The 115,343-nt window shown below is 69.2% G+C and carries 99 protein-coding genes and 2 tRNA genes (2 of these 101 cut by a window edge); 36 read left to right on the top strand and 65 right to left on the bottom strand.

Translation table 11 applies throughout. The features are described 5' to 3' along the window. From H516_RS0102255 to H516_RS22610, 13 genes are all read left to right on the top strand, one after another. Positions 1-1,205, top strand: partial view of an SCO6880 family protein gene (locus H516_RS0102255; RefSeq protein WP_022888101.1) — the 3' portion only. The gene continues 256 nt to the left of window position 1, outside the view; only the last 1,205 of its 1,461 coding nucleotides appear in the window; the start codon falls outside the window, past its left edge; the stop codon is at positions 1,203-1,205. Positions 1,206-1,258: 53 nt separating this feature from the next. Beyond that, a complete protein-coding gene (locus H516_RS17790) occupies positions 1,259-1,753 on the top strand; it encodes a helix-turn-helix domain-containing protein (RefSeq protein WP_022888100.1) in 495 nt (164 codons plus the stop codon). Between the two features lies 1 nt (position 1,754). Next, complete coding sequence (locus tag H516_RS21090; protein ID WP_245561693.1) at positions 1,755-4,688, top strand: translation initiation factor IF-2 N-terminal domain-containing protein; 2,934 nt, start codon at positions 1,755-1,757, stop codon at positions 4,686-4,688. A 39-nt stretch (positions 4,689-4,727) separates the two neighbouring features. After that, complete coding sequence (locus H516_RS0102240) at positions 4,728-5,408, top strand: vWA domain-containing protein (protein WP_022888098.1); 681 nt, start codon at positions 4,728-4,730, stop codon at positions 5,406-5,408. Beyond that, a complete protein-coding gene (locus H516_RS21485) occupies positions 5,409-6,158 on the top strand; it encodes a PP2C family serine/threonine-protein phosphatase (protein ID WP_084620189.1) in 750 nt (249 codons plus the stop codon). Positions 6,159-6,296: 138 nt separating this feature from the next. Further along, entirely contained in the window at positions 6,297-6,743 is a 447-nt protein-coding gene (locus H516_RS21085) for a hypothetical protein (RefSeq protein ID WP_157432113.1), read from the top strand. Further along, positions 6,740-8,224 carry an ATP-binding protein gene (locus H516_RS0102225; RefSeq protein ID WP_022888095.1) on the top strand — a complete coding sequence of 495 codons (1,485 nt, stop codon included), beginning with the start codon at positions 6,740-6,742 and terminating at the stop codon, positions 8,222-8,224. Before H516_RS21085 ends, H516_RS0102225 begins: the two co-directional genes overlap by 4 nt. Positions 8,225-8,285: 61 nt before the next feature. Beyond that, positions 8,286-9,272, top strand: a complete 987-nt coding sequence (gene dprA, locus H516_RS17775; RefSeq protein ID WP_157432112.1) for a DNA-processing protein DprA — start codon at positions 8,286-8,288, stop codon at positions 9,270-9,272. A gap of 4 nt (positions 9,273-9,276) precedes the next feature. Then, positions 9,277-11,115 carry a type IV secretory system conjugative DNA transfer family protein gene (locus H516_RS17770; protein WP_051138653.1) on the top strand — a complete coding sequence of 613 codons (1,839 nt, stop codon included), beginning with the start codon at positions 9,277-9,279 and terminating at the stop codon, positions 11,113-11,115. Between the two features lie 181 nt (positions 11,116-11,296). Further along, positions 11,297-11,560 carry a hypothetical protein gene (locus tag H516_RS0102210; RefSeq protein ID WP_157432111.1) on the top strand — a complete coding sequence of 88 codons (264 nt, stop codon included), beginning with the start codon at positions 11,297-11,299 and terminating at the stop codon, positions 11,558-11,560. 423 nt (positions 11,561-11,983) lie between these two features. Then, positions 11,984-12,472, top strand: a complete 489-nt coding sequence (locus tag H516_RS17765; RefSeq protein ID WP_022888093.1) for a single-stranded DNA-binding protein — start codon at positions 11,984-11,986, stop codon at positions 12,470-12,472. 54 nt (positions 12,473-12,526) lie between these two features. Continuing rightward, a complete protein-coding gene (locus H516_RS17760) occupies positions 12,527-13,078 on the top strand; it encodes a hypothetical protein (protein WP_022888092.1) in 552 nt (183 codons plus the stop codon). A 127-nt stretch (positions 13,079-13,205) separates the two neighbouring features. Next, complete coding sequence (locus H516_RS22610; protein WP_245561692.1) at positions 13,206-13,373, top strand: hypothetical protein; 168 nt, start codon at positions 13,206-13,208, stop codon at positions 13,371-13,373. 71 nt (positions 13,374-13,444) lie between these two features. Here H516_RS22610 and H516_RS22605 read toward each other — a convergent pair whose 3' ends face one another. Beyond that, complete coding sequence (locus tag H516_RS22605) at positions 13,445-13,693, bottom strand: nuclease-related domain-containing protein (protein WP_245561710.1); 249 nt, start codon at positions 13,691-13,693, stop codon at positions 13,445-13,447. Between the two features lie 216 nt (positions 13,694-13,909). On the opposite strand from H516_RS22605, the gene H516_RS0102190 reads away from it, so the two are divergent. The 3 genes from H516_RS0102190 to H516_RS17750 are packed head-to-tail and all read left to right on the top strand — an operon-like array spanning position 13,910 to position 20,016. Continuing rightward, complete coding sequence (locus H516_RS0102190; RefSeq protein ID WP_026378312.1) at positions 13,910-15,118, top strand: DUF6361 family protein; 1,209 nt, start codon at positions 13,910-13,912, stop codon at positions 15,116-15,118. Next, positions 15,093-16,898, top strand: a complete 1,806-nt coding sequence (locus tag H516_RS0102185; protein WP_022888090.1) for a phospholipase D family protein — start codon at positions 15,093-15,095, stop codon at positions 16,896-16,898. The genes H516_RS0102190 and H516_RS0102185 overlap by 26 nt, the downstream gene beginning before the upstream one ends. Then, positions 16,891-20,016 carry a DEAD/DEAH box helicase gene (locus H516_RS17750; protein ID WP_022888089.1) on the top strand — a complete coding sequence of 1,042 codons (3,126 nt, stop codon included), beginning with the start codon at positions 16,891-16,893 and terminating at the stop codon, positions 20,014-20,016. The genes H516_RS0102185 and H516_RS17750 overlap by 8 nt, the downstream gene beginning before the upstream one ends. Before the next feature lie 72 nt (positions 20,017-20,088). Here H516_RS17750 and H516_RS0102175 read toward each other — a convergent pair whose 3' ends face one another. The 12 genes from H516_RS0102175 to rplU all read right to left on the bottom strand — a co-directional run bounded on the left by H516_RS0102175 (position 20,089) and on the right by rplU (position 28,854). Then, positions 20,089-21,309: a tyrosine-type recombinase/integrase gene (locus tag H516_RS0102175; protein WP_084620186.1), complete on the bottom strand. Its 1,221-nt coding sequence runs from the start codon at positions 21,307-21,309 to the stop codon at positions 20,089-20,091. A gap of 45 nt (positions 21,310-21,354) precedes the next feature. Next, the gene (locus tag H516_RS17745; protein WP_022888087.1) at positions 21,355-21,582 is read right to left on the bottom strand and encodes a helix-turn-helix transcriptional regulator; all 228 of its coding nucleotides are present in this window, start codon (positions 21,580-21,582) and stop codon (positions 21,355-21,357) included. Between the two features lie 176 nt (positions 21,583-21,758). Next, positions 21,759-21,834, bottom strand: a tRNA-Ala gene (locus H516_RS0102165). A 103-nt stretch (positions 21,835-21,937) separates the two neighbouring features. Beyond that, positions 21,938-22,300, bottom strand: a complete 363-nt coding sequence (rsfS, locus tag H516_RS0102160) for a ribosome silencing factor (RefSeq protein ID WP_022888086.1) — start codon at positions 22,298-22,300, stop codon at positions 21,938-21,940. A 39-nt stretch (positions 22,301-22,339) separates the two neighbouring features. Continuing rightward, positions 22,340-23,569 carry a hypothetical protein gene (locus H516_RS21960; RefSeq protein WP_157432110.1) on the bottom strand — a complete coding sequence of 410 codons (1,230 nt, stop codon included), beginning with the start codon at positions 23,567-23,569 and terminating at the stop codon, positions 22,340-22,342. Further along, positions 23,566-24,255: a nicotinate-nucleotide adenylyltransferase gene (gene nadD / locus H516_RS0102150; RefSeq protein WP_084620183.1), complete on the bottom strand. Its 690-nt coding sequence runs from the start codon at positions 24,253-24,255 to the stop codon at positions 23,566-23,568. The genes H516_RS21960 and nadD overlap by 4 nt, the downstream gene beginning before the upstream one ends. Continuing rightward, a complete protein-coding gene (locus H516_RS0102145) occupies positions 24,182-24,400 on the bottom strand; it encodes a hypothetical protein (protein WP_022888083.1) in 219 nt (72 codons plus the stop codon). The genes nadD and H516_RS0102145 overlap by 74 nt, the downstream gene beginning before the upstream one ends. A 70-nt stretch (positions 24,401-24,470) precedes the next feature. After that, positions 24,471-25,739: a glutamate-5-semialdehyde dehydrogenase gene (locus H516_RS0102140; protein WP_022888082.1), complete on the bottom strand. Its 1,269-nt coding sequence runs from the start codon at positions 25,737-25,739 to the stop codon at positions 24,471-24,473. Positions 25,740-25,788: 49 nt separating this feature from the next. Next, complete coding sequence (gene proB, locus H516_RS0102135; RefSeq protein ID WP_022888081.1) at positions 25,789-26,580, bottom strand: glutamate 5-kinase; 792 nt, start codon at positions 26,578-26,580, stop codon at positions 25,789-25,791. Continuing rightward, the gene (obgE, locus tag H516_RS0102130; RefSeq protein WP_022888080.1) at positions 26,577-28,151 is read right to left on the bottom strand and encodes a GTPase ObgE; all 1,575 of its coding nucleotides are present in this window, start codon (positions 28,149-28,151) and stop codon (positions 26,577-26,579) included. Before obgE ends, proB begins: the two co-directional genes overlap by 4 nt. Before the next feature lie 108 nt (positions 28,152-28,259). Then, positions 28,260-28,517: a 50S ribosomal protein L27 gene (rpmA, locus tag H516_RS0102125; RefSeq protein ID WP_022888079.1), complete on the bottom strand. Its 258-nt coding sequence runs from the start codon at positions 28,515-28,517 to the stop codon at positions 28,260-28,262. Positions 28,518-28,545: 28 nt separating this feature from the next. Further along, on the bottom strand, positions 28,546-28,854 hold the full coding sequence (rplU, locus tag H516_RS0102120; protein WP_022888078.1) for a 50S ribosomal protein L21: 309 nt from the start codon (positions 28,852-28,854) through the stop codon (positions 28,546-28,548). Positions 28,855-29,171: 317 nt separating this feature from the next. On the opposite strand from rplU, the gene H516_RS0102115 reads away from it, so the two are divergent. Continuing rightward, complete coding sequence (locus tag H516_RS0102115) at positions 29,172-29,459, top strand: DUF4031 domain-containing protein (protein WP_022888077.1); 288 nt, start codon at positions 29,172-29,174, stop codon at positions 29,457-29,459. Here H516_RS0102115 and H516_RS17740 read toward each other — a convergent pair. Further along, positions 29,451-32,018, bottom strand: a complete 2,568-nt coding sequence (locus tag H516_RS17740) for an Rne/Rng family ribonuclease (protein WP_084620180.1) — start codon at positions 32,016-32,018, stop codon at positions 29,451-29,453. The genes H516_RS0102115 and H516_RS17740 overlap by 9 nt on opposite strands. Positions 32,019-32,289: 271 nt before the next feature. On the opposite strand from H516_RS17740, the gene H516_RS0102105 reads away from it, so the two are divergent. Further along, positions 32,290-32,910: a vitamin K epoxide reductase family protein gene (locus H516_RS0102105; RefSeq protein ID WP_022888075.1), complete on the top strand. Its 621-nt coding sequence runs from the start codon at positions 32,290-32,292 to the stop codon at positions 32,908-32,910. Between the two features lie 104 nt (positions 32,911-33,014). On the opposite strand, the gene ndk is transcribed toward H516_RS0102105, so the two are convergent. From ndk to H516_RS17730, 5 genes are all read right to left on the bottom strand, one after another. Beyond that, entirely contained in the window at positions 33,015-33,437 is a 423-nt protein-coding gene (ndk, locus tag H516_RS0102100; RefSeq protein ID WP_026378307.1) for a nucleoside-diphosphate kinase, read from the bottom strand. Continuing rightward, positions 33,434-33,838, bottom strand: coding sequence for a DUF4233 domain-containing protein (locus H516_RS17735; RefSeq protein ID WP_022888073.1), 405 nt, complete (start codon positions 33,836-33,838; stop codon positions 33,434-33,436). Before H516_RS17735 ends, ndk begins: the two co-directional genes overlap by 4 nt. After that, complete coding sequence (locus H516_RS0102090; RefSeq protein WP_022888072.1) at positions 33,835-35,211, bottom strand: bifunctional folylpolyglutamate synthase/dihydrofolate synthase; 1,377 nt, start codon at positions 35,209-35,211, stop codon at positions 33,835-33,837. The genes H516_RS17735 and H516_RS0102090 overlap by 4 nt, the downstream gene beginning before the upstream one ends. Then, the gene (gene ileS, locus H516_RS0102085) at positions 35,208-38,519 is read right to left on the bottom strand and encodes an isoleucine--tRNA ligase (protein ID WP_022888071.1); all 3,312 of its coding nucleotides are present in this window, start codon (positions 38,517-38,519) and stop codon (positions 35,208-35,210) included. The genes H516_RS0102090 and ileS overlap by 4 nt, the downstream gene beginning before the upstream one ends. Before the next feature lie 219 nt (positions 38,520-38,738). Beyond that, on the bottom strand, positions 38,739-39,140 hold the full coding sequence (locus H516_RS17730; protein ID WP_022888070.1) for a GntR family transcriptional regulator: 402 nt from the start codon (positions 39,138-39,140) through the stop codon (positions 38,739-38,741). 124 nt (positions 39,141-39,264) lie between these two features. On the opposite strand from H516_RS17730, the gene H516_RS0102075 reads away from it, so the two are divergent. The 7 genes from H516_RS0102075 to H516_RS0102045 all read left to right on the top strand — a co-directional run bounded on the left by H516_RS0102075 (position 39,265) and on the right by H516_RS0102045 (position 47,898). Then, on the top strand, positions 39,265-40,923 hold the full coding sequence (locus H516_RS0102075; protein WP_022888069.1) for an ABC transporter substrate-binding protein: 1,659 nt from the start codon (positions 39,265-39,267) through the stop codon (positions 40,921-40,923). A 10-nt stretch (positions 40,924-40,933) separates the two neighbouring features. After that, a complete protein-coding gene (locus tag H516_RS17725) occupies positions 40,934-41,929 on the top strand; it encodes an ABC transporter permease (protein WP_022888068.1) in 996 nt (331 codons plus the stop codon). Continuing rightward, positions 41,926-42,801 carry an ABC transporter permease gene (locus tag H516_RS17720; protein WP_022888067.1) on the top strand — a complete coding sequence of 292 codons (876 nt, stop codon included), beginning with the start codon at positions 41,926-41,928 and terminating at the stop codon, positions 42,799-42,801. Before H516_RS17725 ends, H516_RS17720 begins: the two co-directional genes overlap by 4 nt. Beyond that, positions 42,798-44,477 (top strand): dipeptide ABC transporter ATP-binding protein, encoded by a 1,680-nt coding sequence (locus H516_RS0102060; RefSeq protein ID WP_022888066.1) that lies wholly within the window; start codon positions 42,798-42,800, stop codon positions 44,475-44,477. Before H516_RS17720 ends, H516_RS0102060 begins: the two co-directional genes overlap by 4 nt. A 159-nt stretch (positions 44,478-44,636) precedes the next feature. Further along, the gene (valS, locus tag H516_RS0102055; protein ID WP_022888065.1) at positions 44,637-47,219 is read left to right on the top strand and encodes a valine--tRNA ligase; all 2,583 of its coding nucleotides are present in this window, start codon (positions 44,637-44,639) and stop codon (positions 47,217-47,219) included. Positions 47,220-47,227: 8 nt separating this feature from the next. Then, positions 47,228-47,674 carry a GNAT family N-acetyltransferase gene (locus H516_RS0102050; protein WP_022888064.1) on the top strand — a complete coding sequence of 149 codons (447 nt, stop codon included), beginning with the start codon at positions 47,228-47,230 and terminating at the stop codon, positions 47,672-47,674. Continuing rightward, positions 47,674-47,898, top strand: a complete 225-nt coding sequence (locus H516_RS0102045) for a hypothetical protein (RefSeq protein WP_022888063.1) — start codon at positions 47,674-47,676, stop codon at positions 47,896-47,898. Before H516_RS0102050 ends, H516_RS0102045 begins: the two co-directional genes overlap by 1 nt. A gap of 52 nt (positions 47,899-47,950) precedes the next feature. Here the strand turns inward: H516_RS0102045 and H516_RS0102040 are convergent, their stop codons facing one another. Then, complete coding sequence (locus H516_RS0102040) at positions 47,951-48,769, bottom strand: methyltransferase domain-containing protein (protein WP_022888062.1); 819 nt, start codon at positions 48,767-48,769, stop codon at positions 47,951-47,953. A 58-nt stretch (positions 48,770-48,827) separates the two neighbouring features. Between H516_RS0102040 and H516_RS0102035 the strand changes: the two genes are divergently transcribed. Then, on the top strand, positions 48,828-50,921 hold the full coding sequence (locus H516_RS0102035; RefSeq protein ID WP_022888061.1) for a M3 family metallopeptidase: 2,094 nt from the start codon (positions 48,828-48,830) through the stop codon (positions 50,919-50,921). Between the two features lie 116 nt (positions 50,922-51,037). Here H516_RS0102035 and H516_RS0102030 read toward each other — a convergent pair whose 3' ends face one another. The 5 genes from H516_RS0102030 to sufB are packed head-to-tail and all read right to left on the bottom strand — an operon-like array spanning position 51,038 to position 55,156. Beyond that, positions 51,038-51,367: a metal-sulfur cluster assembly factor gene (locus H516_RS0102030; RefSeq protein WP_022888060.1), complete on the bottom strand. Its 330-nt coding sequence runs from the start codon at positions 51,365-51,367 to the stop codon at positions 51,038-51,040. A gap of 20 nt (positions 51,368-51,387) precedes the next feature. Beyond that, positions 51,388-52,173, bottom strand: coding sequence for a Fe-S cluster assembly ATPase SufC (gene sufC, locus H516_RS0102025; RefSeq protein WP_022888059.1), 786 nt, complete (start codon positions 52,171-52,173; stop codon positions 51,388-51,390). Between the two features lie 52 nt (positions 52,174-52,225). Then, the gene (locus tag H516_RS0102020) at positions 52,226-52,552 is read right to left on the bottom strand and encodes a non-heme iron oxygenase ferredoxin subunit (protein ID WP_022888058.1); all 327 of its coding nucleotides are present in this window, start codon (positions 52,550-52,552) and stop codon (positions 52,226-52,228) included. 1 nt (position 52,553) lies between these two features. After that, positions 52,554-53,723, bottom strand: coding sequence for a Fe-S cluster assembly protein SufD (sufD, locus tag H516_RS0102015; protein ID WP_245561691.1), 1,170 nt, complete (start codon positions 53,721-53,723; stop codon positions 52,554-52,556). 14 nt (positions 53,724-53,737) lie between these two features. Further along, positions 53,738-55,156 carry a Fe-S cluster assembly protein SufB gene (gene sufB, locus H516_RS0102010; RefSeq protein WP_022888056.1) on the bottom strand — a complete coding sequence of 473 codons (1,419 nt, stop codon included), beginning with the start codon at positions 55,154-55,156 and terminating at the stop codon, positions 53,738-53,740. A 249-nt stretch (positions 55,157-55,405) separates the two neighbouring features. Here sufB and H516_RS0102005 point away from each other — a divergent pair, with 249 nt between their 5' ends. Continuing rightward, positions 55,406-56,311 carry a COX15/CtaA family protein gene (locus H516_RS0102005; protein ID WP_022888055.1) on the top strand — a complete coding sequence of 302 codons (906 nt, stop codon included), beginning with the start codon at positions 55,406-55,408 and terminating at the stop codon, positions 56,309-56,311. A gap of 191 nt (positions 56,312-56,502) precedes the next feature. Here the strand turns inward: H516_RS0102005 and H516_RS0102000 are convergent, their stop codons facing one another. Together H516_RS0102000 and H516_RS0101995 are read right to left on the bottom strand one after the other, a co-directional pair. Beyond that, entirely contained in the window at positions 56,503-57,327 is an 825-nt protein-coding gene (locus H516_RS0102000; RefSeq protein ID WP_022888054.1) for a type IV toxin-antitoxin system AbiEi family antitoxin domain-containing protein, read from the bottom strand. Positions 57,328-57,765: 438 nt separating this feature from the next. Next, a complete protein-coding gene (locus H516_RS0101995; RefSeq protein ID WP_026378305.1) occupies positions 57,766-58,686 on the bottom strand; it encodes a heme o synthase in 921 nt (306 codons plus the stop codon). Positions 58,687-59,004: 318 nt separating this feature from the next. Here H516_RS0101995 and tkt point away from each other — a divergent pair, with 318 nt between their 5' ends. Genes tkt through pgl form a run of 6 tightly spaced genes read left to right on the top strand, consistent with a single transcriptional unit; the run spans position 59,005 to position 67,113 of the window. Continuing rightward, the gene (gene tkt, locus H516_RS0101990; RefSeq protein ID WP_022888052.1) at positions 59,005-61,098 is read left to right on the top strand and encodes a transketolase; all 2,094 of its coding nucleotides are present in this window, start codon (positions 59,005-59,007) and stop codon (positions 61,096-61,098) included. 24 nt (positions 61,099-61,122) lie between these two features. Beyond that, entirely contained in the window at positions 61,123-62,232 is a 1,110-nt protein-coding gene (tal, locus tag H516_RS0101985) for a transaldolase (protein ID WP_022888051.1), read from the top strand. Next, complete coding sequence (locus H516_RS0101980; RefSeq protein WP_022888050.1) at positions 62,229-63,833, top strand: glucose-6-phosphate isomerase; 1,605 nt, start codon at positions 62,229-62,231, stop codon at positions 63,831-63,833. The genes tal and H516_RS0101980 overlap by 4 nt, the downstream gene beginning before the upstream one ends. A gap of 18 nt (positions 63,834-63,851) precedes the next feature. Continuing rightward, positions 63,852-65,393: a glucose-6-phosphate dehydrogenase gene (zwf, locus tag H516_RS0101975; protein ID WP_022888049.1), complete on the top strand. Its 1,542-nt coding sequence runs from the start codon at positions 63,852-63,854 to the stop codon at positions 65,391-65,393. After that, on the top strand, positions 65,390-66,346 hold the full coding sequence (locus H516_RS0101970; protein WP_022888048.1) for a glucose-6-phosphate dehydrogenase assembly protein OpcA: 957 nt from the start codon (positions 65,390-65,392) through the stop codon (positions 66,344-66,346). Before zwf ends, H516_RS0101970 begins: the two co-directional genes overlap by 4 nt. After that, positions 66,343-67,113: a 6-phosphogluconolactonase gene (pgl, locus tag H516_RS0101965; RefSeq protein WP_022888047.1), complete on the top strand. Its 771-nt coding sequence runs from the start codon at positions 66,343-66,345 to the stop codon at positions 67,111-67,113. Before H516_RS0101970 ends, pgl begins: the two co-directional genes overlap by 4 nt. Before the next feature lie 84 nt (positions 67,114-67,197). On the opposite strand, the gene H516_RS0101960 is transcribed toward pgl, so the two are convergent. The 12 genes from H516_RS0101960 to coaE form a co-directional block, all read right to left on the bottom strand. Then, complete coding sequence (locus H516_RS0101960; RefSeq protein WP_022888046.1) at positions 67,198-67,563, bottom strand: RNA polymerase-binding protein RbpA; 366 nt, start codon at positions 67,561-67,563, stop codon at positions 67,198-67,200. A 12-nt stretch (positions 67,564-67,575) separates the two neighbouring features. Then, positions 67,576-67,827: a preprotein translocase subunit SecG gene (gene secG / locus H516_RS0101955; protein ID WP_022888045.1), complete on the bottom strand. Its 252-nt coding sequence runs from the start codon at positions 67,825-67,827 to the stop codon at positions 67,576-67,578. Between the two features lie 116 nt (positions 67,828-67,943). Next, positions 67,944-68,732 carry a triose-phosphate isomerase gene (gene tpiA, locus H516_RS0101950; protein ID WP_022888044.1) on the bottom strand — a complete coding sequence of 263 codons (789 nt, stop codon included), beginning with the start codon at positions 68,730-68,732 and terminating at the stop codon, positions 67,944-67,946. Next, positions 68,723-69,937, bottom strand: coding sequence for a phosphoglycerate kinase (locus tag H516_RS0101945; RefSeq protein ID WP_022888043.1), 1,215 nt, complete (start codon positions 69,935-69,937; stop codon positions 68,723-68,725). Before H516_RS0101945 ends, tpiA begins: the two co-directional genes overlap by 10 nt. 11 nt (positions 69,938-69,948) lie before the next feature. Then, a complete protein-coding gene (gene gap / locus H516_RS0101940) occupies positions 69,949-70,953 on the bottom strand; it encodes a type I glyceraldehyde-3-phosphate dehydrogenase (RefSeq protein WP_022888042.1) in 1,005 nt (334 codons plus the stop codon). A gap of 97 nt (positions 70,954-71,050) precedes the next feature. Continuing rightward, positions 71,051-71,677 (bottom strand): superoxide dismutase, encoded by a 627-nt coding sequence (locus tag H516_RS0101935; RefSeq protein ID WP_022888041.1) that lies wholly within the window; start codon positions 71,675-71,677, stop codon positions 71,051-71,053. Between the two features lie 141 nt (positions 71,678-71,818). Then, a complete protein-coding gene (gene whiA / locus H516_RS0101930) occupies positions 71,819-72,799 on the bottom strand; it encodes a DNA-binding protein WhiA (protein WP_026378304.1) in 981 nt (326 codons plus the stop codon). 34 nt (positions 72,800-72,833) lie between these two features. Then, entirely contained in the window at positions 72,834-73,712 is an 879-nt protein-coding gene (gene rapZ, locus H516_RS0101925; RefSeq protein WP_022888039.1) for an RNase adapter RapZ, read from the bottom strand. 32 nt (positions 73,713-73,744) lie between these two features. Beyond that, on the bottom strand, positions 73,745-75,712 hold the full coding sequence (uvrC, locus tag H516_RS0101920) for an excinuclease ABC subunit UvrC (RefSeq protein ID WP_022888038.1): 1,968 nt from the start codon (positions 75,710-75,712) through the stop codon (positions 73,745-73,747). A 4-nt stretch (positions 75,713-75,716) separates the two neighbouring features. Continuing rightward, positions 75,717-78,608, bottom strand: a complete 2,892-nt coding sequence (gene uvrA / locus H516_RS0101915; protein WP_022888037.1) for an excinuclease ABC subunit UvrA — start codon at positions 78,606-78,608, stop codon at positions 75,717-75,719. 120 nt (positions 78,609-78,728) lie between these two features. After that, on the bottom strand, positions 78,729-80,795 hold the full coding sequence (gene uvrB / locus H516_RS0101910; RefSeq protein ID WP_022888036.1) for an excinuclease ABC subunit UvrB: 2,067 nt from the start codon (positions 80,793-80,795) through the stop codon (positions 78,729-78,731). A gap of 115 nt (positions 80,796-80,910) precedes the next feature. Then, positions 80,911-81,525 (bottom strand): dephospho-CoA kinase, encoded by a 615-nt coding sequence (gene coaE / locus H516_RS0101905; RefSeq protein WP_022888035.1) that lies wholly within the window; start codon positions 81,523-81,525, stop codon positions 80,911-80,913. A 49-nt stretch (positions 81,526-81,574) separates the two neighbouring features. On the opposite strand from coaE, the gene H516_RS0101900 reads away from it, so the two are divergent. Further along, positions 81,575-82,186 (top strand): DUF4126 domain-containing protein, encoded by a 612-nt coding sequence (locus tag H516_RS0101900; RefSeq protein WP_022888034.1) that lies wholly within the window; start codon positions 81,575-81,577, stop codon positions 82,184-82,186. A 54-nt stretch (positions 82,187-82,240) separates the two neighbouring features. On the opposite strand, the gene rpsA is transcribed toward H516_RS0101900, so the two are convergent. The 4 genes from rpsA to H516_RS0101880 form a co-directional block, all read right to left on the bottom strand. Continuing rightward, positions 82,241-83,692, bottom strand: a complete 1,452-nt coding sequence (gene rpsA / locus H516_RS0101895) for a 30S ribosomal protein S1 (RefSeq protein WP_022888033.1) — start codon at positions 83,690-83,692, stop codon at positions 82,241-82,243. 165 nt (positions 83,693-83,857) lie between these two features. After that, entirely contained in the window at positions 83,858-85,531 is a 1,674-nt protein-coding gene (locus tag H516_RS0101890) for a DUF885 domain-containing protein (protein WP_022888032.1), read from the bottom strand. A 53-nt stretch (positions 85,532-85,584) separates the two neighbouring features. After that, the gene (gene polA, locus H516_RS0101885) at positions 85,585-88,272 is read right to left on the bottom strand and encodes a DNA polymerase I (RefSeq protein WP_022888031.1); all 2,688 of its coding nucleotides are present in this window, start codon (positions 88,270-88,272) and stop codon (positions 85,585-85,587) included. Between the two features lie 117 nt (positions 88,273-88,389). After that, complete coding sequence (locus tag H516_RS0101880) at positions 88,390-88,998, bottom strand: ANTAR domain-containing response regulator (protein WP_022888030.1); 609 nt, start codon at positions 88,996-88,998, stop codon at positions 88,390-88,392. A gap of 36 nt (positions 88,999-89,034) precedes the next feature. Here H516_RS0101880 and H516_RS0101875 point away from each other — a divergent pair. Both H516_RS0101875 and H516_RS0101870 read left to right on the top strand, forming a co-directional pair. Next, positions 89,035-89,120 (top strand) — tRNA-Leu (locus H516_RS0101875). Positions 89,121-89,195: 75 nt separating this feature from the next. After that, positions 89,196-89,903: a VOC family protein gene (locus H516_RS0101870; protein ID WP_022888029.1), complete on the top strand. Its 708-nt coding sequence runs from the start codon at positions 89,196-89,198 to the stop codon at positions 89,901-89,903. A gap of 144 nt (positions 89,904-90,047) precedes the next feature. On the opposite strand, the gene pyk is transcribed toward H516_RS0101870, so the two are convergent. The 22 genes from pyk to coaBC form a co-directional block, all read right to left on the bottom strand. Continuing rightward, entirely contained in the window at positions 90,048-91,463 is a 1,416-nt protein-coding gene (gene pyk / locus H516_RS0101865; RefSeq protein ID WP_022888028.1) for a pyruvate kinase, read from the bottom strand. Positions 91,464-91,535: 72 nt separating this feature from the next. Continuing rightward, positions 91,536-92,993 carry a glutamate synthase subunit beta gene (locus H516_RS0101860; RefSeq protein ID WP_022888027.1) on the bottom strand — a complete coding sequence of 486 codons (1,458 nt, stop codon included), beginning with the start codon at positions 92,991-92,993 and terminating at the stop codon, positions 91,536-91,538. A 53-nt stretch (positions 92,994-93,046) separates the two neighbouring features. Next, positions 93,047-97,639 carry a glutamate synthase large subunit gene (gene gltB, locus H516_RS0101855; protein ID WP_051138650.1) on the bottom strand — a complete coding sequence of 1,531 codons (4,593 nt, stop codon included), beginning with the start codon at positions 97,637-97,639 and terminating at the stop codon, positions 93,047-93,049. Positions 97,640-97,734: 95 nt separating this feature from the next. Next, entirely contained in the window at positions 97,735-98,718 is a 984-nt protein-coding gene (gene lgt / locus H516_RS0101850; protein ID WP_022888025.1) for a prolipoprotein diacylglyceryl transferase, read from the bottom strand. Positions 98,719-98,777: 59 nt separating this feature from the next. Beyond that, complete coding sequence (trpA, locus tag H516_RS0101845; RefSeq protein ID WP_022888024.1) at positions 98,778-99,572, bottom strand: tryptophan synthase subunit alpha; 795 nt, start codon at positions 99,570-99,572, stop codon at positions 98,778-98,780. Then, complete coding sequence (trpB, locus tag H516_RS0101840) at positions 99,569-100,777, bottom strand: tryptophan synthase subunit beta (protein WP_022888023.1); 1,209 nt, start codon at positions 100,775-100,777, stop codon at positions 99,569-99,571. Before trpB ends, trpA begins: the two co-directional genes overlap by 4 nt. Before the next feature lies 1 nt (position 100,778). Further along, positions 100,779-101,549 (bottom strand): indole-3-glycerol phosphate synthase TrpC, encoded by a 771-nt coding sequence (gene trpC / locus H516_RS0101835; protein ID WP_022888022.1) that lies wholly within the window; start codon positions 101,547-101,549, stop codon positions 100,779-100,781. Then, entirely contained in the window at positions 101,550-101,780 is a 231-nt protein-coding gene (locus H516_RS0101830; RefSeq protein ID WP_022888021.1) for a DUF6704 family protein, read from the bottom strand. Positions 101,781-101,813: 33 nt separating this feature from the next. Next, positions 101,814-102,482 carry a Trp biosynthesis-associated membrane protein gene (locus H516_RS0101825; RefSeq protein ID WP_022888020.1) on the bottom strand — a complete coding sequence of 223 codons (669 nt, stop codon included), beginning with the start codon at positions 102,480-102,482 and terminating at the stop codon, positions 101,814-101,816. Further along, a complete protein-coding gene (locus H516_RS0101820) occupies positions 102,479-104,002 on the bottom strand; it encodes an anthranilate synthase component I (RefSeq protein WP_022888019.1) in 1,524 nt (507 codons plus the stop codon). The genes H516_RS0101825 and H516_RS0101820 overlap by 4 nt, the downstream gene beginning before the upstream one ends. Positions 104,003-104,066: 64 nt before the next feature. Next, entirely contained in the window at positions 104,067-104,438 is a 372-nt protein-coding gene (gene hisI / locus H516_RS0101815; protein WP_022888018.1) for a phosphoribosyl-AMP cyclohydrolase, read from the bottom strand. Then, entirely contained in the window at positions 104,435-105,196 is a 762-nt protein-coding gene (hisF, locus tag H516_RS0101810) for an imidazole glycerol phosphate synthase subunit HisF (protein WP_022888017.1), read from the bottom strand. Before hisF ends, hisI begins: the two co-directional genes overlap by 4 nt. Positions 105,197-105,206: 10 nt before the next feature. Further along, the gene (gene hisG, locus H516_RS0101805) at positions 105,207-106,049 is read right to left on the bottom strand and encodes an ATP phosphoribosyltransferase (protein WP_022888016.1); all 843 of its coding nucleotides are present in this window, start codon (positions 106,047-106,049) and stop codon (positions 105,207-105,209) included. A gap of 44 nt (positions 106,050-106,093) precedes the next feature. Next, positions 106,094-106,357: a phosphoribosyl-ATP diphosphatase gene (locus H516_RS0101800; RefSeq protein WP_022888015.1), complete on the bottom strand. Its 264-nt coding sequence runs from the start codon at positions 106,355-106,357 to the stop codon at positions 106,094-106,096. A 10-nt stretch (positions 106,358-106,367) separates the two neighbouring features. Next, positions 106,368-107,036 carry a ribulose-phosphate 3-epimerase gene (rpe, locus tag H516_RS0101795; RefSeq protein WP_022888014.1) on the bottom strand — a complete coding sequence of 223 codons (669 nt, stop codon included), beginning with the start codon at positions 107,034-107,036 and terminating at the stop codon, positions 106,368-106,370. Positions 107,037-107,082: 46 nt separating this feature from the next. Further along, positions 107,083-108,447 carry an RsmB/NOP family class I SAM-dependent RNA methyltransferase gene (locus H516_RS0101790; protein ID WP_026378302.1) on the bottom strand — a complete coding sequence of 455 codons (1,365 nt, stop codon included), beginning with the start codon at positions 108,445-108,447 and terminating at the stop codon, positions 107,083-107,085. A gap of 153 nt (positions 108,448-108,600) precedes the next feature. Continuing rightward, entirely contained in the window at positions 108,601-109,530 is a 930-nt protein-coding gene (gene fmt, locus H516_RS0101785) for a methionyl-tRNA formyltransferase (RefSeq protein ID WP_026378301.1), read from the bottom strand. Between the two features lie 32 nt (positions 109,531-109,562). Beyond that, positions 109,563-110,207: a response regulator gene (locus tag H516_RS0101780; RefSeq protein ID WP_022888011.1), complete on the bottom strand. Its 645-nt coding sequence runs from the start codon at positions 110,205-110,207 to the stop codon at positions 109,563-109,565. Continuing rightward, on the bottom strand, positions 110,204-111,481 hold the full coding sequence (locus tag H516_RS21075) for a sensor histidine kinase (protein ID WP_157432109.1): 1,278 nt from the start codon (positions 111,479-111,481) through the stop codon (positions 110,204-110,206). Before H516_RS21075 ends, H516_RS0101780 begins: the two co-directional genes overlap by 4 nt. Before the next feature lie 114 nt (positions 111,482-111,595). Beyond that, positions 111,596-113,551 carry a primosomal protein N' family DNA-binding protein gene (locus H516_RS0101770; RefSeq protein ID WP_022888009.1) on the bottom strand — a complete coding sequence of 652 codons (1,956 nt, stop codon included), beginning with the start codon at positions 113,549-113,551 and terminating at the stop codon, positions 111,596-111,598. 1 nt (position 113,552) lies between these two features. Continuing rightward, positions 113,553-114,746 carry a methionine adenosyltransferase gene (metK, locus tag H516_RS0101765; protein WP_022888008.1) on the bottom strand — a complete coding sequence of 398 codons (1,194 nt, stop codon included), beginning with the start codon at positions 114,744-114,746 and terminating at the stop codon, positions 113,553-113,555. Further along, positions 114,743-115,343, bottom strand: partial view of a bifunctional phosphopantothenoylcysteine decarboxylase/phosphopantothenate--cysteine ligase CoaBC gene (coaBC, locus tag H516_RS17710; RefSeq protein WP_022888007.1) — the final stretch only. Its footprint extends 653 nt past the window's final position; 601 of the gene's 1,254 nt are visible here — the last part of the coding sequence; the start codon falls outside the window, past its right edge; the stop codon is at positions 114,743-114,745. The genes metK and coaBC overlap by 4 nt, the downstream gene beginning before the upstream one ends.

Raw genomic sequence — 115,343 nt, 5'->3', positions numbered from 1 at the left:
CCAAGTGGATGCTGCGCGTCGCGCGCGGGCAACTCACGTACCGACGCCGCATCATCCGCCCCAGGCCAGTCGGCACCCTGGCCCTGCCCGGCGATGCCGCATCGCTACGCGAATGGCACGATCCGGAATCCGGCGCGGTCATGATTCACGACCCACACCAGCAGACCCTCACCGCGATCATCGCGATCTCCCACCCGGCCTTCGCTCTCGTCGATCCCGGCGAACAGCACCGCCGCGTTCAAGGATGGGGACGCGTTCTCGCCGGCGCCTGCCGCTCAGGACGCATCGCGCGCATCCAAGTCAACGAACGCACCCTCCCAGACTCCGGCACCGGCCTCGCCGAATGGTGGGAATGCCACGGCACCGACGACGATTCCTGGGCCGCCAACACCTACCGCGACCTCATCGAACGCGCCGGCCCCGCCGGCGAACGCCACGCGACCACCATCAGCGTCGCGCTCGACCTGAACGCCGCCGCCCGACAAGTGCGTTCAAACGGCGGCGGGATGCGCGGCGCCGCCGCCGTCCTCCGCCAAGAAATGACCGCCATCTCGAGCGCACTTCGCGCCGCCGACCTCATCGTCGGCGGCTGGCTCACGGCTGCTGAGCTCGCCGCCGCCCTGCGCACCGTCTACGACCCAACGGTCGGCGTCGACCTCGAGCGCCACCCGGCCGTCGGGCGCGACCTCGCCACCGCTGGCCCCGTCGCCGTCACCGAAACCTGGGATCGCCTTCGCACCGACACCGCGTTCCACGCCGTCCTCTGGATCAGCGAGTGGCCACGATCACAGGTCTACCCCGGCTTCCTCGCCCCACTCGTCTTCACCAACGGCATCCTGCGCACGGTCGCCCTGCACTACCTGCCCGTCCGCGCCGATCAGGCCGCCCGAGACATCCGCAAGAAGAAGACCGAACTCATCTCAGACGCCCACCAACGCCGCCGAATTGGTCAGATCGAGGATGCCTCCGCCACCGCGGAGTACGGCGACGTGCTGCAGCAAGAAGCTGACCTCACCGCCGGCCACGGTGTCCTTCGTGTCACCGGCCTCGTCGCCGTGACGGCACCGACCGTCGACGAACTCGACGCCGCGGTCGCGGCGATGGAGCAGGCAGCCATCCAGTCGTCATGCGAGGTACGGCGGCTCGTCGGTCAGCAGGCGCAGGCGTTCACGGCTGCAGCGCTGCCGCTTTGCCGACCTGTATAGAACGACTATCCCTCTCGGCACATTGGATCCTTCAGATCGACCAAACTCGAACCTTGACGGACGCCGTCGCTCTCGTTACAGTTACAGCACTTACAGAACAGTTGCAACAGAGAGAGGTGGTCGTGGTGAAGTCAGTCCAGGAGGCTATGCAGACTCTTCGTGCCGCCATGGCCGAACAAGAGGATCCGGTGTCGGTGTCGATGACGGTGTCCCGATCCCTTGCCGAGAAGCTCCTGCAGTTCCTAGAGACTGAGTACTCATCCGGAGCAGTCGTTGTGCCGGTCAAAGACATGTACACGACTACCGAGTCGGCCACCATTCTCGGGATCTCGCGGGCGACCCTGATGAAGCTCATCGATTCGGGGGAGATCGAGGCTGTGAAAGTCGGCACCCATCATCGAGTGCCCGCTGACGAAATCGTGGCGTACCAGCGTGAACGCCAAGTGAGTCACGAGCGGGCCGCCGAACTGATGAACGAGTTCTCGTCCCGTTCGCCCCGTTTCCATAGCAATGTGACCTTCCGCGCCGGTCACAAACGAGAGGAGTGACGTGGCCGCCAAACCACGTGTGCACGAGATCGCATCCGAAGTCGGAATCGACTCGAAGATCGCACTCTCCAAGCTCAAAGAGATGGGCGAGTACGTGAAGGGCCCATCATCGAGCATCGAGCCCGCAGTAGCCCGAAGACTGCGTGCAGCACTGGAAGCCGACCGGAGCGCATCGCCAACGCCGTCGGTCGCACCGATCGAACCGATCGCACCGATCGCACCGGCGATCGGGATCCGCACTCGGACAAGCAAGCCGCGCGTGCACGAGATCGCATCCGAAGTCGGAATCGACTCGAAGGTCGTACTCTCCAAGCTCAAAGAGATGGGCGAGTACGTGAAAGGCCCATCATCGAGCATCGAGCCCGCAGTAGCCCGAAGACTGCGTGCAGCACTGGAGATCGATAGGAGTACTTCGCTCAGCCCGCGAACCAGCGCCCCACTCGCACCTCGCGCAACACCTACTCTAGCCCCGTATGTAGCCGTCCAGCCGCCGAGCTCGGTAATGGGACCGCGGCAGGTGAGCGCGGAGAGGTCAGAATCGGCAGTTTTCGCACCAGAAGAGTTCATATCGACCGACCATCGACTCTTCATCGATACGAACGTCTTCATGGACACCGATCCCGATCGCGCTGGAGGCCTGAAGAAGCTCTTCGGACGGTGCATGGACATCGCGCTTCGGAACCACAACGGGATCGTGGTCCCGTCTAAAGTCATCGACGAGCTTGCCAAGCAGAGCGGCCTGGATACGTCCGAGTTCACGGAAGAGCGCGCAGCAGCTGTACATCGCGCCGGGCAATGGCTCACAGCACTGGAGTCGGGTGCTGCCGCCGGGTTCATCCGCAAGGACCTCGGTGACGGCTCGAACCCGTACGCTGACGATCTTTTCGTCGACCTGTTCACGCATTTCGGGGGCAGGTACGACATGTGCTTGCTTACGAACGACATCACCCTGCGCATGCGAATCCGCCTGCTGGGCGCAGCCTCGCAGCGCCACCTCGTCGCAGGAACCGTGTGTGCAGACGGTCGCCTCGCCGTGGACCCCGACCAAGCCCTTTACGAACGTGCCTGCAGAAAGCTCGCCCGAATGACGCGGCACATCGAGGAGGGGCTCGGCAAGCCCAAGGATCACGCGGAAGTCGAGATGCTTGCGCCCCTGCTCGACGCGTTCAAGCGTACATTCGCGGTCAACGAGATCGACGCGAGGCACACCGACCGCCGGAGCATCCGCCTGCCTTCGACGCCAGCTGGCCCCTCAACGCCCTCGGCATTCCGCCGTGTGACCGCGCTCAAGCCAACCGATCGACTCCTCGCACCCACCTCCATCCCCAAGACGGGCGACGGAGTTACGGGAGAAACCCCCCAAACCAAGCGGGCGGTCATGCTCGGTGAGATGCTCGGAGTGGGTGGCGAGGGGTCCGTGTTCGCCGTCGAGGGCGACTACAGTCAGGTAGTCAAGATCTTCGACAAGGATCACCGAACTGAGCACCGCAAGTCGAAGATTGGCCTCCTACTCTCGCACGTGCTCGAGTCACAGGGCATCGCGTTCCCGACGAGCATGATCCTCAACAGTGAGGGCGAGTTCGTCGGATACACAATGCCGCGAGCGTCCGGCAAAGAGCTCCAGGCCACGATCATGCGACCCGCGCGATTCAAGAGGGTCTACCCGAACTGGACGAAGGCCGATCTGGTCGACGTCTGTATCTCGTTCCTCGAAAAGGTCGCATACCTTCACTCTCTGAACATTCTTCTCGGGGACATCAACCCGAAGAACGTCATGGTCGACGAACACAAGAACGTCTGGATCATCGACGCGGACTCCTGGCAGATCGAGGGCTACCCGTGCCCAGTCGGAACCCCGATGTTCACGGCGGCCACGATCAACGGCGAGTACGCCGACGCGCTTCGCACCGTCGAAGAGGAACGGTTCGCAGTCGCAACCATGCTCTTCATGATCCTGATCACGGGACAATTCCCATATGCGCGCGCAGGTGCGGACGGTAGCGACTTCGCAGCGCTGATCGCTGAAGGCAAGTTCGCTTTCCAGTTCAAAGGGCCATCCGACAGAGATCAGCCCGAGGGCAACTGGAAGTTCATGTGGAGCCACCTCCCCTTCAAGGTCAAGCGTCTCTTCTGGAACACTTTCCACCGCAACGGCACGCGATCCACCCGCCGCCCAACCGCGAACGAATGGCTCGACGCCTTCCGCGAGTACAGAGCGGTATTTGGCAGTGCTGACGACTTCGACCCGATGTCAGATGACGTCTACCCGTTCCGATTCCGCGCTTTCCGCCCTGACACACCCATCCACGACTGCCCCCAGTGCGGTCGCGCGAATGCAATCGTCGGGCTGTGGAACGAAGACAGCGGGTCATACTTCGAGCCGTCCCTCTGCTACGACTGCAACCAGAACAAATCGAGGTGCGCGGATTGCGGCAAGCCCAAGCATCCCGACACTCTCAAAGACGGGCGATGCTGGGAGTGCAATCGCAAGCGCAACAATGCAGCGTGCGCCAACTGCGGCAAAGAGACTCCCACGCGGTACATGGTGGACGGCCGTTGCTCGAACTGTCAGCTCATCCGATGCAAGGACTGCGGAACTCCGACCGCAAAGGCCGATCTCTCATACGGGCGTTGCGCGACATGCGTGAAGAAATCCGCCGAGCTGGACTCGACCAAGCTGTGCGTCGACTGCCGCCAGCCCTTCATCACCTTCGATCACGAACGATGGTTCACATCCAAGGGCCTCGACATCCCCAAGTCGCATCTGACAGCCACGAAGCGTGCCTGCCCGCCGAGGCCTGCAGCTTCAGCACCGCCTCGTCGAACGGCATCAACCGCGACCCCACCCAAGCAGCGAACCGCTCCGCCCAAGGCAGCGCCCGCTCCTCCGGCGAAGAGCCTCTGGGAGCGCTTCGTCGGATGGCTGAGCTCCTGACCGCCACCAGCACTCCAGAATCAACAGAAAGGGCCACCAATGGCACTCAACATCGGCGCCGACGACCTCGTCGAGAACCCGACCCCTCGCGTCCCCGTAACCCTCTGCCTGGACACGAGCGGGTCGATGATGGGCGAGAAGATCCGCGAACTCGTGGAGGGAGTCAACCTCTTCTACAACGCCATCGACGAGGACGACGACGCGCACGATGCCGCTGAGGTGAGCATCGTAGAGTTCAACTCCGCCGCGAGCCTCATCCAGGACTTCGCGAGCATCGAGCGACTTGATCGAATCGATGCGATCAATGCGACGGGCGGGACCGCCCTCGGCGAAGGTGTGAACCTGGCACTGGACACGCTGGAGAAGCGTAAGTCCACCTACTCGAACGCCGGCGTGCTCTACTACCAGCCATGGCTCGTCCTCATGACCGATGGTCAGCCCAACGGGAGTTCCGCTGAGCTGGAGCGCGCCATAGGGCGTGTGACTGACCTCGTCGCTCAGAAGAAGCTCACCGTCTTCCCGATCGGTATCGGTTCAGACGCTGACATGAGCGTGCTCGAGCGGTTCAGCCCGAACCGGCCCCCGCTTCGACTTCGGGGAATGAGCTTCAAAGAGTTCTTCGAGTGGCTCTCGAAGTCAGTCTCGCGCGTGTCCCGGTCCACTCCGGGCGACGCGGTCAAGCTTGACCTCGAGGGGTTGGCAGGCTGGGCAGAACTGTAGATGTTCAACGAATTCCACTATCAAGTGCGGGGGCGCGGGCACGAACAGGACGGCACCCGCGGGCAAGACCGAACAGGGCACGTATCTCGCGGCGGTGTCCAAGCTCTGTGCCTCGCCGACGGCGCCGGCTCTGCGGCACAGTCAGAGCTCGGTGCGCAAGCAGTAGTGGACGAGGGGTGCGCCCTTCTTGTGGAGGGATTCGCGCCGTTCGTGACCGCGGAAGACGCCGAACAAGCGCGTCGCAACATCCTTGAGCGCCTACACGACCGCCTTGACGAGGTTGCGGAGCGAAACGGTTGCACTCGCGTCGATCTCGCTTCCACGTTCCTCGCAGTCGCCGCTACCAACGACAAGTTCATCGTTGCGCATATCGGCGACGGGGTTATCGGGTACGTGAGGAACGGCAAACTGCTCGTGGTATCGGCGCCCGACAATGCCGAGTTTGCAAATCAGACTACGTTCGTGACGTCACCCGATGCAGCGACATCGATACGGCTATTCCGTGGATCGATGGAAGGAGTAGCCGGGTTCGTCCTCATGAGCGACGGTGCCAGCGCGAGCCTGTATGACTTTCGCGCCAAGACGCTAGCACCGGCTTGCGCAAAACTCATCGACGTGGTCAGGAACGCACCAACGCGACAAGTTCAAAATCCCTCGTACAAGAAGCACCTTCGGCGCCTGGTCGACACGAAACTTCGACTGGCGACCAAGGACGACTGCGCAATTGGGATTCTCGGCCGACGACCTTGACGCCAAGATCGTGCTAGATCTCTGAGCGTGCCCTATGCGAAGCAATCGCGGCCTTCACAATTTGACCTTCCAGGTTGAGGCTCTCACTTGAACCAAAGCGCACACCTTCCATGTGAAGCATCCTGATTGGAGCCGAGCATGTACGTCTTTGAACGCGATGAGCCGTCGACGCGGTGGATCAGCGTCGTCTTCCTGCAGGGCGAGGAAGCCGAAGAACTCCTCGCCACGATCGAGCGTGAGGGCCCGATCGCCGCGATCTATCGTCTGCGGGAGTATGACCACGGCGATGCAACCATCGAGACTGCGCTCGCAGACGGGTACGTGTACGACGCGGTGCCCACTGGCAGCACCGATCACACGATCGAACCGTTCGGGTCGCCGTACGCGCTGACCTACAGCGACACGTTCGGCTACGTGTCGCTGCTGCGCCGCTACGAAGACAAGGCCGAACCAGAACGCGTCCCATCGGCGTCCAGGGCGCTCGCCTTCGCCGGACGATCACCGCGAGCCTTCGCGGACGACTGGCCGCCGAACCCGGCGTCGGCCGCGCCGCCTTCCCGCCTGAATCGCGCCGTGGCGTTGTGAGCATCGACGAGCGGCTGCACACCGCGCCACTGGTCAGCCCCCGCGATGAGCCACGCCGGGACCGGCGCGCCAGGCGGCACACCGCGGCTGCGATCGAGCGGGATACACGGAAAGCTTCTTCGGCTGAACGCCGCGCCCGCTTCGAGGCCGAGCGCACTGAAACCCGATCAGCGTCCTACCTCCCGGCCTCCGGCGAGCCTGGCCCCGCCACGCTCCGCACGCCGGGCCGACTGAAACTGCCGAAGCACCAAGACACCTCGGCAACGCTCGCGGGCCACTACCCGTTCCTCGCCGAAGCTGGCCTCGGCTCGGCGGGCGTATTCGTGGGCCAGGACCTCTACTCAGGCGGATCCTTCGTCTACGACCCGTGGGTGCTCTACCAGCAGGGCATGATCACCGCCCCGAACGTCGTGCTCGCCGGCATCGTCGGGTCCGGCAAGTCGTCACTCGCGAAGTCGCTCTACACGCGGTCGCTGCCGTTCGGACGGCGCGTGTACGTGCCCGGCGACCCGAAGGGCGAGCACACCGCTGTCGCCGAAGCCGTCGGCGGCAAAGCGATCATCCTCGGCCATGGCCTGCGCAACCGGCTGAACCCGCTCGACGAAGGACACCGGCCGTCCGCGGCATCCGATGCCGAATGGGCCGCGCAGCTCGCCGCGCGCCGACGTGAACTCATCGGCGCCCTGGCCGAGACCGTCTTGGATCGCACGCTCTCGCCGCTCGAGCACACCGCGATCGACCTGGCGCTCAGCGATGCTGTGCGCAGCGCCGCGGTGCCGATTCTGCCGATGGTCGTCGACCGCATCCTCGACCCCAACGTCACTGATGACCGCGAGCGGCGCCTGGCCGAAGACGGCCGCCTCGTCGGGCACGCTCTTCGGCGCCTCGTCGCCGGGGACCTGGCTGGCCTGTTCGATGGCCCCTCGACAGTGCGGTTCGATCCGTCGCTGCCGATGGTCTCACTCGATCTGTCGCGTGTTGCCGAGAACTCGACCCTGATCTCGGTGCTGATGACCTGCTCGTCGGCGTGGATGGAGTCCGCCCTCTCCGACCCCGCCGGCGGGCAGTGCTGGGTCATCTACGACGAGGCGTGGCGGCTGATGGCCTACCCGGCACTCCTGCGCCGCATGGACGCCCAGTGGCGCCTCGCACGCCACTTCGGCATCGCGAACATGCTGATCTTCCACAAACTCTCCGACCTCGACAACGTCGGCGACTCCGGCTCCGCAATGCGCGCCCTCGCCTCGTCCCTGCTCGCGAACGCCGAAACCCGCATCGTCTACCGGCAGGAGCCCGACCAACTCGGCGCCACCGCGACCGCCCTCGGCCTCTCCGGCACCGAGCAGAAGCTCCTGCCGACGCTCGGCATCGGGCAAGGGCTCTGGCGGGTCAAGGACCGCAGCTTCGTCGTGCAGCACCAACTGCACCCCGACGAGCTCGCCGCGTTCGACACGACCGCGCGCATGATGGAAGGCCAATAATGCGGATGCCGCGTGGCAACGACTCTTCGGGTGCACCTGTCGAACACACCGAGGAGGCGCCGTGACCGCAGACGACGAACGAGCAACGAGGATGACGCTCGCCACGGTGTCGGAACCAGCCGACATCATCACCGGCGCCCTCGTGATCCGCATCGGCGCCGCCGAGACGCTCGCGCTGCTCGAGTCGAGGAGTGCGCTGCCGCCGGGAATCGATCCTGCCGAGGGCGAGCTGTGGCGTCGACGGCTCGCCGCACGCCTGAACCCAGCGTCGAACGATGAGATCGAGGCGCGCATGGCGCAGCATGACCTGCGGATGATCATGCCCGGCGACGTTGCTTGGTCGGCCGAGCTGAGCCAGCTCGGACCGAGCGCACCACTCGCTCTCTGGCTCAAAGGCGACTCGACCCGGCTGACGACTCAGTTGTCAGAGCGCGTCACGATCGTTGGGTCGCGAGCCGCCACCTCGTACGGCGATCGAATCACCGCGGACCTCTCCACCAACCTGGCCCGCCGCGGGAAGGTGATCGTGACCGGCGGCGCCTACGGCATCGACGCAGCGGCGATCCGCGCCGCGACCGCCACCGCGCCCGGCCACACGATCGCGGTCCTCGCCGGCGGACTCGACCGCCCCTACCCCAGCGGACACGACGACCTCTTCACCCGCGTCACCGAATCCGGCGGCCTCCTCATCAGCGAACTCCCGCCCGGAGCCGCCCCGACGAGATGGCGGTTCCTGCAGCGCGGCCGACTCGTCGCCGCGCTAGGCAGCGCGACCATCGTCGTCGAAGCCGGGCAACGGTCGTCGGCCTTGAACGTCGCCGCTTTCGCTCACGCGCTCGGCCGCCCAGTTGCCGCCACACCTGGACCACTCACCTCACCCGCGAGCGCAGGCACGCACCGGCTGATCCAAGACGGCGTCGCGACCCTCGTCGTCGGCGCCGATGACGTCCTCGCTCTGACCGACCCCGCGGTCAGATATGCCGCCGAGCGGCCTTTCGCCTACTCCCCCGCCCGCGGCATCCGCATCAGCACGGACCTCGCCCGCTGAACCGATGACGCAACAGCGCAACTCGACCGGGCTCGGCGACGAACTCACGAACCTCGGCATCGGCATCCTGATCAGCGCCGCTGGTCTCGCGCTCGTACTGCGCGCGGCTGGCAGCGCCGCGGCGTGGGCCAGCGGCATCCCGCAACCGATCAGCGGCCCCGAAACGGGCCTCGCCGTCATCCTCAACCCAGGCGACCCGGGCACAGCACTCGGCTCCCCCGGTCTGCATCCGGTCGCCTACTGGGTCACCGCCGCGCTGCTGCTCGCGATCGCGGTTGCTACCGTCATTCTGATCTGGCGGATGCTGCGTGCTTCGACCCATCACCGACGGCTCGACCCGTACCGGCTGCCCGGCATCGCCACCAAGACCGACGTCGCCCACGCAGCATCCCGAACCGCACTCATGAAGCGCGGCCGCCACCTGCGCCCTTCGCTGACCGATGCGAAACCAGCCGACGTCGGCTACCGGCTCGGCAACTCCCGTGGAGTGGACGTGTGGGCCTCCATCGAAGACTCGATCCTCGTCATCGGCCCGCCTCGGTCGGGCAAGGGGGCACACATCGTCATCAACGCGATCCTCGACGCGCCCGGCCCCGTCGTGACGACCTCCACCCGACCCGACAACCTCACGGCGACTCTCCGCGCCAGGCAGCAGCATGGGCCTGTCGCCGTCTTCGACCCCCAGCAACTTGCCCCCGGAGTTCCCGCCGGACTTCGGTGGTCACCGATCCGGGGCTGCGACGACCCTCTCACCGCGATGATTCGCGCCACCGGTCTCGCCGCCGGCACGGGGCTTGCCGCAGGCGGGGTCGAGGGCGGCGGCTTCTGGGAAGCCAAGACCCGCGTCGCCCTCCAGGCTCTTCTGCACGCCGCCGCGCTCGACCGCCGCACCCCGGCAGAGCTCTTCCGCTGGACCCTCGACCCCACGGCCGCTGCAGATGCCGTCGCGATTCTCACCACCAACCCCAACGCGGCGACCGGATGGGGCGACTCGCTGCAGGCGATGCTCGAAGCTGACCCACGCACCCGCGACTCGATCTGGCAAGGCGTTTCTCTCGCACTCGCCGCCCTCGCCGACCCGCGCGTGCTCCAGGCCGTCTCCCCCAGCGACAGCGAGCAATTCCATCCCGTGGAGTTTCTGCAGAACAACGGCACCCTCTACCTGCTGGCCACCAGCGCAGGCGCGAACAACTCCGCATCCCTCGTCGCCGCGTTCCTCGAAGACCTCATCGAAACCGCCCGCAGAATCGCCGCCCGCAACCCCAGCGCCCGACTCGACCCACCGCTCCTGCTCGCCCTCGACGAAATCGGCAACCTCGCCCCGCTCCCATCACTGCCCAACCTCATGGCCGAAGGCGGCGGCACCGGCATCACCACCATGCCGGTGCTGCAATCACTCGCCCAAGCCCGAACCAAGTGGTCCGACAGCGCGGCGAGCACGATCTGGGATGCCTCGATCGTGAAGATCGTGCTCGGAGGAGCTTCCAACACCAAAGACCTCCAAGACCTCTCCACCCTCATCGGCGACCGCGACGACACCACCGACTCCACCACCATCGGCGACCGCGGATCCCGCTCCGCCCAACGCTCAGTCCGTCGCATCGCGACCATGCCACCCGACACGATCCGCACACTCCCATTCGGCACTGGCCTCATCCTGCTCCGCTCGGCCCCACCGATCATCGCCCGGCTTCGCATGTGGACGAACCGCGCCGACGCCACCGACCTCCGAGCCGGGCGTGCTGACATCGAGGCGCAGCTCAGGAACAGACCCCCTATGGAAGCAGACGAGACCGATGTCGCTGCTGAGGACATTGCAGCACCGCCGCCTGAACCGGCATAGCGAGCACCGATCAGGAGCGCTCTCACGGCAGCCTGTCGAGGTCGGTCACGAAGCATCCGAAGCCGCCAAGCTTATTCACCCGAGGAACGTTCCACCCGTCCAGTGACTCCGCGCCTGTGACATTGCGCGTCGCCCACCCCGAGCTTACTATCGAACATATCTTCGAAGAATGGAGGGGCGCATGCTCACAACACACGGCGCGCCCGTCATGGTTTGGCTTGACGGTGCGGACCTGCCAATGCGACTCGTCTATCGCGGAACGCGCTACCGCGTGATCGATCAGCCGACCTCGCTGCCCAGAACTCCCGAGTGGCCAAGCGGCATCTCCCACCCACCAGCAGACGTGCTCTTGGCACCTGGCTGGCGTGTCACCGGACGAGCCGACGACGACACGATTCTCATCTTCGACCTTCGCACCGCGCCGAACGGCTGGATCGTCGAATGACCTACGCCTGACGTGGGCAGCAACCGTCGATATCCCGACCGTGCAGACGAACGCGCCGACGAAATCCGTCTTGAGCAGGCGAAGCTCGGAACCCCTGTCGGGTTGACGACTGCCGAGGTCCGACACACCGGCCCCCGCGCAGAGGCTCGTGAACCGATTCCAATCACCGCATCCGTCAGGTATCGGGTGATCTACGAGGAACCACGAAGGGTGGAAGGCGAGGCGGTGGCCTGGACCCGTGGCGCAGTGCTCGTGAAGTACCCCGACCCAACGACGAGGCAGGATCGCTTCGTCTGGGTGTACGCCAATGCCGTAGTTCGACGAACGAACCGCGAGCAGGCGCGACCGCCACGCGGGAGCGCCCGGCGCACCTGATGGTGAGCGCGGATCATCGATTCGCCCAGCACAGGAAGGCACAGTCCCATGGCTCTGCACACCCAGCAATCGATCTCCGGGTTCATCGCAACTGAACCCCAAACTTCTATGACCGAGCGCGGCGAGACCCGCTTCTACGCTCGCATCGGCCAGCCCCGATTCCGCCGCGAAGACGACGGCACGTTCACCGAACTCGCCCCCACCTTCCACGACCTCGTCGCCTATCGCGCCACCGCCGACCGCGCCATGACCCGATTCGCAAAAGGCGACAGCTTCGTCGCCGAAGGCTACGTCCGCACCTTCCAAGTCGAACGCGACGGCGAGATCACCGACCGCGAAGAGTTCGTGGCCAAGAAACTCGGCCACGATCTCGCCCGCACTGAATACGACGTCGACCGCTCCCGCCGACACACCGCAGCGATCCAGACGGATGCCACGGCCAACGGCCCCGACGTCGCTCGCGCCGAACGCGAGGAGGCGCGCGTGCCTCGTGCTGATGCTCCCGCGCCGGCCGTATCCGCCGTCCTCGAACTGTGAACCGACGTGCCTGGCACATCCGCAAGTGACGACGCTGCCACCGAACAGGAACACTTGCTCGGCGGCAGCGCCTTCAGCAGTGCCACGTTCGACGACAACGCCTTCGACGACCTCGAAGCGCCGCTGCTCGCCGAGCTCCCACATCCGATCAACTGGAACCTGCTCACCGCCGAACAAGCCGAAACCGCATGGATCGAGCTGAACCGCTGGGTCAACTGGCTCCGCCGAACCTATGGTCTCCCGGCCTCGATCATCCCGCCGCTCTGGCATCGCCACCCCGAACTCGTCTGGGAGCTCTCGGCGCTCCACCTCCACTGGCTCAGCGCCTACGACCCCGACCAACACGGCTCAGCACCCTTCGGATGGCACCGAGACTTCGCCGACGCGCGCACCCGCCTCCACGACTGGGTCACCACCTCCGGCACCCGCCTCGACCGCGACCGCCCCACCCGCCAAACCGCTTGGCCAGGTGAAGCTCCGCCTGACGCCGTCGAAGAAGTCGAGATCACGAACAGAGACGACGACTTCATCGAGTTCGTGGTCGCCGACGTCGAGCGTCGACGCGAGTCCGAACAGCAATCGATGTCAGAGCCGAGACCTACCTGAGCGTGAGCGCGCTCTCGTCTCAGGTCGCGCTCGGGAAGTGACCTGCCAGCACCTCGGCCACCCGCGAGACCTCGATGTCACCGCAAGCTCTGACGATTCGATCCGCGAGCTTCCGAGGCCAGAGCGCGTGAACACCCTGAACGATGAAGGACCCGCCAAACAGCGGCCAGTCCGCCTGGACGAAGCACAACGCACCAGCCACCGGCACGCCGTCGACAACGGTTCGCACGAGCTCGATCTGCCGGTGCACGCCGACGACAAGCTTGGTCTGATCCCGACCGCCGACTCTGAGTGAATCCACTCTGGGACGCAGGAGTCCCCCCTCGACCCTCAGCTCAGGACGACCCCGATACCGCTTGGCGTCGATCACCCACACACACCACCAGGCGTCACGACAAGATGATCGATATTCGCCCTCGAGCCTGGAATCCGCCGGTCATGCAGCACCCGAATGTGTTCGGAGGCGATCGCGTCCAATCTCGCCCCGACGACCTCCTCGCCGGCCGCGCCGACGCTCCACGCGTGCGTGCTCTGCCGCCAGCGCGACCGCGATCCCGCCGAATCGTCCCCATCGCTGACGAATGCGCGCCTCGTCCTTCGCACTTCGGCGCTCATACTCTTGGCGCGCGGACTCGCCGGCTCCGCCTTGCGTGCCATTCACCGTGCACATCCCTCAGTTGTTCTAATCGAGCAACTCTCGCAGGTTGCCGAGCTGACACCGATGGCGGCGGCCACCCCAAATCAGGGGCCGCTGACACCACCGTGCAGTACAGCCGTGCAGTACATGTCCTAATCGCGACGACTGTCTGTCCCTCGCGCTACCGTGAGGGTGTGCCCTCAACGATCGCCTGGCTGGATGCCGATACCGCTGACCAGGCGCGAATGCGGGACATCATCAAGTTGTTCACGGATCGCGATAGCCGCGACGAGCTTGGACTCGGGCAAGTACGCGATGTCATCTCTGACGGATTGTTCCCGGGCACGACGGTTCTGCTGACGCGCGCGCGGTACTTGCTGTTCGTACCGTGGTGCTTCCAGCTCGCCGAGGGCAAGTCTGACGCGGCGTCGGTCGCTGACAAGCAGGAGCGACAACTGATCTCGACGCTGCGCAAGTCAGGGAGCGACGATCTCAGCGGTCTCCTTGGCGCGCGTGTCGGCCAAGCACTGCAGACGCTCCCTTCGACGATCTACTGGGGAACGATGCGCCGCTACGGCATCGTCCGCGACGAGTACGCCTGGAAGTCCGATGTGTTCGCGTCAGGAGCCCGCGTTGAGGATGGCGACGATGAGGGTGCGCGCAAGCGCATGTCGGCGTGGTCGCACTCGATCCCTCCGATTCCGCCGGAGTTCCCGTACCGGATCGACGACGCGTTCGCCCTCTCCCGGGAGGAAGCCGGGTGGCTGCGTGAGCGGGTGTTGGAGCATGCTCCCGGAACGGTGATGTCCCACCTCATGCACCATGCACCGGTGAAGGAGAGCCGGAGTCCATGGGCCGACCCGGCTGCGCAGAGCATCGAGGGTGAGGCGGCAGTCCTCCTGCGGAACGCCGAAGCATTCTCGACCGCGATGCACGGCGCCGCGCTGCTCTACAACCTCCAGCTGGCCGAGGAACACGAACGCGTCGTCCCCGAAGACCGGCGCAGGTTCACCGCCCCCGTGGACCAGTACCGGCGTGAACTGGCCGAATGGGCGGATCGGGTCGAGCAGGCACGCATCGATCAGTGGGACATCGGAGATCTGTGGCGATGGGTGTACGGCACAGCGAAGGGTACGATCGCGCCGGGGTCAGAGCGCTTCATCTCCGAATGGGTGTCTCACATCCAGGGCGTCGACCCCCGCGTGATCGCTGACGACACGGTGGCACGCGATCTCGTCCGCGAGCGGGAGCGTCGGCAGAAGCGAGCGCTTGCGCGCCTCGGAAACCCGAAGCGGCTCAGCGCGTGGTCCGGTGCCGCTGGCGCCGGTGCGCTCACCTTCCGCTGGGCCACAGTGCGCGACATCGCCCTCGACATCCATGCCGGACTGGGCCGCGATGCTTGAGCCGCAAACGCGGGCCGCGCTCACGGACATGCTTCATCCGCCGACGGGGTTCACGCTCTCGCACGCCGTCGCGACAACCTTCACCCTCGATCTGGACACGGCGCTGACGATTCCGCTGTCGTTCGCGGCGCAACGCATGACCGCGAGCGACGATCCCATCGGCATCCTCGACGCCGTGCGTCGAGCCGCGGCGAAGGTCGACATCTTCGCTCAGGCTGGACAGGTCGGCATCGAGATCCCACCGAGCGCGCTCGTGGCCTTCTTGGAACCGATGGTGCACCCCGTCGAGGTGAAGAAGGGGATCTTCCACCCGAAGGTCTGGTTCCTCGAATACGAGCGCGAGGACGAGCGCGCATATCGGTTCGTCTGCGCGAGCCGCAATCTCACCGGCGACCGAAGCTGGGACGTCGTGATCTCGCTCGATGGAGCATCTGCTCTGCCATCGGAACGAGCCGCCGCGCGAAAGGTCAACGAACCCCTTGTGCGCCTGCTCCGCTCCCTGCCGGGCATGGCTGTTCGCGCGTTGCCTAGTGGTCGGCGCGCCCGTATCGAGGCGTTGGCGTCGAGCATCCGTGACGTCGTCTGGACTCCGCCGCCGGGAATGCGGGATCTCTCGTTCCACGTTTGGGGCGTAGGAGAACGCCCACAGCCAGAGTTCTGGGGAGTCCGGGGGCTGTTCATTTCCCCGTTCCTCACCGACGCTGGTCTCATCGAACTCAAGAAGGGCGCCTACGGCGATGCGTACCTCGTCTCTCGCGGAACGAGCATCGACGCACTCGCACCGGCCACGCTCGACAAGAAGCTGCGTCAGACATACGTCCTGGATGACGCTGTCGACTTCGAAGCCGAGGACGACAGATCGCCATCACGGCGACCGGTCCTGCGGGGGCTCCACGCGAAGACCTACGTATACGACCGCCAGGATGGTGCGCACGTGTTCTTGGGATCGTTGAACGCCACCGGGCCGGCACTTCACGAGAACGTCGAAGTCATGGTCGAAGCCGTCGGAAAGATCAAGACGTTCGGTGTGGAGAAGACACTGGAAGGTCTCAAGGAGTTTCTGCAGGAGTTTGAGTACACGGGTGACGTCGCGGAGACGGAGAACGAGAAGGCGGATCGCGACCTCTCAGCGGTGTTGCGGCGAGTCGCGACTGTACACCTTCATGCCAGCGTGGTCCAGGGCGAGTCCTACGAGCTTCACGTCTGGCGCGAGGGAGACGCCACGCTTCCCCCGGATGTGGAGTTGTCGTGGCATCCCATCACGAGAGCAGGGCTCGCCATCCCAGGCCTTCCTGGGCAGTCGGGCGACCCGTCGATTGTCGGTCGTTTGGGGCTCACGGACATCACGCCATTCATCATCGTGACGGCACGGGATGCCCGTGGTGAGCGGTTCGCCCAACGGACGGTCGTGCTCGCCGAGCTTCACGACGACCCTGCTGACCGTCGCGACGCGGTGATCGCAGCGCATCTCACCGACCGGGCGGCCTTCATGCGCTTCCTCGTGCTCCTGCTGGAGCTCGGCGGCTTCTCGTTCCCTGGCACCGGAGGCGGTGGCAGCTGGCACCCGATCGCTGCGGGGAGCACACACACCGCTGGCCTCTTCGAAGCGCTCATGCGCGCCGTCGGCCCCGACCGAACCGGACTCGAAGACGTGCAGCGAGTCATCGACCACATTGGCAAGCAACCCCATGGCACCTCCGTCCTGCCGGAAGGATTCGACTCGCTCTGGGCCTCGATCTGGGCGGCGCAGCAGACGATGAAGGGCGAGCACGATGGCTGACGTGGATGTGGCTGGGGTGCTGCGCGGACTCAAGGGCTTCCAGCGCGACGCGGTCGATCACCTGATCGCTCAGTTCTACCCCGAGGATGAAGCTCCATCCTCGCGCCGGTTCCTCATCGCCGACGAGACGGGACTGGGCAAGAGCATTGTTGCGCGCGGCGCAATCGCGCGAGCCATCGAGAAGCTCGAAACTGATGCGAGCATCGATCGCATCGACATCGTCTACGTCTGCTCGAACCAGGACCTCGCTCAGCAGAACCTGCGACGGCTCAACGTCACCGGCGAACGCGAACTCCCCTTGGCGACGCGACTGACCCTCCTCGCGACCGTCCTGCCGCGCCTGTCAGCGCCGCCAAACGGAGGCGGAAAGAAGGTCAATCTGATCTCGTTCACGCCCGCAACCTCGGGGATGACCGGCGGTGGTTGGCGCACCGGACAATGGGAGGAACGAGCCCTACTTTGCATCCTCCTGAGGCCGCTGGTCGCCACGAACGTGGACGAGTGGGACGCGCTCGTCGACTTGATGAAGGTGACGAAGGGCATCGAGAGATTTCGCGGCGGGGTGAACGACCTCGGCCGCCGAATGGGTGGCGCCGTCGACCCCGCGATCCAGGGCGCATTCGATGAGCTGATCCGCGAGGGCGCCGCCACCGCCGATGACAGCGCTTCGCTGCTTGGGCGGATGCGTGTGCTCGTGCACGAGCGCGCCGCTGGAGAGCACGTGCATGGGGATCGCGTCGGATCCCTCATCGGTCATCTTCGCCAGGCTCTCGCGAAGGCGAGCGTGAACGCGCTCGAGCCGGATCTCGTCATTCTCGACGAGTTCCAGAAGTTCCGTGAGCTGCTCGCCGACCCCGACACCAGCGAAGCCGCCGAACTGGCCCACGCCATGTTCAGCCACGAGAGCGCCCGGGTGCTCCTGCTGTCGGCGACCCCGTACTCTCCGTTTACGCGAGCCGACGACGCAGAGGACGACCACTACAAGGAGTTTCTCGACACGGTCCGATTCTTGGCCGGGTGGCAGGAAACCCCAGTGCGCCGCATCCGCGATGCGCTGGAGGCCTATCGGTCGGCGTTGATTCTCGGTGATGATGCCCACGCCGCAGCGGAGGCTGTGCGACAGGCGCTGCTTCCGTACATGACCAGGTCGGAGCGACCTCAACTCACGCACGGATTCGCGATCAGCGAACTCCCCGTCGGCGTACCCGAACCGGCCGACGTCGTCGACTTCGTCCACCTGCGCACCTTCGGGGACGAGATCGGTGCGCCCATCGACATCGAGTACTGGAAGTCCATCCCGTACTTCGCGAACTTCATGGACGGCTACAAACCCGGCGTGAAGGCGCGCGCGACCTTCGGCACACCCGAGGGACATCGCGCCGAAGGCCTTCTCGCGCAGACACGTTCAATCCGTCCTGCCGCGCTGGAGTCGTTCGACCCGGTCGACCCGGCCAACGGCTACCTCGCCGCACTGCAATCGCAGACGGTCGACGCTGGATGGTGGCGGATGCTGTGGATGCCACCCTCCATGCCGTATCTCCAGCCCGGACCGATCTTCTCCGGGATCGGCGACGTCACGAAACGCCTCGTCTTCTCGGCATGGTCCGGTGTGCCGACCTCGGTCGCCTCGCTGCTCTCCTACGAAGCAGACCGCAAGATAGCCGAAGCCTCAGACGGGTTCCTCACCGAAAACACGTCCGCAGCCCGACTCAAAGTCGCTGAGCGCTTCACCTACCGCACGAAGGCCGGCGAGGTCGGCGCGCTGTCCACCCTGGCGCTCTTCTGGCCGCACCCGACCTTGGCGCGGCAAGGCGACCCACTCGCCGTTGCCAGAGCGACCAGGCAACGCGTGTCCCTCGCCGATGCCGAGCGTCACGTCGAGCAGGGATTGCCTGAGGCCGTGGCGGACACCCGCGCATGGGACGCCTTCTTCTCCATCGGTGGGCTCCTGCCGCACGACGCCGACGCGCGCAGTTTGGTGCTGTCGGCCATCGGTGACGAGACGGGCGAAGACGCCAATAGCGAGATCCCGGATTCCGGGGTCCTGCGCCACGTCGACGAAGCACTGCGACGGTTTGCCGCGTCGCCCAGCGAGGTCGGGCATCCAGACCTCGCCCGACTTGCCCTGCACGCTCCAGGCAACATCGCGTACCGGGCGATTGAGCGCATCGCGGGTACGAACGCGACTCCCGCAGGGATCTGGGTCGCTGCCTTCGCGCTCGCTGATGGCCTGCGCCGACTCTTCGACCGCATCGAAAGCGTCGCTACCATCGTCGGCATCTACGGCGACCGCGCCGAGCAGCCTTACTGGTCGTCGGTTCTCTCATACTGCGCGGACGGCAACCTACAAGCAGTCCTCGACGAGTACGTCTTCCAGCTCCTCAGCGATCTCGGCGGCGTCGACATCGGTGACGCCGAACTCCTGAACACCGCCCGGCACGCGTCCGAAGTACTGCGCCTTCGTCCGGCGCGCTACCTCGGCCACGACACCACCAGCGACCGCGCGCCGATCCCGTTCCACGCTCGATTCGCTCTGCGCTACGGCGCCCGATTCGGCGACAACGCCGAGATCCGTGACGGAGCCGTTCGCGCCGCGTTCAACAGCCCGTTCGCGCCATTCGTGCTCGTGTCGACGAGCGTCGGCCAGGAGGGCATCGATTTCCATTGGTGGTGCCACGCGGTCGTCCATTGGAACCTCCCACGCAACCCCGTCGATTTCGAGCAGCGCGAGGGACGCGTCAATCGCTTCGCTGGCCACGCCATCCGCCGGAACGTCGCAGACGCACACTGGGACGACGTACTCGCCGCCGGCGACGGCGACCCGTGGAAGGCTGCGTTCAACGCCGCCTCATCGTCAGATGCCGTGGAAAAGTACGGCGAGTTCGCTCCGTGGTGGGTGTACCCGGGCACCGCACAGGTGGAGCGCATCCTCGCGAGATACCCGCTCAGCCGCGATCAGGACCGATACGAGCGACTGCGTGACGACCTCGCCCTCTACCGGCTCACCCTCGGGCAACCGCGACAGGAAGACATGGTCGAACTGCTCCGCAAACGCGGCGTCGACGGCAACCACGCACCGACTATCGACCTGCACCCACCACGTTCGTCAGAGCGCTGAGCTCGCAAGCTGCACGAGACAACGCCCGAACCGACATGCAGCTTGCCGCAGCCCAGACAAGAACGCAGACGATTACTGCCCCCAGCGCCGACTGTCGATGCTGACCACAGCACCTGCCTCGTGTCGAGGGCGCTGGAGCTGCCCGAGCACCATCGAGGTATCGGGCGCCTGCACAGCGCGCTTCGCGTAGTACTGCTCGGTGACGCGAGAACGTTTGTGGCCGGCGAACTGCGCGGCCCCTTCAATGCCCAGCGCGTCAGCGACAACGGTCACTGCCGATTTGCGGAGCGCGTGCGGCACGAGCTCCTCGTCGAGGTGGGCCCATTCCCGCACCCGTCGCAACGATCGATGGACATCCTGGGTGCCGTTCGGCGCTCCGGTCCGCGTGTGAAAGACGAACTCATTTCCCCCTGACGCAAGCCGGCGACGCCGGAGCATGGGAACGAGCTCCACTGGCACCGAAATGCACCGCCAGCCCGACTCCGACTTGAGATAGTCCTCGTAGTGCTTGGGCTGCCCCTTGGAGTCCAAGATCTTGCCTGCGATGGTGATGCTCGGCCGCTCCGACTCGAGGTCAACGAACTGCCACTTGAGTCCAACTGCCTCGCTCACTCGAGCACCAGTGGCCAAGATCAGATCGACCACATCACCGAGCAGATCCGACGGCCGCGGCCCCATCCGGTCGTCGCGGTTCTGGTAGTCGCGAATGATCGCGCGGAATTGTTCCAACTCCACGGCATCAGGGGCGTAGATCGGCTTCGGCCGTCGCTTGACACTCTTCACCTCCCGAGCAGGATTGGCCACCATGAGGTCGTTCATGACGGCGTATGAACAGATCTGGCTAATCAGTGCCTTGCAGGTATCCGCCTGTCGAGGCGTCTCCCGGTGGATGGACTTGTAGACCCGCAGGATCGTGCTCGCCTTGATCTCCCGAAGGGCGAGCTCTCCCATCAACGGCGCGATCTTCTTCTCGATCAGTCGCCGGTTCTCGTGCCGTGTCGTGTCGCGTTGATCGCCGGTGAACGCCACATGCTCCATATACTCGTGAGCGAGCTCGACGAAGAGCGAGTCAGGAGTCAGCCCGTCGCCCGTCGTGTGGGCGGCTTCGTATTCGTCGCCAACCGCTTCGATCAGCATCCGCCGTGCTCGAGCCTTGGAGGCCGCACGGATGCGGAGCTTGCCGTAGCTCCCATCGATGCGACGGAACTTGACGGTGCCGCGAATCCGTCCGTCTGGCAGGTCGTGGTACGAGATCTCCCCGTGTGAGCCTGGTTCCATTTTGGTGCGTGGCATTGCAATCGCCCTCTGTCTTCGCAGAGTAGGAGGCCATCACCGGGGTCACCGTCGGTCCGTTCTGGCCCGAAGCCAGGCCTGAACGTTTTCGCGGCTGTATCGCAGGTGCTTGCCGAGCTTGGTGGCCTTCGGGCCGGTTCCTTCGAGACGCCAGTGGTAGATCGTCTCTTTGGACAGCTGCAAGTACTGCGCCAGCTCATCGACGCTGAGGTAGTCCCCGAGCTCGTCGACGAACCGGGATGCCGGAACGGTGGGTTGGGTTGATGTGCTCATACTCCTCAGGAGTGCGCATCAAGCCGAAATGCCAGCCGTCTCAGGACTTCGCATGTGGATGCCTGTGACGGCCCGTCATCGTTTTGAAAAAGGCCCCAAAGAGGCCCCAAAGGCCCCTTTTCGGCCATTTTCAACGAAAGAACCCCTGACAAATCTTGCGATTCATCAGGGGTTTTTGGTGGATCTGAGGGGACTCGAACCCCTGACCCCCTGCATGCCATGCAGGTGCGCTACCAGCTGCGCCACAGACCCATTTCGTTGGCTTCACGCTCTCGCGGCCCAACGATTCGAGCTTACACCAGCCTTCCGACCGAAACGAAATCGAGCGAGTCTCAGCCGGCGAAGGCCGCCCCGATCAGGGGTTCGCCGCGAGGAGCGGCTCGACCGGCAGTGCCGGGCAGTCGTTCCAGAGGCGCTCGAGGCCGTAGTACATGCGCTCCTCCTGATGGAACACGTGCACGACGAGGTCGCCGAAGTCGAGCAGCACCCATCGCCCGCCGGCGTGGCCCTCGCGGCGCCCGGCGCGGCCGAGCGCCTCCTCGATTCCGTCGGCGATGGCGACGACGTTGCGCTCGGAGGTGCCGGTGACGAGCAGGAACACGTCGGCGAACGGGAGCGGGCGCGAGACATCCAGCGCGACCAGATCTTCGCCGCCCTTCGCGTCGGCCGCGCGAACCGCGCGTGCGAGGGAGTCGAGGGCCTGGGTGGAGGCGGTCATACGCTCATTTCCGGTGTGCGAGTGGTGGTGCGGGACCGGTCAGAACAGGCCGGTCATCGCTCCGATGACGAGGGTGCCGACGACACCGAGTGCGAGCACGCCCGCGGTGACGGCGAGAACGAGAGGCACGTTCATGCCCTCCTTCTTCGGCGGGGAGATCATGGTGCGCGCCGCGCCCTGCGTGCTGATCGCGCGGGTCGCCGCGACCGGGGCGACCCCGGTGCCCACGTCTTCGACCTGATGCTCGAAAAGGCGGTCGACGTCGGAGGAGTCGACTTGGCTCGGATGCACGCCGGTCGCGCCGTAGCTGCGGGGCAGGTCGATCGAGCCCGTCGCGAGCACCTCGCCGGGCTGGGAGAGCTGATTGCCGAACGCGCCCTGGTCGGGCAGCGACGGCAGGATGAGCGCGTTCGTCGTCGTCGGCACGCCGTGGCTCAGCGCGCCGCGCGAGAGCATCTGGTCGAACGGTTCGGCGCGGTCTTCTGCCGCGGGGACGTTGAGTTGCGACGTCCAGTGGCCGGGAGAGCCCGCGCTGACACCGGGAAGGTTCGGAACGCTCGCATCGACAAGAGGGTTCACGGCCGGCTGCGGCGTCGCCAGGGAAGCGGGCATCGCCTGCGGGAGCCGCTGTGGCTGTGCCGCTTGGGGCTGGTGCGGCGGCACGCCGTGCACGCCGGGAGCGCCGGGGGCAGCGGATGCGACTGCCGTCGGGGCGACCGGCTCGTCATCGAACTCGTCGTCGAAGTCGTCGAGCTGGGCGCCGTCGAGCATCGCCCGCAACTCGCGTCGCGTCAGCGTGCGCTCGGGGGCGGAGGGCATTGACGGCGACGGCGCCTGGGCTGCCGCAGGGACCGCAGGCTGCGACGGGGCCTCGGCCGCGGGCGGCGCCGAGGGCCGCGGGGCGAACGGGTTCTGCGGCGCCTGCGGAGGAACGGCGGTCAGCGGCGCCGCCTGACCGAATCCGCCGGCAGGCCGAGGTGGCGCGAAGCCCTGACCGGAGGCCGGGTACGCCGCGGGGATCTGCTGCTGCGGTGCCTGAGCCGGCGGCTGCGCAGGAAGCATCGGAGCTGCGACCGGCTGCGGGGCGACCGGCTGAGGCGCATACTGCGGCGGCGCCGCAGGTGCCGGCGCGGGGGGAGCTGCGTGCACGGGCGCGACGGCAGGAGGGGAGGCCTGATCAGGGGTCGCCGCACCGGCCTGCTGTTCCCGCAGGCGTTCGAGCTCGCGCAGCTCGCGGCGCGTGAGCTGCGGTTCGTTGGACGACGTCATTCGACACTCCGGTAGAGATGGTGCTTGGAGATGTACTGGACGACCCCATCGGGCACCAAGTACCACACCGGGAAACCCCGGCGCACCCTGCTCCGACAATCGGTCGACGAGATCGCAAGCGCCGGAACTTCAAGCAAGCTTACGTCTTGCTCCGGCAAACCAGTAACACTCAGCACATGTCCCGGACGACTCACAGCAACGAAGTGCGCAAGCTCCCAGAGCTCGTCGACGTCCTTCCACGAGAGGATCTGCGCGATTGCGTCGGCCCCCGTGATGAAGAACAGATCGGCATCGGGTCGTTCACGGCGGATGTCTCGCAGGGTGTCGATCGTGAAGGTGGCCTTCGGCCGGTCGATGTCGACGCGGCTCACGGTGAACCGCGGGTTCGACGCGGTCGCGATCACCGTCATCAGGTAGCGGTGCTCAGCCGTCGTGACGACCGACTTGTAGCTCGGCTGCCCGGTCGGCACGAAGACGACCTCATCGAGATCGAGCGACTGCGCGACCTCGCTCGCGGCCACGAGGTGGCCGTGATGGATGGGATCGAACGTGCCGCCCATGACCCCCACGCGGGGCCGGCGGCCCGAGCCCGTCACGGTGCGACCGCTCGCCTCAGTGGCCGTGCCCGTCTCCGGAGTGGCGGGCCGCGTAGGCCTCGGCCTTCGCCCGGTGACGGTTCGCGACATCGCGGTACGACGCGGTGACGATGCCGAGCGCGGCGAAGATGATCAGCGCGACGAGCCCGTACATCCAGGCCTCCATCGGAAGCTCCCGGGCGTGCACCGTCTCGGTGAGCACCGTGCCGGTCAACGCTGCGGTGGTGAGGCTCATTCGGCCGTTCCTTTCGAATCCTGCTGGTAACGCTCCCGACAGTCTAGCGAGAACGGGAGTCACGACGGGCTCAGGCGCGCACGTGGCCGGCGCCGCGCACGATCCACTTGGTGCTCGTGAGCTGCGGCAGGCCCATAGGCCCGCGTGCGTGCAGCTTCTGGGTCGAGATGCCGACCTCCGCGCCGAAGCCGAACTCCGAGCCGTCGGTGAACCGCGTCGAGGCGTTCACCATGACCGCGGCGGCGTCGACCTCGTTGAGGAAGCGCTCGGCGTTGCCGAGGTCGTTCGTGACGATCGCCTCGGTGTGCTTGGTCGAGTAGCGGCGGATGTGCGCGAGCGCCTCGTCGAGCGAGTCGACGATGCCGACCGAGATGTCGAGGCTCATGTGCTCGGTCGCCCAGTCCTCGTCGGTGACGGGCAACGCCTCGGGCCGCAGGGCGCGCACACGTTCGTCGGCGTGCACGGTGACGCCGGATGCCTCGAGCCGGTCGATCACCGACGGCAGCAGTCGCTCGGCGGAGGCCCGGTGCACCAGCAGCGTCTCGAGCGCGTTGCAGACGCTCGGCCGCTGCACCTTCGCGTTGTGCACGAGCTCGACCGCCCACTGCTCGGGCGCACTCTCGTCGAGGAACATGTGCACGACGCCGGCCCCCGTCTCGATGACGGGCACCCGCGCCTCGTCGACGACCGCGCGAATGAGTCCGGCGCTCCCCCGAGGGATCAGCACGTCGACGTACTCACGGGCCTGCATCAGGTGACGGGCACCGGCGCGGCCGAAGTCGTCGACGGTCTGCACCGCGTCGCCGGGAAGACCGGCCAGCTCGAGGGCGTCGCGCAGCACGCCGACGAGCACCTGATTGGTCTGCTCGGCGGCGCTGCCGCCGCGGAGCACCACGGCGTTGCCGCTCTTCAGCGAGAGCACCGCGATGTCGATCGTGACGTTCGGGCGCGCCTCGTAGATCGCGCCGACGACGCCGAGCGGCACCCGCACCTGGTCGATACGCACCCCGCTCGGCAGCGAGCGGCCGCTCACCGTCTCGCCGATCGGGTCGGTGAGGGCGATCACCTCGAGCACAGCATCGGCGAGCGACTCGACCCGGCGCACGTCGAGGGTCAGCCGATCGAGAAGTCCGTCGGAGAGGCCGTTCGCACGGCCGGCCTCGAGGTCGCGCGCGTTCGCCGCGACCACCTCGTCGGCGCGCTCCCGCAGGAGCGCCGAGACCTGCTCGAGCGCGACATCCTTCTCGGCGGTGGAGGCGCGGGCGAGCAGGTACGAGGCCGCCTTCGCAGCGGCGAAGCGCTCATCGAGCACGGCGAGGTCGAGGTCGGGATGCTCCATGGCACCAGCCTAGGCGAGGGGCGGTGCCCCGCTCACCGTGTGACGAACGTCAGCCGGCAGCGGGAGCCGGGTCGAACCAGGTGCCGATCTCGACCCCGGCGAGGGCCTCGGCGACGAGCGGCGTCGCGGTGATGAGCACGGCGGCGCCCGCGTCGGCGGCGATGCGAGCGGCGGAGACCTTCGTCTCCGCTCCCCCGGTGCCGACTCCGGCGCGGCCGACCGAACCGATCTCGACGCCGGCGAGCACGTCGCCGTGCGGGACGTGCGCTATCCGCACGGCACCCTCGAGGTGCGGCGGCTTGGTGTAGAGGGCATCGACGTCGGAGAGCAGCACGAGCAGATCGGCCCCGATGAGCTCGGCGACGAGGGCCGCGAGACGGTCGTTGTCGCCGAAGCGGATCTCGTGGGTCGCGACGGTGTCGTTCTCGTTCACGATGGGCAGGATGCGCAGTGCGAGCAGACGATCCATCGCCCGCTGCGCATTGTGGCGCGGGGTCTCGTTCTCGAGGTCGGTCGCGGTGAGGAGCACCTGTCCCGCGATGATGTCGAATCGGTCGAGCGCGTCCTGATAGCGCACGACCAGCAGGTTCTGGCCGACCGAGGCAGCGGCCTGCTGCGTGGCGAGGTCGCTGGGTCGCGAGTCGAGACGCAGGTAGGGCATGCCGGTCGCGATCGCCCCGGATGACACGAGCACGACCTCGACGCCGCGGGCGTGCGCGGCGGCCAGCGCCTCGACGAGCGATGCGATCTGGCCGGCGTTCTCGCCGCTGATCGACGAGGAGCCGACCTTCACGACGATGCGCCGTGCCGAGGCGATCTCGGCGCGCGTGCGTACGGTCACCGCTCGCCCTCGTCGCCCGAGCCCGCCTCCGAGCCGGTCTCGACGACGTCGCCGACGGTGTCGGCATCGCCGTCGCCGTCGGCCCAGAGACCCGCCTCGCGCTCGCGCTCGAGCTCGGCACGCGCCTCGGCCTTCGCGTCCATGCGCTCGTGGTAGTCGCTCTTGCGCTCGGCACGGGTCGCACGACGGTTGTCGTCGAGGCGCACATCGGTGCCGCGCGGTGCGGTGATGAGCTCGGCCGTCGAGGTGAGCGTCGGCTCCCAGTCGAAGACGACGCCCTGCCCCTTGCCGATGACGACGGTGGAGCCGGCGACGGCGCCGGCGCGAACGAGTTGGTCTTCGACGCCGAGCTTCGCGAGGCGGTCGGCGAGGAAGCCGACGGCCTCGTCGTTCGCGAAGTCGGTCTGCTGCACCCACCGCTCGGGCTTCTTGCCGAGCACGCGGTAGAGCGTGCCGTAGCTGCCACCCTCGGCTCGCACGGTGAATTCGACCTGGTCGACCGCCTTCGGGCGGATGACGATGCGCTCGGGCGCCGGCGCTGCGGCGGCGGCGATGCGGGCGTGGTCGACGAGCTCGCCGAGGGCGAAGCCGAGCTGGCGCAGCCCCTCGTGGCTCACCGTCGAGATCTCGAACACGCGGTAGCCCCGCGCTTCGAGGTCGGGCCGCACGAACTCGGCCAGCTCGCGCGCCTCGGGCACGTCGATCTTGTTCAGCGCGACGATCTGCGGGCGCTCGAGCAGCGGAACCTGCCCCTCGGGCACCGGGTAGGCGCCGAGTTCGGCGAGGATGACATCGAGGTCGCTGAGCGGGTCACGACCGGGCTCGAGCGTGGCGCAGTCGAGGACGTGCAGCAGCGCCGAGCAGCGCTCGACGTGGCGGAGGAACTCGAGGCCGAGCCCCTTGCCCTCGCTCGCGCCCTCGATGAGGCCCGGCACGTCGGCGACCGTATAGCGGTGGTCGCCCGCCTGCACGACGCCGAGGTTCGGATGAAGCGTCGTGAACGGGTAATCGGCGATCTTCGGCCGTGCCGCGGAGAGCGCGGCGATGAGGCTCGACTTGCCGGCGCTCGGATACCCGACGAGGGCGACGTCGGCGATGCTCTTCAGCTCGAGGGTGATCTGCACCTCGTCGCCGTCGGTGCCGAGCAGCGCGAAGCCGGGCGCCTTGCGCTTCGTCGTCGCGAGGGCCGCGTTGCCGAGGCCGCCGAGGCCGCCGGAGGCCGCGACGTAGCGGAGTCCGGGCTCGGCGAGGTCGGCGAGTTCATTGCCGTCTTCGTCCTTCACGACGGTGCCGACTGGCACCGGAAGTTCGAGCGACTCGCCGAGGGCGCCCGAACGGTTGTCGCCCTGGCCGGGCTGCCCGTTCGCCGAGGATCGGTGGGGGCGACCGTGGTAGGCGAGGAGAGTGGTGACCTGCGGGTCGGCGACCAGCACGATGTCGCCGCCGTGACCGCCGTTGCCGCCGTCGGGGCCCGCGAGCGGCTTGAACTTCTCGCGGCGCACCGACACGCACCCGTTGCCACCGTGCCCGGCGCGCAGGAACAGCGTCACCTCGTCGACGAAGCTGACCATTCCGTACCCCTTCTCAGCGATGAAACACGTGAGGGCGAGCCGAAGCCCGCCCTCACACGATTTGTAGGTTGAGGAGCCCGCGCAGCGGGCGTCTCGAAACCCGGTCGACTATTCGCCGACCGCCACGATGTTGACGACCTTGCGGCCGCCCTTGTTGCCGAACTGCACCGCGCCGGCCTCGAGCGCGAAGAGCGTGTCGTCGCCACCGCGACCGACGCCCGCACCCGGGTGGAAGTGGGTGCCGCGCTGGCGGACGAGGATCTCGCCGGCGCTGACGACCTGGCCGCCGAAGCGCTTTACGCCGAGGCGCTGCGCGTTCGAGTCACGACCGTTGCGAGTGGAGCTCGCTCCCTTTTTGTGTGCCATGTCTGATTCTCCTTCGAGGCGCCGCGGGCTACTTGATGCCGGTGATCTTGACGCGCGTGAGCTCCTGACGGTGGCCCTGGCGCTTCTTGTAGCCGGTCTTGTTCTTGAACTTCTGGATCACGATCTTGGGGCCGCGGAGGTCGTTCAGGACCTCGGCGGTGACGGTGACCTTGGCAAGCGACTTGGCGTCGGAGGTGATCTTCTCACCGTCGACGAGGAGCACCGGGATGAGCTGGACGTTGCCGTCCTTGTCAGCCGCGATCCGGTCCATCGTCACGATGGTGCCGACTTCGACCTTCTCCTGCCGACCGCCGGCGCGCACTACTGCGTAAACCACTACTCGTACCTATCTCTGGGGAACCCTGGGGTTCCGACTGTCTGATGGGATTGTCACTGCGCGGTCGCCCCAGCGGGAAGAAGGGTGGTGACTGCCAGAAAACACTGTGCAGGTTGAACTGCGTGCAGAATCGACTGCGAATCGGCGCGCACCGTGATAAGCGGCGGCACCAACGGACGAGTTTACCGGATGACTCGAATGCGGTCAAACGGGCGCCACCGGCGCGTCGCAGTGCTCCCCCGCGTACGATCCCGGTATGACCGAGCTCCTCGCCCCGCCTGTTCGGCGAGGTCGACGAGCGCGAAGCGGAGGCTGACGTGATACTGATCGACACGCCGCTCTGGCCGAAGCACGGCACCGTGTGGGCCCACCTCGTGAGCGACGCCTCGATCGATGAGTTGCACGCCTTCGCGCGCCGCGCCGAGCTGCCGCCGCGATCGTTCGACCTCGACCACTACGACGTGCCGGTCGAGCGCTACGACGACCTGGTCGCCGCCGGAGCGCTCCCGGTCGAACCCCGCGAGCTCGTCGTGCGGCTCGCGAGGAGCGGCCTGCGGGTCACGCCGCGCGAGCGGCGCGCCCGCAGGCGCCGAACCTCACTCTGAACGGTCGGATGCCTCGTCGCCAGCGGCCTCGTCGGCCCGGGTGATGACGGGCGGGGCTCCGCCGGTGCTGAGCGCCGCGGTCGAGACGCGGCGGCTGCGGGAGCGCCCCTCACCGGCCTTCTTCGGGGCCGGCAGCGCATCGAGCACCGAGTCGAGGAGCACCTCGGCCTCGGCTGCATGGACCGGCCGCTTGCGGTCGACGGCGGGTGCGGGCAGCTCCAGGATCGGCGCCGCTTCGGCCTCGGGAGCGGACTTCGCTGCGACCTCGGTCTCGGCCGTGGTGCCGGTCGACGCCGATGCGGGCTCGTCGCCGGCCGCGCCTGCCTCCGGGGTGCCCTGCTCCTGCGACACCCGACGGTGGCGACCGCGGCGGCGGCCGGCGGTCGGCGCGACGGCCGCGACCCCGGCGGTCGGCGGCTCGGCGGCGGGCCCGGCGTCGTCGCCCTTCGGCTCGGCGTGCGGGATGGTCGAGGCCGCGATCTGCGCGAGGGCGTGCTTCACGTCGTCGGTGATCGCGTGGGTGCCGGTGTGCGGGGCGCTCGCCGCCGCGGGCTGCGCGGCCTGCTGCTGCTGACCGCCGCCGTTCGAGCTGCCGCTGCCGCCGCGGCTGCGACGACGCTCGGGCTGCTGCTGCGGGGCGCGGTGCTTCATCACGGGCTCGTGGTGCACGATGATGCCGCGCCCGGCGCACACCTCGCAGGGCTCGCTGAACGACTCGAGGAGCCCGAGGCCGAGCTTCTTCCGCGTCATCTGCACAAGGCCGAGCGAGGTGACCTCGGCGACCTGGTGCTTGGTGCGGTCGCGCGAGAGGCACTCGACGAGTCGGCGAAGCACGAGGTCGCGGTTCGACTCGAGCACCATGTCGATGAAGTCGACGACGATGATGCCGCCGATGTCGCGCAGGCGCAGCTGACGCACGATCTCTTCGGCGGCCTCGAGGTTGTTCTTCGTGACCGTCTCTTCGAGGTTGCCGCCGGAGCCGACGAACTTGCCCGTGTTGACGTCGACGACCGTCATCGCCTCGGTGCGGTCGATGACGAGCGAGCCGCCGGAGGGCAGCCACACCTTGCGGTCGAGCGCCTTCTCGATCTGCTCCGAGATGCGGAACTCGTCGAAGGAGTCGCGCTCACCCGCGTACGCCTCGACGCGCTCGAGGAGGTCGGGGGCGACGGCGCGGAGGTAACGCTCGATGGTCTGGCGCGCCTCGTCGCCCTCGATGACCATCTTCTGGAAGTCCTCGTTGAAGACGTCGCGGACGATCTTGATGAGCAGGTCGGGCTCGGAGTGCAGTAGCGCGGGGGCCTGCACCTTCTCGAGGGTCTTCGAGATGTCGGCCCACTGCGCGATGAGGCGGTTGACGTCGAGCGTCAGCTGCTCTTCGGTCGCACCCTCGGCGGCGGTGCGCACGATGACGCCCTGGTTCTCGGGCAGCACCTCTTTGAGGATCTTCTTGAGGCGTGCGCGCTCGGTGTCGGGGAGCTTCCGGCTGATGCCGTTCATCGACCCGTTCGGCACGTACACGAGGTAACGACCTGGCAGGGAGATCTGGCTCGTCAGACGGGCGCCCTTGTGACCGACCGGGTCTTTCGTGACCTGTACGAGCACGCGGTCGCCGGGCTTCAGCGCGAGCTCGATGCGGCGCGGCTGGTTCTTCTCGCCGTTCTCGGCTGCGGCCTCCCAGTCGACCTCGCCCGAGTAGAGCACGGCGTTGCGGCCTCGGCCGATGTCGACGAACGCGGCCTCCATCGAGGGCAGTACGTTCTGCACGCGCCCGAGGTAGACATTGCCGATGAGCGAGGCGTCTTGGTTGCGGGCCACGTAGTGCTCGACGAGCACGCCGTCTTCGAGCACGCCGATCTGGATGCGCCCGCCCTTCTCACGGACGACCATCGAACGGTCGACCGATTCACGGCGGGCGAGGAACTCGGCCTCGGTGATCACCGCGCGGCGCCGGCCGGCGTCGCGGCCGTCCCGGCGGCGCTGCTTCTTGGCCTCGAGACGCGTCGAGCCCTTGACCTTCTGCGGCTCGGTGATGAGCTCGACCTCGCGGGGCTTGCGCACCTTCACGACGTTGTTCGCGGGCTCGTCGCCCGACGGGCGCCCCTCCTCGCCCGAACGACGCCGCGTGCGGCGGCGCACGCTCGATGCCTCGTCACTCGCCCGCTCGTCGCGCTCGGAGCGCTCGTCGCGCTCGGGCACGGCGAACACCGGCGGGGCGTGGAAGATGAGCGAGGTCGTCGTCAGCGCGGCGGGGATCGGGGAGACCGCCGTCTCGCTCGCCGGCTCGGCCTCCGCAGCGACCTCGACCACCGCCTCCGACGTCTCGGGAGCAGCCGCCGGGATGGCGGTCGCCGCGGACGCCACGGGCTCCGGGGTCGCCGCCGGCATCGCGGCCGGCGTGACCTCCGCGACCTCGGGCTCGACGACCGGCGTCATCGCGTCGACTGCCGGCGGGGCCGCTTTGCCGCGGCCCCTGCGGGAGCCAAACAGGCCGCCGCGTCGCTTCGCGCCACCCCTCGAATCGGGTTCGTTCGTGTTCTTCTCGTTGCCTTCCACCATCTCTGGTGCACTCCTACGCCGGTCCCGACGGCCGCGCCGTCGTCCCGTTACTCATCTGGAGCGGTTCCACCGTGTGCGGAACCGCCGAACCTTCACTACTGCGATCGGCGGGTGCCTGGATCGCCACGTCTTGCGGGTGTCTCCCGCCCACTCGGATGCGGTGCATCCTCAAAGCCTTCGTTGGCGCCGTACCGGGCGCGGCCCGGACGACTCCTTCGATTATCGCATGGTCTCACAGCGCAGCGGGGAACCGGCATGCCATAATCCGAGCATGCCCGACTCCCCTCGTGCCTCGCGCCCTGTCGCGTCGGCGATCTTCCTCATCGTCGCAGGGGCGCTCGGCCTCCTCGCCGCGTTCGAACTGTCGGTCGAGAAGGTCCTCACACTGTCCGACCCGGCCCATGTGCCGAACTGCAATGTGGGCGTGCTCGTCGGGTGCAGCACGAACCTCGAGTCGTGGCAGGGCGCCGTGTTCGGGTTCCCGAACCCGTTCCTCGGCCTCATGGCCTGGCCCGTCGTCATCACGATCGGCGTGGCGATCCTCGCCGGCGCGACGTTCTCGCGCTGGTTCTGGGTGGGCTTCAACGTCGGCGTGGCCGGTGCGCTGGTGTTCGTCGGATGGCTCATCTACCAGAGCATCTACGTGCTCGACGTGCTCTGCCCCTGGTGCATGCTGACCTGGGCGGTCACGATCCCGACCTTCTGGGTCGTGACGCTGCACAACCTCCGCGCGGGCAATATTCCGGCATCGGCACGCATCCGTCGCCTCGCGACCGGCTGGTTCACCTGGATCCCGCTCATCACGCTCGTCTGCTACGCGATCGTCATCTTCTTGGCGCAGCTGCAGATGAACGCCATCCCTCGCGTCATGATCGATCTCCAGGGCCTCTGACGATCGGTGGTCGAGTAGCGACGAAGGAGCGTATCGAGACCGCCTCGCCGGGTCTCGATACGCGTGCTCCGTCGTCGCGCGCTACTCGACCAGCGTCGAACGGCTCAGGCGAACCAGAGTGCGAGTTCGCGCTCGGCCGACTCGGCCGAGTCGGAGCCGTGCACCAGGTTCTGCTGCACCTTCAGGCCCCAGTCGCGGCCGAAGTCGCCGCGGATGGTGCCGGGGGCGGCGGTCGTCGGGTCGGTCGTTCCGGCGAGCACACGGAACCCCTCGATCACACGGTTGCCGGCGACGCGCATGGCCACCACGGGCCCCGACTGCATGAACTCGACGAGCGGCTCGTAGAAGGGCTTGCCCTCGTGCTCGGCGTAGTGCTTCGCCAGCAGCTCGCGGTCGGCCTGCACGAGGCGGATGTCGACGAGCGAGTAACCCTTCGCCTCGATGCGGCGGAGGATCTCGCCGGTGAGGTTGCGGGCGACCCCGTCGGGCTTCACGATCACCAGGGTCTCTTCGATCGCAGTGGTCATTGCTGTTCCTTTCCTGGCGCGACGACCGCCGCGCGTTCTCGGTCGATTCGGCTGCCGACGACCATGCAGTACCACCACATGCCGCCGAAGAGGGCCCCGACGACGAACATCGCCGGGTTGAGGAAACCTGACGCGACGATGAGCACCTGCAATGTCCAACCGAGCACGTAGGCCCACTCGAATCGCAGCAGGCCCATCGTCGCGATCAGGCCGAGGATGATCACGCCGCCCGCGGCGAGGGCGACCCACGACGGCAGCGCCTGCTCGGTACCGCCCTGCGCGAGGCCCCAGATCACGAGGGCGGCGAGGAAGACGACGATCGTCTCGAAGGCGAGCACGATCGAGGCGAGACTCCGCCGGACTGAGCGCAGCGATGCTGCCGGAGCAGGCGCGTCGCTCATGCCATACCCCACTCTCGGTCCTCGGCGATCGCCATCGCCTCGCCGACGAGCACGATCGAGCCCGTCACGAGCACGGCGCGCTTCGGCGCCTCGGCGGCCCAGGTGCGGGCTTCCTCGAGGGCGTCGTCGAGCCGTTCCACGAGGAGGGTGCGCTTCATGCCGACGCGTTCGGTGACGATCGCCTCGAGAGCCGAGGCGGGCAGCGCCCGCTCCGTGTCGGGGGCGGTGACGAGCATCGGGCCGTCGAGCTCGGCGAGCGTGTCGATGATGCCGGCGGCGTCCTTGTCGTCGACGACGCCGACGACGATCGCGAACTCGTCGAAGTCGAAGAACTCGTCGAGCGCCGACACGAGCGCGCGGGCCCCGTGCGGATTGTGGGCCGCGTCGACGAGGACGGTCGGCTCGATGCCGACGAGCTGGAGTCGCCCGGGCGACGTCGCCTCGGCGAGCCCCCGCTCGACGACCTCGTCGGCCAGCCGCACCGAACCGCCGCCGATGAAGGCCTCGACGGCCGCGATCGCGACGGCCGCGTTCTCGGCCTGATGCGCCCCGAACAGCGGGAGGAAGAGCTCGCGGTACTCCCCCGCCAGCCCGCGGATCGACACGAGCTGCCCGCCGACGGCGACGGTGCGGCTGATGACCGCGAAGGCGTCGTCCTCGACGGCGAGCGTCGACTCGGTGAGTTCGGTGGCCTCCTCGAGCACCGCCAGCGCGGCGTCGGGCTGCCGGGCGGTGACGACCGCCGCGGCCGGCTTGATGATGCCCGACTTGGTGCGCGCGATCGCCTCGACGGTCGAGCCGAGCCTGGCCTGGTGGTCGAGCGCGATCGGCGTGAAGACGGCGACCTGGCCGTCGGCGACGTTCGTCGAGTCCCACTCGCCGCCCATGCCGACCTCGAGCACCACGACATCGACGGGGGCGTCGGCGAAGCACGCGAACGCGAGCACCGTCAGCGCCTCGAAGAAGGTGAGCGGCGATTCCCCGGCCTGCTCGAGCTCGGCGTCGACGATCGCGACGAACGGGAGGATCTCCTCCCAGTTGCGGGCGACCGCCTCGTCGGAGACCGACTCGCCGTCGATGCGGATGCGCTCGGTGAACCGCACGAGATGCGGACTCGTGAGCAGCCCGGTGCGGAGGCCGGAGGCCCGCAGCAGGCTCTCGATCATGCGGCTGGTCGACGTCTTGCCGTTCGTACCCGTGAGGTGGATCACGGGGGCGGCGCGGTGCGGGTCGCCGAGAAGCTCGACGGCGCGCCGGGTCGGCTCGAGACGCGGGCGGGGCGCCCCCTCGCCCACCCGCGCGACGAGCGCGGCGTAGACGGCATCGGCCGCGTCGGCGGCCTCGGTGGCGTCGTGGTGGTCGGCGTCGCTCATGCGCGCTCCAATCCGATGAGGAGTCGAGAATCGTCGCCGACGGGCTTCGCCGCGTCGGACTCGGCGGCGGTCGGTGACGCGACGACCTCGAGCGAGGTCGCGAGCGTCTCGCCCGCGATGAGGTCGCGGTGGGTCTCGGTCGCGGCCGCACCAGCCGCGTCGAGCGCGAGGCTGAGCACGATGCGATCGCCGACCTCGAGGCCGGCGGCCTTGCGCGCCTCCTGCACGGCCCGCACGACGTCGCGCGCGAGGCCCTCGGCCTCGAGCTCGGGGGTGGTCGCGGTGTCGAGCAGCACGAAGCCGCCGTCGGCGAGCAGGGCGAGCGCGCTCTCGCCGTCGCCCGTGCCGCCGGCCTCGAGCACGAGCTCGTACTCACCGGCTTCGAGGGCGATGCCGCCCGCGACGACCACGTCGCCTGCGACCGACCAGTCGCCGCTGCGCGCCGCCTGGATCGTCTGCTGCACCTGCCTGCCGAGGCGCGGGCCGGCGGCCCGCGCGTTGACGGTGAGCCGCTTGGTCACGCCGTAGCGCTCGGCGCTGTGCTCGTCGAGCGCAACGAGCTCGACCCGCTTGACGTTGAGCTCGTCGCGGAGAATCGCCTCGAACGGGGCGAGCGCCGAGGCATCCGCGCTCACGATCGTGAGCTTCGCGAGCGGCAGGCGCACCCGGCGGCCCGACTGCTTGCGCAGCGACAGTGCCGAGGAGCTGATCTCGCGGACGGCGTCCATCGCGGCGACGAGCGCCGGGTCGGCCGGGAACTCGGCCGCATCGGGCCAGTCGGTCAGGTGCACGCTCCGCCCGCCGGTGAGCCCGCGCCAGACCTTCTCGCTGACGAGCGGCAGCAGCGGCGCGGCGAGACGGGTGAGCGTCTCGAGCACGGTGTAGAGCGTGTCGAACGCCTCACGGCCGGCGCCGTCATCGGCGACGCCGCCCCAGAAGCGGTCGCGCGAACGGCGCACGTACCAGTTCGTCAGCACGTCGCCGAAGTCGCGCAGCTTCTGCGCTGCGAGCGGCGAGTCGAAGTCGTCGAGGTCGACGGTGACGGCCTCGACGAGATCGCGCAGCTTGGCGAGCAGGTAGCGGTCGAGCACGTCGGTCGATGCGGTCGAGCGGGATGCCTCGTAGCCGCCGTCTTTCGCGGTGTTGGCGTAGAGCGAGAAGAAGTACCAGGTGCTCCAGAGCGGCAGCATGAGCTGGCGCACGCCCTCGCGGATGCCCTCCTCGGTGACGACGAGGTTGCCGCCGCGCAGCACCGAGCTCGACATGAGGAACCAGCGCATCGCGTCGGAGCCGTCGCGGTCGAACACCTCGCTGACGTCGGGGTAGTTGCGCAGCGACTTCGACATCTTCTGCCCGTCGCTGCCGAGCACGATGCCGTGGCTCACGACGTTCGAGAAGGCGCGTCGGTCGAACAGCGCCGTCGAGAGCACGTGCATGACGTAGAACCAGCCGCGCGTCTGCCCGATGTACTCGACGATGAAGTCGGCCGGGTTGTGCGAGTCGAACCACTCGCGGTTCTCGAAGGGGTAGTGCACCTGCGCGAAGGGCATCGAGCCCGAGTCGAACCAGACGTCGAAGATGTCGGGGATGCGGCGCATCGTCGAGCGCCCCGTGGGGTCGTCGGGGTTCGGCCGGGTGAGGTCGTCGATGTACGGGCGGTGCAGGTCGGGCTCGCCGTTCGGCCCCACCGGCAGCCGGCCGAAGTCGCGCTCGAGCTCTTCGAGCGAGCCGTACACGTCGATGCGCGGGTGCTCGGGGTCGTCGCTCTTCCACACCGGGATCGGCGAACCCCAGTAGCGGTTGCGGCTGATCGACCAGTCGCGGGCGCCGGCGACCCACTTGCCGAACTGGCCGTCCTTCACGTTGTCGGGAACCCAGTTGATGTCTTGGTTGAGCTCGCCCATGCGGCCCTTGAACTCGGGCACCTTGATGAACCAGCTCGAGACGGCGCGGTAGATCAGCGGGTTGCGGCAGCGCCAGCAGTGCGGGTAGGAGTGTTCGTAGCTCGCCTGGCGGAGGAGTCGGCCCTCGGCCTTCAGCAGCTGGGTGAGCGGCTTGTTCGCGTCGCTCCAGAGGAGCCCCGCGACATCCGTGACAGCAGGGAGGAACCGGCCGCCCTCGTCGAGCGAGATGACGACCGGGATGCCGGCGGCCTCGCCGATCCTCTGGTCCTCCTCGCCGTAGGCGGGAGCCTGGTGCACGATGCCGGTGCCGTCTTCGGTCGTGACGTAGTCGGCCACGAGGATGCGCCAGGCGTTCTCGAGCCCGTACGCCTCGACGTCGGCGTAGTAGTCGAAGAGGCGGTCGTAGGTGACCCCGTCGAGCTCGGCGCCGCGAACGGTGCGCGACACGGCGGCGCGCGCCTCGTCGGCGGAGTCGTAGCCGAGCTCCTTGGCGTAGTTGCCGACGAGGTCGATCGCGAGCAAGTACTCGGCACCGAGCACCTCGGTGTCGCCCGCGACGCCGCCTGCGCCCTCGCGGAGCACCGTCGCATCGGGGGTGCCGTTCGGCCCGCCGGGCACGACCGCATACTCGATCTCTGGCCCCACGGCGAGCGCGAAGTTCGTGGGCAGCGTCCACGGCGTCGTCGTCCAGGCGAGGGCGCGCACGGCGGTGAGGCCGAGCGACTCGGCCTTCGCTCCCGTGAGCGGGAAAGTCACGGTGACCGTCTGGTCCTGACGCATCTTGTAGACGTCGTCGTCCATGCGCAGCTCGTGGTTCGAGAGCGGCGTCTGGTCGCGCCAGCAGTACGGCAGCACCCGGTAGCCCTCGTAGGCGAGTCCCTTGTCGTAGAGCGTCTTGAACGCCCAGATCACGCTCTCCATGAAGGTGACGTCGAGCGTCTTGTAGTCGTCGGCGAAGTCGACCCAGCGCGCCTGGCGCGTGACGTACTCCTCCCACTCCTTCGTGTAGCGCAGCACCGACTCGCGGGCGGCCTGGTTGAAGGCCGCGATGCCCATCTCCTCGATCTGGCTCTTGTCGGTGATGCCGAGCTGCCGCTCGGCCTCGAGCTCGGCGGGCAGGCCGTGCGTGTCCCAGCCGAAGCGACGGTGCACCTGGTGGCCGCGCATGGTCTGGTAGCGCGGGAACAGGTCTTTCGCGTACCCGGTGAGGAGGTGGCCGTAGTGCGGCAGGCCGTTGGCGAACGGCGGGCCGTCGTAGAAGACCCACTCGGGCGCGCCCTCCCGCTGGTCGATCGAGGCCTGGAAGGTCTCGTCGTTCAGCCAGAACTCGAGAACTTCGCGCTCGACGGCGGGGAAGTCGGGAGAGGGGGCGACACCGTGGTCGTCTGGGGTACGGGGGTACACGCTCGCTCCTTGTGGGACGGATGCTCTCACGAGGACGCCGGCTGCTCGATCGAGCCTCCGCCGCGGTACCACCTCGCTTGCCCCTCTGCTCGAGAGGCCCCTCATTGCCGGCTGTGACGGGCCGCCCCGTTCGGTTCTAGTGACGATCGGATGCCACGTGGCCGCCGTTCGCGTTCTGCCGAAGACTCCCCGGTGATGGCCGGATCGATGTCGTTGCCGTCAAGAATACCGTGTCGGCGCCGGCCGCACGACGCCGGCGGGGCTCGGCGCGGAGCGGTACGCCACGCGGATGAGCTCGAGGAGGGCCGCCTCGGGCAGGCCGTGCCCCTTCGCCTCGTCGACGAGGTCGTGGATCGCGCCGGCGAGTGCGGCATGGCCGCCGAGGCGCACCGCGACGACGGCGCCGCGTCCGCGATGCAGTTCGATGAGCTGCTCGTCGCGCAGCCGGTGGTAGGCGCGCAGCACCGTGTGGACGTTCACGCCGAGGTCGGTCGCGAGCCGGCGGGCCGCCGGAAGCCGCTCGCCCCCCGAGAGCCGACCGTCGATGATCGAGGCGCGAAGCCCGCCCGCGAGCTGTTCGGCGAGCGGCGTCGCGAGGGTCGGATCGAGCCGGATGAGCATGGCTGAACTCTATTATTCTAGTGGTAATAGAACAAGTTGCTTGTCGCGGTCCCGGCCCGGTGTCAGGATGAATCCGGGTCGAGTTCGTCCCGCCCGCTCCCCCAGTACTCCTGCAAGGATTCCGATGCGCACTGCCACGCCCCCCGCCCGCCGAACACGCGCCATCGGCCTCATCGCCGTGGCGCTCGCGGGCGGCGTCCTCCTCGCCGGATGCCAGGCGGGCGAAGCCCCGGTCTCGGAGGAGCCGGTCTCCGGCGGCACGCTGCGCTACGCGAGCGGCGACGCCGAGCCGAGCTGCCTCGACCCACACGTCGGCGGCAACTACCCGCAGGCGCTGCTCGCGAGCCAGTTCCTCGAATCGCTCGTCTCACGCGACGAGTCGGGCGAGATCATCCCGTGGCTCGCCGAGTCGTGGGAGGCCTCCGCCGACGGGCTCAGCTGGGAGTTCACGCTCCGCGACGACGTCGAGTTCACCGATGGCACGCCGTTCGACGCCGAGGCGGTCAAGGTGAACATGGAGCACCTGAAGGACCCGGCGACGCAGTCGTCGACCGGGTACCTCGCACTCGGCAAGGTCGACCGCGTCGAGGTCGTCGCGTCCGACGTGGCGCGCTTCGTGCTCACCGCGCCCGACAGCGCCCTGCTCGAGTCGCTCTCGCAGCCGTGGCTCGCGATCGAGTCGCCCGCGGGGCTCGCCCGCGGCATGGAGGAGAACTGCCAGGCGCCGATCGGCACCGGCGCCTTCGTCGTCGACGGCTGGGTCAAGCAGGAGCGGGTCTCGCTGGTGCGCAACGACGACTACGTCTCGCCGCCCGCCGACGCCGCGCACGACGGCCCCGCGTACCTCGAGGCGATCGACTGGCGCTTCGTGCCCGACGCCGCCTCGCGCTACGCCGCCCTGCAGGGCGGCCAGGTCGACGTGATCGACAACCCGCAGCCCGACACGATCGCGGCTGCCGACGAGAGCGGCGCATTCGCCTGGCTCGACGCACCGCGCCCCGGCGCCTCGAACCGCATCGAGCTGAACTCGTCGCAGGCGCCGTTCGACGACGAGCGGGTGCGCGAGGCGTTCATCGCGGCGGCCGCCGTCGACGACGGCATCGACGCGCTCTACTTCGGCACCGCCGCCCGGTCGTTCTCGGCGCTCTCCTCGGTCGAGGCGCTCGCCTACTCCGAGCCCGCGCTCTTCGAGACCGACCTCGAACGCGCCGACGCCCTCCTCGACGAGGCCGGCTGGACCGAGCGCGACGACGACGGCACCCGCATGAAGGACGGCGCCCGCCTCGTGCTGCGGTTCCCGGTCAGCACCAACCAGTCGGTGCCGGCCGAGCAGTCGCTCTTCGAGCAGGTGCAGGCGGCCGCCAAGGAGGCCGGCTTCGACGTGCAGATCTCGCTGCTCGACCTCTCGAGCTGGTACGGCGCGCTGTTCGCCCACGAGTACGAGATCGTGAGCGCCCCGTACACGAAGGTCGGCCCCGACGTGCTGCGGATCCTCTACCACTCCGACAGCATCACCCCGGCACCGAGCGGCTACTTCGCGAACCTCGCCCAGGTGAACAACCCCGAGATCGACGCCCTGCTCGCCTCGGCCGCCTCCACGAGCGACCCGGCCGAGCGCGCGGCCCAGTACGAACAGGCCCAGCGCCTCATCCTCGGAGGGCACTACCTCCTGCCGCTCTACGACCAGCAGAACAGCTTCCTGCTGAGCCCGAAGGTGCAGGGCGCTCGCGCACTTCCGACCGTGTCGACGCCGAGCTTCTCCGACGCTTGGCTCGCCGAGTGAGGCTCCGCCCGTGACCGGCCGCTCGGCCGGCACGGGCGTTCCGGCGCCCCGGCGCGGGGCCCCTGGTCGCGCCGCCCGTCACCTCGCGCTGCTCCTCGGTGGCGCGGTCTTCGTACTCTGGGCCGTGGCGACGCTCACCTTCTTCGCGATCCGCCTCATCCCCGGCGACCCGGCCCAGGCGATCCTCGGCGGTCCGGGCTCCCAGGCCTCGCAAGAGGCCCTCGACCAGGTGCGTCGCGACTACGGACTCGACCAGCCCCTCGTCGTGCAGTACCTCGCGATGCTCGGGCGACTGGTCACCGGCGACCTCGGCACCTCCTACAGCCTGAAGGTTCCCGTCGCCGAACTTCTCGGTGCGCAGATCGGGGGCACGCTGCTCCTCGCGATGTGTTCGCTCGCCACCGCGTGGGTGCTCGCACTCGGCCTCTCGCTCTGGTCGACCGGTCGTGGTCGCGTCGCCTCCGCGCTCGGGCAGGGCATCGAACTCGTGGCCGCGGCCCTCCCCCACTTCTGGTTGGCGGCGGTGCTCATCGCCGTGTTCAGCACCGGGCTCGGCTGGTTCCCGCCCGTCGCGACCGGCACGCCCGCCGGTTTCGTGCTGCCCGTGACGACGCTCGCGATCCCGCTCGCGGGGTTCCTGGCCCAGGTCATGCGCGAGAGCCTCCTCGACGCAATGCGCCAACCGTTTGTCGTCTCGGCACGGGCGCGCGGCGAGAGCGCCCTCGGCATCCGGTTCCGCCACACGATCCGCCATGCCGCGCTGCCCGGCATCAGCCTCTCGGGGTGGGCGCTCGGGTGGCTGCTCTCGGGCGCGGTCGTCGTCGAGACGATCTTCGCGATGCCCGGGCTCGGGCGCACCCTGCTGCAGGCCGTCACCCTTCGCGACATCCCCGTCGTCACCGGCGTCGTGCTGCTCGTCGCCCTGGTCTACGTCGTCATGACCGTGCTCACCGACCTCGTCGCCCGCGTCGCCGACCCACGCCTCGCACAGGAGGGCGCCCGATGAGCGAACTCGAACTCCGCCAGACGACGGTCGACGCCGAGGCGGCCCACGACCGGGAGTGGGCCCGCCGCGGTCGCCCCCGGGCCGGTACCGTGATCGCCGGCGCGTTCGTCGTCCTCCTGCTCGCCGCAACCGCGTTCCCGGCCTTCGTCGCCACACAGGACCCGAACGCGATCTCGGCGGCCGACGCATTCCAGCCGCCCTCGACCGCGCACTGGTTCGGCACCGACGAATCCGGCCGCGACATCTACAGCCGCATCGTCGCCGGCACCGGCACCTCACTCCTCATCGGAGTGACGGCCACGGTCATCGGCCTCGCCCTGGGACTGCTGCTCGGAGTGCTCGCGAGCTTCGGCGGCCGCGTCGTCGACTTCGGCGTCGGCCGGCTCGTCGAGGTGCTGTTCGCGTTCCCCGGTCTCCTGCTCGCACTCCTCGTCATCGTGGTGGCGGGCCCGGGCCCGGTCACCGCGACGATCGCCGTCGGCCTCTCGACGGCGCCGGGCTATGCGCGCATCATCCGCGGGCAGCTCGTCTCGATCCGCTCCTCGCAGTACGTCGAGGCGGCGCGCGTGCTCGGACGCCCGCCACGTCGCATCCTCATCGCCCACCTGCTGCCGAACGCGCTGCTGCCGTTGGTCGTACTCGGCACACTCGGTATCGGGCAGGCGATCGTCTGGGCGGCGGCACTCAGCTACCTCGGGCTCGGCGCGCAGCCGCCCGCCGCCGAGTGGGGTGCGATGCTCTCGGCCGGTCGCACCTATCTCCAGACGGCATGGTGGATGACGGTGTTCCCCGGGCTCGCGATCGTCGGCACGACCATCGCGACGACAGTGCTCGGCCGCGCGCTCGCTCGACGCGAACGGGGTGCCCGATGACGGCGAACGGCGCGGATGCGGTGCTCGAACTCGAGGAGCTCCGGGTCGCCTTCGGCCACGAGGAGGTCGTGCGCGGGGTCTCCCTCACGATCGCCCCGGGCGAGTGCGTGGCGATCGTCGGCGAGTCGGGCTCGGGCAAGTCGGTCACCGCCCGCAGCCTGCTCGGCATGGCCGGCGAGGGCGCGCGGGTGGAGGCGGAGAGGCTCCGAATCGCCGGGCGCGATCTCCGCGGCGCAGGCGAGCGCGAATGGCGCCGAGTGCGCGGCCGGCAGGCCGGTCTCGTGCTGCAGGACGCGCTCGTCGCGCTCGATCCGCTGCGACCGGTCGGTCGCGAGATCGGCGACGCGCTGCGCATCCACGATCGGATGCCCCGTGGCGCGCGACGCACCCGCACTCTCGAGGTCCTCGCCGACGTCGGCATGCCCGACCCCGCGGCCGCCGTGAACCGCCGCTCGGGCGAGCTCTCAGGCGGTCTCCGGCAGCGCGCGCTCCTCGCCTCGGCGCTCGTGCTCGACCCGCCCCTGCTCATCGCCGACGAGCCGACCACCGCGCTCGACGCGACCGTGCAGGCGCGGGTGCTCGAGCTCCTCGCCGAAATCAGCGGTCGCGGCACCGCGGTCCTCCTGATCAGCCACGACCTCGCCGTCGTCGCTCGTCTCGCCGATCGCGTGCTCGTGATGCGCGAGGGGCGCGTCGTCGAGCAGGGCACGGTCGACGAGGTGCTCGGTGCGCCGAGCGAGCCGTACACGAGGGCCCTCATCGCCGCGGTGCCCGCCGAGGTGCCGCGCGGTGCCCTGCTGAGCAGCGAGGGCTCGCCGGTGATCGCCCACCCCGAGCGTGTGCCGATCGCGCCGCGAGCCGTGTCGCGGGGCGAGTCGGCCGACGTCCCGCTCCTCGCATTCGACGGCGTCGTGAAGACCTTCCCGAACCGCGGCGGCGGTCGCTTCACCGCCGTCGAGGAGGTCTCGCTCGCGGTGCATGCCGGCGAGACCGTCGGCCTGGTCGGCGAATCGGGGTCGGGCAAGACGACGCTCGCCCGGCTCGCGCTCGCGCTCACCACTCCCGATCGCGGAGTCGTGACGCTGGAGGGCGAACCGTGGTCGGAGCTGGGCGAGCGCGAGCGGCGGCCGCGCCGGCGGCGGATCGGTGCGATCTACCAAGATGCGCTGAGCTCGTTCGATCCTCGCTGGAACGTCGGACGGATCCTTGCCGATGCGGCCGGCGGCCAGGCCGCGAACGACGCCGGCGCGAGGCATCCGAGCCGTGCGAACACGGCCCGCCGTGTCGCCGAACTGCTCGACCAGGTCGGCCTCGCCGGCGGTGTCGCCGTCCGCGAGCCGCTCACCCTCTCGGGTGGACAGCGCCAGCGCGTGGCGATCGCACGCGCGCTCGCCGCGGCCCCCGAGATCCTCGTCTGCGACGAGCCGGTGTCGGCGCTCGATGTGACGATCCAGGCGCAGATCCTCGATCTCCTCGACGAGCTCCAGCGCGAACGCGGCCTCGCCATGCTGTTCATCTCGCACGACCTCGGCGTCGTCCGGCACATGGCCGACCGGGTCGCGGTCATGCAGGCGGGCCGGATCGTCGAGACCGGACCTGCCGAACGGGTATTCGCCGCGCCCGGGCATCCGTACACCGCGCGACTGGTCGCCGACGCGCCGCGACTCGCGCGCTGACGCGGCCCGTCGCGCTGAACGCCCCGTGGCGACGGGAGCCGTCGCCGCGCCGCGCACTCGGCCGTGCGGGCCATACCCTGCCTCGCTCCGCTAGGCTTGAGCGTCACATTCAGGCACCTCATCACGGACTCGGTGCCGCAGATATCGAACCGGAGCATCATGACCGACACCGCGCGCATCCCCGACAAGCCCGCTCTCGAAGGCCTCGAAACGGTCTGGGGCGGCGCATGGGAGCGGGAGGGCACGTACCGGTTCGACCGCGAGACGGCGACGCGGGAGTGCCTCTACTCGATCGACACCCCGCCGCCGACGGCCTCGGGCTCGCTCCACATCGGCCATGTGTTCTCATACACGCACACCGACGTCGTCGCCCGCTTCGAGCGCATGCGCGGCAAGCACGTCTTCTACCCGATGGGCTGGGACGACAACGGCCTGCCCACCGAGCGCCGCGTGCAGAACTACTACGGCGTGCGCTGCGACCCGACGCTCCCCTACGTCGAGGGGTTCGTACCGCCGTTCGAGGGCGGCGACGGCAAGTCGACGAAGGCCGCCGACCAGGTGCCGATCTCGCGCCGCAACTTCATCGAGCTCTGCGAGCGCCTCACCGTCGAGGATGAGCAGCAGTTCGAGGCGCTCTGGCGCATGCTCGGCCTCTCGGTCGACTGGAGCCAGTCGTACCGCACCATCGCCGACGAGGCGCTCTTCACCTCGCAGCTCGCGTTCATCCGCAACGTCGAGCGCGGCGAGGCCTACCAGGCGCTCGCGCCGACCCTCTGGGACGTCACGTTCCGCACCGCGGTCGCGCAGGCCGAACTCGAAGACCGCGACCAGCCCGGCCACTACCACCGCGTCGCGTTCCACAAGGCCGACGGCGGAACGATCGAGATCGAGACGAGCCGTCCCGAGCTCCTGCCCGCGTGCGTCGCCCTCGTCGCCCACCCCGACGACGAGCGCTACCAGCCGCTCTTCGGCACGACGGTGACGACCCCCGTCTTCGGCGTCGAGGTGCCAGTGCTCGCGCATCACCTCGCCCAAAAAGACAAGGGCACCGGCATCGCGATGATCTGCACCTTCGGCGACGTGACCGACGTCGTCTGGTGGCGCGAACTCGATCTGCCGAACCGCGCCATCATCGGCTTCGACGGTCGGGTCATCGCCGAGGCACCCGAGGCGATCACCTCGGAGGCGGGCCGCGCGGCCTACGCCGAGCTGGCCGGCAAGACCACCTTCTCGGCCAAGCAGGCCGTCGTGCAGCAGCTGCGCGACTCCGGCGAGCTGCTCGCCGACCCGAAGTCGATCACGCACCCCGTGAAGTTCTTCGAGAAGGGCGACAAGCCCCTCGAGATCGTCTCGACCCGCCAGTGGTACATCACGAACGGTGCTCGCGACGAGACGCTCCGCGAGCGTCTGCTCGCGCACGGCCGCGAGATCGACTGGCACCCCGACTTCATGCGGGTGCGCTACGAGAACTGGGTCGGCGGCCTCTCGGGCGACTGGCTCGTCTCGCGTCAGCGCTTCTTCGGCGTGCCCATCCCGGTGTGGTACCCGCTCGACGCGCAGGGCGACCCCGTGTTCGACCAGCCGATCGTCGCCACGCAAGACCTGCTGCCCGTCGACCCGTCTTCGGCGCCCGCGCCCGGCTTCGACGAGTCGCAGCGCGGCGAGGCCGGCGGCTTCATCGGCGAGCACGACGTCATGGACACCTGGGCGACCTCGTCGCTGACCCCGCAGCTCGCGGGCGGCTGGGAGCGCGACCCCGAGCTCTGGAACCTCGTGTTCCCCTACTCGCTGCGTCCCCAGGGTCAGGACATCATCCGCACCTGGCTCTTCTCGACCACGCTGCGCGCAGAGCTCGAGCACGGCGTCGCGCCGTGGTCGAACGCCGCGATCTCGGGCTTCATCGTCGACCCCGACCGCAAGAAGATGTCGAAGTCGAAGGGCAACGTCGTGACGCCGGCGGGCCTGCTCGAGCAGCACGGCTCCGACGCCGTCCGCTACTGGGCGGCCTCCTCCCGACTCGGCACCGACGCGGCCTTCGACACGCAGAACCCGACGCAGGTGAAGATCGGCCGTCGTCTCGCGATCAAGGTCCTCAACGCGGCGAAGTTCATCCTCGGTTTCGACGGCTCGGCCGACGCCCCCGTCACGATGCCGGTCGACCGCAGCATGCTGGCCGAACTCGCCACGGTCGTCGAACGCGCCACCCGCGCGCTCGAGGGCTACGACCACGCCCGCGCGCTCGAGCTCTCCGAGACCTTCTTCTGGACGTTCTGCGACGACTACCTCGAGCTCGTGAAGGAGCGCGCCTACGGTGAGGCGAGCCCTGGGCAGGCCTCGGCGGTCGCCGCGCTGAAGACGGCGCTCGGGGTCATGCTCCGGCTTTTCGCGCCGGTCATCCCGTTCGCGACCGAAGAGGCCTGGCGCTGGTCGCACGAGGGCTCGGTCCACCGCGCCGCATGGCCGAACACCGACGAGCTCGCTGCGCGCGGCGACGCGGCAGGCGAACTGCTCGAACTCGCGAGCCTCGCGCTCACCGGCATCCGCCGGGCGAAGACCGATGCGAAGGCGTCGCAGAAGACCCCGGTCGCGCAGGCGACGATCAACGCCCCCGCGGCGGCGATCGCCCTGCTCGAGTCCGTGGCATCCGACCTGCGCGCGGTGGGACGCATCACCGAACTCGTCTTCGCCGAAGCGGAGGAGTTCGCAGTCAGCGACGTCGTCTTCGAGGCGGCGTCCGAATAGGGGGAACCATGACCAACGAGATCCGGCTCGCCGGTGACGACGACTTCTTCGGCTGGTTGCCGTTGTTCGAGTCGTACTGCACGTTCTACGAGACCGAGCTCGACGACGCCAAGGCGCTCATCGTGTGGAACTGGCTCCGGGACGAGCACAACCCGCTGCAGGCGGCACTCGCCGTCGACGACGAGGGGACGCCCGTCGGCCTCGCCCACTTCCGGCAGGTGCCGTCGACCCTGACGGCGACGAACGGGGTCTTCCTCGACGACCTCTACGTCGCAGAGTCGCACCGCGGCACCGGCACGGGCCGCGCGCTCATCGAGTTCGTGCACGCCCGTGCCGCCGAGCACGGCCACGGCGGGGTGAGCTGGATCACCGCGGCCGACAACGAGTCGGCCCAGAAGCTCTACGACTCGCTCGCGACCCGAACGAGCTGGGTCACCTACGAGATGGACGCCTGATGCGACTCGGCACCCGCTGGGGGTTCGGCACCGAGCCGCCGGTGTCGGTGCCGAGCGAGTTGCGGCCGCGCATCGCCGCGGCTGAGGCCGCGTTCGAGGGCGACGGCTCCGGGCGGCACTGGACCTTGACCTGGCTCGAGGGTCGTCCGATCGCCGAACTCGACGACGGCACTGTGGTACGCGAGGTCATCGTCGACGTCCGAGACGACGACGAGGACTGGTAGCCCACCGCGAGTCGAGGAGCGGGGTCCAGCGACCGTCTCGAACCCGGCGGCTTCACGCCCGCGCGATGATCTCGCCGTGCGGCATGAGGAACCACGCGTCGTCGTCGGCGGCCCAGTCGAGCCAAGCCTGAGAGATCGCCCGCAACTCGGCGGGGTTCGAGTGCCCCGATTCGATCGCGTGCGCCGCGAACTTCGACTCGGTGGCGCGTTCGGCCCATGAGCCTCCCCACCACTCTCGTTCGAGTGCCGAGGCGAACACCCAGGTCGTGCCGCTCGCGGCCACCTCGCCATAGCCGGCCTCGCGCACCCAGCGTTTGAGGTGACGGCCCGCATGCGGGTCGCCGCCGTTCCACTCGTGCACCTCGTGGTACAGCTCGAGCCATCGGCTGAGCCCGGCCGAGCTCGGACTCCAGATCACGCCCCCGTAGTCGACGTCGCGCACGGCGAGGAGGCCGCCGGGCTTCAACACGCGACGGAACTCGCGGAGCGCGTCGACCGGCCGAGCCAGATGCTGCAGGACCTGATGCGCGTGCACCACGTCGTAGCTGTCGTCGGGGGCGTCGAGCGCGTACGCGTCGCCGACGGCGAACGAGACGTTCCGCACCCCCTCGCTCTCGGCGAGGCCCTCCGCCTGGGCGACCACCTCGGCCGAGACGTCGATGCCCCTCACCCGCCCGGGCCGCACCCGCCTGGCGAGATCGAGCGTGATCGTGCCGGGGCCGCTCCCGACATCGAGAATGTCGGCCCCGGCCTGAAGGTGTGGTGCGAGGTACGCAGCGGAGTTCTCGACCGTGCGCCAGGCATGGATGCGCAGCACACTCGCATGGTGGCCGTGGGTGTACGCGTCACGGGTGGAGGATTCACTGGCCATGTTCCGAGACTACGCGCGGAGCGCCCGCGGCGCTCGCCACCCGTCATAGGGTGATCGAATGAGCGCACCGACGAACAATCCCCTGCTCGATCCGAGCCCGTTGCCCTTCCGGCTCCCCCTGTTCGAACTCATCGCGCCCGAGCACTTCCGCGAAGCCCTTTCGCTCGGCATCGCCGAGCAGGAGGCCGAACTCGCCACGATCGCGGCGAATCCCGAACCGCCGGACTTCGAGAACACGATCGTCGCACTCGAACGATCCGGCGGGCTCCTGCGCCGAGTGCTCCCCGTGTTCGAGAACCGCAGCGCGGCCGACGCCGACGCGGCGATCGATTCCCTCGAGGCCGAGTTCGCGCCGAAGTTCGCCGCCCTCCGCGACTCGATGCTCCTCGACCAGCGGCTCTTCGCGCGACTCGAGGTGCTCGTCACCGAACTCGACGCCGGCGAACTCCACCTCGGCGTGGGAGTCGATCCAGCCCCCGATCGCCTCGCCGCCCGCGCATATCTCCTGCGCCGCCGCCACCGCGTCGCCGTGCTCGCCGGGGCCCGCCTCTCCATCGACGGGCGCACGCGGCTCTCGCAACTCAACGAACGGATCGCCGGGCTCACGACCGAGTTCCAGCGGGAGTTGCTGGCCGATGCCAACTCGCGCGCACTGCACCTCAGCGATGAGGGCGAACTCGCCGGGCTCGACGACGCGCGCCGCGCGACCGCTGCCGCAGCAGCCGCATCCCGAGGCCTCCGCGGCTGGGTGATTCCGCTCGTCCTGCCGACCCAGCAGCCGGCGCTGGCCGAACTCGGCGACCCCGAAGTGCGCGACCGACTGCTCGCCGCCTCCCGCGGGCGCGGCACCTCGGGCGGCCCGCACGACACCCGTACGGTCCTGCTCGAACTCGTCCGCGTGCGGGCAGAGCGAGCCGCACTGCTCGGATACGCCGATCACGCGACCGCGGTCACCGCCGACGAGACCGCCGGCTCCCCCGCGGCCGTCGCCGAACTCATCGCCGAGCTCGCACCCCGCGCGATGGCGAACGCGCGCCGCGAAGCGGCCGACCTCGCCGCGCTGGCCGAACACGACGGACGACGCCGGCTCGAAGCATCCGATTGGCTGCACCTGGCCGAACGGGAGCGAGCCCAGCGCCATGCCGTGGACCTCGCGGCGATGCGTCCCTACCTCGAGGCGGGCCGGGTCCTCCGCGACGGCGTCTTCCACGCCGCGACGTTGCTGTACGGGCTGGCCTTCGACGAACGACACGACCTCGTCGCGCATCACCCCGATGCGAGCGTCTTCGAGGTCTCCGAGGCCGACGGCACGCCGGTGGGGCTGTATCTGCTCGACCTCTACGCACGCGATTCGAAACGCGGCGGCGCCTGGATGAGCTCGCTCACCCTGCAGTCCGACCTCACCGGAGAGTTGCCCGTCGTCGTCAACCACCTGAACGTCCAGAAGCCGCCCGCCGGCGACCCGACGCTGCTCACCTTCGACGAGACCGAGACGCTGTTCCACGAGTTCGGGCACGCGCTGCACGGGCTGCTCGCACGAGTCGAGTTCCCGAGCCTCTCCGGTACCAACGTCTTCCGCGACTTCGTCGAGCTGCCGAGCCAGGTGAACGAGCTCTGGGCGCTCCGCCCCGAGATCCTCGGCCGGTACGGGGTGCACCACGAGAGCGGCGAGCCCATCCCCGACGAGTTCGTCGAGCGGTTGATCGCCTCGCGCAGCTTCGGCGAGGGGTTCGCCACGACCGAGTACCTCGCAGCCGCGGCGCTCGACCAGGCGTGGCACCGGCTCGATGTCGACGCGGCCGCAGCACTCGACGGGGTCGACGCGGTCGCCGGGTTCGAGCGTCGTGCGCTCGAGGCGGCCGGGCTCTTCGACCAGCGGATTCCCCCGCGCTACTCGAGCAGCTACTTCGCGCACGTCTTCGCGGGCGGCTACGACGCCGGCTACTACTCGTACGTCTGGAGCGAGGTGCCGGGCGCCGACATCATGGCCTGGTTCGAGGAGCACGGCGGCGCGAGACGCGAGCTCGGCGACCTGTTCCGCGCCGAGATCCTCGCGCCGGGCGGCTCCCGCGACCCCCGGGAGTCCATCCGCCGGCTGCTCGGACGGGAACCCTCGATCGATGCGCTGCTCGCGCGCCGCGGGCTCGACTGAGGGAGGTCGGACGGCTTCGGGCCGTCTTCGGGCCGGGCTTCGAGCCCGCTCGGACGGCGGATGCCCCGCGCAGGGGTGCTGCACGGGGCATCCGTCGGTCGTGATTCGAGGCGGCGTCAGATCGCGAAGCCGAGCGCCCGCATCATGTCGCGGCCGTCGTCGGTGATGCGCTCGGGACCCCACGGCGGCATCCACACCCAGTTGATGCGGAACGCCTCGACGGTGCCGTCGAGCGCCTCGGCCGTCTGCTCCTCGATGACGTCAGTCAACGGGCAACCGGCGCTCGTGAGCGTCATGTGGATGACGAGCGCGTCGTTCTCGTCGTCCCAGCCGAGGTCGTAGATGAGGCCGAGGTCGACGATGTTGACCCCGAGCTCGGGGTCCATCACGTCTTTGAGCGCCTCGGTGACCTCGTCGAAGCGCTCGGGGGCGAGTGAACTGACCATGGTGGGAGTCTACTCGCGCGCTACTCGGCCGGGACCGACTCGACGGCGGCGGGCTCGGCGACCTGGTACCGGTCGTAGCCCTCTTCCTCGAGGCGGTCGGCGAGCTCGGGGCCGCCCTGCTCGGCGATCCGCCCCGCGACGAACACGTGCACGAAGTCCGGCTTGATGTAGCGGAGGATGCGCGTGTAGTGCGTGATGAGCAGCACACCGAGGCCGGTGTTCGCCTTCGCGCGGTTGACGCCCTCGGACACGATCTTCAGCGCGTCGACGTCGAGTCCCGAGTCGGTCTCGTCGAGCACCGCGAACTTCGGCTTCAGCAGCTCGAGCTGGAGGATCTCGTTGCGCTTCTTCTCGCCGCCGGAGAAGCCCTCGTTGACGTTGCGCTCGGCGAACGCCTTGTCCATCTTGAGGTTCGCCATCGACTCGCGGACGTCCTTCACCCACGTGCGCACCGACGGCGCCTCGCCGTCGATCGCGGTCTTCGCGGTCCGGAGGAAGTTCGTGACGGTGACGCCCGGAATCTCGACCGGGTACTGCATCGCGAGGAACAGGCCGGCGCGGGCGCGCTCGTCGACCGACATCTCGAGCACGTTCTCGCCGTCGAAGAGGATCTCGCCGTCGACGACGGTGTACTTCGGGTGGCCGGCGATCGTGTAGGCGAGGGTCGACTTGCCCGAGCCGTTCGGGCCCATGATCGCGTGGATCTCGCCCTCGTTGATCGTGAGGTCGACGCCGCGGAGGATCTCGCGGGTGCCCTGTTCGGTCTCGACGTTGACGTGCAGGTTCTTGATCTCGAGCACTGACATGTTCTGGGGTATCTCTTTCGGTTGCCGGCCGCTCGGGCCGGAGAAGCGTGGGTCAGACGGTCAACGTGACCGTGGGGTCGATGTGGACGTCGCCGCCCTGGATCTCGACCCGGTAGACGGGGACCGGCTCGTAGGCCGGGAGCGTGAGGGGCTTGCCGGTCTTCAGCGAGAACTGCGAACCGTGCGCCCAGCACTCGAGCGTGTCGGCCTCGACGAACCCCTCGGAGAGCGAGATGTCGCCGTGGGTGCAGGTGTCGCCGATCGCGAAGACGTCGCCGGCCGCGTCCTTGACGACGGCGATGGGCACGCCCTCGAGCACGAAGCGGGACGCCTGGTTCTCGACGAGGTCGTCGAGTGCGCAGACGCGAACGGATGCCACGTCAGCTCCCCTGCAGTTCGGCTTCGAGCGCCGCGGTGAGTCGTTCCTCGAGCTCGGGCGAGCCGATCTTCTGCACGATCTCGGTGAGGAAGCCGCGAACGACGAGGCGGCGCGCCTCGTCTTCGCTGATGCCGCGGGCCATCAGGTAGAAGAGCTGCTCATCGTCGAAGCGACCGGTCGCACTCGCGTGCCCGGCTCCCTCGATGTCGCCGGTCTCGATCTCGAGGTTCGGCACCGAGTCGGCACGGGTGCCGTCGGTGAGCACGAGGTTGCGATTCTGCTCGTAGCTGTCGGTGCCGGTGGCCTTCGGGCCGATCAGCACGTCGCCGACCCAGACGGTACGGGCACCGGAGCCCTGAAGCGCGCCCTTGTAGGTCACGCGGCTCTTGGTGTGCGGCGCATCGTGGTGCACGTAGACCTGCTGCTCGAGGTGCTGCCCGGCGTCGGCGAAGTAGAGGCCGAGAGCCTCGATGTCGGCGCCCTGCTCGGCGAGGTGCGTCGACGGATTCACGCGCACGACCTTGCCGCCCAGGGAGACGACGATGTGCTTCAGGAACGAGTCGCGGCCGAGACGGGCGAACTGGCTCGAGAGGTGCACCGCCTCGTCGTCCCACTCCTGCAGCGAGACGACGGTGAGGGATGCCCCGTCGCCGACGATGATCTCGACGTTCTCGCTGAGACGGGCGGAACCCGCGCCCCCGAGCACAATGAACCCGCGGCTGTTGGGGGCCGCTTCGATCACGGTGTGCGCGGCACGCGGCACGTCGCCGAGGCCCGTGCGGGTAACGACCGCGGTCTTCGCGTCTTCACCGGTGACGGAGACGAGGAGAGCCTCGCCGAAGCTCGACCACGCGTTGGCGCTCGCGCGCTCCTCGGGAATGCCGGCCGAACCGATGCGGGCGTCATCGCGTGCGATATACGAATAGCTGATGCCCGAGGCATCCGTCGTCTCGATCGGGAGGCGCGAACCGTCGAGTTCGCCGCTCGTGAGGTCGGCGAACGCCGCGACGGGCGAGAGCTTCCACTCGTGTTCGCGTCCGTTGACGGGTTCGAAGTCGGCGACGTTCGTCGAGCGGAACCGCTCGGAACGCGTCTGCACGGGCACGAAAGCGCCGTCGGAGTGCGCGACGAGGCCGTGCTGCTCGGCCGTGGGCATGGCTGTGCTGGTCATCTGGGCGGTCACTGCTAGCCCACCGATCCTTCCATGCCCATTTCGATGAGCTTGTTGAGTTCCATCGCGTACTCCATCGGCAGCTCGCGCGCGATCGGCTCGATGAAGCCGCGCACGATCATCGACATGGCCTCGGTCTCGTCGATGCCACGGCTCATCAGGTAGAAGAGCTGCTCCTCGCTGACCTTCGAGACCGTGGCCTCGTGGCCGAGCTTCACGTCGTCGACCCGGATATCGATCGCGGGGTACGTGTCGGAGCGGGAGATCGTGTCGACCAGCAGCGCGTCGCAGACGACGCTGTTCGCCGAGTGGTGGGCGTTCGCATCGACACGCACCTCGCCGCGGTAGCCCGCGCGACCGCCGCCGCGGGCGATCGACTTCGAGACGATCGACGACTGCGTGTACGGCGCCATGTGGATCATCTTCGCGCCCGCGTCCTGATGCTGGCCGGGGCCGGCGAAGGCGACCGAGAGGGTCTCGCCCTTGGCGTGCTCGCCCATGAGGAAGATCGACGGGTACTTCATCGTGACCTTCGAGCCGATGTTGCCGTCGACCCACTCCATGGTCGCGCCCTCAGCTGCCGTGGCGCGCTTGGTGACGAGGTTGTAGACGTTGTTCGACCAGTTCTGGATCGTCGTGTACCGAACGCGGGCGTTCTTCTTCACGACGATCTCGACGACGGCCGAGTGCAGCGAGTCGCTCTTGTAGATCGGCGCCGTGCAGCCTTCGATGTAGTGCACGTACGAGCCCTCGTCGGCGATGATGAGCGTGCGCTCGAACTGGCCCATGTTCTCGGTGTTGATGCGGAAGTACGCCTGCAGCGGGATCTCGACGTGCACGCCCTTCGGGACGTAGACGAACGAGCCGCCCGACCAGACCGCCGTGTTGAGCGCGGCGAACTTGTTGTCGCCGGCCGGGATCACGGTGCCGAAGTACTCTTCGAAGAACTCGGGGTGCTCCTTCAGCGCGGTGTCGGTATCCATGAAGATGACGCCCTGGCGCTCGAGTTCTTCATTGATCTGGTGGTAGACCACCTCGGACTCGTACTGGGCCGCGACGCCCGCGACGAGGCGCTGGCGCTCGGCCTCTGGGATGCCGAGCCGCTCGTAGGTGTTCTTGATGTCGTCGGGCAGGTCCTCCCAGGTCTGGGCCTGCTTCTCGGTCGAGCGGACGAAGTACTTGATGTTGTCGAAGTCGATCTCCGACAGATCGGCGCCCCAGGTCGGCATCGGCTTGCGCTCGAAGAGCTGCAGGCCGCGCTGGCGGCGCTGGAGCATCCATTCGGGCTCGTCCTTCAGCCCCGAGATGTCGGCCACCACCTCGGCCGACAGACCGCGGCGGGCCGAGGCCCCTGCAGCGTCGGAGTCGGCCCAGCCGAACTCGTAGTTTCCGAGCCCGTCGAGCTCGGGGCGGTCGATCAGTACGTCCGTCATACTCTTCCTCTTCTCCTCCCGTGCAACCGGCTATCAGTCCGGCTCATTCCCCCGCGCCTGTCGAGGATCTCGGTGAGGGGGCGTGATGTGCGGGTGGCTCCAGTGCGAACCTAAGATGGCTGGTGCCCGCTTGCCGCGCGAACGCGCGTCGCAGCAGGTGCGCCAACCACTCAAGTCTATAGGGTCGCAGTGGCATCGGGCCGGACTCCCAGCCCCGTCACAGAGCGACCCGGATCAGGATCGACCCGCGTGCCCCGCTCTCTCCGCTTCTTCGCCTGGGCCTCCTTCGTCGCGCAGGTGACGATCATCGCGACCGGGGGCGCGGTGCGCCTCACCGGCTCGGGCCTCGGATGCCCCACCTGGCCCACCTGCACGCCCGAATCGCTCGTACCGACCGAGGAGCTCACCTACCACTCCCTCATCGAGTTCGGAAACCGCCTCATGACCGGCGTCGTGGGCATCATCGCACTCATCGTGTTCATCCTCGTCTGGCGCATCCGCCGCGAGCGCCGCGACCTGTTCGCACTCTCGTTCATCGTCGGCCTCGGCATCGTCGCCCAGGCGATCGTCGGCGGCATCACCGTCTGGACCGGACTCAACCCGTTCATCGTCGGGTTCCACTACGTCTCTTCGCTCGCGCTCGTGTGCGTGACCGCGGCGTTCCTCGCGCGCATGGATCAGCCGTCGGGTGCGCGCGAACGCGCGGTTCCCGCGTGGTACGCCGGGCTCACCCACGCGACGAGCGCGGTGCTCGCGATCTCGATCGTCTTCGGCGTGCTCACGACCGGCTCGGGGCCGCACTCGGGCGACGTCGAGGCCGGCCGCACCGGATTCGATTCCGAGCTCCTCGAGCACATTCACGCCTGGCCCGGCTACGCGCTGCTCGTCCTGACGATCGTGCTCGTGATCGCCGCCTGGCGCGGCGGACTGCCGACCCTCCGCTGGTCGGTCGCACTGCTCGCGATCGAACTCGTGCAGGTCGCAGTCGGTCTCTACCAGGCGCGCAACGGCCTGCCCGTGCTCGCCGTCGGCGTGCACATGGTGCTCGCCGCCCTCACAGCCGCGGCGATGACCGTCGTCGTCCTGCGCCTGAAGCGTCCGGCGGCGGCTGAGGTCGCGCCCGAGACGTCGCCCGTCGAGGCGTCCGCTCGCTGACGACCGCCTCCTCGCCGCGCCCGCCCGCCTTCCTCTCCGCTCCCGCATCCCCCTCCTCGCCGCTCCCGAATCACCCTCCTCGCCGCTCCCGAATCCCCCTCTCCGAAACCACAACTTCGGCGATCGCCACAATCTCGGATCTCCGGACCACACGCATCCGAACTCGTGGCGATCGCCGGATTCGTGGCGCGTCATCGTCGGAGGTGGAGACCGAGCGCGAGCGCACGCATGATGCGGTCCTGCACGCCGGGCCAATCTTCGACGACCTGTCGGTAGCCGATCCTGATCACCTGGAACCCGAGCAGGGCGAGCGTCGCATCGTGCTCGTTGTCGGCGTCGCGCTGCGGGCCGACGTGGTGCCCGCCGTCGATCTGCACGACGAGCCGGTCGCCGATGAGGAAGTCGACTCGGCGCTCAGCGATCCACGCCTGGGGAACGATCCGCACGTCCAGCCAGCGCAGACGCGTGAGGAACAGCGACTCGAGCCCCGAGTCGGAGTACGGCTGAGCGCACTCGAGGATCCGCCTCGCCTGCGGGCCGAACGGCAGACGCACGAGTGCCTCGCGCGTCGTCAGCCGTTTGTTGAGCGCCGACTCCCAGACGACGAACGCTCGCTCGAACGGCTGGCAGCCGGCGACGAGCGCGAGCACGTTCTCGATCGGATCGACCAGCTCGTCAGGATGTCTCGGCACGACCGGTCGCGACCAGTGCACGCGGGCCGTGAGCGACGGAACGGCGCCGTGGCCGTCGGTCGCGACATGCAGTCCCTGCTCGTCGAGCACCCACAGTCCGAGCTGCTTCGCACGGGTGACGCACGACAGGACGACGCCCGCGCCGGCCGCGGCGAGGAGATCGCCGTCGGCGCCGGGCAGCGCAACCCAGTTGCGCCGCACGCGCACGAGCCGCCCCGCGTCGAGCGCGCGTCGAAGGTGGTGGCGGGTGTGACCGGCCTCCTGCAGGGTCGTCATGCGGGCGACGCCGCCGCTGCGGCGCATGGTGCGTTCGAGGTCGTGCATCGCCTCATCGTGGCGCGCGCGGCAGCCGGCGCGCGACGAACCCGCGTCCGCTGTGGATCTCTCGCCCGCGGGCCGGTCTGTCGAGGAGGACTGGGCCTGCCATGCGAGCGGGAATCACCGCAGATTCGGCTCAACACGGATGTCGCGGCCCGATCTTGTGGCGATCGCCGAAGTCGTGGTGCGCAGCCCTTCGAGGAGAACATGTGGCTCGAGCGCCACAGAATCGGCGATCACCACCTTTTCGGAAGCGGCGAGGGCGGTTCGGTCCGAGGGCGTGGATTTCGCCGAAGTCGTGGCGCGGAGGGCGGGCGGGCGCGCAGGCCGGAGGGTGGGCGCGCAGGCCGGCGGGTGGGCGCGCAGGCCGGCAGGCCGGCGGGCGCGCAGGCCGGCAGGCCGGCGGGCAGTCCCCCCGGGCCCGGTGAGCCCGGGGGACGCAGGTCAGAACGGCAGCAGCGGGTCGACGCCGACCGCGAGGAACAGCAGCGACAGGTACGCGATCGAGCCGTGGAAGACCCGCATCGGCGAGACCTGCTCGTGCCGGATCGCGAGGTTGTAGAGGCGATGGGTCTCGTAGATGAACCACACGCCGGTGACGATCGCGACCGTCGAGTACACGAGCCCCATGTCGGCGATGGGAATGAGCAGCAGCGAGCACGCTACGGTGGCCCACGCGTAGAGGATGACCTGGAGGCCGACCTGGGCACGGCCGCGCACGACGGCGAGCATCGGTACTCCGGCGGCGGCGTAGTCCTCCTTGTACTTCATCGAGAGCGGCCAGTAGTGCGGCGGGGTCCAGAGGAAGATGATGAGAAACAGGATGAACGGCGGCCAGCTGAGGTCGCCCGTGACCGCCGCCCAGCCGATCAGCACCGGCATGCAGCCGGCGACGCCACCCCACACGATGTTCTGCGCGGTACGGCGCTTGAGGATCAGGCTGTAGAAGACGACGTAGAGGAGGATCGCTCCGAGCGAGAGCACGGCGGCGAGCCAGTTGGTGAAGACCCCGAGCCAGATGATGGATGCCACGCCGAGCCCGTAGGCGAACACGAGCGCCTCGCGGTCGCTGAGCTCTCCGGTCACGAGCGGCCGCCCCTGCGTGCGCTTCATGACCCGGTCGATGTCCCGGTCGATGTAGCAGTTGAACGCTCCGGCCGAGCCGGCGCTCATGGCGCCGCCGATGAGCGTCGCAAGCATGAGCCAGAGGCTCGGCAGCCCCTGCTGCGCGAGGATCATGGTCGGGGCGGTGACCACGAGGAGGAGCTCGATCACCCGCGGCTTGGTGAGCGCGAGGTAGGCGGCGAGCTTGCGCCGAACGGTCATCGCCGGTCGGGCGTCACGGGTGTCTACGGCTGCCTGCATCGTTCCTCTTCCGAAACGCGCGCGGACCATCGCCGGGCCCCGCGCCGCCTCTCCACGATTCTAGGGCATGCCGCGTCCGACGCCATCCGGCGGCGGCGCAGCACCTCACACGCGGGGTGTTCGAGTGTGAGTCATTCCCCGTCATCGCGCGTCACGAAGTCCATATACTGAGGATTGCGCGCTTGGCTGCTCGATCCACGATTCCCCCTCACGGCAATCCCCCGGGTCGCACGCCCGGCGATACCGCGCCGCAACGTCCTCGGCGGGTCGGGGCCGATCGGTTCCCGTCGCCGTCACGAACGGAAGGAACTGCACCTCGTGGCAACACTGCACTGGGATCCCATCGACGATCGAGCGGTCGACACCGCACGGGTGCTCGCGGCCGACGCCGTCGAGAAGGTCGGCAACGGCCACCCCGGAACGGCGATGAGCCTCGCCCCTGCCGCCTATCTCCTCTTCCAGAAGGTGATGCGCCGCGATCCCGCCGACCACGCCTGGCTCGGCCGCGACCGGTTCATCCTGTCCGCCGGCCACTCGTCGCTCACCCAGTACATCCAGCTCTACCTCGCGGGCGACGGCCTCGAGCTCGCCGACCTCGAGTCGCTGCGCACCTGGGGCTCGAAGACCCCGGGCCACCCCGAGTACGGGCACACCGACGGCGTCGAGATCACCACGGGTCCGCTCGGCCAGGGCCTCGCCTCCGCCGTCGGCTTCGCGTACGCGGCACGGTACGAGCGCGGGCTCTTCGACCCCGAGGCCCCGGCCGGGGAGAGCCCCTTCGACCACTTCGTCTACGTCATCGCCGGCGACGGCGACCTCCAGGAGGGCGTCACCAGTGAGGCGTCCTCGCTCGCGGGCCACCAGCAGCTCGGCAACCTCGTCGTCATCTACGACTCGAACCAGATCTCGATCGAGGACGACACCGACATCGCCTTCACCGAAGACGTGGCGAAGCGCTACGAGTCCTACGGCTGGCACGTGCAGACCGTCGACTGGAAGAAGACGGGCGAGTACGTCGAGGACGTCGCCGAACTCCACGCCGCCGTCGAGGCTGCGAAGGGCGAGCAGGCGAGGCCCTCGATCATCATCCTGAAGACGATCATCGGCTGGCCGAGCCCCGGCAAGCAGAACTCGGGCAAGATCCACGGCTCCGCCCTCGGGGCGGCCGAGCTCGCCGCCACGAAGGAGGTACTCGGTTTCGACCCCGAGCAGAACTTCGTCGTCGCCGACGACGTCATCACCCACACCCGCGCAGCGGGCGAGCGCGGTGCGGCGGCGCACGCCGAGTGGCAGCTCGCGTTCGACGCGTGGGCAGCGGCCAATCCCGAGCGCAAGGCACTCCTCGATCGTCTCGAGGCGGGCGAACTCCCGGCCGACGTCGAGCAGGCGCTCCCCGTCTTCGAAGGCGGCACCGAACTGTCGACGCGCGCGGCCTCCGGCAAGGTCATCAACGCCCTCGCCGGAGTACTCCCCGAACTCTGGGGCGGCTCGGCCGACCTCGCCGAGTCGAACCTCACCACGATCAACGGCGCCCCGTCGTTCATCCCCGAGGAGTGGTCGACCCACGAGTTCTCGGGCAACCCCTACGGTCGAGTACTCCACTTCGGCATCCGCGAGCACGCGATGGGCGCGATCGTCAACGGCATCGTGCTGCACGGCCCCACACGCGCGTTCGGCGGCACGTTCCTCATCTTCAGCGACTACATGCGCCCCGCGGTGCGTCTCGCGGCACTCATGAAGGTGCCCTCGATCTTCGTGTGGACCCACGATTCCGTGGCACTCGGCGAGGACGGCCCGACCCACCAGCCGGTCGAGCAGCTCGCAACACTCCGCGCGATCCCGGGCCTCACGGTGGTGCGGCCCGCCGATGCGAACGAGGTCGCCTACGCCTGGCTCGAGATCCTGAAGCAGCAGGATGCCCCGGCGGGCATCGCGCTGACCCGCCAGAACATCCCGGTGTTCGAGCGGGGCGACGGCGCGGCATCCGGCGACACGCTCGCGAGCGCCGCCAACGTGGCGAAGGGCGCCTACGTGCTCGCCGAGGCCGCCTCGGGCACGCCCGAAGTCATCCTCATCGCGACCGGTTCCGAGGTGCAGCTCGCCCTCGCCGCCCGGGCGGCGCTCGCCGCGGAGGGCATCGGTGCGCGCGTCGTGTCGGCGCCGAGCCTCGAATGGTTCGAGTCGCAGTCGGCCGAATACCGCGAGCAGGTGCTGCCCGCGGCCGTCACCGCACGTGTCTCCGTCGAAGCCGGAGTCGCACTGTCGTGGCAGCGCTACCTCGGCAACCGGGGTCGCGCCGTGTCGATCGAGCACTTCGGCGCGTCCGCCGACTACAAGACCCTGTTCCGCGAGTTCGGCATCACGGCCGAGGCCGTCATCGCCGCCGCGAAGGAATCGCTCGCGTCGGCCTGACGCCAGCACGAAGGAGACATCCCCATGACCACCTCCCCCACCGCCGCCCTCTCCGAGGCCGGCGTCAGCATCTGGCTCGACGACCTTTCGCGCGAGCGCATCGCCTCGGGCGACCTCGCCCGCCTCATCGCCGAACGCGATGTCGTCGGCGTGACCACGAACCCGACGATCTTCGCCGGAGCGCTCGCGAAGGGCGACGGCTACGCCGAGCAGCTCCACTCGCTCGCCGCCGCAGGCGCCGACGTCGACACCGCGGTCTTCGAGATCACGACCGACGACGTCCGCGACGCCGCCGACGTGTTCCGCGAGGTCTACGACCGCTCGCACGGGTACGACGGCCGCGTGTCGATCGAGGTCGCTCCCGGCCTCGCCCGCGACACCGCAGGCACCATCGCCGAGGCGAAGGCCCTCTGGGCCAAGGTCGACCGCCCCAACGCGATGATCAAGATCCCCGCCACCGCCGAGGGCCTCGAGGCGATCACCGCCACGATCGGCGCAGGCATCAGCGTGAACGTGACCCTCATCTTCAGCCTCGACCGCTACCGCGAGGTCATCGACGCCTACCTCTCGGGCCTCGAGCAGGCGCAGGCCGCCGGCCACGACCTGTCGACGATCCACTCGGTCGCGTCGTTCTTCGTCTCGCGCGTCGACACCGAGATCGACAAGCGCCTGACGGCGATCGGCACCGATGCGGCGCTCGCGCTGAAGAACAAGGCCGGCGTCGCGAACGCACGCCTGGCCTACGAGCTCTTCGAGCAGCAGTTCGCGGGCGAGCGGGCCGCAGCGCTCCTCGCCGCCGGCGCGAACAAGCAGCGTCCCCTGTGGGCCTCGACCGGTGTGAAGGACCCTGCGCTGCCCGACACGCTCTACGTCACCGAGCTCGTCGCCGAGGGCGTCGTCAACACGATGCCCGAGAAGACACTCGAGGCGACCTTCGACCACGGCGTGATCGAGGGCGACACCGTGACCGCCGCGTATGCCGCCGCAGGCTCGGTGCTCGATGCGCTCGCCTCCGTCGGCGTCGACTACGACGACGTCACCCTCCTCCTCGAGAACGAGGGTGTCGACAAGTTCATCGTGTCATGGGGCGAGCTCCTCGACAGCGTGCGCATCGCGCTGGAGGCCGCACGATGAGCTTCCGCATCTCGGTCGGCGGCGCCTCCGCCGACGCGGTGCGCCGCACCGTCCCCGGGCTGGTCGCCGACCTCGTCGCCAGCGGCATCACCGGGCAGGACCCGGCCCTCTGGGGCCCGGCCGCCGAAGAGGAGGCCGCGAAGCGACTCGGCTGGACGGAGGCGGTCGCGATCTCGCGCCCCCTCGTCGCCGAGATCGAAGCGCTCCGCGTCGAACTCGAGACCGCCGGGGTCGACCACATCGTGCTCGGCGGAATGGGCGGCTCCTCGCTCGCCCCCGAGGTCATCACCCGCACCGCACGGGTCGATCTCACGGTGCTCGACTCGACCGAGCCCGGACAGGTGCGCGCCGCCCTCTCCGACCGTCTGGCCACGACCGCGCTCGTGATCTCCTCGAAGTCGGGTTCGACCGTCGAGACCGACAGCCAGCGCCGGGCCTACGAGCAGGCCTTCCGCGACGCGGGCATCGACCCCGCCTCGCGCATCGTCGTCGTCACCGATCCCGGCTCGCCGCTCGACGGGTCGGCGCGCGCCGCCGGGTACCGCGTGTTCAACGCCGACCCGAACGTCGGCGGCCGCTACTCCGCCCTCACCGCGTTCGGTCTCGTGCCCTCGGGCCTCGCCGGCGTCGACATCGCCGAGATCCTCGACGAGGCCGAGACGATCGAGCTCACGCTCGCCATCGACACGGAAGAGAATCCGGGCCTCGTCCTCGGCGCCGCGATCGCCGCGACTGCGCCGCTTCGCGACAAGCTCGGCATCATCGCCGACGGCACCCACATCGTGGGCTTCGCGGACTGGGCCGAGCAGCTCATCGCCGAATCGACGGGCAAAGAGGGCACGGGCATCCTGCCGGTCGTGCTCGAGACCACCGCCCCCGAGCTCGGCGAGGCGCTGTCCGATCTGCAACTCGTGCGCCTCGTCGACGACGCGGGCGAGGAGCTCTTCCGTCGCGACGACTCGAACGACATCCTCGTCTCCGGCACGCTCGGCGCACAGCTGCTCGTCTGGGAGTACGCGACGGTCGTCGCGGGTCGCCTCCTCGGCATCAATCCCTTCGATCAGCCCGACGTCGAGTCGGCGAAGATCGCCGCGCGCGGCCTGCTCGATGCACGCCCGGCGCCCGAGCCCGCCGCCTTCGTGGCCGACGGCATCGAGGTCCGCGGAACGCCCGAGGTCATCGGCGCGTCGAGCGACCTGGTCTCGGCGATCGAGGTGCTCCTCGAAGAGCTCCCGGCGAACGGGTACCTCTCGGTGCAGGCCTACGTCGACCGCGTCGCGCACCCCGAGCTGGCGAGACTGCGCGAGCTCCTCGCGGCACGCGCCGGGCGACCGGTCACCTTCGGCTGGGGGCCCAGGTTCCTCCACTCGACCGGTCAGTTCCACAAGGGCGGTCCCGCGGTGGGCGTATTCCTCCAGATCACGCAGGCGCCGGCCTCCGACCTCGCCATCCCCGAGCGCCCGTTCACCTTCGGCGAACTCATCGCGGCTCAGGCATCCGGCGACGCGAGCGTCCTCGCCGAGCACGGTCGCCCCGTGCTCACGTTGACGCTCACCGACCCGGCCGCGAACATCCCGGTGCTCGTCGACGCGGTCGGCTGACCGACGAAAGGACCCGAATTGACTTCGGCAGAGATCTCGGCGCAGCACAACCCGCTCCGGTCACCGAAGGACTACCGACTCAATCGCATCGCGGGGCCTTCGAGCCTCATCATCTTCGGCGTCACGGGCGACCTGTCGCGCAAGAAGCTGATGCCCGCGGTCTACGATCTCGCGAACCGGGGGCTCCTGCCCCCGGGCTTCGCGCTCGTGGGCTTCGCGCGCCGCGATTGGGCCGATCAGGACTTCGCACAGGTGGTGCACGACTCGGTGAAGCAGTACGCCCGCACCGAATTCCGCGAGGACGTCTGGCAGCAGCTCGCACGTGGCGTCCGATTCGTCACCGGCACCTTCGACGACGATGCGGCGTTCGACCGCCTGCGTGACGTCGTCCAGGAACTCGACGCGCAGCGCGGAACGATGGGCAACCATGCGTTCTACCTGTCGATCCCGCCGAAGTCGTTCCCGCTCGTCACCGAGCAGCTCAAGCGCTCGGGTCTCACCGAGCAGCGCGACGGCCAGTGGCGCCGCGTCGTCATCGAGAAGCCCTTCGGCTCCGACCTGCAGACGGCGCGCGAGCTCAACGACGTCGTGGCGAGCGTCTTCCCGCCCGATTCGGTGTTCCGCATCGACCACTATCTCGGCAAGGAGACGGTGCAGAACATCCTCGCGCTGCGGTTCGCCAATCAGTTGTACGAGCCCATCTGGAACGCGAACTTCGTCGACCACGTGCAGATCACCATGGCCGAGGACATCGGCGTCGGCGGGCGGGCCGGCTACTACGACGGCATCGGCGCGGCCAGGGACGTCATCCAGAACCACCTGCTGCAGCTGCTCGCGCTCACCGCGATGGAGGAGCCGATCTCGTTCGACGCAGCGGATCTGCGTGCCGAGAAGGAGAAGATCCTCGCCGCCGTGCGCTTGCCCGAGGACCTCGCCACGGGCACCGCCCGCGGGCAGTACGCGGGCGGATGGCAGGGAGGCGAGAAGGTCATCGGCTTCCTCGACGAAGACGGCATGAACCCCGAGTCGACGACCGAGACCTACGCGGCCATGAAGCTCCTCATCGGCACCCGCCGCTGGGCGGGCGTGCCCTTCTACCTCCGCGCCGGCAAGCGGCTCGGTCGCCGCGTCACCGAGATCGCGATCGTCTTCAAGCGAGCGCCGCAACAGGTCTTCGCCGACAGCCAGACGTCCGAGCTGGGCCAGAACGCACTCGTGATCCGAGTGCAGCCCGACGAGGGCGTCACCATCAGGTTCGGGTCGAAGGTGCCGGGGGCGGGCATGCAGGTGCGCGACGTCACCATGGACTTCGGCTATGGACACGCCTTCACCGAGGCCAGCCCCGAGGCGTACGAACGCCTCATCCTCGACGTGCTGCTCGGCGACCCGCCGCTCTTCCCCCGCCAGGAGGAGGTCGAGCTCAGCTGGAAGATCCTCGATCCGATCGAGGAGTTCTGGGCGACCCAAGGGCAGCCCGAGCAGTACCGCCCCGGCACGTGGGGTCCGAGCTCGGCCGACGAGCTGCTTGCACGAGACGGACGGAGCTGGAGGCGCCCATGATCGTCGAACTTCCCGACACCACGACCAGCCAGGTCTCGAAGGCCCTCGTCAAGATCCGCGAGGACGGCGGCGTCGTCGCGCTCGGCCGGGTGCTCACGCTCGTCATCGCCACCTCCCCCGGCCAGGAGGAGGAGGCGATCGAGGCGGCGAACGACGCGTCCCGTGAACACCCGATGCGCGTCATCGTCGTCTCGACCGAACCCGGCACCGAGACCGCCGCCGTCGCGCCCCGCGTCGACGCGGAGATCAGGGTCGGCGGCGACGCCGGCGCGAGCGAGGTCATCGTGCTCCGCGCGAGCGGCGATGCCGCCCGCGACGAGGAGAGCCTCGTGATGGGTCTCCTGCTCCCGGATGCCCCGGTCGTCACCTGGTGGCCCGGGGCAGCGCCCGCAGTCCCCGGTCGTTCGCCGCTCGGCCGCATTGCACAACGACGCATCACGGATGCCTCGGCGCAGCCCGACCCGCAGGCTGCGCTGCACACTCTCGCCGACAGCTACACCCCCGGCGACGCCGATTTCGCGTGGACACGGCTCACCCTGTGGCGCGCCCAGCTGGCCGCCGTGCTCGATCAGCCGCCGTACGAGTCGATCACGAACGTGCACGTGAGCGGCGCGATCGATTCGCCGTCGACGACGCTGCTCGGGGCTTGGCTTCGTCTTCAGCTGCGCTGCGCGACCGGCGTCGAACTCACCCCGGTCGAAGACGGCTCCCACGGCATCCACGGCGTGCGACTCGAACGGGCGAGCGGAGTGGTCGAGCTCGTCCGCGACGTGCCCGGTATCGCGACGCTCCGCCAGCCCGGCCAGCCGCTCCACGATCTCGCGCTCCCGCGGCGCAGTCTCCGCGACTGCCTCGCCGACGAGCTGCGCCGGCTCGACCCCGACGAGCTGTACGGTGAAGTGATCGCGAAGGGGCTGGCGCTCCTCGACGGAGCCCAGGAGGTCACTGCGTGACGAACGAACGGCGGGTGCTCGTGCACCCCGACAAAGCCACGCTCGCCGGGGCGGTGGCAGCCCGGTTCATCACGAAGACGCTCGACCTGCTCGACGCGCAACCGCTCGTGCACATCGTGCTCACCGGCGGCTCGATGGGGTCGGCCGTGCTCGAAGCGGTCGCCTCCTCGCCCGCGCGCATGTCGATCGACTGGTCACGCGTCCACTTCTGGTGGGGAGATGAGCGGTGGGTGCCCGCGGGCCATCCCGACCGAAATGATCGGCAGTCGCACGACGCGCTGCTCGACGACCTCGACCTTCCCACTTCGAACCTGCATCCGTTCCCCGCGTCCGACTCGGGCCTCACGCTCGACGACGCCGCAGCGGCCTACGCGGAGGAACTCGCCGAACACGCCGGCGAAGGGCTCCCGCACCCGGTGTTCGACATCACCTTCCTCGGTGTCGGTCCCGACGGACACATCGCCTCGCTCTTCCCGCACCGCTCGGGTATCGGGGTCACCGATCAGACGGTCATCGCAGTCCGCGAATCGCCGAAGCCCCCGCCCGAGCGGCTCAGTCTCACTCGCCCGGTGATCAACAGTTCGCAGCGGGTGTGGATGGTGCTCGCCGGCGCCGACAAGGCCTCCGCGCTGGGCCTCGCGCTCGCGGGTGCGAGCCGCGACGAGGTGCCCGTCGCCGGGATCAAGGGGCGTCGCCGCACCGTGTTCTTCGTCGACGGCGATGCGGCCGCCGAGGTGCCCGAGGCGCTCATCGCCCGCGACTACTGAGCGTCGCAGCCCACGGGCCGACGACGAGAGCGGGGCGGGCCTTTCGGCCCGCCCCGCTCTCGTCGTCGGTCTCGCGACCGGTGGTCAGTCTTTCGGCGCCTGCCCGCGGCGGGCCCGAAGCTGGGTGAGCGCATCGTCGAGCAGGGCGGCCGCCTCGTCTTCGGTGCGGCGCTCCTTCACATAGGCGAGGTGCGTCTTGTAGGGTTCGAGCTTCGACACCGACGGCGGGTTCTCACGGTCGCGGCCGGCCGGAAGTCCGGTCGACGGGCTGTCGATGACCGCGGGGATCTCTTCATCGGGGAGGCTCGCCGCGAAATAACGCACGGTCTCATTGCCCTGGGCGTCCCAGTAGCTGACGGCGACCCGATCGGCGTGGAAGCCCCGGTCTTGTTCGCCCATCGGACCGGCCCCGACACGGGAGCCGCGAATGGCGCTGTTGCCTGATGCCATCTCGTCTCCTCGTCAGATGCCGGCGTCGAACTTGGTGATCAGCCCGAGCACCACGATGCAGGTGACCCAGATCAACCCCAGGATCACCGTGATGCGGTTCAGGTTGCGCTCGGCGACGCCGGAGGCGCCGAGGCTCGAGGTGACGCCGCCGCCGAACATGTCGGACAGACCGCCACCGCGGCCCTTGTGCAGCAGGATGAGCAGCGTCAGCAGGAGGCTCGTGAGACCGAGCAGCACCTGCAGGACGACCTGGAGAATCTCCACGGTGAACCTTTCCGGGCACGACGCAGGGGGTCGATGCCGCCAATCAGACTATCAGCACAGCCGAGTGCAGCCGGGCTGATCTTCGGGGCGGGGCGACTCGCCCCGCCCCGATCGAGTCACGCGCCGACGTGCTTCTTGAAGCGGACGATGCTCGAGAACTCGTCGATATCGAGGCTCGCGCCGCCGACGAGTGCGCCGTCGACGTTCGGCTCCCTGAGGAACGAGGCGATGTTCGCCGCCTTCACCGAGCCGCCGTAGAGGATCCGTGTGGCTGCGGCGATCTCCTCCCCCGCGATCTCCGCAAGGACCGCGCGAAGCGCCGCGGCCACCTGCTCGGCCTGGGCCGGTGTCGCCGCCTGGCCGGAGCCGATCGCCCACACGGGCTCGTACGCGACGACGAGCCCCTTCGCGGCGTCGACGCCCTCGAGCGCAGCGCGCAGCTGCGCGACGGGCACGGCACTCGCGCCGTGTTGCTCGAGGTCTTCGGCCGTCTCACCGACGCAGAGCACAGGCACGAGGCCGTGGCGGTGCGCGGCGACGACCTTCGCGTTGACGTCGGCATCGGTCTCGGCGTGCAGCGTGCGGCGCTCGGAGTGGCCGATGATCACGTAGCCGCAGTCGAGCTGCTTCAGGAACGCGCCCGAGATCTCGCCGGTGTAGGCGCCCGAGTCGTGCTTCGAGAGGTCCTGCGCGCCGTAGCCGATCGGCAGCGAGTCGGCCGCGACCAGCGTCTGCACACTGCGCAGATCGGTGTACGGCGGGAACACCGCGACCTCCGCGTCGGCGAAGTCGTGCTTCGCGTCGGCGAGTGCCCAGGCGAGCTTCTGCACGAACGCTATCGACTGCAGGTGGTCGAGGTTCATCTTCCAGTTGCCCGCGATGAACGGGGTGCGCTTCACTGCCATCCGAGGACCTCCAGTCCGGGGAGCTTCTTTCCTTCGAGGAACTCGAGGCTCGCGCCCCCGCCCGTCGAGATGTGTCCGAATCGGTCATCGGCGAATCCGAGCTGGCGCACGGCCGCGGCCGAGTCGCCGCCGCCGACGACGCTGAGGCCGTCGACCTCGGTGAGTGCCTCCGCGACCGCGCGGGTGCCCGCGGCGTACGGAGCCAGCTCGAAAACACCCATCGGGCCGTTCCAGAACACCGTCTTCGAGTCGCGCACCTGCGCGGCGAAGGCCGCGGCCGTGTCGGGCCCGATGTCGAGCCCCAGGCCGGATGCCCCGAACGGCGTGTCTTCGATCGCGTCCGCCTGGGCGACCACGTGGTCGGCGTCGGCCGAGAAGGCGGCCGCGACGACCACGTCGCTCGGCAGCACCAGTTCGACGCCTCGTTCGGCGGCTTCGGCGAGGTACCCCTTCACCGTGTCGATCTGGTCGGCCTCGAGCAGGCTCGAGGCGACCCTGTGGCCCTGGGCCGCGAGGAAGGTGAACAGCATGCCGCCGCCGATGAGGAGGCGGTCGACGCGCGGGAGCAGATGTGCGATGACGCCGAGCTTGTCGGAGACCTTCGAGCCGCCGAGGACGACCGTGTACGGGCGCTCGGGGTTCTCGGTGAGGCGATCGAGCACGTCGAGCTCGGCCGCGATGAGGAGGCCGGCGGCGCTCGGGCGCAGCTCGGCGAGCTCGTAGACGCTCGCCTGCTTGCGGTGCACGACGCCGAAGCCGTCGGAGACGACCGCATCGGCGAAGGCCGCGAGTTCACCCGCGAAGGCGGTGCGCTCGGCCTCGTTCTTCGAAGTCTCGCCCGGATTGAACCGCAGGTTCTCGAGTACGAGCACCTCGCCGTCGGCGAGGGCGGCGGCCTTGGCCGTGGCATCCTCGCCGACGGTGTCGCTCGCGAAGGCGACCGGGGCGTCGAGCAGCTCGCCGAGCCGCACCGCGACCGGGGCGAGGCTGTAGCGCTCGTCGGGGGCGCCTTCGGGGCGACCGAGGTGGGAGACCACGATCACGCGGGCGCCCTGCCCGAGAAGAGCCTGGATGGTGGGGACCGACGCCCGCACGCGGCCGTCGTCCGTGATGACCCCGTCCCGCAGGGGGACATTGAGATCACAACGGACGACGACGCGCTTGCCGGCGAGCGGACCGAGGGATTCGATCGTTCGCAGGGTCATTCAGTTCGCTTTCAGAGACGGTCGGCGACGTACTCGGTCAGGTCGACGAGACGGTTGGAGTAGCCCCACTCGTTGTCGTACCAGGCGGAGAGCTTCACCTGGTCGCCGATGACGCGGACGAGGCCGGCGTCGAAAATCGACGAGTGCGGGTCGGAGACGATGTCGCTCGAGACGATCTCGTCCTCGGTGTACTTGAGGATTCCCTTCAGGGACCCCTCGGCGGCGGCCTTGTAGGCGGCCTTGACCTCGTCGACCGTCACCGGTCGCGAGGAGGTCACGGTCAGGTCGGTGATCGACCCGGTGGGCACGGGCACGCGGAGCGCGAAGCCATCGAGCTTGCCGACGAGCTCGGGCAGCACGAGGCCGATGGCCTTGGCTGCACCGGTCGAGGTCGGCACGATGTTGAGCGCGGCGGCACGGGCGCGACGGAGATCCTTGTGGGGGCCGTCCTGGAGGTTCTGGTCGGCCGTGTACGCGTGAACCGTCGTCATGAGGCCGCGCTCGATGCCGAACGCGTCGTTGAACACCTTCGCCAGGGGCGCGAGGCAGTTCGTCGTGCACGAGGCGTTCGAGATGATGTGGTGGCGCTCGGGCTCGTAGTCCTGCTCGTTGACGCCGATCACGAAGGTGGCGTCCTCGTCGGTGGCGGGAGCGGAGATCAGCACCTTCTTCGCCCCGGCCTCGAGGTGCTTTCGCGCATCGGCCGCCTTCGTGAAGAAGCCGGTCGACTCGATCACGATATCGACGCCGAGCTCGCCCCAGGGTAGGTTCGCGGGGTCGCGCTCCGAGAAGGCCTTGATCGCGGTGCCGTTGACGATGATGCTGTCGTCGTCGTAATCGACCGTCGCGTCGAGCCGGCCCGTGATCGAGTCGTACTTCAGGAGGTGTGCGAGGGTCTTGTTGTCGGTGAGGTCGTTCACCGCGACGATCTCGAGGTCGGCGCCCTGGGCGAGTGCCGCGCGGAGGTAGTTGCGGCCGATGCGGCCGAAGCCGTTGATGCCGATCTTTACAGACACAGATGTCTCCTGGATGACGTGGCGCGAACAGCGCCGATGCACGGGTGGACTGATCGGACGACGGTGTCCCCGGACGAGTCCGAGGACACCATCCGTTTTACGACAGTAGCAGCAGCCCTGAGGTCTTCTCACCAGCTGCGGTGAAGCGCTGCTGGACGTTCTCCCAGTTCACGATCGACCAGAATGCCTTGACGTAATCGGCCCGCACGTTCTTGTAGTCGAGGTAGTACGCGTGCTCCCAGACGTCGAGCATGAGGAGCGGCACGAGGCCCGCCGGGAGGTTGCCCTGCTGATCGAAGAACTGCGCGATGATCGGGCGCTGACCGAGGGAATCCCACGCGAGGACCGCCCAGCCCGAACCCTGCACGCCGAGCGCCGTGGCGGTGAAGTGGGCCGTGAACTTCTCGAACGAACCGAAGTGATCGTCGATCGCCGCAGCGAGCTCGCCGGTCGGCTGGTCGCCGCCCTCGGGCGAGAGGTTCGTCCAGAAGATCGAGTGGTTGACGTGCCCGCCGAGGTTGAACGCGAGGTCCTTCTCGAGCTTGTTCACGTTCGCGAGGTTGCCCGAGTCACGCGCTTCGGCGAGCTGCGCGAGTGCCGTGTTCGCACCGGTCACATAGGCCTGGTGGTGCTTCGAGTGGTGCAGCTCCATGATCGTGCCGCTGATCGCCGGCTCGAGCGCCGCGTAATCGTAGGCGAGATCGGGGAGGGTGTAGTCAGCCATTGCTTCTCCTTGTCAGGTGCGCCGGGGCACCCGGGCGTCTCCCCGGATCTCCGCGGCGGCATTCCCGAGTCTATGCCCGCACGGCCGAGGCGTGCCGGGATGGACCCGGGATCGCGTCGCCGTGTGACGGGGTTCGCCGGATCAGACCTCGTCGAGGTCGGCGGGCAGGCTCGCCTCGGTGCCCGGCACCCCGAGATCGGCGGCGCGCTTGTCGGCCATTGCGAGCAGGCGCCGGATCCGTCCGGCGACCGCATCCTTCGTCATGGGAGGGTCGGCGTGGTGACCGAGCTCGTCGAGACTCGCCTCGCGGTGCGCGAGACGCAGTTCGCCCGCGTACTTCAGGTGGTCGGGGATTCCGTCGCCGAGGAGTTCCATCGCGCGCTCCACGCGGGCGCAGGCCGCAACCGCCGCCTGGGCCGACCGGCGCAGGTTGGCGTCGTCGAAGTTGACGAGACGATTCGCGGTCGCACGCACCTCGCGGCGCTGGCGCAACTCCTCCCAGTTGCGCACGGTCGTGCTCGCGCCCATCGCCGCGAGCATCGCGCTGATCGCCTCGCCGTCCCGGATGACCACGCGGTGCACACCGCGCACCTCGCGCGCCTTCGCCGCGATGCCCAGACGGCCTGCGGCACCGACGAGCGCCATCGCGGTCTCGTTTCCCGGGCAGGTCACTTCGAGTGCCGCCGAACGACCGGGGTCGGTGAGGCTCCCCTGTGCGAGGAACGCGCCACGCCAGATCGCCGCGACCTCGTCGCGCGACCCCGTGGTCAGCTTGTTCGGAAGACCCCGCACCGGGCGGCGCCGCGCGTCGAGCAGACCGGTCTGCCGGGCGAGGGTCTCACCGCCCTCGAGGATGCGTACGAGGTAATTGTTGGTGCGCCGCACCCCGGCCGGGGCGACGACCGAGACGTCGGGGCGGACCCCGTAGATCTCGCCCAGGTCGCGCGTCACACGCCGCGCGACGTTCTTGGAGTCGAGCTCGGCCTCGATCGCGATGCGATTCGAGATGATGTGGAGTCCACCCGCGAAACGCAGCACCGAGGCGAGCTCGGCGATGCGGACACTCGTCTTCGAGACCTCGACCAGGGCGAGTTCTTCTTTCACATCAGCGGTCAATGCCACCTCGTCATCCAATCTGTGTTGCGGGGACCCTGCGTCATTCGCGACCGAGGTCGCGATGCTTGACGCTCACGACGACGCCGGGCAGCTTTGCGACGCGCTCCGAGAGTTCGCGGACCATGGCGACGGAGCGGTGCTTGCCGCCCGTGCAGCCGATCGCGATCGTCGCGTGTCGCTTGTTCTCTCGTTGGTAGCCGGCCATCACGGGTTCGAGCGCACGTGCGTAGGCTTCCAGGAATTCCATGGCACCGGGCTGGGCGAGCACGAACTCGCTCACGGCGGCGTCTTCACCGGTGAGATGGCGGAGTTCAGGATTCCAGAACGGGTTCGGCAGAAACCGGGCGTCGGCGATGAGGTCGGCGTCGGTGGGTGCGCCGTACTTGAATCCGAAACTCTGCATCGTCACCCGGAGGCCTGCGTGGTCGGCCCCGGCGAAGGTCTCGGTCACGAGGTTCGCGAGCTGGTGGATGTTGAGATCGGAGGTGTCGACGACGAAATCGCTGGCTTCGCGAAGCGTGGCGAGCCGGGCACGTTCGGCACCGATGCCGTCGAGGAGCGTGCCATTGCCCTGCAACGGATGCGGGCGCCTGACCGATTCGAATCGGCGCACGAGTACCGCGTCGTTCGCGTCGAGGAAGACCACCCGGACGTTCACTCCCGCGCGAAGCGCCTGGATGATCTCCTGGAGCTCGGAGAAGAAGTCGCGACCACGGATGTCAACGACCGCCGCGATGCGCGGGAGGGAGGTGCCGGCGCGCTCGACCAGTTCGACCAGCGGTCGGAGCATCTGCGGCGGCAGGTTGTCGACGACGTACCAGCCCAGGTCTTCGAGCGCGTTGCCGACCGTGGATCGACCGGCCCCGCTCATCCCCGTGACGATGAGCATCTCCTGCTCCTCGGGCTCCCCCGCCGTCATCCTGTCCCCCTTCTGCATGCCGACGTCCAAGCCTATCGGGGCACCGGGGCTTCGTCGGCGTGGAGTCGTGCGTGCACCGTCGCGGCGAGCGTCGGTCCGACACCCTTCACCTCGGCGATCGCCGCCTCATCGGCCGCCCGCAGGCGCGCGACCGAGCCGAAATGGCGAAGCAGCTCCTTCACCCGCGATGGCCCGAGCCCCGGGATCTCCGAGAGCACCGAGCCGATGTCGCGCTTGCGACGCTGTCGTTGATGGGTGATCGCGAAGCGATGCGCCTCATCGCGCACCCGCTGGAAGAGGAAGAGCGCGTCGCTGTTGCGAGGCAGGATGACCGGGAACTCGGCCTCGGGCGTCCAGATCTCCTCGAGACGTTTCGCGATGCCGCAGAGATAGATGCCTTCGACGCCCGACTCGCGGAGCGCCCGAGCGGCCGCGGCGACCTGCGGTTGGCCTCCGTCGACGATGAGGAGGTTCGGGCGATAGGCGAACTTCTTCCGGCGCTCCGACACCTCAGGCGCGTCGGCAGCGCCCGAGGCGTCGGGCGCGACCGGGACCTCGGGCCCATCGGCGGCCCCGACACGTTCCGCCTCCGAGTCGGCTGCCCCGGAGAGATAGGCGAGCCGACGGGTCAGCACCTGGTGGATGGAATCGGTGTCGTCGGTGGAACTCGGGATCGTGAACCTGCGGTACTCGTCTTTTCGCGGCAGTCCGTCTTCGAAGACGACCATCGAAGCGACGATGTTCGTGCCGCTGAGGTGCGAGACGTCGTAGCATTCGATGCGCAGCGGGGCATCGGCCATGCCGAGTGCCTCCTGGATGTCTTCGAGCGCGCGTGATCTCGTCGTGAAGTCGGCGCTGCGCCGAGTCTTGTAGAGCATGAGCGTCTGCTTCGCGTTCTGGGTCGCAGTCTGCAGGAGGGAGGCCTTGTCGCCCCGCTGGGCCACCCTGAGCCGCACCCTGCGATCAGCTCGATCGCCGAGCCACGCCTCGAGAGCCGCGGCGTCGTCGGGAAGCTCGGGGACGACGACCTCGCCAGGTGGGCGGAGCGCGTCGCCGTACGCGTTCTGCACGACGGAGTCGACGAGCTCGCCGAGCGGGACGTCGAGCTCCTTGTCGACCGTCCAGGAATGGATGCCGCGCACGCGGCCGCCGCGGACGATGAAGAGCTGGACTGCCGCCGACAGTTCATCGTGGTCGATGCCGAAGACATCGAGGTCGACCGTATCTCCGAGCACCATCGCACTCTTCTCGAAGAAGGCGTTCGCGGCGACGAGCCGGTCGCGGTATCGCGCTGCGGACTCGTACTCCTGCGCCACGGCGGCGGCTCGCATCCGCTGCTCGAGCTCACCGAGGATGCGCCGGTCTTGGTTCTGCATGAATGCGACGAAGCGTTCGACGTTCTCGCGGTGCTCGGCGACCGTGACCCGGCCGGAGCACGGGCCGAAGCATCGACCGATCTGACCGGCGAAGCAGGGCTTGCCGCTCGCCATCGCCCGTCGGTAGTCGCTGTCTTTGCAGGTGCGGATGGGAAAGAGCTTGAGCAGGATCTCGAGCGTCTCGTTGATCGCCCAGACCTTCGGGTACGGGCCGAAGTAGCGCGCCCCACGCAGCTTGCGGTTGCGGGTGACGAAGGCTCGGGGAGCCTCGTCGGCCAAGGTGACGGCGAGGTACGGGTACGACTTGTCGTCTTTGAACCGCACGTTGAACGGCGGGTGGAACTCGTTGATCCACGTGATCTCGAGTTGCAGCGCCTCGACTTCGCTGCCGACGACCGTCCACTCGACCGAGGAGGCGCTCGTCACCATGCGCCGCGTGCGCTCGTGCAGGCTGCGAAGCGGCGCGAAGTAGTTCGAGAGGCGGGCTCGCAGATTCTTCGCCTTGCCGACGTAGAGCACACGGCGCTCGGCGTCGCGGAACCGGTAGACCCCGGGCTCGGTCGGAATCTCGCCCGCCTTCGGCCGGTAGGGGACGCTCTGGTCGTACGAAGCTGCGGCGCTCATCGCCTCAACTGGCGACGTCGGCGCGCTCGGCCGCGGCGTCGAAGATCTCACGGAGGAAGTACCCGGTGTGACTCTCCGACGCGGATGCCACCTGCTCGGGCGTTCCCGTCGCGACGATCTGGCCGCCGCCCGAGCCGCCCTCGGGTCCGAGGTCGATGATCCAGTCGGCCGACTTGATGACGTCGAGCGAATGCTCGATCACGATCACCGAGTTGCCCTTGTCGACGAGCTTGCCCAGCACTTTGAGGAGCTTCTGCACGTCTTCGAAGTGCAGGCCGGTCGTCGGCTCGTCGAGCACGTAGACGCTGCGGCCGTTCGACCGACGCTGCAGCTCGGTCGCGAGTTTCACCCGCTGCGCCTCGCCGCCCGAGAGTGTGGTGGCGCTCTGGCCGAGCTGCACGTACCCGAGTCCGACGTCGACGAGGGTCTTGAGGTAGCGATGGATCGCGGAGATCGGCTCGAAGAACTCGGCGGCCTCGCTGATCGGCATCTCGAGCACCTCGGCGATGTTCTTGCCCTTGTAGTGCACCTGCAAGGTCTCGCGGTTGTAGCGCTGGCCCGCGCAGACCTCGCAGGCGACATAGACGTCGGGGAGGAAGTTCATCTCGATCTTGATGGTGCCGTCGCCCGAGCACGCCTCGCAACGGCCGCCCTTGACGTTGAAGCTGAACCGGCCGGGCAGGTAGCCGCGCGCCTTCGCCTCGTTGGTCTCGGAGAAGAGGGTGCGGATGCGGTCGAACACGCCCGTGTAGGTCGCCGGGTTCGATCGCGGCGTCCGCCCGATCGGAGCCTGGTCGACGTGCACGACCTTGTCGAGGTGCTCGAGGCCCGTCACGCGCCGGTGCTTGCCGGGCACCTTGCGAGCGCCGTTGAGACGGTTCGCCAGCACCCGGTAGAGGATGTCGTTGACGAGCGACGACTTGCCCGAGCCACTGACCCCGGTGACGGCCGTCAGCACCCCGAGGGGGAACTCGACGTCGACACCCCGGAGGTTGTTCGCCTCGGCGCCCTGCACCGAGATCGTGCGCTCGCGGTCGATCGCCCGGCGGTGCGCCGGGATGGCGATCTCGCGGCGGCCCGAGAGATAGTCGCCGGTGAGCGAGCGGGTGTTCTTCAGCAGCTCGGCGTAGCTGCCCGAGTGCACCACCGTGCCGCCGTTCACGCCGGCACCGGGGCCGATGTCGACGATCCAGTCGGCCGTGCGGATGGTGTCTTCGTCGTGCTCGACGACGATGAGCGTGTTGCCGAGATCGCGGAGCGCGATCAGCGTGTCGATCAGACGTCGGTTGTCGCGCTGGTGCAGCCCGATGCTCGGCTCGTCGAGAACGTAGAGCACGCCGGTGAGCCCCGAGCCGATCTGCGTCGCGAGCCGGATGCGCTGCGCCTCGCCGCCCGAGAGGGTGCCCGCCGCACGCGCGAGATCGAGGTAGCTGAGACCCACCCTGATCAGGAAGTCGAGCCGGAGCTTGATCTCGCGCAGCACCTGCGCCCCGATCTTCTGCTCGCGCTCGGTGAGTTCGAGGCGATCCATGAAGGAACGGGCGTCGGTCAGGCTGAGCAGTCCGACATCGGCGATGCTGTGGTCGTGGATGAGCACCGAGAGCACCTCGGGCTTCAGCCGCTTGCCGTCGCAGACAGGGCACGGCACCTCGCGCAGGTACTCCGACCAGCGTGCACGCTGCACATCGGTCTCTGCCTGGAGGTACTGCCGCTCGATGTAGGGCACGACCCCTTCGAAGCCCGAGCTGTAGCTCATCTCGCGGCCGTAGCGATTGCGCCAACGCACCTTGACCTCGAAGTTGTCACCGCGGAGCACCGCGTTGCGCGCGTCTTCGTCGAGCTGCTCCCACGGAGTGTCGAGCGAGAAGCCGAGATCGCGGGCGAGGCCGTCGAGCAGTTTCTCGTAGTAGTTGTAGAGGCTCTTGCCCTGCGAGGTCCACGGCAGGATGACACCCTCGGCGATGCTCAACTCGGGGTCGCCCAGCAGCAGCGCCTCGTCGACCGACATGCGGGTGCCGAGGCCCGAGCATTCGGGACAGGCGCCGAACGGCGCGTTGAAGGAGAAGGTGCGCGGCTCGATCTCGGTGAGCTGGATGGGGTGCTGGTTCGGGCACGAGAGCTTCTCGGAGAAGGTGGCCCACGCCGCGGGGCCATCTTCATCGACGTAGTTGACCTGCACGAGCCCATCGGTGAGCCGCAGCGCGGTCTCGAGCGAGTCGGTGAGTCGGCCGAGGACCTCGGGCCCAGCGACGAGCCGGTCGACGACGACCGAGATGTCGTGCTTGACCTGCTTCTTCAGCTTCGGCGGTTCGTCGAGCCGCACGATCTCTCCGTCGACGACGGCACGGGAATAGCCCTGCGCCGCGAGCTCGCGGAAGAGATCGACGAACTCGCCCTTCTTCTTCGAGACGACCGGGCTCAGCACCTGGAACCGTGTGCCCGCCTCGAGCTCCATCAGCTGGTCGGCGATCTGCTGGACCGTCTGCCGCTGGATCTTCTCGCCGCAGACCGGGCAGTGCGGCACACCGATGCGCGCCCAGAGCAGTCGCATGTAGTCGTAGATCTCGGTGATGGTACCGACCGTCGAGCGGGGGTTGCGGTTCGTCGACTTCTGGTCGATCGAGACGGCCGGGCTCAGCCCTTCGATGAAATCGACGTCGGGGCGGTCGACCTGCCCGAGGAACTGGCGGGCGTACGCCGAGAGCGACTCGACGTAGCGCCGCTGCCCCTCGGCGAAGATCGTGTCGAAGGCGAGGGACGACTTGCCCGACCCCGAGAGCCCCGTGAACACCACCATCGCGTCGCGCGGAATCTCGACGTCGACGTTGTGCAGGTTGTGCACACGGGCTCCGCGGACACTCAGGCGCGAATGGGCATCGAGACGTGAAACTGGCACCCTTCGAGTCTAAGGAGCACCACCGACACTCGTCGCGCGACCGCACGCGCTCTGAGCGAACATATGTTCGATCGACGCACCCGGCGCCGTCGCGGGGCGCTCGAAGCATGACGCGAACACTCAGCCGAGGTGTCCGGCCTTCTCCATCTGACGCAGTTCTCGCTTGAGTTCGGACACCTCGTCGCGGAGCCTCGCGGCCAACTCGAACTTGAGCTCGCCGGCGGCCTCGAGCATCTGATCGTTGAGGTCGCGGATGAGCTCTTCGAGATCGTTCGCTCCCTCTGCGGCGATACCCTCACGGCGGAGGTTCGGTACCGGCGACTTCTTTCGACCGTCGCGACCCGCGAGCAGCGCCGCGGTGTCGGCCTCCTCGCGTGCGAGCACCTCGGTGATATCGGCGATGCGCTTGCGCAGCGGCTGCGGGTCGATGCCGTTCACCCGGTTGTACTCGAGCTGCATCTCGCGTCGCCTGGTGGTCTCGTCGATCGCCTGGTTCATCGAGTCGGTGAGCACGTCGGCGTACATGTGCACCTCGCCCGAGACGTTGCGCGCCGCGCGGCCGATGGTCTGGATGAGCGAGGTCGCCGAGCGCAGGAACCCCTCTTTGTCGGCATCGAGGATCGCGACGAGCGAGACCTCGGGCAGGTCGAGGCCCTCTCGCAGCAGATTGATGCCGACAAGCACGTCGTAGACGCCCGCGCGCAGCTCGGTGAGCAGTTCGACGCGGCGGAGGGTGTCGACGTCGGAGTGCAGATAGCGCACGCGAACCCCGGCCTCGGTGAGGAAGTCGGTGAGTTCTTCGGCCATCTTCTTCGTGAGGGTGGTGACGAGCACGCGTTCGTCGCGCTCGGCACGCATGCGGATCTCTTCGAGCAGGTCGTCGATCTGCCCCTTCGAGGGCTTCACCACGATCTGGGGGTCGACGAGGCCCGTCGGGCGGATGATCTGCTCGACGACGCCGTCGGCGACGCCCATCTCGTACCGGCCGGGCGTCGCCGAGAGGTAGACCGTCTGCCCGACGCGGTTCTTGAACTCGTTCCACTTCAGCGGGCGGTTGTCGAGGGCGCTGGGCAACCGGAAGCCGTGCTCGACGAGCGTGCGCTTGCGCGAGGAGTCGCCCTCGTACATAGCTCCGATCTGCGGCACCGTCACGTGCGACTCGTCGATCACGACGAGGAAGTCGTCGGCGAAGTAGTCGAGCAGGCAGTGCGGTGCCTCACCCGGCCGGCGGCCGTCGATGTGCCGGGAGTAGTTCTCGATGCCCGAGCAGAACCCGATCTGCTCCATCATCTCGAGGTCGAAGGTCGTGCGCATGCGCAGCCGCTGCGCCTCGAGCAGCTTGCCCTCGCGCTCGAGTTCGGCGAGCCGCTCGTCGAGTTCGGTGCGGATCGTGCCGATCGCCCGCTGCATGACCTCGGTGGATGCCACGTAGTGGGAGCCGGGGAACACCGGCACCGCGTCGAGCTTCGCGACGACCTGGCCGGTGAGCGGATGGAGACTGTACAGCGCCTCGATCTCGTCGCCGAACATCTCGATGCGGATGGCGAGCTCTTCGTAGATCGGGATGATCTCGATCGTGTCGCCGCGCACCCTGAAGTTGCCCCGCGAGAAGTCGACATCGTTGCGCTGGTACTGCATCGAGACGAACTTTCGGATGAGCCAGTCGCGGTCGACCCGCTGCCCGACCTGCAACGGCATCATCGCGCCGAGGTACTCTTCGGGCGTGCCGAGGCCGTAGATGCACGAGACGGTCGAGACGACCACGACGTCACGACGGCTCAGCAGCGAGTTGGTCGTCGAGTGGCGCAGACGCTCGACCTCGGCGTTGATCGAGGAGTCCTTCTCGATGAAGGTGTCGGTCTGCGGCACATAGGCCTCGGGCTGGTAGTAGTCGTAGTACGACACGAAGTACTCGACCGCGTTGTTCGGCAGCAGCTCGCGGAACTCGGTGGCGAGCTGGGCCGCGAGGGTCTTGTTGTGCGCGAGCACGAGCGTCGGTCGCTGCACCTGCTCGATGAGCCACGCGGTCGTCGCCGACTTGCCGGTGCCCGTCGCGCCGAGCAGCACCACGTCGGTCTCACCGGCATTGATGCGACCGGCGAGCTCGGTGATCGCCTGCGGCTGATCGCCGCTCGGTCGGTACTCGCTGACGACCTCGAACGGACGAACTGATCGCGTGGCCTGCATTCTTCAAGTCTAGGTTCGCCCACCGACACGGCGGCCGGCGTTCGCCCGCGGCGCACGCCGGCGCGACGGCCCCCGGCACCCGCGCAGCTGCATCGCCGCCACCGCCGACGAGCCGTCAGGCGCGAGCGGCCCGGCGCGCGACGAGGTCGGCCCAGAGCGCGTCGGTCTGGCTCATCGTGTGGGCGAGGGTCCCGTCGGTGTCGATCACGACGTCCGCGATCGCGAGTCGCCGGGTATTGTCGACCTGCGCATCGACGCGTGCCACCGCCTGATTGAGATCGAGCCCGCGCTCTTCGACGAGGCGCTTCACCTGCGTCTTGCGCGGCGCATCGGTCACCACGACGAGGTCGAAGGGGTGATCGACGGATGCCTCGACGAGGAGCGGCACGTCGTACACCACCACTGCATCGGGGTCCTCCGCCTCGGCCTTCGCGATGAGCCGGCCCGAGAGCTCACGGACCGCCGGGTGCACGATCGCGTTCAACCGGGCCCGGGCCGCGTCGTCGTTGAAGACGATCTCGCCGAGCTTCACGCGGTCGAGCGTTCCGTCGGCGCGCAGCACGCCGTCGCCGAACTCGTCGATGATCGCCGCCAGCCCGGGAGTGCCGGGCTCGACGACGCGACGCGCGAGCTCATCGGCGTCGAGGTGCACGGCGCCGTGCTCGTAGAGCCGGCGCGCGACGGTGGACTTTCCTGAGGCGATGCCGCCGGTGAGACCGATCAGATACACGTGACCACTCTAACCGTGCGACACTCGACTCGTTCGATGAGGAGGCGACATGCTCGAACTGCTGACCGGCACGGGGCTCGCCCTCGCCGCAGGCCTGAACGCGTGGATCCCGCTCGTGATCCTCGGCGCACTCGACCGGTTCACCGGGCTCGTCGAACTGCCTGCACCCTGGGCGTGGCTCGCGAACGAGTGGGTGCTGCTGATCCTCGTCGTGCTGCTCGTCGTCGAGTTCGTCGCCGACAAGGTTCCGGGCCTCGACTCGGTGAACGACCTCGTGCAGACCGTCGTACGCCCGACCGCCGGAGGGCTCGCCTTCACGTCGGGCATCGGCGCCGAGACCGTCGCGGTCACCGACCCCGAGCAGTTCTTCACCTCATCGCAGTGGGTGCCGATCGCGGTCGGCGTGGGCCTCGCGCTCCTCGTGCATCTCGGCAAGGCCGCTGCGCGCCCCGTCATCAACAGCGCCACCGCCGGCGTCGGCGCGCCGATCGCCAGTGCGGCAGAGGATGCAGGCAGCTTCGCGCTCTCCTTCGCCGCGATCCTGGCTCCGATCCTCGTGGTCCTCGGCGCAGTGCTGCTCGCGATCGCGGTCATGCTCGTCATCCGCCATCGCCGCAGGCAACGCGCGCGCAGCGCGGGGCATCCGAGAGCCGCGCCCTGAAACGCCGGAAGGCCGGCCCCCGAGGGGACCGGCCTTCCGTGACGCGAACTGCGATCAGTTGTTGCTCGAGAGCTTCTCGCGCAGTGCCGCGAGCGAGGCGTCGTCGGCGAGGGTGCCCGCGCCGGCCGAGTCGCTCGAGTAGGAGGCACCGCCGGCCGAGAACGAGTCGTCGGCGGCCTGGGCGGCGAGCGAAGCAGCAACCTGCTTCTTGTGCGCCTCCCAGCGAGCCTGAGCGGCAGCGTAGTCCTGCTCCCACTTCTCGCGCTGGGCCTCGAAGCCCTCGCGCCACTCGTTGGTCTCGGGGTCGAAGCCCTCGGGGTACTTGTAGTTGCCCTGCTCGTCGTACTCGGTGAGCATGCCGTAGAGCGCCGGGTCGAACTCGGTGCCCTCGGGGTCGACGCCCTCGTTCGCCTGCTTCAGCGAGAGCGAGATGCGGCGACGCTCGAGGTCGATGTCGATGACCTTGACGAAGACCTCTTCGCCGACCGACACGACCTGCTCGGCGAGCTCGACGTGCTTGCCCGACAGCTCGGAGATGTGGACGAGGCCCTCGATGCCGTCGGCGACGCGAACGAACGCACCGAACGGAACGAGCTTCGTGACCTTACCCGGGGCGACCTGACCGATCGCGTGGGTACGGGCGAAGACCTGCCACGGGTCCTCCTGCGTCGCCTTGAGCGACAGCGAGACGCGCTCACGGTCGAGCTCGACGGAGAGCACCTCGACGGTGACCTCCTGGCCGACCTCGACGACCTCGCTGGCGTGCTCGATGTGCTTCCACGAGAGCTCGGAGACGTGGACGAGACCGTCGACGCCGCCGAGGTCGACGAACGCACCGAAGTTGACGATCGACGAGATGACGCCCTTGCGGATCTGGCCCGGGTGGAGGTTCGCGAGGAAGGTCGAGCGCGATTCGGACTGCGTCTGCTCGAGGAGCGCGCGGCGCGAGAGCACGACGTTGTTGCGGTTCTTGTCGAGCTCGAGGATCTTCGCCTCGATCTCCTGGCCGAGGTACGGCGTGAGGTCGCGCACGCGGCGGAGCTCGATGAGCGACGCCGGGAGGAAGCCTCGGAGGCCGATGTCGACGATCAGGCCGCCCTTGACGACCTCGATGACCGAACCGGTCACGACGCCATCGGCTTCCTTGATCTTCTCCACGTCGCCCCACGCGCGCTCGTACTGCGCACGCTTCTTCGACAGGATGAGGCGGCCTTCCTTGTCCTCCTTCTGGAGAACGAGGGCCTCGACGGTGTCGCCGACGCCGACGACCTCGCTGGGGTCGACGTCGTGCTTGATCGAAAGCTCGCGCGAGGGGATGACGCCCTCGGTCTTGTAGCCGACGTCGAGGAGGACCTCGTCGCGGTCGATCTTCACGACGGTGCCCTCGATGAGGTCGCCGTCGTTGAAGAACTTCAGAGTCTTTTCGACCGCGGCGAGGAAATCTTCAGCAGATCCGATGTCGTTGATGGCGACCTGCTTGGGTGCCTTGGTCGTTGCGGTTGTCATGTAGTGAATGCTCCGTAAAGGACAATATCGAGCCCATCGCGCGGGAGAGCGTTGTGTTGGTTCCGCGATGGGCGTGCGGACAGGGATGTCACAAGAGTGACGTTCGATCCTAACGGATTCGCTCGGCCGACGGCAACCGCGACGCCGCACTGCTGCCGTGGTCGCTCACGCGATGAGCGCCGAACGCAGGGTGTCGAGGCCGACTCCCCCGAGCGCGAGCGCGTTCCGGTGGAAGTCGCGGATGTCGAACCCGGCGCCCTCCCGCCGCGCGACCTCGTCGCGCAGCTGCTCCCAGATGCGCTGGCCGACCTTGTACGACGGGGCCTGGCCCGGCCAGCCGAGATACCGGTTCACCTCGAAGCGCACGAACCCCTCGTTCATGTTCACGTTCTTCGAGAGGAACTCGTGGGCGTACTCCCCCGTCCACACCCCCACGCCGTCGGGGCGCGGTTTGCCGAGGTGCACGCCGATGTCGAGCACCACACGAGCGGCGCGCATGCGCTGGCCGTCGAGCATGCCGAGCCGATCGGCCGGATCGTCGAGGTAGCCGAGGCCCTCCATGAGCCGCTCGGCGTAGAGCGCCCAGCCCTCGGCGTGCCCCGAGGTGCCGGCCAGCTGCCTGCGCCACGTGTTCAGCTGCCCCCGGTTCACGACCGCCTGGCCGATCTGCAGGTGGTGCCCGGGAACGCCCTCGTGGTACACCGTCGTGAGTTCGCGCCAGGTGTCGAACTCGGTCACGCCCTCGGGCACCGACCACCACATGCGCCCGGGCCGAGAGAAGTCGTCGCTCGGGCCGGTGTAGTAGATGCCCCCCTCCTGAGTGGGTGCGATCATGCACTCGAGCGCCCGGATCTCCTCCGGGATGTCGAACTGGGTGCCCGCGAGCTCGGCCACGGCGCGATCGCTCGTCTCCTGCATCCACCGCTGAAGCGCGTCGGTGCCGTGGAGCTTGCGCTTCGCGTCGCCGTCGAGGAACGCGATCGCCTCGGCCACGGATGCCCCCGGCACGATCTCGTTCGCGATGGACTCCTGCTCGGCGACCATGCGCGCGAGCTCCTCGATGCCCCACTCGTAGGTCTCGTCGAGGTCGATCACCGCGCCGAGGAAGCGACGGGACTCGAGGGCGTAGACCTCGCGGCCGACGGCGTCGGCGTCGCCGGCGACGGGAGCGAGCCCCGACTCGAGGAACTCGGCGAGCCGGCCGTAGGCCGCGCTCGCTGCGCCGGCGCCCGACTCGAGGTCGCGCGCGAGCGCGCCGGGGAGCTCGGACTCCCCCGCCTTCGCGTTCGCCGCGAAGGTCGTGAAGAAGCCGTCGACCTTGGCGATGCGCCGCGCCTGGGCGGCGACCTCGCGCACCTGCCGGATGGCGGGAACCGTGCCCGCGGCGACACCCTCGCGCAAGGTCTCGATGTAGCCGTCGAGCGCGCCGGGAACGGCACCCAGCCGGGCGGCGATGCGCGACCAGTCGTCGACCTCGGCGGTCGGCATGAGGTCGAACACGTCGCGGATCTCCTGCGGCGGGCTCGCGATGACATTCAGGTCGCGCAGGTGGAGGCCGGCGTCGAACCGCTCGAGGTCGAGCTCGAGCTCGGACCCCAGGTCGGCGACCGTGATCCGGTCGACGTCGTCGGCCGGCGTTGCGGCGCGCAACGCCGCGGCGGCGTCGCGGACCGCGGCGATGCGCCGTTCGTGCCCGGCCGGCGAGTAGTCGGCGAGCCGGTCGTCGTGACTCGTGCGGCCGATGTACGTGCCGATGCTCGGGTCGAGATCGACGAGGGTGTCGACCCAGCCCTCGGCGATCAGGTCGACGTCGGTCGGGGTGCGCTCACTCGATGCCATCCCTCGAACCTAGGACAGCCGGTGCATCTCTGTCGAGGTCGAGGATCCCTCGGTCAGTGCCCGGCGTCCTCCCAATTCGCCCCGCGCCCGACCTGCACCTCGAGCGGCACCAGGAGGTCGGCGGCGTTCGCCATCTTCTCGCGGACGAGCGCCTCGAGCAGCTCGCTCTCGCCGCCCGCGACCTCGAAGATGAGTTCGTCGTGCACGGTCATGAGCATGCGGCTCGCGAGCCCCTGCTCCGCGATCGAGCGCTCGACGGCGACCATCGCGATCTTCATGATGTCGGCCGCCGATCCTTGGATCGGCGAATTGAGCGCGGCGCGTTCGGCGTTCTCGCGGTGCACCCGGTTGGGGCTGTTGAGGTCGGGGAACGGGCGGCGCCGACCGAAGATCGTCTCGGTGTAGCCGTCGATCTTCGCCTGCTCGACGACGCCGCGCAGGTAGTCGCGCACGGCGCCGAAACGCTCGAAGTACTCTTTCATGAGCTGGGTCGCCTCGGCACGATCGATGCGCAGCTGCTTCGAGAGGCCGAAGGCGCTGAGCCCGTAGGCGAGACCGTACGACATCGCCTTCACCCTGGTGCGCATGAGCGGGGTGACGTCGGCCGGGTCGACCGAGAACACCCGCGCGCCGACGAAGCGGTGCAGGTCTTCGCCCGCGTTGAAGGCCTCGATGAGGCCGGAGTCGCCCGAGAGGTGCGCCATGATGCGCATCTCGATCTGCGAGTAGTCGGCGGTCAGCAACTCGCTGAACTCGGGCCCGTGGCGGAACGCCTTGCGGATGCGACGGCCGTCTTCTGTGCGGATGGGGATGTTCTGCAGATTCGGGTCGTTCGACGACATGCGCCCGGTGGCGGCCCCGATCTGGCCGTACGTCGTGTGGATGCGCCCGTCGGCGGCGATCGACTTGTCGAGCGACTCGACGATCTGACGCAGCTTCGTCGCGTCGCGGTGCTCGAGCAGATAGCCGAGGAACGGGTGCGGGTTCGACTCCTGCAGGTCGGCGAGCGCGTTCGCGTCGGTCGTGTACCCGGTCTTCGTCGCCCTCGTCTTCGGCATCGCGAGCTGATCGAACAGCACCTCTTGCAGTTGCTTGGGCGAGCCGAGGTTCACTTCGCGGCCGATCTCGGCGAAGGCGAGCTGCGCGAGCCCGGCCGCGCGATCGCCGAGTTCGCTCGAGAGCGCGGCGAGTTCGGCGTGGTCGACCGCGACGCCTCGGAGCTGCATGGACGCGAGCACCGGCACGAGGGGCATCTCGACCTCGGCGAGGAGCGTGCGCGAGGGCTCGGGCAGCGCTCGGAGCACCGCAGGCGCGACGCGCACGGTGAACCAGGCGTATTCGGGCGCGCCCGCGTCGGTGCCCTCTTCGGGCACGAGCTGTGCGGGATCGGCCTGCGGCACGGTTTCGCCGAGATAGCGTTCGACGAGGTCGGCGAGGCTCTTCTCAGCGAGGATCGGGCGGGCGAGCCAGCCCGCGACGAGCGTGTCGAGCACGAGCCCGTCGACGGCGAGACCCGAGCGCTCGAGCGCCTCGAGCTGCGGCTTCGCGTCGGTCATGATCTTCGGCGCGTCGCTCGAGAGCCAGGCTTCGAAGGGGGCATAGTCGGTGCGCCCGGCCTGCCAAGGCAGACGCACCGTCTCGGTGGCGGTGGCGATGCCCGCGCCGATCACCTGCCCGTCGACGACCTCGAGGCTCAGCCCGAGCCCGGCCGGCTCGGCCACGACGGCCTTGGCGAACCATGCCTCGAGCTCCTCGTCGAGCAGGAGTCTCGGTGTCGGCATGGGCGGAGCCGCCTGCTCGGGAACCGGCGCGGCCGTCGGAGCGCTCGCCCCGCCGTTGCCGTTCGTCTCACCGGCGGCGAGTTTGCGGAGCCGCTCGAACAGCGTGCGGAACTCGAGCCGTTCGAACACCGGCCGCACCGTCTCGATGTCGATCGGCTTCGCCGCGAGCTCGTCGATGACGACGTCGAGCTCGACGTCGGTGACCAGGCGGTTGAGCCGCCGGTTGCGGATGGCGTTCTCGCGCTGGTCGCGCAGGTTCTGCCCGACCACGCCCTTGATCTCGTCGGCGTGCTCGAGGATGCCGTCGAGGTCGCCGTAGAGGCCGAGCCACTTCACCGCAGTCTTCTCGCCGACCTTCGTGATGCCGATCAGGTTGTCGCTCGTCTCGCCCACGAGCGCGGCGATGTCGGGGTACTGCTCGGGGCGCACGCCGTAGCGGTCGAGCACGGCCTCGGTGTCGTAGCGTTTCAGCTGCGAGACGCCCTGCGTGTTCGGGTAGAGCAGCGTGACGTCGTCGTTCACGAGCTGGATGGTGTCGCGGTCGCCCGAGACCAGGAGCACCCGATAGCCCTCGGCACGGCCGCGTGCGGCGAGCGTCGCGAGGATGTCGTCGGCCTCGAAATCCTCTTTCTCGAGGGTGCGCACGCCCATCGCCTTCAGCGCGTCTTGGAGGAGCGGCACCTGGCCCTTGAACTCGGCCGGCGTCTCGCCACGAGTGCCCTTGTACTCGGGGTACTCGCGCGTGCGGAACGAGTGCCGCGAGATGTCGAACGCCACCGCGAGGTGCGTCGGCTTCTCGTTCTGCAGCAGCAGGAGCAGCATCGAAAGGAAGCCGTGGATGGCGTTCGTGTGCTGCCCGTCGCGAGTGGTGAAGCTGTCGACCGGGAGGGCGTAGAAGGCTCGGAAGGCCAGCGAATGGCCGTCGACGACGAGGAGGGTGGGCTTGTCTGCGTCCGTCACCGCACCAGCCTACAAGCGGCCGCCGACACTCCCCGACGCGCTCACGCCCCCGAATGCGGACGACGGATGCCTCGACGACACGTGGCGTCGAGGCATCCGTCGTTCGGGGCCGGAGGCCTACTTCTTGGCTGCGAGCTGCTCGATGATCGCCTGGGAGACGTCCTTCATGGTGAGGCGCCGATCCATCGACGCCTTCTGGATCCACCGGAACGCCTCGGGCTCGGAGAGGCCCATCTTCTCGTTCAGCAGGCCCTTCGCCCGGTCGACGAGCTTGCGGGTCTCGAAGCGCTCGACGAGGTCGCCGACCTCGGCCTCGAGCGCGATGATCTGCGCGTGGCGGGCCAGCGCGATCTCGATCGCCGGCAGGAGGTCGTTCGGCGTGAACGGCTTCACGACGTAGGCGAGGGCGCCCGCCTCGCTGGCGCGCTCGACGAGCTCCTTCTGGCTGAACGCCGTCAGGAGCACGACCGGGGCGATGTGGCCCTTCGAGAGGCGCTCGGCCGCGGAGATGCCGTCGAGCTGAGGCATCTTGACGTCCATGATGACGAGATCGGGTCGGAGCTCGGTCGCGAGCGCCACGGCGGTCTCGCCGTCGCCCGCCTCGCCGACGACCTCGAAGCCGTTGTCGCGCAGGATCTCGACGATGTCGAGGCGGATGAGCGACTCATCCTCCGCCACGACCACGCGGCGCGGAGCAGCCGGCTGAGTTGATTCGGTGTCTGTCACGGAGGAAAGCCTACGGTATTCTGGGCGAGGCCTCTGGCCGGTGTGGCGGAATGGCAGACGCGGAGCACTCAAAATGCTTTGCCCGAAAGGGCGTGTGGGTTCGACCCCCACCACCGGCACCAAGACCCGCTTCGGGTGTGTGCACCCGAAGCGGGATTCCTTGCCGCGGTGTCGGGCCGGGCATAGACTCCGCGTCCATGGACATGCTGAGGGGCGAGCAGATCGCCGCGGCCCGACTGGCCGACTGGCGCAAGCTGGCCCAGGGACTGCATGCCAGGTACCTGATCGACGACTTCGGCATCGGCGCACGGTTCGTCGTCGCGGTGGGCGAGGCGGGCGATGCGCTCGGCCACCACCCGCGAGCGTCGATCGGCGACGGCTTCGTCGATCTCAGGCTGATCAGCGACGACGCCGTCTACCGAGACGACGAGGGCGCCGAACACGTCGTCGAATGGGTGACCCAGCAGGACATCGACCTCGCGCGACGGATCACCGAGATCGCCGCCGACCACGGGGTCACCGCAGACCCGGCGTCGGTCAGCCACATCGAGCTCGGCCTCGACACGTCTCGCTCCGCGACCATCGCCCCGGTGTGGGCCGCTCTCCTGACCGGTGACGCCGAATCGCAGGGGCGAGGGTCCCCCAGTAATGAGATCCGGGACGCCACCGGACGGGTGCCGAACCTGTGGTTCGGAGATTCCGACGATCAGGAGCCCCCGCCGCGGCGCCTCCACGTCGAGATCTATGTGGCGCCCGAAGCGGTCGAGCCGCGGATCGCCGCTGCCCTCGCCGCAGGTGGCACTGTCGTCGATGACCGCGAGGCGCCCTCGCTCATGGTGGTCGCCGATCAGGACGGCAACATCGGCGTCATGTGCGTCGACATGTCGGCCGCGAAACAGGCGTGAGACGACGGCTCGATCGCGGTCGTTCCGTGCCCGGCACGGAGTCGACGGCGCCGAGCATGAGGGCAGCCGTCGGGGTGGGGTGCGCGCCCGCGCGGGCACGCGAAAGGAGCCGGCCCTCGCGGACCGGCTCCTTCGCGGATGCGACTACAGCACCTCGCCGACGACGTGCACGCGCACGTCGTTCGTGGTGCCCGGGATTCCGGGAGGGGAACCCGAGATGATGACGACCTTCTCGCCCTTGACGGCCTTTCCGGTCTTCGCGAGTGCTTCGTCGACCTGTCCGACCATCTGGTCGGTATGCGTGACGCGCGAGACGACGAACGACTCGACCCCCCAGTTGAGCGCCAGGCGGCGACGGATCGCCGGGTCCGGCGTGAAGGCGAGAATGGGGATCTTCGAGCGCAGGCGCGTCATGCGACGCACCGTCTCACCCGACTCCGTGAAGACGCAGAGGTACTTCGCCTGAACGAAGTCGGCGACCTCGACCGCGGCGGCCGTGATCGCGCCGGACTGGGTGCGCGGCTTCGTGCCGAGCGGCGCGATGCGGTCGAGCCCGTGCTGCTCGGTGGACTCGACGATGCGGGCCATGGTCTGCACCGTGATGACCGGGTACTCGCCCACGCTCGTCTCGCCGGAGAGCATCACCGCGTCGGCGCCGTCGAGCACGGCGTTCGCGACGTCGGACGTCTCGGCACGCGTCGGAACCGGGCTGTGGATCATCGACTCGAGCATCTGCGTGGCGACGATGACCGGCTTCGCGAGCCGGCGCGCGATCTCGACGGCGCGCTTCTGCACGATCGGCACCGCTTCGAGCGGCAGCTCGACGCCGAGGTCGCCGCGCGCGACCATGACGGCGTCGAACGCCTCGGTGATCTCCTCGAGCGCGTCGACGGCCTGCGGCTTCTCGACCTTGGCGACGACGGGCACGCGACGGCCGACCTCGTCCATGATCTCGTGCACGCGCGTGATGTCGGCGGCGTTGCGCACGAACGACAGCGCGATGAGGTCGGCGCCGAGCTCGAGGCCCCAACGGAGGTCGGCCTCGTCCTTCTCGGAGAGCGCGGGCACGTTGACCGCGACCCCTGGCAGGTTGATGCCCTTGTTGTTGGACACCGGGCCGGCGACGACGACCTTGGTCGTGACGACGGTGCCGTCGGTCTCGACGACCTCGACGCGCACCTTGCCGTCGTCGATGAGGAGGAAGTCGCCGGGCTTCACGTCGTTCGGCAGCCCCTTGAAGGTCGTACCGACGATCTCCTTCGTGCCGAGGATCTCTTCGGTCGTGATCTTGAAGATGTCGCCCTCGGCGAGCTCGTGCGGGCCGTCGGCGAACTTGCCGAGGCGGATCTTCGGCCCCTGCAGGTCGACGAGCACGGCGACCGCTCGACCCGAGTCGCTCGCGGCCTTTCGCACGTTCTGGTAGACGCCCTCGTGAACGTCGTAGGTGCCGTGGCTGAGGTTCATGCGGGCGACGTCGACGCCCGCATCGATGATCGCCCGGATCTGCTCGTAGCTCGACGTCGCCGGCCCGAGGGTGGCGACGATCTTCGCTCGTCTCATGTGATTGTGCTCCCGGTGTTCCGCGCCGAAGCGCTGGTGTTGGTACGGAGACGCGCCGACGGCGCGCCTGGTTCAGACGGCGAACGCGCGCGCGTTCGCCGGGATCGGGCTCGGCAGCGAGGTCTCGCCCTCGAGGTATCGGTCGACGGCCGCGGCCGCGGCCCGGCCCTCGGCGATCGCCCACACGATGAGGGATTGCCCGCGTCCGGCGTCGCCGGCGACGAACACGCCCGGACTCGCCGTGGCATAGGCCGCATCGCGGTCGAGATTGCCGCGGTCGGTGACGGCCAGCTCGAGCTGCTCGTCGAGTTCCTGGCTCTCGGGCCCCGTGAACCCGAGCGCCAGCAGCACGAGGTCGGCGGGGATCTCGCGCTCGGTGCCCGCCTTCGGCACTCGACGGCCGTCGAGGTACTCGGTTTCGGCGACCCGGATGGCCCGGAGCTCACCCGAATCGTTCGCGACGAACTCGACCGTCGAGACCAGGTACTCGCGGTGACCGCCCTCCTCGTGGGCGCTCTGCACCTCGAAGACGGTCGGGTGCATCGGCCACGGCTGGTGCTCGGGCCGCGCCTGGCCCGGCTGCTTGCCGATCGCGAGGTTCGTCACCGAGAGCGCGCCCTGGCGATGCGCGGTGCCGATGCAGTCGGCCCCCGTGTCGCCGCCGCCGAGGACGACGACGTGCTTGCCCTCGGCCGAGATCTGGTCGAAGACCTCGTCGCCGGCGACGCGGCGGTTCGACTGCACGAGGTACTCCATCGCGAAGTGCACGCCCGGAAGGTCGCGACCGGGAATCGGCAGATCGCGCGGCACCATCGCACCCGTGGCGACCACGACCGCGTCGTACCGCTCGCGCAGCTGGTCCCACGTGATGTCGACGCCGATGTTCATCCCGGCGCGGAAGCGCGTGCCCTCGGCCGTCATCTGCGCGAGACGCTGTTCGAGGTGCTTCTTCTCCATCTTGAAATCGGGGATGCCGTAGCGGAGGAGGCCGCCGATGCGGTCGTCGCGCTCGAACACCGCGACCGTGTGACCGGCACGGGTGAGCTGCTGCGCCGCGGCCAGGCCCGCGGGCCCCGAGCCGACGACGGCGACCGTCTTGCCGGTCAGGCGCCCGGGCGGCTGCGGCTGGACCCAGCCGCTGCCGAACGCCTGGTCGATGATGGAGACCTCGACCTGTTTGATCGTGACCGCCGGCTGGTTGATGCCGAGCACGCACGCCGATTCGCACGGCGCGGGGCAGAGGCGCCCCGTGAACTCGGGGAAGTTGTTGGTCGCATGCAGCCGCTCGACGGCCGCACGGCCCTCGCCCCGGTACATGAGGTCGTTCCACTCCGGGATGAGATTGCCGAGAGGGCAGCCCTGATGACAGAACGGGATGCCGCAGTCCATGCAACGGCCGGCCTGGCGGCGCAGCTGCGCGGGGTCGCCCTGCTCGTAGACCTCTTTGAAGTCCATGATGCGCACCGGCACGGGCCGCCGCTTCGGCAGCTCGCGCTCGGTGACCTTCAGAAAGCCCTTGGGATCAGCCATTCGTCACCTCCGCGGTGTTCGTCGGTACTGGGCGAGACCTGACGGTGTACCCGTCAACCATTGGTGACCTCCAGGATGCGTGACCAGACGACGTCGCCGTCGGGGTCGAGCCCCTCGTCGACCGCGCTCTGGCGGGTACGGAGCACGGCCGCGTAGTCGCGCGGCAGCACTTTGGTGAAACGGTCGAGCCCGGCGTCGCCATCGGCGAGGAGGGCCGCGGCGGCCGCGGAGTCGGTCTCGGCGACGTGCTGCTCGAGCAGGTCGCGGACGATCTCCCGGTCGGCACCGCCGAGCGGGAGGAGTTCGAGCTCGCCGCTCGCGAGCGACTCGCGGTTGACACGCTCCTCGCGGAGCCCGAGGACGTACGCCGTGCCGCCGGACATGCCGGCGCCGAGATTGCGGCCGGTCTCGCCGAGGATGACCGCGAGGCCGCCGGTCATGTACTCGAGCGCATGGTCGCCGACCCCTTCGACGACTGCGGTGGCGCCGGAGTTGCGCACGAGGAAGCGTTCGCCGACGATGCCGCGGATGAACATGCTGCCACGCGTCGCGCCGTAGCCGATGACGTTGCCGGCGATGACGTTGCGCTCGGCGACGAAACCGCTGTCGCGCGACGGGCGCAGGACGATGCGTCCGCCGGAGAGCCCCTTGCCGACGTAGTCGTTCGAGTCGCCCTCGAGTCGCAGCGTGATGCCGCTCGGCATGAAGGCGCCGAGCGACTGCCCGGCCGAGCCCGTGAGCGTCACATCGATCGACCCGTCGGGAAGACCCTGTTCACCGTGGCGGACCGTGACCTCGTGGCCGAGCATGGTGCCCACGGCGCGTTCGGTGTTCTTGATCGGCAGCGCGATCTCGATCGCTCCGCCCCCGTCGAGCACGATGCCGCTGCGATGGATGAGCTCGTTGTCGAAGTGCTCGTCGAGCTCGTGATCTTGGGCTCGGGCGTTGCGTCGTGGCTCGGACTCGGAGAAGTCGGGGCCGACGAGCACCGGCGTCAAGTCGAGGCCCGAGGCCTTCCAGTGGTCGACCGCACGGTCGACGTCGAGCAGTTCGCGGCGGCCGATGATCTCGTCGATCGAACGGTAGCCGAGCTCGGCGAGGTACTCGCGCACCTCTTGAGCGATGAACTCGAAGAAGTTGACGACGAACTCGGGCTTGCCCGTGAAGCGCTTGCGGAGCTCGGGGTTCTGAGTCGCCACGCCGACCGGGCAGGTGTCGAGGTGGCAGACGCGCATCATCACGCAGCCCTCGACGACGAGCGGCGCGGTGGCGAAGCCGAACTCCTCGGCGCCGAGCAGCGCGCCGATGACCACGTCGCGCCCGGTCTTCAGCTGCCCGTCGACCTGCACGACGACGCGGTCGCGCATGCCGTTCAGCATCAGCGTCTGCTGCGTCTCGGCGAGGCCGAGCTCCCACGGCGTGCCGGCGTGCTTCAGCGAGTTCAGCGGGCTCGCGCCCGTGCCGCCGTCGTGCCCCGAGACGAGGATCACGTCGGACAGCGCCTTCGCGACGCCCGCGGCGACCGCACCGATGCCCGACTGGCTGACGAGCTTCACGTGGATGCGCGCCTTCGGATTCGCCCGCTTGAGGTCGAAGATCAACTGCTTGAGGTCTTCGATCGAATAGATGTCGTGGTGAGGCGGCGGCGAGATCAGGCCGACGCCGGCGGTCGCATGGCGCGTCCGCGCGACCCACGGGTAGACCTTCGTCGGGGGCAGCTGTCCGCCCTCGCCGGGCTTCGCACCCTGCGCCAGCTTGATCTGGATGTCGTCGGCGTGGGTCAGGTACATGCTCGTCACGCCGAAGCGCCCCGAGGCGACCTGCTTGATCGCGCTGCGGCGCTCGGGGTCGAGCAGTCGGTCGAGGTCCTCGCCGCCCTCACCGGTGTTCGACTTCGCGCCGAGTCGGTTCATCGCGATCGCGAGCGTCTCGTGCGCCTCCTTCGAGATCGATCCGTAGCTCATCGCGCCGGTCGAGAAGCGCTTCACGATGGATGCCACGGACTCGACCTCGTCGATCGGCACCGACGGGCGCGTGCCCGTGCGCAGCGTGAACATGCCGCGAAGGGTCGCGAGCTCTTCGGCCTGCGAATCGACGAGCGAGGTGTACTCGCGGAAGACGTCGTAGCGGCGGTTGCGCGTCGAGTGCTGCAGCTTGAACACCGTCTCGGGGTTGAACAGGTGCGGCGAGCCGTCACGGCGCCACTGGTACTCGCCGCCCGTCGCGAGACGCTCGTGCGCGCGCACCGCAGCGTCTTCGGGGTAGGCCTTGGAGTGCCGTTCGAGGTTCTCGGCCGCGATCACGTCGAGGCCGACACCGCCGAGCTTCGAGGTCGTCCCGGTGAAGTACTCCTCGATGAACTCCTGCGAGAGGCCGACCGCTTCGAAGGCCTGGGCGCCCGCGTACGAGGAGATCGTCGAGACGCCCATCTTCGACATGATCTTCAGGACGCCCTTGCCGAGCGCCTTGATCACGTTGTGCACGGCGTCTTCGGGGGTGATGCCGCTGATCGCCCCTGCGCGCACGAGGTCCTCGCAGCTCTCCATGGCGAGGTACGGGTTCACCGCGGACGCGCCGTAGCCGACGAGCAACGCGATGTGGTGGACCTCGCGCACGTCGCCGGCCTCGACCACGAGACCGACCTTCATGCGGTTCTCGGAGCGGATGAGGTGGTGGTGGACGGCCGAGAGCATGAGGAGCGACGGAATCGGCGCCAGGTCCTTGTTGGAGTCGCGGTCGGAGAGCACGATGAACCTCGCACCCTGCTCGATGGCCTCGTCGACCTCGCCGCACATCGCGGCGATTCGGTCGCGCAGGGCGTCGGGGCCCTCGTCGAAGCGGTAGAGACCCCGAATGGTCACGGTCGTACGGCGCCCCGGCATGGGGTCGATGTGCACGATCTTCGCGAGCTCGTCGTTGTCGATCACGGGGAAGGTGAGCGCGACCTGGCGCGCGTGCTCTGCGCCGGCGTCGAGGAGGTTGCGCTCGGGCCCGAGCGAGGTGCCGAGCGAGGTGACGACCGCCTCGCGGATCGAGTCGAGCGGCGGGTTCGTGACCTGCGCGAACTGCTGCGTGAAGTAGTCGAAGAGGAGACGCGGACGCTTCGACAGCACGGCGATCGGCGTGTCCGAGCCCATGGCGCCGAGCGGCTCCTGCCCGGTGCGCGCCATCGGCGCGAGCAGGATCTTCACCTCCTCCTCGGTGTAGCCGAAGGTGCGCTGACGGCGGTTCACCGACGCCGGCGGGTGCACGATGTGCTCGCGCTCGGGAAGCTCGGCGAGGCGGATGCGCCCCTCCTCGAGCCACTCCCCCCACGGCGCCGACGACTCGAGCTCCGACTTGATCTCGTCGTCCTCGATGAGCCGACCCGCCTCCGTGTCGACGAGGAACATGCGACCCGGCTGCAAGCGACCCTTGCGGACGATGCGGGACTGCTCGAGGTCGAGCACCCCGATCTCGCTCGCGAGCACGACGAGGCCGTCATCGGTGACCACGTACCGGCCGGGGCGGAGTCCGTTGCGGTCGAGCGTCGCACCGACGAGCGAGCCGTCGGTGAAGACGATCGCCGCGGGACCGTCCCACGGCTCCATGAGCATCGAGTGGTACTCGTAGAACGCCCGGCGCTCGGGGCTCAGCTCGCCCTGGTTCTCCCACGCCTCGGGCACCATCATCATGATGGCGTGCGGAAGGCTGCGTCCCCCGAGGGTGAGCAGCTCGACGACTTCGTCGAAGGAGGCGGAGTCGCTCGCGCCGGGCGTCACGATCGGGAGGATCGGCCCGAGGTCGCCGAGCAGTTCGGACTCGAGCTGGGACTGGCGAGCCCGCATCCAGTTGCGGTTGCCCTGGATCGTGTTGATCTCGCCGTTGTGCGCGATCATGCGGAAGGGTTGCGCGAGCGGCCACGACGGGAAGGTGTTCGTCGAGTACCGGGAGTGCACGAGCGCGAGCTTCGAGGTGAAGCGCTCGTCCGAGAGGTCGGGGTAGAACGGCTCGAGCTGGAGCGTCGTGACCATGCCCTTGTAGACCATCGTGCGGCACGACAGCGACGCGAAGTACAGCTCCAGCTCGCGCTCGGCGCGCTTGCGGAACCGGAACGCGAGCCGGTCGAGGGCGATGCCGTCGAGCCGGCCACCCGCCGAGGTCGTCGCACTCGACTGCAGGAACAGCTGCTGCACGGCGGGCATCGCGGCGCGAGCGAGCGTGCCGAGTTCGTCGGGCCGCACGGGTACCTCGCGCCAGCCGAGCACCTCGAGGCCCTCGGAAGCCGCGAGCCCGATCAGTTGACGCTTGACCGAGCTCCGGGTGGTCGGGTCGACCGGCAGGAACGCATTGCCCACGAGGTAGGACCCTGCCGCCGGCAGCGGGAAGCTCGCCACTGCGCGCAGGAACTCGTCGGGGATCTGCGTCACGATGCCCGCGCCGTCGCCCGTGCCCGCGTCGGAGCCGACAGCACCGCGGTGCTCGAGGTGACGAAGGGCGTCGAGTGCCGCGGTGATGATGTCGTGCCCCGGCGTGCCGCGAAGCGTCGCGACCATCGCAAGACCGCAGGCGTCTTTCTCGGCGGCGGGGTCGTACATTCCCTGGGCGGCGGGAATCGTTCCGAACCGCGAGAAGGGTGGGGTGAGCGACACAGGAACCGTCCTCATCTTGAACTGGAAGCGGGGACGCCATCGGCCCTACACGGGGAGGTCGCGACGCATGGTGCGGCGTCGCTTCGGAGAACGCGGTGTGGGGCGGCTGCCTAAGAGGTGGAACGGCTCGGGCTTGTGGCCGCCGTCTCGCCCAGGGATTCGTTCTCGCCCTCGACGCCGTCGTCGAGAGAGTCTGAGTCGGACTCGATTTCGTCTGAGTCTACCTCAGCGTCGGAGCCCTTCCATTCACGTCCGGGGACGTAGGGGCTCGGCTCGACACCGGTGTGCCGGCGGCGCTGCACGAGCAGGATGACGATGCCGAGGACGACCGCGGCGAACGACGCCCAGACGTTGACGCGGATGCCGAGGAACATCTCGCTCGGGTCGACGCGGATCGACTCGAAGAACGAGCGGCCGGCGCCGTACCAGATCAGGTAGACCGCGAAGGCCTTGCCCCAGCGCAGGTTGACCCTGCGCTCGAGGAGCACGATGAGCGCCGCGCCGGCGAGGTTCCAGATCAGCTCGTAGAGGAAGGTCGGGTGGAAGAGGGTGCCCTCGGCGAGCCCCTGCGGCCACGCCGCGTTGTCGAACTCGATCTCGAGGCCCCAGGGCAGGTCGGTGGGGGCGCCGTAGAGTTCGTGGTTGAACCAGTTGCCGAGGCGGCCGACGGCCTGCGCGACCAGGAGGCCCGGGGCGAGCGCGTCGGCGAAGGAGAGGAATCGGATGCCGGTGAGCTTGCAGCCGATGAATACGCCGATCGCGCCGCCGATGAGCGACCCGTAGATCGCGATGCCGCCCTCGGTGATGGCGAACACCCGCCACCATTCCTGGCCGGCGAAGTAGTCGTCGGGGTGGGTGAGCACGTGGTAGACGCGAGCGCCGATGATGCCGAGCGCGACCGCCCAGAGCGAGATGTCGAGCACGATGCCGGGCTCGGCCCCGCGCTTGGTGAGACGCCGCGACGTGATGACGACCGCGAGTACCATGCCGAGGAGGATGCACAGCGCGTAGGCGTGAATCGTGATGACTCCCCATGGAACGGGAATCTCGAAGCCACTCCAGTCGGGGCTCGGAATGCTGAGCGGGGTGATCACTCGGGCTGCTGCCTTTCCTCGGGAGAAACGTCGACCGCGTGGGCCTCAGCCAGCGTACTTCACTCGGCGCGCGTACCGCGTGCGAGTTCGGCGGCGAGCGCACCGGCCGCCGATACCCCGCCGTCGGCGAGGGCCTTCACGAGCGCGGAGCCCACGATCGCGCCCTCCGCGTACCCGAGCACCTCGCGCACCTGGGCGGCCGTCGAGATGCCGACGCCCACGCAGCTGGCCGGCGCACCCGCCGACGTCAAACGGTCGACGACCTCGCGGGCGGCGCGGTCGACGTCGGCTCGGGCACCGGTGATGCCCATCGTCGACACCGCGTAGACGAATCCCCGGCTCGCCTCGACGACCCGCGCGATGCGGGCATCGGTCGAGGTCGGCGCGGCGAGGAACACCCGGTCGAGCCCGGTGCGCTCGGACGCGGCGATCCACTCGGCGCCCTCGTCGGGGATGAGGTCGGGGGTGATGAGCCCCGCCCCCCCGGCCGCGGCCAGGTCGTCTGCGAAGCGCTCGACGCCGTACTGCACGACGGGGTTCCAGTAGGTCATGATCAGCACCGGGGCATCCACCCGATCGGTGACGCGGCGCACCGCCTCGAAGCCGTCGGCGAGGCGGAAGCCGTTCGCGAGCGCCCGCTGCGTGGCGGCCTGGATGACCGGGCCGTCCATGACCGGGTCGGAGTACGGGAGCCCCAGCTCGAGCACGTCGACGCCGTTCTCGACGAGTGCGACGGCCGCGTCGACGCTCTCGTCGAGCGTCGGGAAACCGACCGGCAGGTAGCCGATGAGCGCGCCGGATGCCTCGGTGTTGCGCCGCGCGATGACCGGGCCGACCGTGTTGCGAGCGGTCATGCGCCGGCCTCCTCGTCGTACAGCTCGAAGTACCGGGCTGCGGTGTCCATGTCTTTGTCGCCGCGACCCGAGAGGTTCACGAGGATCGTGGCGTCAGGGCCGAGCTCGCGGCCGAGATCGAGCGTGCCCGCGAGGGCGTGCGACGATTCGATGGCCGGGATGATGCCCTCGGTACGGGTGAGCAGGCGCAACGCCTGCATCGCGGCGTCGTCGGTGACGGGCCGGTACTGCGCCCGTCCGATCGCGGAGAGCCACGAGTGCTCCGGCCCCACGCCGGGGTAGTCGAGGCCGGCCGAGATCGAGTGCGACTCGATCGTCTGGCCGTCGTCGTCTTGGAGCATGTAGCTGCGGGCCCCGTGGAGCACCCCCGGCCGCCCCTTGGTGATGGTCGCCGCGTGCCGCGGGGTGTCGACGCCTTCGCCGCCGGCCTCGAAGCCGAACAGCCCCACGCCCTCGTCGTCGAGGAAGGCATGGAAGATGCCGATCGCGTTGGACCCGCCGCCGACGCAGGCCGCGACGGCGGTGGGCAGCGCGCCCGTGAGGTCGAGCACCTGCTGGCGCGCCTCCTCCCCGATGATCTTCTGGAAGTCGCGCACCATCTCGGGGAACGGGTGGGGGCCGGCGACCGTGCCGAAGAGGTAATTGGTCGTCGCGACGTTCGTGACCCAGTCGCGCATGGCCTCGTTGATCGCGTCCTTCAAGGTTCGCGAACCGGCCTTCACCGCGATGACCTCGGCACCGAGCAGCCGCATGCGGGCGACGTTGAGCGCCTGGCGCTCGGTGTCGACCTCGCCCATGTAGATCGTGCAGTCGAGCCCGAAGAGCGCCGCAGCGGTCGCGGTCGCGACGCCGTGCTGACCGGCGCCGGTCTCGGCGATCACGCGGTGCTTGCCGATGCGCTTCGTGAGCAGCGCCTGGCCGAGCACGTTGTTGATCTTGTGCGAACCCGTGTGGTTCAGGTCTTCGCGCTTCAGGATGATGCGTGCGCCGCCGGCGTGCCTCCCGAAGCGGGGCACCTCGGTGATGATCGACGGGCGCCCGGTGTAGCTGCGGCCGAGTTCGGCGAGCTCGGCCCCGAACGCCGGGTCGAGCTTCGCGAGGGCGTAGGCCTCGCCGAGCTCGTCGAGGGCTGCGACGAGGGACTCGGGCACGAAACGCCCGCCGAAATCGCCGAAGTACGGACCGGTCTGCGCGCGAAGCGCCATGTCACACCGCCAGGAAAGCTGAGAGGTTGGCAATCGGGTCGCCCGTGACGAGCGCCTCGCCGACGAGCACGACGTCGGCACCCGACGCCCGGTAGTGCGCGACATCGGCGGGCGAGAGCACCGCCGACTCGGCCACCCGGATCGCACCCTCGGGGAAGCGATCGGCGAGACGCCCGAAGAGGTCGCGATCGAGCTCGAAGCTCGAGAGGTCGCGGGCGTTCACGCCGATCAGCCGTGCACCGAGGGCCGCGGCCCGGTCGAGCTCCTCGGCCGAATGGGTCTCGACGAGCGGGGTCATGCCGAGCGAGACGATGAGGTCGAAGAGCTCGCGCAGGGTCGCATCGTCGAGCGCGGCGACGATGAGGAGCACGAGGTCGGCGCCCGCGGCCCTGGCCTCGAACACCTGATACGGCGTTGCGATGAAGTCTTTGCGGAGCACCGGAAGGGCGACCGCGGCGCGCACGGACTCGAGATCGGCGAGCGAGCCGCCGAACTTGCGCCCCTCGGTGAGCACGCTGATCGCACTCGCACCGCCGAGCTCGTAGCTGCGGGCGAGCGCCGCCGGGTCGGCGATCGTCGCGAGGGAGCCGCGCGAGGGGCTCGAGCGCTTGATCTCGGCGATCACCTTGACGTGGGTCGCTGGGCGCAGCGCCTCGAGCGCGTCGAGCGCGGCCGGGCGGGCGAGCGCTGCGGCCTCGACCTCGGCGAGCGGGCGGCTCTCACGGCGTGCGACCGCATCGGCGACCGCGTTCGCCGTCAGTTCGGCCAGCACCTAGTGCGCCTTTTCAGCGACCTTCGAGCCGCCGACGCCGTAGCCGACGCGGGTGAGCACCCAGCCGACGAGCAGACCGACGACGAGGAGACCGGCCGACGCCCAGACGAGCCACTGCGCGTCGAAGAAGAAGGCGACCGTGCCGACCACGAACGCGACGAGCATGATGGTGACGGCGGTCCACGCCGCGGGCGAGTGTCCGTGGCCGGGGTCTGCGGTCTCAGTGCTCATGTTGCTCCTTCGTGCGGGGTTTCGCCCGCAAGTCTAGCGGTTCGGATCGGGGTCGTTCGTGTCATCGGTCGGGTCGTCGCCGCGGCTGAGCTCGTCCCAATCGTCGATCGCGCGGTCGGATGCGGCACGCTCGGACGCCTCCGAGGCATCACCGGCTGCGACGCTGCCGCCGTCCACGGGCTCGAGGCCGCTGCGGTAGCGACGGGTCGATGCCGGCCAGCGCGTACCCGTGACGAGCACCACGAGTCCTGCGACGACGACGACGACGCCCGCGACGATCGCGACGGTCGGCCAGAGCGTCGCGACCGCGGTGCCGACGAGTTCTTCGGTCGGCGCCGAGCCCGCGACACCGGTCGCCTCGGTCACCGACGCGGAGACCGAGCCCACCGGGTCGCCGAGCGAGAGCGCGGCGGCGAGCACGAGGCATCCGCCGAGCAGCACCTCGAGCACGCCGAGCACGACCCTGATGCCGGGGCCCGCCAGCGCGAGTGCGGCCGCGAGGGCGAGGCCGGCGAGCGACAGTGCGGCGATCGCCGGCGAGGCGACGCTGCCCGGCACCGCGATCACCTCGGCGCTGACGTGGGCGCCGGCGCCACTCGCGAGGACGAGGTCGAACCACGTCTGGCTCCACGCGAGCAGCCCGAGCCCGGCGCCGAGGATCGTGAGGACGATCGCGGGCAGCTTCATGCGGGCGCCGCTCACGAGCCGACCCGCCGCATCGCGTTCGCGACCGCGACGGCGCGCAGCGGCGCCGCGGCCTTGTTGCGGGATTCCTCGAATTCGCTGGCCGGATCGGAGTCGGCGACGAGCCCGGCGCCGGCCTGCACCCGGGCGACGCCGCCCGAGATGGTCGCGGTGCGGATCGCGATCGCGAGATCGGCGTCCCCGCCGAAGCCGAAGTAGCCCACCACTCCCCCGTAGAGTCCCCGCTGGGCGGGCTCGAGCTCGTCGATGATCTCGAGCGCCCGGGGCTTCGGTGCCCCCGACAACGTGCCCGCCGGGAAGGTCGCCCGGAAGACCTCGATGGCATTGGTGCCCGGCACGAGGTCGCCCTCCACCGAGGAGACGAGATGCATGATGTGGCTGAAGCGCTCGACCCGCATGAACTCGGTCACCTCGACCGAACCGGCGGTGCACACCTTCGCGAGGTCGTTCCGGGCGAGGTCGACGAGCATGAGGTGCTCGGCCTGCTCCTTGGGATCGGCGATGAGGTCGGACTCGAGATCGGCGTCCTCCTCGGGGGTCGCGCCGCGCGGCTTGGACCCCGCGATGGGGTGGGTGAACACGCGGCCGTCCTGCACTTTCACGAGGGCCTCGGGCGATGAGCCGACGATCCAGTACGGGTTCCCTTCGGGGTCGCCGAGGTGCACGAAGTACATGTACGGGCTCGGGTTGAGGCTGCGCAGCACCCGGTAGACGTCGATCGCGGGCGCCGTCGCCTCGTGCTCGAACCGCTGGGAGATGACCACCTGGAACACGTCGCCGTCTCGGATGAAGCCCTTCGAGCGCTCGACCGCCGCCAGGAAACCGGCCTCGTCGGTGCGATGGGTCGGGTTCGCACGGCGGTCGAGATCGATCTCGGCGAGCCACGCCTCGGCGGGCTCCGCGAGCCCGCCCTGCATCCGGTCGAGACGCTCCTGCGCATCGCGCCAGAGCTCGTCGACCGGGGCGTCGGTATCGTTCAGCGCCGAAGCGATGAGCTGCACCGTGCCCGTGCGATGATCCATCACGACGAGCTCGGCGACGAACGAGAACGCCTGCCCCGGCACCGACGACTCGGCCGGCGGCCGGTCGGGCAGGTGCTCGATCTGGCGAACCGCCTCCCAGCCGATGAACCCCACGAGGCCGCCCGTGAGCGGCGGGGCGCCCGGCACGTCCTCGGTCCGCCATCGCTCGAACAGCGCTTCGAGCGCCGCGAGCGGCGGCAGGGCGGATGCCTCGCCGAGCGCCCGTTCGGCCGAGAGCCCGTAGTCCTGCCAGACGACCCGGTCGGCGTGCTCGGTGAGCACGCCGTACGACGACACCCCGACGAAGGAGTAGCGCGACCAGATGCCGCCCTGCTCGGCCGACTCGAGGAGGAACGTGCCGGGGCGGCCCTGTGCGAGCTTCCGGTAGATGCCCACGGGTGTCTCGCCGTCGGCGAAGAGTTCGCGCACGACGGGCACGACCCGCCGGCCGGCGAGGAGCGCGCTGAACTCCTCGAACGTCGTCGTGGCGGTCATCGTGTCTCCTCGTCGCGGTGCCCGTTGACGGGCGTGCTGGTCGGCGTGCGGTCGATCGGGCGTTTCAGTCGCCCGGCGGGTGGCCGACGACGACCTCGACGGGGTCGCCGTCGAAGCAGGTGCGGTCGCCCGTGTGACAGGCGGCGCCGATCTGCTCGACCTTCACCAGCAGGGTATCGGCGTCGCAGTCGAGGGCGGCCTCGCGCACGTACTGGGCGTGCCCCGAGGTGTCGCCCTTGCGCCAGTATTCCCTGCGCGAACGCGACCAGAACGTGACCCGGCCCTCGGTGAGGGTGCGGCGCAGCGCCTCGCGGTCCATCCAGCCGAGCATGAGCATCTCGCCCGTGTCCCATTGCTGGATGACGGCGGGCAGCAGCCCCTGCTCGTTGAACACCGCACGTTGGAGCGCCTGATCGACCGTCGAGAACCCGCTCATCGGACGATCCTTCCGTCGAGGGCGAGCGCTCGTTTGACCTCGCCGATCGTCACCTCGCCGTTGTGGAAGACGCTCGCTGCGAGCACCGCATCGGCTCCGGCTGCGATCACCGGCGCGAAGTCGGCCACTCGCCCGGCGCCGCCCGAGGCGATCACCGGCACGGTCGAGAGCTCGTGCATGAGGCCGGTGAGTTCGAGGTCGAACCCGGCCTTCGTACCGTCGGCGTCGATCGAGTTCACGAGGAGTTCGCCCGCGCCGAGCCCGATCGCCCGCCGGGCCCAGTCGAGGGCGTCGAGCTCGGTCTCGGTACGGCCGCCGTGGGTCGTCACGACGAAGCCCGATGCGGTGCGCTCCGAGCGCTTGACGTCGAGCGAGAGCACGCAGACCTGCGCGCCGAAACGGTCGGCGATCTCGGCGATGAGTTCGGGGCGCGCGATCGCGGCGCTGTTCACGCCGATCTTGTCGGCGCCGTGGCCGAGCAGGCGTGCGACGTCGTCGGTCGAGCGCACGCCCCCGCCCACGGTCAGCGGGATGAACACCTGCTCGGCGACGCGCTGCACCATCTCGTAGGTCGTCGAGCGCTCGTCGACCGTCGCCGTCACGTCGAGGAAGGTGAGCTCGTCGGCGCCCTGCGCTGCGTAGCGGGCCGCCAGCTCGACGGGGTCGCCCGCGTCGCGGAGATTCTGGAAGTTGACGCCCTTGACGACGCGCCCTTCGGCGACGTCGAGGCACGGGATGACCCGGACGGCGAGGCTCATGCGCGCCGCCTCACAACCGCGCCGCGTGGATCGCGGACACCAGGATGGCCCGGGCACCGATCTCGTACAGCTCGTCCATCACGTGGTTCATGTCGACCCGCGGGATCATGACGCGCACGGCGACCCACTCGGGGTCGTGCAGCGGCGACACCGTCGGCGACTCGAAGCCGGGCGCCGCACCGGTCGCGCGCTCGAGGTGCGCCACCGGGACGTCGTAGTCGAGCAGCACGTACTGGCGAGCGACGAGGACGCCCTGGAGGCGCCGCAGCAGGGTCGCGGCGCCGGGCTTGTCGACGCCCGAGCCGATCAGCACGGCGGTGGAATCGAGGATGACCGGGCCGAAGATCCCGAGCCCCGCCGCACGGAGCGTCGCTCCGGTCGACACCACGTCGGCGACGGCATCGGCCACGCCGAGCCGCACCGCCGACTCGACGGCGCCGTCGAGCTTCACGAGCTTCGCCGGGGTGACGCCCTGCCGCTCGAGAAAGGCGCCCACGAGTCCCGGGTAGCTCGTCGCGACGCGCACGCCCTCGAGGTCCGAGAGCTCGGCGAACGTGTCGGCCGGCCCGGCGAAGCGGAAGGTCGAGTCGCCGAATCCGAGCGGAGCGATCTCCGTGGCATCCGAGCCGGAATCGAGCAGCAGGTCGCGACCCGTGATGCCGACGTCGAGCGCGCCCGAACCCACGTAGGTGGCGATGTCGCGGGGGCGGAGATAGAAGAACTCGACCCCGTTCCGCGGGTCGGCGGTGTGCAGCTCGCGCGGGTCGCGGCGACCGGTGTACCCGGCCTCCCACAGCATCTGCGCGGCGGTTTCGGCGAGCGAGCCCTTGTTGGGCACGGCGATTCGGAGCATTTCGGTACTTTCGTGTCGACGGGTCTGACGGGCCTCGGGCGGGATCAGAGATGTCGGTACACGTCGGCCGGCGAGAGCCCCTTCGCGAGCATGAGCACCTGCACGTGGTAGAGCAGCTGCGAGATCTCCTCTGCCGTCTCGGCGTCGCTCTGGTACTCGGCGGCCATCCAGACCTCGGCCGCCTCCTCGACGATCTTCTTGCCGATGGCGTGCACACCCGCGTCGAGCTCGCGCACGGTGCCGGAACCCTCAGGTCGGGTACGGGCCTTGTCGCGCAGCTCGACGAAGAGTTCGTCGAAGGTCTTCACGCTCTCTAGGCTACCCGTGTGCGTGGGGGTGCGCCGACGCGGCCGCCCGCAGCGCGGCGATCTGCTCCTCGGGGACGCCGCGGAACACGGCGGAGCCTGCGACGAACGTGTCGGCGCCCGCCTCGGCGGCGATGCCGATCGTGCCGACCGTGACGCCGCCGTCGACCTGCAACCAGACGTCGAGCCCCCGGGCTCGCACGGCGTCGGCGACGCGCCGCAGCTTCGGCATGGTCTCGGGCATGAACGACTGACCGCCGAAGCCCGGCTCGACGGTCATCACGAGCACCTGGTCGAACTCGTGCAGCACCTCGAGGAACGGCTCGGCGTCGGTGCCGGGCTTCAGTCCGATGCCGGCCCGGGAACCGATCTCGCGCAGACGTCGCGCGAGCGCGACGGGGTCGGCTGCGGCTTCGACATGGAACGTCACACTCTCGGCGCCGAGTTCGGCGTAGCCTGGCGCCCACCGATCGGGGTCGTCGATCATGAGGTGCACGTCGAGCGGGATGGGGCTCGTCGCCCGGATGCGCTCCACCATCTGCGGGCCGAAGGTGAGGTTCGGCACGAAGTGGTTGTCCATGACGTCGACGTGCACCAGGTCAGCCGTCGCGATGCGGGCCAGCTCGTGCTCGATGTTCGCGAAGTCGGCGGCGAGGATGCTCGGGTTGATGCGCGTCGTCATGGCTCGAAGCCTATCGAGCGGGGATGCCGCGGCGCCCGCCGCGCGCTCAGGCGGCGCGGCGGCGCACGAGCGCGATGAACATCGCGTCGGTGCCGTGCCGGTGCGGCCACAGCTGCACCGTCTCGGACACCCCGGCGAGGTCGAGCGGCTCGCGCACCACCGATTGCACGACGGCCCGCGTGTCGAGCTGCTCGAGCTCGCCCTTCCAGCGGCGGAGGGCCGCCGCGAGGGTGCCGTGCGTCTCGGCCGTGTGCGGCGAGCACGTGACGTAGGCGAGCACCCCACCCGGAGCGAGCAGCCGCACGGCGTGGTCGAAGAGTTCGCCCTGGAGCTGCGTGAGCTCGGGGACGTCGGCCGGCTGCTTGCGCCAGCGCGCCTCGGGGCGCCGTCGCAGTGCGCCGAGCCCGGTGCAGGGCGCGTCGAGGAGGATCCGGTCGAATCCGCCCGACGAGCCGAGTGCCGAGGCATCCGTCTCGCGACCGTCGCCGACGGCGACGTGCACCTCGAGGGGAACGCCCGCGATCGCCCGGCGCACGAGCTCGGCGCGCGCAGGGACGAGCTCGTTCGCGACGAGGGTCGCATCGTTCGCGAGCGCCTCGGCGGCGAGCACGGCCGTCTTGCCGCCGGGACCCGCGCAGAGGTCGAGCCAGCGCTCGCCCGGGGCGACGCCGCCCGCGCGAGAGAGCGCGAGGGCGGCGAGCTGCGATCCTTCGTCCTGCACGCGGACGCGACCCTCGTGGGCGGCGACGAGTGCGATCGGGTTCGGCGCGGTGGCGCCGATCGGCGAGAAGCGGTTCGGCTCACCGAGCTCGGCCGGCGTCTCATCGCCGAGGCCGGGCAGCACCGCGAGGTTCACCCGGGGCGCCGCGTTGTCGGCGTCGAGCAGCGCCTCGAGCTCGTCACCGCGCCCCTCCTTCACGAGCGCCGAGCGGAGCGCCCGGACGATCCACTCGGGGTGGGACGCCAGCGCGGCGAGCCGGGCGTCGTCGCTCGGCAGTTCGGCGGCGAGCTCGTCGCGCCACGATTCGAGACTCGAGCGGGAGACCGTGCGGAGCACGCCGTTCACGAAGCCGCTCGCGGCCGGGGCGATGCGCTTCGCGAGCACGACCTGCTCGTTGACCGCGGCGTGCGTCGGCACCCGCGTCGAGAGCAGCTGATGCACGCCGAGCCGCAGGATGTCGAGCACCGGCGGGTCGATGCGGTCGGCGGGCCTGCCCGCGGCCAACTCGATGACCGCGTCGTAGAAGCCCTGCATGCGCAGCGTGCCGTAGGTCAGCTCGGTCGCGAGCGCCGCGTCGGCCTCGCTGAGCTTCGAGCGCTCGATGCGCTTGGGCAGCAGCAGATTCGCGTACGCCTCGTCGGTGCGCACCGCATCGAGCACCTCGTAGGCGACGATGCGGGGCGGCGACACCCGCACCTGGCGGGGTCGCCGGGCGTCGCGGTCGCGGGCGGGCCGACGGGCGGGGCGTTGCTGCTGCACCCGTCAACTGTACGCGTCGTGCCGCGCGCGCGGGCCTCGGGGCGCAGGCCGCCCGGCCGCACGGCCGCACGGCCGCGAGCGGCGCTACTCGAGCGTACGAAGCCCCTCGGCGAGCCCGCGGCCCCAGTCGGCGGCGGCCATCGCGCCCCTGCCCGCCGGCTGCACCCGGACGAGCTCGATCGGAACGTCGGCGGTGCCGGCGAGCACCCGGCGCCGCTCGGGGCGGAGCTCACCCGCGGGGAGCGGCTCGACGGGGTCGGCGGAGACGACCGGGCGCGCCTCGAGCACCTTCAGCCGCTCGCCGCCGACCGTCGTCCACGCGCCCGGTTCGGGCGTCACGCCACGGAACCGTGCGAGCACCTCGCGCTCGCCGCGATGCCAGTCGATCCGGCCGTCGTCGATCGTGAGTTTGGGGGCGAGACTCGCCTCACCGTACTGCGGCACCGCGCGCGCCGTGCCCGCCGCGAGCCCGTCGACCACTTCGGCGAGGAGTTCGGCACCGCGCTCCGCAAGCACCTCGAGGGCGGCGCCGGCAGTCAGGCCCTCATCGTTCGGCCAACTGCGCACGGCGAACACGTCACCCGCATCGAGCTCGGGGACGAGCTGGAAGACCGAGGCCCCGAGCTCGGCGTCGCCGGCGATGATCGCGTGCTGCACGGGCGCGGCGCCGCGCCAGGCGGGCAGCACCGAGAAGTGCAGATTGATCCAGCCGAGGCGCGGCAACGAGAGCAGCGGCTCGCGGACGAGCCCGCCGTACGCGACGATCACCCCGAGATCGGGGCGAAGCGCCTCGATCCGGGCCGTCGCCTCCGCGTCGAGACGGGCCGCCTTCACGATCGGCAGACCATGCACCTCGGCTGCGGCGGCGACGGGCGACGGGGTCAGCACGCGCTTGCGCCCGAGCGGCGCATCCGGCCGCGTCACCGCACCGACCACCTCGTGCAGGCCCTCGCCGGCGAGCCGTTCGAGACTCGGGACAGCGGCGGCGGGTGTTCCGGCGAAGACGAGGCGCAGAGAGGTCACCGGACCATTCTTCCGGATCGCGCTCAGCCGAGCAGACCGTGCTCCCACGCGTGCGCCACGAGCCGCAGCCGAGAGGCGAGCCCGAGCTTCGCGAGCACCGACGAGATGTGACTCTTCACCGTCGTCTCGGAGATGAACGCGAGCGCGGCGATCTCGGCGTTCGAGTACCCGCGTGCCGCGAGGAGGTAGACCTCGCGCTCCCGACGCGACAGCGCTGCGATGGCGGCCTCGTCGCGCGGCCGTTCGGCCGGGATGTCGCGAACGAGGCTCGTCGGCTCCGCCGGCGCCACGACGGTGCCGCCGTCGTGCACCGCGCGGATCGCGGCGAGGAGCAGCTCCGGCGTGGTGTCCTTCATCAAGAAGCCGCGCGCGCCGGCACGCAGCGCCCGCTGCACGGCGACCTCACCGCGATGCGTCGTCAGCACGATGACCCGAGGACGATCGCCCGCGACCGCGAGCAGCGCCTCCGTCGCGGTGATGCCGTCGAGTCCGGGCATCCGGACGTCCATCAGCAGCACATCGGGCCGCGCCGACTCGATGAGACGCTCCACCTCGTCGCCGCGATGCGCAGCGCCGGTGAACTCGAGGTCGCCCTGCGAGTCGACGAGCATCCCGAGTCCCGAGCAGAACAGCCGTTCGTCGTCGGCGATGGCCACCCGGACGGTCACTCTTCGGCCCCTTCACTCGCCTCGACGGGCGTGGAGGCCGGCTCGAGCTCGGCGGTCGGCGATACGGCGGCGGGCTGGGCGGGAAGGAAGCCGGCGACCACGAAGCCCCGGCGGTCGTCGGCGTCGACACCGAGCCATCCACCCGCCGATCGCGCCCGCTCGCGCATGCCGACGATGCCCCGCCCTTGCGGGCTCTCGACCTGGTCGCCGCGTCGCGGCGAGACGATCTCGAAGCCCACGCCGTTCGACTGCCATACGAGGGCGAGGCGCGTCGGCTCGCCCCGCGCGCCGTGACGCACGGCGTTCGTGAGGCTCTCCTGAACGATCCGATACATGGCCCGCGACTGGGCCGGCGCGAGAGCGACGCGCTCGCCGTGCTCGCCGACCGCGACGTCGAGGCCGGACGAGCGGGCACCGTCGACGAGTTCGCCCAGCCGATCGAGGCCCGGCATGTCCGATCCGGCAGGATCTCCGAGTGAATCGAGGAGGCGCCGCACCTCGACCAGTGCGCCCCGCCCGCGTTCGGCGATCGCGTCGAGTGCCGCGCCCGCCACGCGCCGGTCGTCGGACGCGTATCGGGCGCCGTCGGCCTGTGCGACGATGCCGGCGAGCGAGTGCGCGACCACGTCATGGATCTCGCGTGCGAACCGTTCGTGCTCGAGCGCCGTCGCGAGTTCGAGTTCGGCCTCCCGGAGCTCGGCCCCCTGCCGGGCTGCGGCGAGGCGTTCCGCGTACCGGGTGCGCACGAGGCCGAGCGCCCAGCCGAGCGCCCACGCCGCCGCCATCACGAGCGCCGCAGCGATCGCGAACGGGTTCAGCAGGGTGTAGGCGAGCGAGGGCCAGAACCCGGTGGGGAGCATGAAGAACCCCTCGTTCATGCCCGCCAGTACGATCCAGCAGTCGACCAGCACGATCGAGACCACCGTGAACACGGCCGACCATGCGCGTCTGTGCGGTGCCGACGCGACCGCCGCGCCGACGATCGGCACGGCGATGAACACCGCCCACTCGGAGCCGAACAACCGGAACGCCGGAACGAACGCGGCCACCGCGGTCATACCGATCGCGACGAGGGAGGCCGATCGAGGAAAGCGACCGGCGAGCGCGATCGCCCCGCCGAAACCCGCGAAGATCGCCCAGTCGGGCGGCGGCGCCATCGGCGGGAGCGTACGCCCTCGACCGGTCTCGGCCACGCACCAGAGCGCGACGTAGACGATGCCCACGACGGGGAACGCGAACTGCGGGAGGCGGCTCATCAGTCGATCACGTGTCATGTGGTCACCGTAGCCACGCCCGGGCACCGCGTCCGAGCCTTCGGAGCCGGAATCGTCCGTGCGGAGGAGCGAAGTCCGTCGCGCGGACGATCGCGGCGGTACGACCTGGACGACTCACGGCACCTCGGGGTCGTCGGCGCGCACGCGCAGCACGCGCGGACGCTGCGGGCGACGCCCCGCGACGGGACGGCGTCGCTCGGTCGCGACCCGGATCATCTCCGCGCGCAGCGCCCGCGCCACCGCCGCACCGGCACCGTAGTCGAACCGCACGATCGCGCGCTCGAGCTCGTCGTCGACCGGGGCGGGCCCGAGCACGTCGACCCCGGGCGCCGCGGCCGTCGCCGCCGCGATCGCGCGCTCGACCCCGGCGTGCTGAGCGACGACGCTCGCCACCCGAACCGCAGGCGGGAACCGGAGCGCCCGCCGGGCGGCGAGCTCGGTGCCGGCCCATTCGAGCTGCCGCCAACCCGCGAGCGCCTGCGCGAGCGCACCCGCGACGCCGACGAGGTAGACCGGCGCGCCCGGTGCCGCGAGTGCGGCCGCGTTCGACCACCAGCGGAGGCAGTCCTCCGCGACTCGCAGAGACTCGCGCAGCAGCATCCGCTCGCCGTCGAGGAGCAGCACCGCGCGGTAGCCGCCGTCCGCGACGGGTTCCGCACCGCGTGTCGCGACCACGAGCGCGGGTTCGGCGCCCACGCGCAGCACCGTCCGCTCACCGTCGGAGAGGATCACCCGAGCCCGCGGGAACGCCCGGCCGAGCTCTTCGGCGGTGCGGCTCGCGCCGACCGTCACCGCGCGCAGCTTCGTCGCCTCGCACACCGCGCACCGCCAGTTCGCGGCGCTCGTGCCGCAGAGCGTGCAGCGGGGTGCGCCGCCGGCCCGCGGCACCGCGAGGACGCCCCCGCAGGCCGCGCACCGCGCCGGCTCACGACAGCGATCGCACGAGAGCATCGGCGTGTGTCCGGGGCGCGCGACCTGCACGAGCACCGGGCCCTGTTGCACGGCCTCCTGCGCCTGACGCCACGCCGCCGACGGGATGCGCGCCGAACCCGGCTCGGGCGCCGCCTGCTGCTCGGTCGGGATGACGCGCGGGCGCACGTGGCGAAGGGGGGCGACCGGCCGCACCCAGCCGATCTCGACGAGTCGCTCGACCTCGACGCTCCGGCCGTGCCCCAGGAAGAGCAGCGCCGCACCGGACTGCTCCTGACGGATCAGGGCAACGTCGCGCGGATGCGCGCCCGGGCTCAGCGGCTCGTTCATGAGGGCGTCGCCGTCGTCCCAGAGGGCGATGAGGCCGAGTCTCGCCGCCGGCGCGTACACCGTCGAGCGGTTGCCGATGACGATGCGGGCAGCGTCGCCAGCCGCGTCGAGGAACGAGCGGAACCGGGCACCCCCCGTCTGACGCGCATCGGTGCGCAGTACCCGGCGAGGGTCGACGATCTCGGCGAGGGACGCCTGCAGCTGCTCCTGGTCGCGGTAGTCGGGCACCACGAGGAGGCTCGAGCGGTCGGCCGCGAGCGTGGCCGCCGCCGCCTCGGCGAGCGTGACCGCCCAGGCCCCGACCCACTCCCCCGACGGCAGCTTGATCGGCCTCGGGTCGGCGGCGAGGGCCATCCGTTCGCCGCCCGCGATGCCCATCTCGACGACCCCCGCCTCGTAGCCGGTGACGGCCGTCGCAGCGGGAAGCCCGCCCGGGTCGGGCTCGGCGGCCCGCCACGCCCGCTCGACCCGCACGTACCGGCTCGGGATCGCGAGACGCAGGACATCGCTCGCGTTGCCCGCCGCGCGGTCGGCGACCGCCCGGGCGAGCGCCCACACCTCGGGTGCGAGGAGCGGCACCTCGGAGACCACGAGGTCGAGCTCGGCCAGCCGCCCCTCGTACTCGCTCGACTCCGCGAGCTCGACCAGCCAACCGTCGGCGATGCGGCCGCCCGAACGAAGCGGCACCCGCACCCGGACGCCGGGCTTCGCCTCGTTGACGAGGCGTTCGGGCACGCGGTAGTCGAACAGCTGGTCGAGTTGCGGCAGCGGCGAATCGACGAGCACCCTGGCGACCGGGCCGGCCGCCACGTCAGAGCCCGGCGGCGGAGCGGAGGTCGGCGACGCGGTCGAGGCGCTCCCAGGTGAAATCGGGCAGCTCGCGCCCGAAATGGCCGTAGCTCGCGGTCTGCGCGTAGATCGGTCGCAGCAGGTCGAGGTCGCGGATGATCGCGGCCGGACGCAGGTCGAACACCTCGCGGATGGCACCGATGATCTCGTCGTCGGGCAGCACCCCGGTGCCGAAGGTCTCGACGTACAGGCCGACGGGCGCCGCTTTGCCGATGGCGTACGCGACCTGCAGTTCGAGCCGGTCGGCGAGACCGGCGGCCACCGCGTTCTTCGCGACCCAGCGCATCGCGTAGGCCGCCGAGCGGTCGACCTTCGACGGGTCCTTTCCGCTGAACGCCCCACCGCCGTGCCGACTCGCGCCGCCGTAGGTGTCGATGATGATCTTGCGGCCGGTGAGGCCGGCGTCGCCCTGCGGGCCGCCGATCTCGAAACGGCCGGTCGGGTTGATGAGCACCGCGAGTTCGGGCCGTGCGAGCTCGACCTGGTCGAGTACCGGACGGATGACGAGCTCTTCGACTTCGGCCCGCAGCTGATCGGTCGAGACGGCCGGCGAATGCTGCGTCGAAAGCACCACGGTCTCGATCGTCTTGGGCGTCGGCCCGTCGTAGCCCACGGTCACCTGGGTCTTGCCGTCGGGACGCAGGTAGTCGAGTTCGCCCGCCCTGCGCACGTGCGCGAGTCGCTCGGCGAGGCGGTGCGCGAGCCAGATCGGCACCGGCATGAGCTCGGGCGTCTCACGTGTCGCGTAGCCGAACATGATGCCCTGGTCGCCCGCGCCCTGGCGATCGAGGGCGTCGTCGCTGGCGCGCTCGCGCGCCTCGAAGGCGTGGTCGACACCCTGGGCGATGTCGGGCGACTGGCCGCCGATCGAGACCGAGACGCCGCACGAACGGCCGTCGAACCACACGTCGGACGAGTCGTAGCCGATCGAGGTGACCCGCTCGCGCACGATCGCCGGGATCTCGACGTAGCCCGAGGTCGTGACCTCTCCGGCCACGTGAACGAGCCCCGTCGTCACGAGCGTCTCGACGGCCACCCGGCTGTTCGGATCGACGGCGAGCAGTGCGTCGAGGATCGAGTCCGAGATCTGGTCGCAGATCTTGTCGGGGTGGCCTTCGGTCACGGACTCGGAGGTGAACAGGCGGAGTGCGCTCATGCGGGGTCGGCTTCTTTCGTGGTGCGGTCTTCGGCGGTATGCGCGAACTTCGAGACAACCACGTCGAGGATGGCACCGGCCACCGACCGTTTCGTTCCGTGAAGCCGTGTGACGATCTCGTCGTCATCGCCCAGGATGACCACCGTGTTCTCCTCGCTCGCGAAGCCCTCGTTCCAGCCGACGCGATTGACGACGAGCACGTCGGCGCCCTTCGCGCGGCGCTTGGCGCGCCCGAGCTCGAGCAGCCGCTCGTCGTCGGGCTCTGTCTCGGCGGCGAAGCCGACGAGGAGGGTACCGTCGTGCGGGGCATGCCCGAGGCCGGCGAGGATGTCGGGGTTGCGGACGAGTTCGAGCGTCAACCCGTCACCCGTGCCGTCCTTCTTGATCTTCTGCTCGCTGATGCTCGCGGGCCGGTAGTCGGCGACGGCTGCGGCCATGATCACCGCGTCGGCACCGCGGGCGGCCTCGGTGACCGCGGCCTGGAGCTCGAGCGCGCTCGAGACGCGTCGGAGGTCGCAGCCCGCGGGTTCGCCGACCTCGAGGTTTGCGGCGACGAGAGTCACCTCGGCGCCTCGCGCGCGGGCCGCCTCGGCGATC

It is taken from the genome of Agromyces italicus DSM 16388 (assembly GCF_000421545.1).
GTDB lineage: Bacteria > Actinomycetota > Actinomycetes > Actinomycetales > Microbacteriaceae > Agromyces > Agromyces italicus.
This window is presented reverse-complemented; position numbering and strand designations above follow the sequence as displayed.

Bases quoted from the DNA above. Each gene is read 5' to 3' on its own strand.
- H516_RS0102240 (WP_022888098.1), top strand. From the start codon at position 4,728: ATGGCACTCAACATCGGCGCCGACGACCTCGTCGAGAACCCGACCCCT.
- H516_RS21485 (WP_084620189.1), top strand. From the start codon at position 5,409: ATGTTCAACGAATTCCACTATCAAGTGCGGGGGCGCGGGCACGAACAG.
- H516_RS21085 (WP_157432113.1), top strand. From the start codon at position 6,297: ATGTACGTCTTTGAACGCGATGAGCCGTCGACGCGGTGGATCAGCGTC.
- H516_RS17770 (WP_051138653.1), top strand. From the start codon at position 9,277: ATGACGCAACAGCGCAACTCGACCGGGCTCGGCGACGAACTCACGAAC.
- H516_RS0102210 (WP_157432111.1), top strand. From the start codon at position 11,297: ATGCTCACAACACACGGCGCGCCCGTCATGGTTTGGCTTGACGGTGCG.
- H516_RS17765 (WP_022888093.1), top strand. From the start codon at position 11,984: ATGGCTCTGCACACCCAGCAATCGATCTCCGGGTTCATCGCAACTGAA.
- H516_RS22605 (WP_245561710.1), bottom strand. From the start codon at position 13,693: ATGAGCGCCGAAGTGCGAAGGACGAGGCGCGCATTCGTCAGCGATGGG.
- H516_RS0102185 (WP_022888090.1), top strand. From the start codon at position 15,093: ATGCCGGACTGGGCCGCGATGCTTGAGCCGCAAACGCGGGCCGCGCTC.
- H516_RS17750 (WP_022888089.1), top strand. From the start codon at position 16,891: ATGGCTGACGTGGATGTGGCTGGGGTGCTGCGCGGACTCAAGGGCTTC.
- H516_RS0102175 (WP_084620186.1), bottom strand. From the start codon at position 21,309: ATGCCACGCACCAAAATGGAACCAGGCTCACACGGGGAGATCTCGTAC.
- H516_RS17745 (WP_022888087.1), bottom strand. From the start codon at position 21,582: ATGAGCACATCAACCCAACCCACCGTTCCGGCATCCCGGTTCGTCGAC.
- rsfS (WP_022888086.1), bottom strand. From the start codon at position 22,300: ATGACCGCCTCCACCCAGGCCCTCGACTCCCTCGCACGCGCGGTTCGC.
- H516_RS21960 (WP_157432110.1), bottom strand. From the start codon at position 23,569: ATGACGTCGTCCAACGAACCGCAGCTCACGCGCCGCGAGCTGCGCGAG.
- nadD (WP_084620183.1), bottom strand. From the start codon at position 24,255: ATGTCGCGAACCGTCACCGGGCGAAGGCCGAGGCCTACGCGGCCCGCC.
- H516_RS0102145 (WP_022888083.1), bottom strand. From the start codon at position 24,400: ATGAGCCTCACCACCGCAGCGTTGACCGGCACGGTGCTCACCGAGACG.
- H516_RS0102140 (WP_022888082.1), bottom strand. From the start codon at position 25,739: ATGGAGCATCCCGACCTCGACCTCGCCGTGCTCGATGAGCGCTTCGCC.
- obgE (WP_022888080.1), bottom strand. From the start codon at position 28,151: ATGGTCAGCTTCGTCGACGAGGTGACGCTGTTCCTGCGCGCCGGGCAC.
- rpmA (WP_022888079.1), bottom strand. From the start codon at position 28,517: ATGGCACACAAAAAGGGAGCGAGCTCCACTCGCAACGGTCGTGACTCG.
- H516_RS17740 (WP_084620180.1), bottom strand. From the start codon at position 32,018: ATGGTGGAAGGCAACGAGAAGAACACGAACGAACCCGATTCGAGGGGT.
- H516_RS0102105 (WP_022888075.1), top strand. From the start codon at position 32,290: ATGCCCGACTCCCCTCGTGCCTCGCGCCCTGTCGCGTCGGCGATCTTC.
- ndk (WP_026378307.1), bottom strand. From the start codon at position 33,437: ATGACCACTGCGATCGAAGAGACCCTGGTGATCGTGAAGCCCGACGGG.
- H516_RS17735 (WP_022888073.1), bottom strand. From the start codon at position 33,838: ATGAGCGACGCGCCTGCTCCGGCAGCATCGCTGCGCTCAGTCCGGCGG.
- H516_RS0102090 (WP_022888072.1), bottom strand. From the start codon at position 35,211: ATGAGCGACGCCGACCACCACGACGCCACCGAGGCCGCCGACGCGGCC.
- H516_RS17730 (WP_022888070.1), bottom strand. From the start codon at position 39,140: ATGCTCATCCGGCTCGATCCGACCCTCGCGACGCCGCTCGCCGAACAG.
- H516_RS0102075 (WP_022888069.1), top strand. From the start codon at position 39,265: ATGCGCACTGCCACGCCCCCCGCCCGCCGAACACGCGCCATCGGCCTC.
- H516_RS17720 (WP_022888067.1), top strand. From the start codon at position 41,926: ATGAGCGAACTCGAACTCCGCCAGACGACGGTCGACGCCGAGGCGGCC.
- H516_RS0102060 (WP_022888066.1), top strand. From the start codon at position 42,798: ATGACGGCGAACGGCGCGGATGCGGTGCTCGAACTCGAGGAGCTCCGG.
- valS (WP_022888065.1), top strand. From the start codon at position 44,637: ATGACCGACACCGCGCGCATCCCCGACAAGCCCGCTCTCGAAGGCCTC.
- H516_RS0102050 (WP_022888064.1), top strand. From the start codon at position 47,228: ATGACCAACGAGATCCGGCTCGCCGGTGACGACGACTTCTTCGGCTGG.
- H516_RS0102045 (WP_022888063.1), top strand. From the start codon at position 47,674: ATGCGACTCGGCACCCGCTGGGGGTTCGGCACCGAGCCGCCGGTGTCG.
- H516_RS0102040 (WP_022888062.1), bottom strand. From the start codon at position 48,769: ATGGCCAGTGAATCCTCCACCCGTGACGCGTACACCCACGGCCACCAT.
- H516_RS0102035 (WP_022888061.1), top strand. From the start codon at position 48,828: ATGAGCGCACCGACGAACAATCCCCTGCTCGATCCGAGCCCGTTGCCC.
- H516_RS0102030 (WP_022888060.1), bottom strand. From the start codon at position 51,367: ATGGTCAGTTCACTCGCCCCCGAGCGCTTCGACGAGGTCACCGAGGCG.
- sufC (WP_022888059.1), bottom strand. From the start codon at position 52,173: ATGTCAGTGCTCGAGATCAAGAACCTGCACGTCAACGTCGAGACCGAA.
- sufD (WP_245561691.1), bottom strand. From the start codon at position 53,723: ATGACCAGCACAGCCATGCCCACGGCCGAGCAGCACGGCCTCGTCGCG.
- sufB (WP_022888056.1), bottom strand. From the start codon at position 55,156: ATGACGGACGTACTGATCGACCGCCCCGAGCTCGACGGGCTCGGAAAC.
- H516_RS0102000 (WP_022888054.1), bottom strand. From the start codon at position 57,327: ATGCACGACCTCGAACGCACCATGCGCCGCAGCGGCGGCGTCGCCCGC.
- H516_RS0101995 (WP_026378305.1), bottom strand. From the start codon at position 58,686: ATGCAGGCAGCCGTAGACACCCGTGACGCCCGACCGGCGATGACCGTT.
- tal (WP_022888051.1), top strand. From the start codon at position 61,123: ATGACCACCTCCCCCACCGCCGCCCTCTCCGAGGCCGGCGTCAGCATC.
- H516_RS0101980 (WP_022888050.1), top strand. From the start codon at position 62,229: ATGAGCTTCCGCATCTCGGTCGGCGGCGCCTCCGCCGACGCGGTGCGC.
- H516_RS0101970 (WP_022888048.1), top strand. From the start codon at position 65,390: ATGATCGTCGAACTTCCCGACACCACGACCAGCCAGGTCTCGAAGGCC.
- H516_RS0101960 (WP_022888046.1), bottom strand. From the start codon at position 67,563: ATGGCATCAGGCAACAGCGCCATTCGCGGCTCCCGTGTCGGGGCCGGT.
- tpiA (WP_022888044.1), bottom strand. From the start codon at position 68,732: ATGGCAGTGAAGCGCACCCCGTTCATCGCGGGCAACTGGAAGATGAAC.
- H516_RS0101945 (WP_022888043.1), bottom strand. From the start codon at position 69,937: ATGACCCTGCGAACGATCGAATCCCTCGGTCCGCTCGCCGGCAAGCGC.
- H516_RS0101935 (WP_022888041.1), bottom strand. From the start codon at position 71,677: ATGGCTGACTACACCCTCCCCGATCTCGCCTACGATTACGCGGCGCTC.
- rapZ (WP_022888039.1), bottom strand. From the start codon at position 73,712: ATGACGGCGGGGGAGCCCGAGGAGCAGGAGATGCTCATCGTCACGGGG.
- uvrC (WP_022888038.1), bottom strand. From the start codon at position 75,712: ATGAGCGCCGCAGCTTCGTACGACCAGAGCGTCCCCTACCGGCCGAAG.
- uvrB (WP_022888036.1), bottom strand. From the start codon at position 80,795: ATGCAGGCCACGCGATCAGTTCGTCCGTTCGAGGTCGTCAGCGAGTAC.
- H516_RS0101900 (WP_022888034.1), top strand. From the start codon at position 81,575: ATGCTCGAACTGCTGACCGGCACGGGGCTCGCCCTCGCCGCAGGCCTG.
- rpsA (WP_022888033.1), bottom strand. From the start codon at position 83,692: ATGACAACCGCAACGACCAAGGCACCCAAGCAGGTCGCCATCAACGAC.
- H516_RS0101890 (WP_022888032.1), bottom strand. From the start codon at position 85,531: ATGGCATCGAGTGAGCGCACCCCGACCGACGTCGACCTGATCGCCGAG.
- H516_RS0101870 (WP_022888029.1), top strand. From the start codon at position 89,196: ATGGACATGCTGAGGGGCGAGCAGATCGCCGCGGCCCGACTGGCCGAC.
- pyk (WP_022888028.1), bottom strand. From the start codon at position 91,463: ATGAGACGAGCGAAGATCGTCGCCACCCTCGGGCCGGCGACGTCGAGC.
- H516_RS0101860 (WP_022888027.1), bottom strand. From the start codon at position 92,993: ATGGCTGATCCCAAGGGCTTTCTGAAGGTCACCGAGCGCGAGCTGCCG.
- gltB (WP_051138650.1), bottom strand. From the start codon at position 97,639: ATGAGGACGGTTCCTGTGTCGCTCACCCCACCCTTCTCGCGGTTCGGA.
- trpA (WP_022888024.1), bottom strand. From the start codon at position 99,572: ATGACCGCTCGCAACACGGTCGGCCCGGTCATCGCGCGGCGCAACACC.
- trpB (WP_022888023.1), bottom strand. From the start codon at position 100,777: ATGGCGCTTCGCGCGCAGACCGGTCCGTACTTCGGCGATTTCGGCGGG.
- H516_RS0101830 (WP_022888021.1), bottom strand. From the start codon at position 101,780: ATGAGCACTGAGACCGCAGACCCCGGCCACGGACACTCGCCCGCGGCG.
- H516_RS0101820 (WP_022888019.1), bottom strand. From the start codon at position 104,002: ATGACCGCCACGACGACGTTCGAGGAGTTCAGCGCGCTCCTCGCCGGC.
- hisI (WP_022888018.1), bottom strand. From the start codon at position 104,438: ATGAGCGGGTTCTCGACGGTCGATCAGGCGCTCCAACGTGCGGTGTTC.
- hisF (WP_022888017.1), bottom strand. From the start codon at position 105,196: ATGAGCCTCGCCGTCCGGGTCATCCCGTGCCTCGACGTCGCCGAAGGG.
- hisG (WP_022888016.1), bottom strand. From the start codon at position 106,049: ATGCTCCGAATCGCCGTGCCCAACAAGGGCTCGCTCGCCGAAACCGCC.
- rpe (WP_022888014.1), bottom strand. From the start codon at position 107,036: ATGACGACGCGCATCAACCCGAGCATCCTCGCCGCCGACTTCGCGAAC.
- H516_RS21075 (WP_157432109.1), bottom strand. From the start codon at position 111,481: ATGACACGTGATCGACTGATGAGCCGCCTCCCGCAGTTCGCGTTCCCC.
- metK (WP_022888008.1), bottom strand. From the start codon at position 114,746: ATGAGCGCACTCCGCCTGTTCACCTCCGAGTCCGTGACCGAAGGCCAC.